This is a genomic window from Kitasatospora sp. NPDC089509, from assembly GCF_044749365.1.
Lineage (GTDB): Bacteria > Actinomycetota > Actinomycetes > Streptomycetales > Streptomycetaceae > Kitasatospora.
On sequence record NZ_JBIVHS010000005.1, the window covers coordinates 249,840 to 360,785 of the forward strand.

104 protein-coding genes and 1 other RNA gene are annotated in these 110,946 nt (G+C 73.6%); 53 read left to right on the forward strand and 52 right to left on the reverse strand.

Features of this window, described 5'->3' with window-relative positions; genetic code table 11:
* Positions 1-122: 122 nt before the first annotated feature.
* Complete coding sequence (locus ACIP4P_RS13360) at positions 123-611, reverse strand: hypothetical protein (RefSeq protein ID WP_400917460.1); 489 nt, start codon at positions 609-611, stop codon at positions 123-125.
* 433 nt (positions 612-1,044) lie between these two features.
* On the opposite strand from ACIP4P_RS13360, the gene ACIP4P_RS13365 reads away from it, so the two are divergent.
* Together ACIP4P_RS13365 and ACIP4P_RS13370 are read left to right on the forward strand one after the other, a co-directional pair.
* Positions 1,045-2,751, forward strand: coding sequence for a hypothetical protein (locus tag ACIP4P_RS13365; protein WP_400917462.1), 1,707 nt, complete (start codon positions 1,045-1,047; stop codon positions 2,749-2,751).
* A gap of 34 nt (positions 2,752-2,785) precedes the next feature.
* Positions 2,786-3,115: a hypothetical protein gene (locus ACIP4P_RS13370; RefSeq protein WP_400917464.1), complete on the forward strand. Its 330-nt coding sequence runs from the start codon at positions 2,786-2,788 to the stop codon at positions 3,113-3,115.
* A gap of 64 nt (positions 3,116-3,179) precedes the next feature.
* Here the strand turns inward: ACIP4P_RS13370 and ACIP4P_RS13375 are convergent, their stop codons facing one another.
* Positions 3,180-3,413: a hypothetical protein gene (locus ACIP4P_RS13375; protein ID WP_400917466.1), complete on the reverse strand. Its 234-nt coding sequence runs from the start codon at positions 3,411-3,413 to the stop codon at positions 3,180-3,182.
* A 123-nt stretch (positions 3,414-3,536) separates the two neighbouring features.
* Here ACIP4P_RS13375 and ACIP4P_RS13380 point away from each other — a divergent pair, with 123 nt between their 5' ends.
* Positions 3,537-4,568: a hypothetical protein gene (locus ACIP4P_RS13380; RefSeq protein WP_400917468.1), complete on the forward strand. Its 1,032-nt coding sequence runs from the start codon at positions 3,537-3,539 to the stop codon at positions 4,566-4,568.
* Positions 4,569-4,710: 142 nt separating this feature from the next.
* Here the strand turns inward: ACIP4P_RS13380 and ACIP4P_RS13385 are convergent, their stop codons facing one another.
* From ACIP4P_RS13385 to ACIP4P_RS13395, 3 genes are all read right to left on the reverse strand, one after another.
* Complete coding sequence (locus tag ACIP4P_RS13385; protein ID WP_400917470.1) at positions 4,711-5,103, reverse strand: hypothetical protein; 393 nt, start codon at positions 5,101-5,103, stop codon at positions 4,711-4,713.
* A 174-nt stretch (positions 5,104-5,277) separates the two neighbouring features.
* Complete coding sequence (locus ACIP4P_RS13390; RefSeq protein ID WP_400917471.1) at positions 5,278-5,547, reverse strand: hypothetical protein; 270 nt, start codon at positions 5,545-5,547, stop codon at positions 5,278-5,280.
* A 213-nt stretch (positions 5,548-5,760) separates the two neighbouring features.
* Entirely contained in the window at positions 5,761-6,069 is a 309-nt protein-coding gene (locus ACIP4P_RS13395; protein ID WP_400917473.1) for a hypothetical protein, read from the reverse strand.
* A 938-nt stretch (positions 6,070-7,007) separates the two neighbouring features.
* Between ACIP4P_RS13395 and ACIP4P_RS13400 the strand changes: the two genes are divergently transcribed.
* The 4 genes from ACIP4P_RS13400 (at position 7,008) to ACIP4P_RS13415 (ending at position 9,442) form a co-directional block, all read left to right on the forward strand.
* Complete coding sequence (locus ACIP4P_RS13400; RefSeq protein ID WP_400917475.1) at positions 7,008-7,466, forward strand: hypothetical protein; 459 nt, start codon at positions 7,008-7,010, stop codon at positions 7,464-7,466.
* Positions 7,467-7,607: 141 nt separating this feature from the next.
* On the forward strand, positions 7,608-7,859 hold the full coding sequence (locus tag ACIP4P_RS13405; RefSeq protein WP_400917477.1) for a hypothetical protein: 252 nt from the start codon (positions 7,608-7,610) through the stop codon (positions 7,857-7,859).
* A 372-nt stretch (positions 7,860-8,231) separates the two neighbouring features.
* Positions 8,232-8,531, forward strand: a complete 300-nt coding sequence (locus ACIP4P_RS13410) for a helix-turn-helix transcriptional regulator (protein ID WP_400917478.1) — start codon at positions 8,232-8,234, stop codon at positions 8,529-8,531.
* Between the two features lie 377 nt (positions 8,532-8,908).
* The gene (locus ACIP4P_RS13415; RefSeq protein ID WP_400917480.1) at positions 8,909-9,442 is read left to right on the forward strand and encodes a hypothetical protein; all 534 of its coding nucleotides are present in this window, start codon (positions 8,909-8,911) and stop codon (positions 9,440-9,442) included.
* Between the two features lie 786 nt (positions 9,443-10,228).
* On the opposite strand, the gene ACIP4P_RS13420 is transcribed toward ACIP4P_RS13415, so the two are convergent.
* The 4 genes from ACIP4P_RS13420 to ACIP4P_RS13435 all read right to left on the reverse strand — a co-directional run bounded on the left by ACIP4P_RS13420 (position 10,229) and on the right by ACIP4P_RS13435 (position 13,958).
* Positions 10,229-11,386, reverse strand: a complete 1,158-nt coding sequence (locus tag ACIP4P_RS13420; protein WP_400917482.1) for a tyrosine-type recombinase/integrase — start codon at positions 11,384-11,386, stop codon at positions 10,229-10,231.
* Complete coding sequence (locus ACIP4P_RS13425; RefSeq protein WP_400917484.1) at positions 11,386-11,604, reverse strand: excisionase family DNA-binding protein; 219 nt, start codon at positions 11,602-11,604, stop codon at positions 11,386-11,388. The genes ACIP4P_RS13420 and ACIP4P_RS13425 overlap by 1 nt, the downstream gene beginning before the upstream one ends.
* Positions 11,605-11,887: 283 nt before the next feature.
* Positions 11,888-12,484, reverse strand: a complete 597-nt coding sequence (locus ACIP4P_RS13430; RefSeq protein ID WP_400917486.1) for a hypothetical protein — start codon at positions 12,482-12,484, stop codon at positions 11,888-11,890.
* Positions 12,432-13,958: an ATP-binding protein gene (locus ACIP4P_RS13435; RefSeq protein ID WP_400917488.1), complete on the reverse strand. Its 1,527-nt coding sequence runs from the start codon at positions 13,956-13,958 to the stop codon at positions 12,432-12,434. Before ACIP4P_RS13435 ends, ACIP4P_RS13430 begins: the two co-directional genes overlap by 53 nt.
* A gap of 335 nt (positions 13,959-14,293) precedes the next feature.
* Here ACIP4P_RS13435 and ACIP4P_RS13440 point away from each other — a divergent pair, with 335 nt between their 5' ends.
* Positions 14,294-14,701 carry a hypothetical protein gene (locus ACIP4P_RS13440; RefSeq protein WP_400917489.1) on the forward strand — a complete coding sequence of 136 codons (408 nt, stop codon included), beginning with the start codon at positions 14,294-14,296 and terminating at the stop codon, positions 14,699-14,701.
* Positions 14,702-14,793: 92 nt separating this feature from the next.
* Here ACIP4P_RS13440 and ACIP4P_RS13445 read toward each other — a convergent pair whose 3' ends face one another.
* Positions 14,794-15,336 carry an RNA polymerase sigma factor gene (locus tag ACIP4P_RS13445; RefSeq protein WP_400917491.1) on the reverse strand — a complete coding sequence of 181 codons (543 nt, stop codon included), beginning with the start codon at positions 15,334-15,336 and terminating at the stop codon, positions 14,794-14,796.
* 542 nt (positions 15,337-15,878) lie between these two features.
* On the reverse strand, positions 15,879-17,531 hold the full coding sequence (locus ACIP4P_RS13450) for a serine/threonine-protein kinase (RefSeq protein WP_400917493.1): 1,653 nt from the start codon (positions 17,529-17,531) through the stop codon (positions 15,879-15,881).
* 144 nt (positions 17,532-17,675) lie between these two features.
* Between ACIP4P_RS13450 and ACIP4P_RS13455 the strand changes: the two genes are divergently transcribed.
* Positions 17,676-18,470, forward strand: coding sequence for an FHA domain-containing protein (locus ACIP4P_RS13455; RefSeq protein WP_400917495.1), 795 nt, complete (start codon positions 17,676-17,678; stop codon positions 18,468-18,470).
* A 70-nt stretch (positions 18,471-18,540) separates the two neighbouring features.
* Here ACIP4P_RS13455 and ACIP4P_RS13460 read toward each other — a convergent pair whose 3' ends face one another.
* The 3 genes from ACIP4P_RS13460 to ACIP4P_RS13470 all read right to left on the reverse strand — a co-directional run bounded on the left by ACIP4P_RS13460 (position 18,541) and on the right by ACIP4P_RS13470 (position 22,312).
* Positions 18,541-18,792 carry a hypothetical protein gene (locus tag ACIP4P_RS13460; RefSeq protein ID WP_400917497.1) on the reverse strand — a complete coding sequence of 84 codons (252 nt, stop codon included), beginning with the start codon at positions 18,790-18,792 and terminating at the stop codon, positions 18,541-18,543.
* A 39-nt stretch (positions 18,793-18,831) separates the two neighbouring features.
* Positions 18,832-21,414 carry a hypothetical protein gene (locus tag ACIP4P_RS13465; protein ID WP_400917499.1) on the reverse strand — a complete coding sequence of 861 codons (2,583 nt, stop codon included), beginning with the start codon at positions 21,412-21,414 and terminating at the stop codon, positions 18,832-18,834.
* Positions 21,415-21,496: 82 nt separating this feature from the next.
* Positions 21,497-22,312 carry a Crp/Fnr family transcriptional regulator gene (locus tag ACIP4P_RS13470; RefSeq protein ID WP_400917501.1) on the reverse strand — a complete coding sequence of 272 codons (816 nt, stop codon included), beginning with the start codon at positions 22,310-22,312 and terminating at the stop codon, positions 21,497-21,499.
* Positions 22,313-22,510: 198 nt separating this feature from the next.
* Between ACIP4P_RS13470 and ACIP4P_RS13475 the strand changes: the two genes are divergently transcribed.
* From ACIP4P_RS13475 to ACIP4P_RS13520, 10 genes are all read left to right on the forward strand, one after another.
* Entirely contained in the window at positions 22,511-23,275 is a 765-nt protein-coding gene (locus tag ACIP4P_RS13475) for a hypothetical protein (RefSeq protein WP_400917503.1), read from the forward strand.
* Positions 23,276-23,282: 7 nt separating this feature from the next.
* Complete coding sequence (locus ACIP4P_RS13480; RefSeq protein WP_350511089.1) at positions 23,283-23,699, forward strand: hypothetical protein; 417 nt, start codon at positions 23,283-23,285, stop codon at positions 23,697-23,699.
* Entirely contained in the window at positions 23,696-24,979 is a 1,284-nt protein-coding gene (locus tag ACIP4P_RS13485) for a protein phosphatase 2C domain-containing protein (RefSeq protein ID WP_400917505.1), read from the forward strand. The genes ACIP4P_RS13480 and ACIP4P_RS13485 overlap by 4 nt, the downstream gene beginning before the upstream one ends.
* Positions 24,976-26,277: a hypothetical protein gene (locus tag ACIP4P_RS13490; protein WP_400917507.1), complete on the forward strand. Its 1,302-nt coding sequence runs from the start codon at positions 24,976-24,978 to the stop codon at positions 26,275-26,277. The genes ACIP4P_RS13485 and ACIP4P_RS13490 overlap by 4 nt, the downstream gene beginning before the upstream one ends.
* Before the next feature lie 15 nt (positions 26,278-26,292).
* Positions 26,293-26,943, forward strand: a complete 651-nt coding sequence (locus ACIP4P_RS13495; protein ID WP_400917509.1) for a VWA domain-containing protein — start codon at positions 26,293-26,295, stop codon at positions 26,941-26,943.
* Positions 26,944-27,536: 593 nt separating this feature from the next.
* A complete protein-coding gene (locus ACIP4P_RS13500; protein WP_400917511.1) occupies positions 27,537-28,241 on the forward strand; it encodes a VIT family protein in 705 nt (234 codons plus the stop codon).
* A gap of 130 nt (positions 28,242-28,371) precedes the next feature.
* Positions 28,372-30,921: an ATP-dependent Clp protease ATP-binding subunit gene (locus ACIP4P_RS13505; protein ID WP_400917806.1), complete on the forward strand. Its 2,550-nt coding sequence runs from the start codon at positions 28,372-28,374 to the stop codon at positions 30,919-30,921.
* A 135-nt stretch (positions 30,922-31,056) separates the two neighbouring features.
* Positions 31,057-32,379: a sensor histidine kinase gene (locus tag ACIP4P_RS13510; RefSeq protein ID WP_400917513.1), complete on the forward strand. Its 1,323-nt coding sequence runs from the start codon at positions 31,057-31,059 to the stop codon at positions 32,377-32,379.
* Complete coding sequence (locus ACIP4P_RS13515) at positions 32,376-33,053, forward strand: response regulator (RefSeq protein ID WP_400917514.1); 678 nt, start codon at positions 32,376-32,378, stop codon at positions 33,051-33,053. The genes ACIP4P_RS13510 and ACIP4P_RS13515 overlap by 4 nt, the downstream gene beginning before the upstream one ends.
* 251 nt (positions 33,054-33,304) lie before the next feature.
* Positions 33,305-33,598: an SHOCT domain-containing protein gene (locus ACIP4P_RS13520; RefSeq protein ID WP_350511098.1), complete on the forward strand. Its 294-nt coding sequence runs from the start codon at positions 33,305-33,307 to the stop codon at positions 33,596-33,598.
* A gap of 99 nt (positions 33,599-33,697) precedes the next feature.
* Here the strand turns inward: ACIP4P_RS13520 and ACIP4P_RS13525 are convergent, their stop codons facing one another.
* The 3 genes from ACIP4P_RS13525 to ACIP4P_RS13535 form a co-directional block, all read right to left on the reverse strand.
* Entirely contained in the window at positions 33,698-34,609 is a 912-nt protein-coding gene (locus ACIP4P_RS13525) for a metallophosphoesterase family protein (RefSeq protein ID WP_400917516.1), read from the reverse strand.
* Between the two features lie 155 nt (positions 34,610-34,764).
* A complete protein-coding gene (locus tag ACIP4P_RS13530) occupies positions 34,765-35,058 on the reverse strand; it encodes a DUF4190 domain-containing protein (RefSeq protein ID WP_400917518.1) in 294 nt (97 codons plus the stop codon).
* 68 nt (positions 35,059-35,126) lie between these two features.
* Complete coding sequence (locus ACIP4P_RS13535) at positions 35,127-35,282, reverse strand: hypothetical protein (protein WP_350511100.1); 156 nt, start codon at positions 35,280-35,282, stop codon at positions 35,127-35,129.
* Positions 35,283-35,403: 121 nt separating this feature from the next.
* Between ACIP4P_RS13535 and ACIP4P_RS13540 the strand changes: the two genes are divergently transcribed.
* The 6 genes from ACIP4P_RS13540 (at position 35,404) to ACIP4P_RS13565 (ending at position 42,313) form a co-directional block, all read left to right on the forward strand.
* On the forward strand, positions 35,404-36,033 hold the full coding sequence (locus ACIP4P_RS13540; RefSeq protein ID WP_400917520.1) for a TetR family transcriptional regulator: 630 nt from the start codon (positions 35,404-35,406) through the stop codon (positions 36,031-36,033).
* 140 nt (positions 36,034-36,173) lie between these two features.
* Positions 36,174-37,070 carry a trypsin-like serine peptidase gene (locus ACIP4P_RS13545; RefSeq protein ID WP_400917522.1) on the forward strand — a complete coding sequence of 299 codons (897 nt, stop codon included), beginning with the start codon at positions 36,174-36,176 and terminating at the stop codon, positions 37,068-37,070.
* 346 nt (positions 37,071-37,416) lie between these two features.
* Complete coding sequence (locus tag ACIP4P_RS13550; RefSeq protein ID WP_400917524.1) at positions 37,417-38,913, forward strand: S28 family serine protease; 1,497 nt, start codon at positions 37,417-37,419, stop codon at positions 38,911-38,913.
* Positions 38,914-39,061: 148 nt separating this feature from the next.
* A complete protein-coding gene (locus tag ACIP4P_RS13555) occupies positions 39,062-39,733 on the forward strand; it encodes a TetR/AcrR family transcriptional regulator (protein WP_400917526.1) in 672 nt (223 codons plus the stop codon).
* Positions 39,717-41,351 (forward strand): acyl-CoA dehydrogenase family protein, encoded by a 1,635-nt coding sequence (locus ACIP4P_RS13560; protein ID WP_400917528.1) that lies wholly within the window; start codon positions 39,717-39,719, stop codon positions 41,349-41,351. Before ACIP4P_RS13555 ends, ACIP4P_RS13560 begins: the two co-directional genes overlap by 17 nt.
* A 41-nt stretch (positions 41,352-41,392) precedes the next feature.
* Entirely contained in the window at positions 41,393-42,313 is a 921-nt protein-coding gene (locus tag ACIP4P_RS13565; RefSeq protein ID WP_400917530.1) for an amidohydrolase family protein, read from the forward strand.
* Positions 42,314-42,326: 13 nt separating this feature from the next.
* Here the strand turns inward: ACIP4P_RS13565 and ACIP4P_RS13570 are convergent, their stop codons facing one another.
* Positions 42,327-43,136, reverse strand: coding sequence for an inositol monophosphatase family protein (locus ACIP4P_RS13570; RefSeq protein ID WP_400917532.1), 810 nt, complete (start codon positions 43,134-43,136; stop codon positions 42,327-42,329).
* A 119-nt stretch (positions 43,137-43,255) separates the two neighbouring features.
* On the opposite strand from ACIP4P_RS13570, the gene ACIP4P_RS13575 reads away from it, so the two are divergent.
* Both ACIP4P_RS13575 and ACIP4P_RS13580 read left to right on the forward strand, forming a co-directional pair.
* Positions 43,256-44,242, forward strand: coding sequence for an Lrp/AsnC family transcriptional regulator (locus ACIP4P_RS13575; protein ID WP_400917533.1), 987 nt, complete (start codon positions 43,256-43,258; stop codon positions 44,240-44,242).
* Positions 44,243-44,387: 145 nt separating this feature from the next.
* Entirely contained in the window at positions 44,388-44,819 is a 432-nt protein-coding gene (locus tag ACIP4P_RS13580; RefSeq protein WP_400917535.1) for a hypothetical protein, read from the forward strand.
* Here the strand turns inward: ACIP4P_RS13580 and ACIP4P_RS13585 are convergent.
* The 3 genes from ACIP4P_RS13585 to ACIP4P_RS13595 all read right to left on the reverse strand — a co-directional run bounded on the left by ACIP4P_RS13585 (position 44,808) and on the right by ACIP4P_RS13595 (position 47,069).
* Entirely contained in the window at positions 44,808-45,641 is an 834-nt protein-coding gene (locus tag ACIP4P_RS13585; protein ID WP_400917537.1) for a helix-turn-helix domain-containing protein, read from the reverse strand. The two genes, ACIP4P_RS13580 and ACIP4P_RS13585, sit on opposite strands and share 12 nt — an antisense overlap.
* A gap of 91 nt (positions 45,642-45,732) precedes the next feature.
* Entirely contained in the window at positions 45,733-46,215 is a 483-nt protein-coding gene (locus ACIP4P_RS13590) for a hypothetical protein (protein WP_350511110.1), read from the reverse strand.
* 146 nt (positions 46,216-46,361) lie between these two features.
* Positions 46,362-47,069: a 4'-phosphopantetheinyl transferase family protein gene (locus ACIP4P_RS13595; RefSeq protein WP_400917539.1), complete on the reverse strand. Its 708-nt coding sequence runs from the start codon at positions 47,067-47,069 to the stop codon at positions 46,362-46,364.
* Between the two features lie 300 nt (positions 47,070-47,369).
* Between ACIP4P_RS13595 and ACIP4P_RS13600 the strand changes: the two genes are divergently transcribed.
* Positions 47,370-48,935, forward strand: a complete 1,566-nt coding sequence (locus tag ACIP4P_RS13600) for a choice-of-anchor A family protein (protein ID WP_400917541.1) — start codon at positions 47,370-47,372, stop codon at positions 48,933-48,935.
* 113 nt (positions 48,936-49,048) lie between these two features.
* On the opposite strand, the gene ACIP4P_RS13605 is transcribed toward ACIP4P_RS13600, so the two are convergent.
* The 5 genes from ACIP4P_RS13605 to ACIP4P_RS13625 form a co-directional block, all read right to left on the reverse strand.
* Positions 49,049-49,546 carry a hypothetical protein gene (locus tag ACIP4P_RS13605; protein WP_400917542.1) on the reverse strand — a complete coding sequence of 166 codons (498 nt, stop codon included), beginning with the start codon at positions 49,544-49,546 and terminating at the stop codon, positions 49,049-49,051.
* Positions 49,547-49,681: 135 nt separating this feature from the next.
* Positions 49,682-50,446 (reverse strand): glucose 1-dehydrogenase, encoded by a 765-nt coding sequence (locus ACIP4P_RS13610; RefSeq protein WP_400917544.1) that lies wholly within the window; start codon positions 50,444-50,446, stop codon positions 49,682-49,684.
* Entirely contained in the window at positions 50,443-51,078 is a 636-nt protein-coding gene (locus ACIP4P_RS13615; RefSeq protein WP_400917546.1) for a TetR/AcrR family transcriptional regulator, read from the reverse strand. The genes ACIP4P_RS13610 and ACIP4P_RS13615 overlap by 4 nt, the downstream gene beginning before the upstream one ends.
* A gap of 54 nt (positions 51,079-51,132) precedes the next feature.
* Positions 51,133-52,359 carry a kynureninase gene (gene kynU / locus ACIP4P_RS13620; RefSeq protein WP_400917548.1) on the reverse strand — a complete coding sequence of 409 codons (1,227 nt, stop codon included), beginning with the start codon at positions 52,357-52,359 and terminating at the stop codon, positions 51,133-51,135.
* Between the two features lie 26 nt (positions 52,360-52,385).
* Positions 52,386-53,216, reverse strand: a complete 831-nt coding sequence (locus ACIP4P_RS13625; protein WP_400917550.1) for a tryptophan 2,3-dioxygenase — start codon at positions 53,214-53,216, stop codon at positions 52,386-52,388.
* 218 nt (positions 53,217-53,434) lie between these two features.
* Between ACIP4P_RS13625 and ACIP4P_RS13630 the strand changes: the two genes are divergently transcribed.
* Positions 53,435-53,869: an Lrp/AsnC family transcriptional regulator gene (locus tag ACIP4P_RS13630; RefSeq protein ID WP_030288688.1), complete on the forward strand. Its 435-nt coding sequence runs from the start codon at positions 53,435-53,437 to the stop codon at positions 53,867-53,869.
* 84 nt (positions 53,870-53,953) lie between these two features.
* Positions 53,954-54,493 carry an NADPH-dependent FMN reductase gene (locus ACIP4P_RS13635; protein WP_400917552.1) on the forward strand — a complete coding sequence of 180 codons (540 nt, stop codon included), beginning with the start codon at positions 53,954-53,956 and terminating at the stop codon, positions 54,491-54,493.
* Positions 54,494-54,535: 42 nt separating this feature from the next.
* On the opposite strand, the gene ACIP4P_RS13640 is transcribed toward ACIP4P_RS13635, so the two are convergent.
* Positions 54,536-55,168 (reverse strand): MarC family protein, encoded by a 633-nt coding sequence (locus ACIP4P_RS13640; protein ID WP_400917554.1) that lies wholly within the window; start codon positions 55,166-55,168, stop codon positions 54,536-54,538.
* Positions 55,169-55,415: 247 nt separating this feature from the next.
* On the opposite strand from ACIP4P_RS13640, the gene ACIP4P_RS13645 reads away from it, so the two are divergent.
* The 3 genes from ACIP4P_RS13645 to ACIP4P_RS13655 all read left to right on the forward strand — a co-directional run bounded on the left by ACIP4P_RS13645 (position 55,416) and on the right by ACIP4P_RS13655 (position 58,863).
* On the forward strand, positions 55,416-55,976 hold the full coding sequence (locus tag ACIP4P_RS13645; RefSeq protein ID WP_400917556.1) for a DoxX family protein: 561 nt from the start codon (positions 55,416-55,418) through the stop codon (positions 55,974-55,976).
* A gap of 117 nt (positions 55,977-56,093) precedes the next feature.
* Positions 56,094-56,714, forward strand: a complete 621-nt coding sequence (locus ACIP4P_RS13650) for an FxLYD domain-containing protein (RefSeq protein WP_400917557.1) — start codon at positions 56,094-56,096, stop codon at positions 56,712-56,714.
* Between the two features lie 313 nt (positions 56,715-57,027).
* Positions 57,028-58,863 carry a glycosyl hydrolase family 18 protein gene (locus ACIP4P_RS13655; protein ID WP_350511122.1) on the forward strand — a complete coding sequence of 612 codons (1,836 nt, stop codon included), beginning with the start codon at positions 57,028-57,030 and terminating at the stop codon, positions 58,861-58,863.
* Between the two features lie 123 nt (positions 58,864-58,986).
* Here ACIP4P_RS13655 and ACIP4P_RS13660 read toward each other — a convergent pair whose 3' ends face one another.
* Positions 58,987-59,571, reverse strand: coding sequence for a MarR family transcriptional regulator (locus ACIP4P_RS13660; protein WP_350511123.1), 585 nt, complete (start codon positions 59,569-59,571; stop codon positions 58,987-58,989).
* A 144-nt stretch (positions 59,572-59,715) separates the two neighbouring features.
* On the opposite strand from ACIP4P_RS13660, the gene ACIP4P_RS13665 reads away from it, so the two are divergent.
* The 4 genes from ACIP4P_RS13665 to ACIP4P_RS13680 all read left to right on the forward strand — a co-directional run bounded on the left by ACIP4P_RS13665 (position 59,716) and on the right by ACIP4P_RS13680 (position 64,416).
* A complete protein-coding gene (locus tag ACIP4P_RS13665) occupies positions 59,716-61,023 on the forward strand; it encodes an MFS transporter (RefSeq protein WP_350511124.1) in 1,308 nt (435 codons plus the stop codon).
* A 198-nt stretch (positions 61,024-61,221) separates the two neighbouring features.
* On the forward strand, positions 61,222-62,847 hold the full coding sequence (locus ACIP4P_RS13670; protein ID WP_400917560.1) for a dolichyl-phosphate-mannose--protein mannosyltransferase: 1,626 nt from the start codon (positions 61,222-61,224) through the stop codon (positions 62,845-62,847).
* Complete coding sequence (locus ACIP4P_RS13675; protein WP_400917808.1) at positions 62,847-63,626, forward strand: ABC transporter permease; 780 nt, start codon at positions 62,847-62,849, stop codon at positions 63,624-63,626. Before ACIP4P_RS13670 ends, ACIP4P_RS13675 begins: the two co-directional genes overlap by 1 nt.
* Before the next feature lie 205 nt (positions 63,627-63,831).
* On the forward strand, positions 63,832-64,416 hold the full coding sequence (locus ACIP4P_RS13680) for a TMEM165/GDT1 family protein (RefSeq protein WP_350511126.1): 585 nt from the start codon (positions 63,832-63,834) through the stop codon (positions 64,414-64,416).
* Between the two features lie 6 nt (positions 64,417-64,422).
* Here the strand turns inward: ACIP4P_RS13680 and ACIP4P_RS13685 are convergent, their stop codons facing one another.
* Positions 64,423-65,529, reverse strand: a complete 1,107-nt coding sequence (locus tag ACIP4P_RS13685) for a peptidoglycan-binding protein (RefSeq protein ID WP_400917563.1) — start codon at positions 65,527-65,529, stop codon at positions 64,423-64,425.
* Positions 65,530-65,848: 319 nt separating this feature from the next.
* Between ACIP4P_RS13685 and ACIP4P_RS13690 the strand changes: the two genes are divergently transcribed.
* The 3 genes from ACIP4P_RS13690 to ACIP4P_RS13700 all read left to right on the forward strand — a co-directional run bounded on the left by ACIP4P_RS13690 (position 65,849) and on the right by ACIP4P_RS13700 (position 68,613).
* Positions 65,849-67,924 (forward strand): DHA2 family efflux MFS transporter permease subunit, encoded by a 2,076-nt coding sequence (locus ACIP4P_RS13690; RefSeq protein WP_400917565.1) that lies wholly within the window; start codon positions 65,849-65,851, stop codon positions 67,922-67,924.
* A gap of 14 nt (positions 67,925-67,938) precedes the next feature.
* A complete protein-coding gene (locus ACIP4P_RS13695; protein WP_400917567.1) occupies positions 67,939-68,196 on the forward strand; it encodes a hypothetical protein in 258 nt (85 codons plus the stop codon).
* A 99-nt stretch (positions 68,197-68,295) separates the two neighbouring features.
* Positions 68,296-68,613, forward strand: a complete 318-nt coding sequence (locus ACIP4P_RS13700) for an antibiotic biosynthesis monooxygenase family protein (protein ID WP_400917568.1) — start codon at positions 68,296-68,298, stop codon at positions 68,611-68,613.
* Positions 68,614-68,735: 122 nt separating this feature from the next.
* Here the strand turns inward: ACIP4P_RS13700 and ACIP4P_RS13705 are convergent, their stop codons facing one another.
* The 3 genes from ACIP4P_RS13705 to ACIP4P_RS13715 form a co-directional block, all read right to left on the reverse strand.
* Positions 68,736-69,614: a LysR family transcriptional regulator gene (locus tag ACIP4P_RS13705; protein ID WP_400917569.1), complete on the reverse strand. Its 879-nt coding sequence runs from the start codon at positions 69,612-69,614 to the stop codon at positions 68,736-68,738.
* Positions 69,615-69,844: 230 nt separating this feature from the next.
* Positions 69,845-72,754: a glycoside hydrolase family 3 C-terminal domain-containing protein gene (locus ACIP4P_RS13710; protein WP_400917571.1), complete on the reverse strand. Its 2,910-nt coding sequence runs from the start codon at positions 72,752-72,754 to the stop codon at positions 69,845-69,847.
* A 174-nt stretch (positions 72,755-72,928) separates the two neighbouring features.
* Positions 72,929-73,069: a hypothetical protein gene (locus ACIP4P_RS13715; protein WP_400917573.1), complete on the reverse strand. Its 141-nt coding sequence runs from the start codon at positions 73,067-73,069 to the stop codon at positions 72,929-72,931.
* Positions 73,070-73,163: 94 nt separating this feature from the next.
* Between ACIP4P_RS13715 and ACIP4P_RS13720 the strand changes: the two genes are divergently transcribed.
* Positions 73,164-73,601, forward strand: coding sequence for a hypothetical protein (locus ACIP4P_RS13720; protein WP_400917575.1), 438 nt, complete (start codon positions 73,164-73,166; stop codon positions 73,599-73,601).
* Positions 73,602-73,674: 73 nt separating this feature from the next.
* Entirely contained in the window at positions 73,675-73,980 is a 306-nt protein-coding gene (locus ACIP4P_RS13725) for a putative quinol monooxygenase (protein WP_400917577.1), read from the forward strand.
* Positions 73,981-74,034: 54 nt separating this feature from the next.
* Here the strand turns inward: ACIP4P_RS13725 and ACIP4P_RS13730 are convergent, their stop codons facing one another.
* From ACIP4P_RS13730 to ACIP4P_RS13760, 7 genes are all read right to left on the reverse strand, one after another.
* Positions 74,035-74,730 (reverse strand): hypothetical protein, encoded by a 696-nt coding sequence (locus ACIP4P_RS13730; protein ID WP_400917579.1) that lies wholly within the window; start codon positions 74,728-74,730, stop codon positions 74,035-74,037.
* Positions 74,731-74,804: 74 nt separating this feature from the next.
* Complete coding sequence (locus ACIP4P_RS13735) at positions 74,805-75,647, reverse strand: ECF transporter S component (RefSeq protein WP_400917581.1); 843 nt, start codon at positions 75,645-75,647, stop codon at positions 74,805-74,807.
* Complete coding sequence (locus ACIP4P_RS13740; protein WP_400917583.1) at positions 75,644-77,245, reverse strand: ABC transporter ATP-binding protein; 1,602 nt, start codon at positions 77,243-77,245, stop codon at positions 75,644-75,646. Before ACIP4P_RS13740 ends, ACIP4P_RS13735 begins: the two co-directional genes overlap by 4 nt.
* Positions 77,242-78,348 (reverse strand): energy-coupling factor transporter transmembrane component T, encoded by a 1,107-nt coding sequence (locus tag ACIP4P_RS13745; protein WP_400917585.1) that lies wholly within the window; start codon positions 78,346-78,348, stop codon positions 77,242-77,244. Before ACIP4P_RS13745 ends, ACIP4P_RS13740 begins: the two co-directional genes overlap by 4 nt.
* 18 nt (positions 78,349-78,366) lie before the next feature.
* Entirely contained in the window at positions 78,367-79,086 is a 720-nt protein-coding gene (locus tag ACIP4P_RS13750; RefSeq protein WP_400917587.1) for an SCO2322 family protein, read from the reverse strand.
* Positions 79,086-80,354 carry a prenyltransferase/squalene oxidase repeat-containing protein gene (locus tag ACIP4P_RS13755; protein ID WP_400917589.1) on the reverse strand — a complete coding sequence of 423 codons (1,269 nt, stop codon included), beginning with the start codon at positions 80,352-80,354 and terminating at the stop codon, positions 79,086-79,088. The genes ACIP4P_RS13750 and ACIP4P_RS13755 overlap by 1 nt, the downstream gene beginning before the upstream one ends.
* Before the next feature lie 439 nt (positions 80,355-80,793).
* Positions 80,794-81,414, reverse strand: coding sequence for a TetR family transcriptional regulator (locus tag ACIP4P_RS13760; RefSeq protein WP_400917591.1), 621 nt, complete (start codon positions 81,412-81,414; stop codon positions 80,794-80,796).
* A gap of 370 nt (positions 81,415-81,784) precedes the next feature.
* Between ACIP4P_RS13760 and ACIP4P_RS13765 the strand changes: the two genes are divergently transcribed.
* The 3 genes from ACIP4P_RS13765 to ACIP4P_RS13775 all read left to right on the forward strand — a co-directional run bounded on the left by ACIP4P_RS13765 (position 81,785) and on the right by ACIP4P_RS13775 (position 85,062).
* Positions 81,785-83,095, forward strand: coding sequence for a glycosyltransferase family 4 protein (locus ACIP4P_RS13765; protein ID WP_400917593.1), 1,311 nt, complete (start codon positions 81,785-81,787; stop codon positions 83,093-83,095).
* A 114-nt stretch (positions 83,096-83,209) separates the two neighbouring features.
* Complete coding sequence (locus ACIP4P_RS13770; protein ID WP_400917595.1) at positions 83,210-84,004, forward strand: class I SAM-dependent methyltransferase; 795 nt, start codon at positions 83,210-83,212, stop codon at positions 84,002-84,004.
* Complete coding sequence (locus tag ACIP4P_RS13775) at positions 84,001-85,062, forward strand: prenyltransferase (protein ID WP_350511154.1); 1,062 nt, start codon at positions 84,001-84,003, stop codon at positions 85,060-85,062. Before ACIP4P_RS13770 ends, ACIP4P_RS13775 begins: the two co-directional genes overlap by 4 nt.
* A gap of 151 nt (positions 85,063-85,213) precedes the next feature.
* Here ACIP4P_RS13775 and ACIP4P_RS13780 read toward each other — a convergent pair whose 3' ends face one another.
* From ACIP4P_RS13780 to ACIP4P_RS13795, 4 genes are all read right to left on the reverse strand, one after another.
* A complete protein-coding gene (locus ACIP4P_RS13780; protein ID WP_350511155.1) occupies positions 85,214-86,155 on the reverse strand; it encodes a hypothetical protein in 942 nt (313 codons plus the stop codon).
* Between the two features lie 209 nt (positions 86,156-86,364).
* Positions 86,365-87,315 carry an N-acetylmuramoyl-L-alanine amidase gene (locus tag ACIP4P_RS13785; RefSeq protein WP_400917597.1) on the reverse strand — a complete coding sequence of 317 codons (951 nt, stop codon included), beginning with the start codon at positions 87,313-87,315 and terminating at the stop codon, positions 86,365-86,367.
* 7 nt (positions 87,316-87,322) lie between these two features.
* Positions 87,323-88,597: a hypothetical protein gene (locus ACIP4P_RS13790; RefSeq protein ID WP_400917599.1), complete on the reverse strand. Its 1,275-nt coding sequence runs from the start codon at positions 88,595-88,597 to the stop codon at positions 87,323-87,325.
* Positions 88,598-88,805: 208 nt separating this feature from the next.
* Positions 88,806-89,462: a class I SAM-dependent methyltransferase gene (locus ACIP4P_RS13795; RefSeq protein WP_400917601.1), complete on the reverse strand. Its 657-nt coding sequence runs from the start codon at positions 89,460-89,462 to the stop codon at positions 88,806-88,808.
* A 210-nt stretch (positions 89,463-89,672) separates the two neighbouring features.
* Here ACIP4P_RS13795 and ACIP4P_RS13800 point away from each other — a divergent pair, with 210 nt between their 5' ends.
* Positions 89,673-90,764: a Zn-dependent alcohol dehydrogenase gene (locus ACIP4P_RS13800; protein ID WP_400917603.1), complete on the forward strand. Its 1,092-nt coding sequence runs from the start codon at positions 89,673-89,675 to the stop codon at positions 90,762-90,764.
* 107 nt (positions 90,765-90,871) lie between these two features.
* Here ACIP4P_RS13800 and ACIP4P_RS13805 read toward each other — a convergent pair whose 3' ends face one another.
* From ACIP4P_RS13805 to lanL, 6 genes are all read right to left on the reverse strand, one after another.
* On the reverse strand, positions 90,872-91,045 hold the full coding sequence (locus ACIP4P_RS13805; protein WP_350511160.1) for a hypothetical protein: 174 nt from the start codon (positions 91,043-91,045) through the stop codon (positions 90,872-90,874).
* A 165-nt stretch (positions 91,046-91,210) separates the two neighbouring features.
* A complete protein-coding gene (locus ACIP4P_RS13810; protein WP_400917605.1) occupies positions 91,211-92,917 on the reverse strand; it encodes an ATP-binding cassette domain-containing protein in 1,707 nt (568 codons plus the stop codon).
* Positions 92,918-93,994: 1,077 nt separating this feature from the next.
* Positions 93,995-95,653: an ATP-binding cassette domain-containing protein gene (locus tag ACIP4P_RS13815; protein ID WP_400917606.1), complete on the reverse strand. Its 1,659-nt coding sequence runs from the start codon at positions 95,651-95,653 to the stop codon at positions 93,995-93,997.
* Between the two features lie 104 nt (positions 95,654-95,757).
* Positions 95,758-95,901 carry a VenA family class IV lanthipeptide gene (locus tag ACIP4P_RS13820; RefSeq protein WP_350511163.1) on the reverse strand — a complete coding sequence of 48 codons (144 nt, stop codon included), beginning with the start codon at positions 95,899-95,901 and terminating at the stop codon, positions 95,758-95,760.
* 206 nt (positions 95,902-96,107) lie between these two features.
* Positions 96,108-98,099 (reverse strand): alpha/beta hydrolase family protein, encoded by a 1,992-nt coding sequence (locus tag ACIP4P_RS13825; protein WP_400917609.1) that lies wholly within the window; start codon positions 98,097-98,099, stop codon positions 96,108-96,110.
* On the reverse strand, positions 98,096-101,143 hold the full coding sequence (lanL, locus tag ACIP4P_RS13830; protein ID WP_400917611.1) for a class IV lanthionine synthetase LanL: 3,048 nt from the start codon (positions 101,141-101,143) through the stop codon (positions 98,096-98,098). Before lanL ends, ACIP4P_RS13825 begins: the two co-directional genes overlap by 4 nt.
* A 522-nt stretch (positions 101,144-101,665) precedes the next feature.
* Here lanL and ACIP4P_RS13835 point away from each other — a divergent pair.
* Genes ACIP4P_RS13835 through ACIP4P_RS13845 form a run of 3 tightly spaced genes read left to right on the forward strand, consistent with a single transcriptional unit; the run spans position 101,666 to position 104,425 of the window.
* Positions 101,666-102,502, forward strand: a complete 837-nt coding sequence (locus ACIP4P_RS13835) for a Nif3-like dinuclear metal center hexameric protein (protein ID WP_350511166.1) — start codon at positions 101,666-101,668, stop codon at positions 102,500-102,502.
* Between the two features lie 23 nt (positions 102,503-102,525).
* Complete coding sequence (locus ACIP4P_RS13840) at positions 102,526-103,269, forward strand: C4-type zinc ribbon domain-containing protein (RefSeq protein WP_350511167.1); 744 nt, start codon at positions 102,526-102,528, stop codon at positions 103,267-103,269.
* 4 nt (positions 103,270-103,273) lie between these two features.
* Positions 103,274-104,425, forward strand: a complete 1,152-nt coding sequence (locus tag ACIP4P_RS13845) for a bifunctional RNase H/acid phosphatase (RefSeq protein ID WP_400917614.1) — start codon at positions 103,274-103,276, stop codon at positions 104,423-104,425.
* Positions 104,426-104,487: 62 nt separating this feature from the next.
* Here ACIP4P_RS13845 and yaaA read toward each other — a convergent pair whose 3' ends face one another.
* A complete protein-coding gene (gene yaaA, locus ACIP4P_RS13850; RefSeq protein ID WP_400917615.1) occupies positions 104,488-105,273 on the reverse strand; it encodes a peroxide stress protein YaaA in 786 nt (261 codons plus the stop codon).
* Positions 105,274-105,283: 10 nt separating this feature from the next.
* On the reverse strand, positions 105,284-105,733 hold the full coding sequence (locus tag ACIP4P_RS13855; protein ID WP_400917617.1) for a DUF3995 domain-containing protein: 450 nt from the start codon (positions 105,731-105,733) through the stop codon (positions 105,284-105,286).
* 215 nt (positions 105,734-105,948) lie between these two features.
* Between ACIP4P_RS13855 and ACIP4P_RS13860 the strand changes: the two genes are divergently transcribed.
* From ACIP4P_RS13860 to rnpB, 3 genes are all read left to right on the forward strand, one after another.
* Positions 105,949-107,454, forward strand: coding sequence for an RNB domain-containing ribonuclease (locus ACIP4P_RS13860; protein ID WP_400917619.1), 1,506 nt, complete (start codon positions 105,949-105,951; stop codon positions 107,452-107,454).
* 106 nt (positions 107,455-107,560) lie between these two features.
* A complete protein-coding gene (locus ACIP4P_RS13865) occupies positions 107,561-109,081 on the forward strand; it encodes an MFS transporter (RefSeq protein ID WP_400917621.1) in 1,521 nt (506 codons plus the stop codon).
* A 13-nt stretch (positions 109,082-109,094) separates the two neighbouring features.
* An RNA gene (gene rnpB / locus ACIP4P_RS13870) (RNase P RNA component class A) lies at positions 109,095-109,492 on the forward strand.
* Positions 109,493-109,616: 124 nt separating this feature from the next.
* Here the strand turns inward: rnpB and ACIP4P_RS13875 are convergent.
* Positions 109,617-110,060 carry an ACT domain-containing protein gene (locus ACIP4P_RS13875; protein WP_400917623.1) on the reverse strand — a complete coding sequence of 148 codons (444 nt, stop codon included), beginning with the start codon at positions 110,058-110,060 and terminating at the stop codon, positions 109,617-109,619.
* Between the two features lie 176 nt (positions 110,061-110,236).
* Here ACIP4P_RS13875 and ACIP4P_RS13880 point away from each other — a divergent pair, with 176 nt between their 5' ends.
* Complete coding sequence (locus ACIP4P_RS13880; RefSeq protein WP_400917625.1) at positions 110,237-110,917, forward strand: PadR family transcriptional regulator; 681 nt, start codon at positions 110,237-110,239, stop codon at positions 110,915-110,917.
* Positions 110,918-110,946 lie beyond the last annotated feature (29 nt).

The following is a 110,946-nucleotide window of genomic DNA, read 5'->3' on the forward strand; positions in this document are numbered from 1 at the left end:
GGCCCGGCGGGGGGGGGGGGGGGGGGGCGGGCGGGGGGGGGGGCCGCGGGGGGGGGTGTGGGGGGGGGGGCCCCCCCCCCCCCCCGGGGGGTTCGGTGGGGGGGGGGCCCACCACCGTCCAGCTATTGGTTCTGGCGGGTCGCGCCGTCCGGCCAGACGATCGTTACGGGCAGACCGATCGCCCGTGCACTGGCCACGGTGTCGGCGGTGCCTCCGCGTCCGTTGCCAGGTTGGCCGTCCCAGACTGCGAACAGGTGGTCTGCGCGGCGCAACAGCTCTTTGTTGGCGGCCTCGTACGCCTCGCGATTGGCCTGGGCGTGCGGCATGACCACGACTTCGTGGGCGGCGCCGTGGAGGCGGTCGAACTCGGTTGCGTAGCCGGGCTTTACCTTGGTCTGCCGGTAGTCGGCGGACGGCACGACCACGACCAGTCGGCCGCCGAGTGAGAGCACGACATCGGCGAAGATCGCATCGGCTCCCTTGGCGATGCAGGAGACACCGGTGAGCCCGTCTTGGGTGTGGTCGGCGAGAAGGGTTTTCAGTGCCTCGCGGACCAGTACGACGCTCTGTTCGGTGAGGTCCATGTGTCCGGTCACCGCGATGACGGTCATGCCGCGTTCCCCTTCGGTCAGTTCGCCAGTAGCTTGCGGATGCTATCGCGGGCCTCCCGGACGGCCGGGTTCGTGGAGTGGCCGACGGTGTACTGGTAGAGGTTGCCGAGCTGAGTTCGGACTCGATCCGACGTGGTGAGCATGGCGGCTGCCACGGCGTGGTGTGTCTCTTGGCTGGCTCCCCACATGTCCCCCATGAGGAAGCAGGTTTCAGCGAGCCCGATCCGGTCGAGTGCGTGGGACCGGCCGGCCTCGTTCCCTCGTACGCTCAGGGCGGCTCGGATGTGTTCTGCGGCGGCCTCGGCGTGGGAGCGAGGGGCGGTGCGGGCAAGGTCGAGAAGTCGCCCGCCGGTCACGCCGGCGATTCCTCAAGAACGGCGACGCCTGGGAGATCCTCAAACGCCACGAGGACGGCTCCCTCAAGGTCCGCCACATGGAGCACCGCGGACGCCTCACCTTGCCCGCCGAGTACGTCGCCGCCAACGTCCAGCTCCTCTACGCCTCCACCATCACCCGCTCCCAGGGCGGCACCGTCGACACCGCCCACCCCCTGGTCACCGACGACACCACCCGCGAGGAGCTGTACGTCCAGCTCACCCGCGCCCGCCACACCACCACCCTCTACACAGCCACCCACGAACTCCTCCCCTTCGACACCGACGAGCAGCTCGACCAGCCCAAGAACGACCCCGAAGCCTTCGCCGCCCGCGAAGTCCTGGAGCGCGTCCTGAACCGCGAGGGCGCCCAGCTCTCCGCCACCGAGACCATCCGAGGCGCCCAGGAGGACGCCGTCTCCCTGGCCACGCTCGCGCCCCGCCACCAGCACGCCGTCGAGACCCTGACCACCCCCCACTACCACCAGCTCATCCACCGACTCCTCGGCCCCGCCCTCGCCGAACAGATCACCACCGACGACGCGATGACCGCCGTCACCCGCGCCCTGCGCACCGCCGAAGCCGCCGGCTGGCAGCCCGAGCGACTGCTCGCCGCCGCCACCTGGCGCGGCGACCTCAACCCCGCCGACTCCCCGGCCCAGGCCCTCGCCTGGCGCCTGAACACCATCACCGAAGACCGCCCCGCCCCCGCCCACCTCAACACCCCCACCCCCGCCGACACCACCCGCTACGCCGCCCTGCTGGCGGCGCACACCGGCCTGCCCGCCCACCGCTTCGACCCCGAGGCCGCGACCACCGAACCGGCCGCCCTGCGCATCGCACCCGCCGCCGCCCAGGCCGCCGACACGCACCCGCACGTCTCCACCGACACCCTCAACCGCTACGCCACCACCGCCGCAACCGCGCTCAACACCGCCACCGACAAGGTCACCACCCACCCGCAGTGGCCCCACCTCGCCGGAGCCCTCGCCGCCGCCGAACGCACCGGCCGCGACACCACCACCCTGCTCACCACCACCGCCACCCACACCACCAGCACGACCGACCCGGTCACCGCCCTGACCCGCGCCACCCGCACCACCCTGGCCGCAGACGGCATCCCCGAGCACCACCAGCAGGCCCCCGAAGCCCTCCGCCACCAGGCCCTCGCCGCCACCGTCCTCGGAAACGAGCACGCCACCCGCGCCCTGGGCGAGAACACCTGGCCCGCCCTCACCGCCGCCCTGCGTCGCGCCGAGACCGCCGGCCACGAACCCGCCACCATGCTGCGCGAGGTCGCCGAGAGCTGCCCGCTCACCGGCGCCGACAGCCTCAGCCAGGTCCTGGCCTGGCGCATCGGCCGCTCCCTTGCCGCGCAGGCCCCCGCGCCCGCCGACCAGCAGGGCGACCGCGCCGAAGCGGAGCTGTGGCGCACCCTCGCCTGGACCCTCAAGGCCATCGAGAACACCGGCACCACCCCGGAGACCGCCCTCTCCGAGGTGACCGGCCGCACCGCGCTGCCCGAACTGCTCCAGCACGCCCAGCAGCAGGCCCTCGCCCACACCCGCGCCGCCTCCGGCCGCGCCGACCTCCCGGCCTGGATCAGCCCAGTGCCGCGCTCCACCACGGCCAACCCCGTCCACCACGAGTACCTCACCGACAGCGCCGCCCTGATCGCCAACCGGCTCTCGGTGCTCGCCGACCGCACCGCGGAGAACCGCCCGGACCGGCGCCGCCTGGCTCGCTGGCCGCCCGGGCCTGGATGACGCCGCCCTTGCTCAGCAGAACGTCGCCGACCAGGTGAGCACGGTCCTCGCCGAACGCCGCCAGCTCACGGCCGAGGCCACCCGGCCCGAGCAGCAGGAGGCCGAGGCGCGCCGCCAACCGACCCTCGCCGAGCGCCGCCGGGCTGGCCGCCAGGCCGAGCGCCAAGCCCACCGCGACCAGCTCCAGCAGCGCAGCGGACAGCCCTCCGCACGGACCGCCCGGCCCGCGCCGAACCGCCGCGTCGAACCTGCCGACCGGCGCCAGAATGTGGCCCCGGCCCAGTCCCCCGCCGCACAGCAGCCGATAGTCCAGCAACAGCCGCAGCAGGTCCGCCAGGGCCAGCAAGGCCCCCGCTTGCGCTGAACCGAACGCTCCCCTGGTGAGGTGGCCCTGGCCACGCCGCTTTCGTGCCGAGCTTGCCCCGCGCCTACCGGGTGGACACGCCCGGCGGCGTCGAGGGGACGGCCGGGCTCTGACCGAAGCCGGGGACGAGCAGTACGGCGAGCACGGCCGCGACCGCCGCGCCGCAGGTGATCGAAGCGACGAGGTCGCCCTGGCCGGCGCGCCCGGCGGACCGACCGGTGGCCTTGAAGACCAGGACGCCTACGCAGAGGCCCACGCCGATGATCAGGGCGGCCAGCGGCGCGATCTGGATAACCACGAATCCTCCTAATTGTCGCCGGAACACGGCACCTTGGTGGTGCCGATCGGCACAGCGCCATATGACCAGCGAGGGCGCAGGCGAGCCCATCTCCGCACCTTGCGAGGTTCTAGGCTGGGTGGCATGGCGAGGACCACGAGCCCGGCGATGCGCGAGCTGATGCAGAGGACCGGGGCGACCCAGACTCAGATCGAACGGTGGCAGCAGTATGGTTACCTGCCGCGGTTTCCCCGCTCGTACGCGGGCGGCGGTGGAAGCAGGTCGGTGCTCACCGACGAGATTGTCGAGCGCGCCCAGCTGCTAGCCGACTACGCACGGCCCGGAGCGCTCGACCACAAGCCGATCTCCCTCATTGCCAGCCAGACCGACCCCGATATCGGCCTCCTACGTGAAGCCGTGGTCGAGCACCTGACGGCCGCTCGCCGACGCCGAGGGATGGACGTCACGGCGGCCTCGCCGGCCGAGGCGTCGAGGGCGCGCCTTGGCGTGGCAGACCGGCTTGGTGGTGACTCCCCCCGGTTTGCCGAGCTATTTGCACTCGGTCACCGGGACAGCGACGAGGAAGTTGACCCCGGTGACGTCGAAGCTGTTGTCAACGACCTCTTGGAGGTCCTGAAGGTGCGTGGGACCGGTATGCCCCACGGCATCTCCGTCACACAGCTGTTCCCCGACCAGATCGAGCAAGTGCGAGATCTGATTCGTAATCAAGTGCTGGCCATCCCGCCATACAGGCAGCAGTGCGAGCTGGTTCGGACAGCACCCGCTGACCAGCTTGTTCGGGCGTGCCGTGCGGTCCCGTCAAGCCGACGCCTTCAAGTAGCCGCCCGAGCCTCGGCGCAGATCGCCCTCATGCGACATGCCGGCACCCTGACCGATGACACGTTCAAGGGATGGCACGACCTCGGCATGTCGTACGCCAACTCCCAGCGGATGATGACCCACCCGATGTGGGTGAGCTGGGGGCACCGGATCGTCAACGGTGCCATGCATGACGTCACCGACGGCGAAGAGATTGCGCTCGGCCTCTATCGGCCTACGCTCCTGGACAGTCGAGAGGAGTACATGAACTTCCTAGCCTCGCTGATCCCCGTCCATGCTCTCCACCGAATGGCCTTCTACCAGTCCCAGCCGGGCGACCGGCGGACGATCATCTGACCTCCCCGATGGCTCTCCCAGGTGCCCACAGGCTGCGTTCCGCCTTTCCTCGATCTTGTTGAACGTCCAGGCGCCGAACGCGATAAGCCGAGTGGCGACGAGGGTACCAGCGCACTCGGCGACGGCGGACAGCAGGAATCCTTCAGCACTGGGCACCGCCAGGGCACCAGAGGGCGGCCGAGCCGTCAGCGCGCTGTTGTTCGCGGCGCCCGAGCTCAGCGACGGTGCGGCGGATCCTGCGCCGGACCGTCTCGCCGTCCTTGTCCGGCTGGGTGCTGCCGGCAAGCTGCGCGGCGTCGGCCCAGGTCACCACTCCGGGGTGCCCGAACGCGAGGACGACGGACAAGTCGGCTGGGGCGAGCTGGCCCAGGAGGGCGACCAGACGGGGGTCATGGGGAACCATGTCGAACAGCGGGTCACCCGGCAGGTGTCGGTCGGGCAGCAGTTCGCGCAGGGACGCGCCGTCGTAGACCGGGGTCTCCAGCAGCGCGACCCGCTTGTTGCCGTACGTCCGCCGCTCCCACAACGGCACCAACTGTCGGTGGATGGTCCGAACCTCTCTCCGGAGTCGTCTGATCGCGAATGAGCCCGAGTCGGCGTCATCGTGCAGCGGGACGGTCCAGTCGCCGAGCAGCGCAGTGGAGAGTGCCTCGGTCCACCGGGGACTGCGGTTGCAGCCCAGGATGCGCTGGCCGAGTAGCCCCAGGCATTAATGATCGGCGCCATCGAGCGCGACCACAGCTTTGCGGGCTGCGAGAGCTGCCCGGACCCGGTTGACTTCGTATCCGGGGATCTCGGGGCGAGCGGCGTCCACTGCCTGCTTCAAATCAGCGGTGTGGAAGCGCAGCTCCTTCGTGGAGCCATTGCGTTGCTTCATGCGGATGACCTCCTCTCTCTCATCATCCGACAGGTGGATGGTCAAGACCCAGTGCTTGTCGGGGGCGTTGGTCCGGCGTGGGCGGTCGGGAGCGGTGGTCATCGAGTCTCCTTCGTAAGGGTTCACCTTCTGGGCGCGGGAGGACGGTTGAGAGGCAAGGAATCTTGCCCGTGCACTTGTGATCTGCATCATGCTCCGGGCTTGTGCTGGCTGGTGACCTGTGCAGTGCATAGCGCATCGGTGAAGTTGCGTTCGATGCTGTCCTGGGCAGGCCAGCCCCAGGATAAGGATGGAGGTGGTGGCCGGCGTGGATGGTCAGCCAGCAGGATTTGACCGCCATGCGCCTCCGGAGTTTCGGAAGGCGTGGATCGAGCACCCGGCGAACTGCTGTGCTGCCCGGACCGCCGCCTCTCGGGACGTAGCCTTCCCGCCTTCGGTGAAGATGGCGCCCTCCACGCGGCCGCCGATGGCCTCCCGGAGAAGGGGCGAGGCACTTTCCGGGATAGGCATCTCCGTCAGCCTGGTCTTCGAAGCGCCAGCGGCGGACAGTGTGGCGTCGGTCGCGTCTCGGATGTCGAGGGAAAGGAAGTCCGCGAGGTTGAACTCGACCTCCGCGAGCAGCATCCACAAGGCGCGGTGAGCGGAGCCGGAGGCGATTGTGGCCCTGCTGCCAGTGAATCGGCCGTGGGCGGTGGGGTCGGCGGCCCGGGCAGCAGGGTGCGTGCGGAGCCCGGCGTCGGGCTCGGGATCAGTAGGAGTACTTGGACGGTTGCCCGGGTGGGTACGACGTCGTCTACTCGGTATTCGGGGCCGTTGACTTCACCGACCCTTGCCTGCTGCCGGCCGCCGCCCGCGCCCTGCGTCCCGGTGGCCTGTTCGCCGCCACCACGCTGGGCCACTACCTCGGCGGCGCGCCAGCCGAGGTGGCATCGATTACTCCTTCTACGGTGCCGCAGGAGGCTGCGACGAGACGGGCTACCACCTTGGCAACTTCCCCAAGGTTGAACTGAGCGTCACCTCGCTGATCGGCTGCAACAACTGCAGCGCCGTCCAACTGTGGTCGAACCTCGGCCTGGAGAGGACCACGGGCCTCCCGCCCCCCGATCTGGGTGCGGGCTTCAATGACAGCGTTCGCGAACTCCGGGTCTTCCACCGCTGAATCGGCGCCCTGTGGTGCGGAGCCGGCTCCGGGCCGCACCACCCGACCGCGCGCGAGGGCCCGGTCATGGGACGAGGGTGGACTCCCACGTTCCGGCGCCACGGCACGGGACGGTGAACGCGTTGCCGCCGACGTCGCCCATCAGGCACAGGCCCGTGGCGGCGTCCTGCAACTGGAGAGGTAACTCGTGGGCTCGTCTACCTTCTCCTGTCTCGCAGAGTGATCTGCCTGAGAATCACCGGTGGACCGTCGTGCACCGGCCCTGAAGTCCACTTTCCGTCCGCTCACGAACTGGCGAGACTTCTGCCCACTGCCGGACACACCCTCAGGGAGCAAGGACAGGACCGGATGTACCGGAGAATCCGCCTGCTCTCCCGGCATGTGATGGAAGGAATCAGGAACCGTGCGTACTCATCTGCGGATGGCCGCTGCCACCGTCGTCGCCACCGCTGCGCTGACGGCGGCCGCACCGCTCGCCACGGCAGCCCAGCCCCGTTCCGGCGCCCCGGTGCCGGCCGCCGTCTCCGTGGCCGACGGCGCGGCCGTTGAGCTCAGCGCTGCCGAACTCGCCGAGATCCGGCTCCTCTCCGAGGAGATCGTGCGGGACGCCCAGCAGGAGAACGCCGCCGCGTCGGGTGTCTCCGGGTTCAGCGCCAAGGGCGACGCGGGCAAGAAGCTCATCGGCCTGCTCAAGAAGTCGCCCGGGCTCTTCAAGGGCGCGATCTCCAAGGCGAAGGAGGGCAAGGGCGCCTTCGACAACTGGATGAAGAACCAGAACTGGGCCGTCCGGGCCGCCTGGTGGGCCCTGAGCAGCAGCACCCAGACCTGGGTCCTCGAAGAGCTGATCAAGATGGTTCCGTAGGCGGCGGCCGGTGCCTGCCTCCCCCGGCTCCTGCCTGGGGGGAGGCAGGCACTCCGTGACGGATTCAGGACAGGAACGGAGAAGGTGGAGAGAGTGGCAGACCGAGAAGTGCAGCGAGGACCGCAGCGGTCGGGTTCAACCGTGGTCGACAAGTTCTTCGCGGTTCCCATGGTCCTGCTCGCGGTGACGTTCCCCCTGTTCAAGTTCGGCTCCGAGAGTGTCCGCAACGGTATCGGCTGGCCGTGCCTCGGGGTCGGGCTCGTCCTGACGGTCACGGGACTGCTCTTGTGCGCGCGGTCACGACGCAGTCCCGGCCCAGGCGGGATCAGCTGCCTTGTCGCGGCCGCGGTCATCGGTTCGCTCGCCGTCGTCCACTACGGCCTGCCGGTCTAGTCCGCCGTGCGGGAGCGGGCCGAGAACCTCGGCGGCACCCTGACCAGTGGCCCCACCCCCGATGGCGGCTACCGCGTCCACGTCGCACTGCCCGAGCGTCGGCACTGAACGTCGGCCCGCAGGCGTTGCGCGGGCGCACCCGCGAGGCCCGCCACCCGGCCGGAGAACACTGGCCGACCGGCGGGGCGGGTCCAGCCGCCCGGATCCGGGTCCGGCGCCTTCCGGCCGCCTACGATGAGTGAGCGCAGCACGACCGCCGGGCGCGAGAGGCGGTGCGGTGGCCGCACTCGCCCGTCTTTCCCGCACAACGTCCCCTCTCCTCGGTTCGCCAGGGCTCGGACGCGTGTCCTCGATGAACGGAATACCGCACCGATGAGCCGACCCGGGCCGCCTGTTCCCGCCGTCTGCCCGTGCAACCCGGCCACGTTTACGGCCCTGTCGCTCCCGCGTGACCTGTCCGCCCTCACGGAGCGGGAGGCCACCGTCCTCCTGCTGCTGGCTACGGGGCTGGGGAACCTCTCCATCGCCGTGCGCCTGGGGATTACCGAACGTACCGTCAAGAAGCACGTCTCGAACCTCTTCGAGAAGCTCGGGGTACGGTCGCGTCTGGAGGCCGCCCTGGTGGCAATCCTGGAACACGACCAGCTCTGCCCTCGGGGTACGGCGGCCTGAATCAGCGCCGGGCCTTCGCGCACAGGCCCCGCCGTCCCCACCGCTCGTACGGCCTGGAACTCGGTCGGACGACCGTCGTCCACGTCGGCTGACCCGCCCCGGGGCTCCAGTCGTGCGCCCCCGCTCAGTATCCTCTCGGAACGGTGCTGTCCTGCCGTCGCTCAAACGCTGGGCTGAGGGGCCGGCTTGGCACCCGCACCGCTTCGGGTCTGGACCGCAAGGGGCGTGCCACGGGTCGCGTACCGAGATCGGATGTACCGCTGCCGATCTGTGTTTCCTCGTCCCGCTCGGCGCCGTCCGCCACCGCCTTGGTGGCGGACGGCCGCACAGAGATCATCCCGTAACCCGACGCGGGTCGGATCAGCAAGGAGAAAGCGGTGACCGTCCTCTTCGAGTTCCGCACCGAAGCTCGTCCCGACAACGGCAAGATCATGGTGCACGACGCCGACGCCACCATCCCGAGCAACGAAGCCCTCGGCAGGAGCCGACGAGATGTGGTCGCCGGGACAGGCACCCAGATCTACATCCACAGTCTTCAGGGCATCGCCCCCGCCGAGATTCTCTTTCGCGTGTGGGACGGCCCGGTGCCGGCCGACAGCGCCTGGGAAGCCGACGGTGAACGCGAGGTGGAACTCGAAACGCCCACCGGATACGTAGTCATCCGCGCGTTCTCACCCGAGATCGCCGGCGACTTCCAGATGCCGCGCCCCGGAGTCTACGAAGGGCGCGTCTCCTGGAAGGGTCGCCAGGCCGCAGAGGGCCAGCAGAGCAGCCTGCGCGCCCAACTGGCCACGCCGGAGGGACAGCTCAACTCGGAGGCCGTCTTCGCAGCCCATCATGAGGCCCTGGAAACCTATCGGGTCGACCTGTGGTGGACTGCCGAGTCCGAGGACGACGAGGACGACGAATAGACATCACAGGCGTGCGGCGCCGCTCCCAACGGAAGCGCCGCACCCCTGTGAATAGATCAACGAAACAGGGAACAGCGCGGAAGGTAGTGAATTCACGGGCCCGAGCTGGTGGATCGAAAGCCCCGGGGTTCCCGGCGGCTTGCCCACTGGTCGGTGGACTCACGCCATCGCTGTCAACGTCGAGCGTCTGCTCCTCGGTCTCGTCCGCGAGTTCCGGAGGCGATTCGCAGCTATCCGGAACGAACCGTGCGCGAGGGAAGCACTCCGCTCCCTAGTACCCACAACGCGCGGTGAGCGACAGGAACGGTCGAGTCCGAGAGCAGTTCGTCGAACCGCTGAGGGGTGTTGATGCCGATGTACACGGTCAGCTCCTTGGCTACGTTCCGTGATAGCCAGGGTGGGTGAGGGGCGCTGCCACCCGCAGGCCTGCGGCGGTGTCCAGCCCTGTTCGGTGCCTGCGACGGCCCAGTGGGCCTGCGATACTTGTGGGGCCGCCGAGGGGCTGAGCAGCGAGGCAGCCGACGACCGCCAGAAGGCAGGCGGACCACCTCGCAGCACGGAATCGGCACACATGAGGCCGAGAAATGCGGAGAGATCGCGAGAGCCCCAGAGGGACATTTTCGCAGGTCAGCGGCCGAATGGTCGACGTTCTTGCAGGTCAGAGGCTTGCCGGGGAAAACTTACAAAGCAGATGTCGGCGGTTCGAAACCGTCCGCGCCCACCCACACGAAGGGCCAGTTCGGAGGCAGAATCCTCCCGAACTGGCCCTTGATCGTTTCTGCGGTCCTACTCCTCCCGTGCCACCCCCGTGCCAGAAGCCCCCGGCCGGCCGAGCGCTTCCCTGACCGCGGCCCCCATCCGATCGGCGATGGCCCGGTCCCGGTTGCTGGTCATGTGCTGGTAGATCAGCGCGGCCCGGGTGCTGCTGTGGCCCATCCTGGTCATGAGTTCCCGGGTGCTCGCCCCGTTCTGCGGTGCGAGGGTGTTCCCGGTGTGGCGGAGGTCGTGGAAGTGGGCGTCCTCGCTCACCCCGGCGGCGGTACGGGCCTTGATCCAGTCGTCGCGGAAGTTGCTCCGGCGGAGCTTGCCGCCGCGGGGGCCGATGAACAGGTGCCCCTCCGGGTCGGGGCCGGCGTACTGGTCGAGATGGTGTTCCAGGTCGCCCACGATCTCGGCGGGGAAGGCGACAGGACGGAAGCCCGCACGGCTCTTCGGGGCCTTGTCGTAGAGGCGCCCACTGTTGAGTTCCGCCTGGTTGCGCTGCACTCGGACGAGCCGGTTCGTCAGGTCGACGTCCCGCCGGCGGAGCGCGGCCAGCTCGCCGAACCGCAGGGTGGTGAATGCGGTCAGCAGGACCAGGGCCCGCCAACGCGGACCGATCGCGTCGGCGACGGCGAACACCTCGGTGACTGTGAGCACGGGCCGCTCCGGCACGTCGTAGGTGTCGGCACCCTTGATCCGGCACGGGTTGCGCTGGATCAGCTCGTCGTCCACAGCCGTGTTCATGATGGCCCGCAGGAGTTGGTACGCCTTGACGACGGAAGGCTCGCCGGCCCCGCCGTCGAGGAGGTTCGATCGCCAGGTGCGGACCCGTGCCGGGGTGATTTTGGAGATCGTCCGGTGGCCCAACCCGGGCTGGATGTACTGGCGGAGCGTGATGGCGTACCGCTCGCGAGTGCTCTCCTCCAACTTGCGGTCCCGCAGCCGGGCGAGGGCGAAGTCGGACAGCTTGACCTTTCCGGCATCCGGGTCGGCCCACTTGTCGCGCTTGATGTCCGCCTCGATCAGCGTGAGCGCGACCTCGGCATCGGTCTTGGTCGGGTAGGTCTCCTCACCCTTACGCGTCAGCCCGGTGACTGGGTCCGGGTAGCGGATCTGCCAGCGGCCGGAGGGCAGTTGGCGGGCGGAGCCGAAGCGTCGGCGGTTTCCCTTGGTGTTCGCCATCAGGCGGCCCTCCTGAGCTGTGTGCGCCGGACGGTGACCGGCTGGACGGTTCGAGCGGCGATGAACTCGGCGAGGGCCGAGGCGGGGATGCGGACGTGGCGTCCGACTTTCACGAAGGTGATGCGGCGCTCGGCGATCAGCCGGTGGGGTAACCGCTCGGTGGTCCCGAGGAGTTCGGCAGCCTGGGTGGTGGTCAGGAGCGGGTCCAGGGTCGTCATGCTGCCTTCCTTTCGGGAGTGACGGCGGTTGTCGGGAAGCCGGGTCCTTCGGCGCGGGCCAGGGCTTCGTCCAGGGCTTGGCGCCAGCGGATGCGTTCGGCGACGGCGCGCAGGAGGCGCCTGTCCGCGCGCAGGAGCGCTTCGCACGGTTCGACGAACGGGTCCGCCCCGCGCCGACGGGAGCCGGAGGCGATCGCGGCCCTGCCGCCTGTGGATCGGCCGTGGGCGGGGGCGGCGGCCCGGGGCGGCAGGGTTCGCGGGGAGCCCGGCGTCGGGCTCGGGATCAGTAGGAGCGGCCGTCGGTCCCGCTGGGGGATTGGTAGTTGCCGGCGGGCACGGTGGCGACGGTGTCGTCGTTGCCCTTCCCGCCCGCACCGCCGGGGTGTCCGTCGCCGCCGTTGCCACCGCGCACGTAGGCGGTGCCGGCGGTGTGGATGTCGATCTTGCGGTTGTTGCCGTCGCCGCCCTCGCCGCCGCCACCGCCGTAGGTGTTGCTGCTCCGTCCGCCGGTGCCGCCGTTCCCGCCGAGGGCCCGGACGGCCTCGGTGCCGGCGACGCCCCTGTCGATGGTGATGCGGCCGTTGTTGCCGTGTCCGCCGTTGCCGCCCTCGCCGGTGGACTGCCCGTCGCCGCCGTCGCCGCCGACCGCCCGGACGGTGCTGCCGGTGCCGCTGCCGATGATGCGGTCGTTGTCGCCGTCGCCGCCGTGGCCGCCGTCGCTGTATCCGCTGGCGTCGCCGCCTTTGCCGCCGTTGCCGCCGGTCACGGTGATGGTGCCGTGGGCGCTGATGTGGCCGTCGTTGCCGATGCCCCCGCGTCCGCCGAGGTTACAGCAGAGGCTCGCAAGAGCCGGGGAGCCGGACCTCGACGCGAGTGCCACTGGGTTGTCCATCTGGTGACCGGTCGCCGCAGGACAGGGAGATCTCGCCGCCCGCGTCCTGGAAGACGCGGGCCGCCACGGGCAGCCCCAGCCCGGCGCCCGGCATCTGACGAGCTGCTGGTGAACGCCAGAACCGGGCGAAGACATGCGGAAGATCCGTCGCGGCTATGCCGGGTCCGCTGTCGGTCACCGTCAGAGCGCCCGCTTCGAGGGCGACATTGACAGTGGCAGCCGCCGGGCTGAACTTCACGGCGTTGTCGAGGAGGTGGGTGACGGCTCGCTCCACGCTCCGCTCATCACCTTGGACGTACCAGGTGGTGAGGTGCGCGTTGATCGTCACGCCCTCGCCGCGAGATCGCGTCCGGTCGATCGAGCGGGCCACCACCTCGTGCAGGGCGATCACGCTGCGGTTCGGGGTCGGCCAGGAGGGGCTGGAGAGCAGGAGCAGGTCGTCGACGAGTGCGGACAGTTCAGCCGTTTGGGTTCGCAGATCGTTCAGGAGCTTCGCCCTGGTGTCGAAGGGGAGTTCCCGCCCGGTTTCGTGGCTGCGGATGAGCAGACCGATGTTGGTACGCAGGGTGGTCAGGGGTGTGCGCAGCTCGTGCCCTGCATTCGCGATGAGCTGCGCCTGCTGATCGTGGGAGGAATCGAGGGCGGCGCTCATCGTGTTGAAGGCGGTCGCGAGGCGGGCGAGTTCGGGTCCTCCAGCGGTCGGGACGGTCCGGCCGGGCTCTTTTGTGAGGGCGATGAGCTCGGCGTTGCGGGCGAGCTGTCGGAGGTTGGCCAGACGCCGTCTCACGGTTCGAGGTGCGACGGCGGCGCAGACCGCGATGATGGCGGTCGCTGCCGTGCCGGTCATCACAGCAATGTGGGCAATGGCGTGATCCGTTGGTTTCGAGGGCTTCGCGAGCAGCACGGCCGTCCGGAGGTGGTGCCCGTCGACGATGGTGGGCCCGTACCCGATGGTGAGGATCCGGATGGGCTCTCCGTCGAGCGTCCTGCCGTTTCTGTAGTGCCCAGATGCCTGTGAGCCCGTCTTCCCGGCGGTGGCGAACAGGCTCTCTCCCGCCGTCGCCTGCACTGACTTCGGATGGCCGTGTGGACAGGATGTCCCATCCTCGAACACCACCGTGAGAAAAGCGTCTTTGAGCTGTAGAGCCCGGCTGGGGGCGGGATGGCACCAGGCGGCGACGGCATGGGAGCGGTCCGGCAGTTCCTGTTCGGCGAGTTCCCACGACCGGGCGAGGTCGCGGTCCGCCTGAGCGAGGATCTCGCTGCGCGCGACGGACCACGTGGCTACCGCGCCTGAGAGGGTCGCGACCGCGATGCCGACAGCCGCGGCGAACGCGAGCTGCTGGTGAAGCGCCGCGAGGAGCAGCGGGCGTGTGAGGGCGCGATGTGCTTGCCGTACGACCGCTGCTGCCGCGCGGATGCCGAAGGAAGTTCCTATTCGCATATCCGCCTGAGAGCCCAATGCCCTTCTCTAATTCTCATCACAACGTCAATGTGCCGGAGCTCGAGGTCGGTGTGTGCGCGGCCGGGTGAGGCGGTGCACGCCAAGCGTGCTCCGGATTACCCCGGAGCCCAGCCGCCTCCGCCACGAGGAGCCGGTCGCTGACCCCTGCCGTTGCTGGCCGGCAACGACGAATGACTCCGGTCAACGTGTTTTAGATCACAACATCCTCGAGCAGCGAGGACGTCTTGTTTTCCCTGTATATAGATGGGCCCGGAAGATGCTCGGGTGCCCTTCGTACGATCTGCGATGGAGTGATTCTTTTGTCCGTTCGAAATGCCATACGCTCAGTAGGTGTGGTTGCCGCAGCTGCGGTCGCTTTGCTGACCCCCTCGACTGCCTTTGCCGCTCCGTCGTCGGGCGCGACCGCCCCGGCGCCGGGCGATTCTGCCGTCGAGCCTTTCAGTGCCCATGGGTGCTCGGGCCTCAAGAACCGTGTGTGCATCCAGATCAACGGGTCCGGCCTTTTCGTTAAGGGCATCACGGGCACGGCGATGGAGATCGGTCCGTGGCACGCCGAGGACGAGGGCTACATGGAGGTCAACGGCCCCGACGGCGTGGTTCTCCGCGGACCGACGATGGGCTGGAGCGGCGTGACGGTCAGCTGGTCTCCGATGGCGAACGTCAAGCCCGGGAAGTACTGCGTGACTGCCTACAAGAATGGCAAGCGGTGGGACGGGGCCTGCAAGATGGTCCACAAGTAGCTGAACTGCTGGCGAGCGGGCGCGCTGCCCGCTCGCCAGCGCGGCTCCCCTACCGCTGCGGTCCCACGGGACCCGGGGCGCGAGCGGATGTATCACGCCGGCTCGACGTGCAGAAGTTTCTCACGTATGCGGCGAGTCGCCCGACTGGCCAGGCTTGTGACAGTTCCCGGGGATATTCCCAGGAGCTCGGCCACTTCACGTGTCGGCATGTTCTCGACGTATCTGAGATAAAGGACCTGGCGCTGCCGTCCACCCAGTTCAACTACAGCGTTCAGGGTGCGGTCGTCGAGCATCGGTCCATGCTCCGCCGTGGCGCGGTCCGGAATCTCCGGCATCAGACTTTCCCGATGTGCAGATTCGTTTCTCGTTGATGCCAGGAATTCTCGCAGGAGGATCTTTCGCACATAAGCGTACAGTGGCCTGGAGTGATCCACTGCCTCCCATCTGTCAAAAATTCTGGCGAACGCCTCTTGGGCCAGGTCCTCTGCCTTGTGCCAGTCGCCTGTCAGGGTTGCGGCATAACGGACGAGCGCGACCCTGTGAGTTCTAAAGAAAACCGCTGGGTCACCATTTATGCCGCAGGGTGCACCCGTCAGTCGATTTGGATATTCCCGCACTTCTTCCCTAATTTTCATCCATGAGTGCAGGCGCTGCAGGATGCTGCCTGCACTGCCTGCGACGAACTGTATGTGCCCCAGCCTGCCCGTGGGTGCGCTCTGCTAGTGCCTTCCGGGGCGTCCTCTCGATTTGACACGGCGCATCATGATTCGCACAGGATCTTTGATCGCCGGACGCATTCCGTCGGGGCCGCACCCTCTCGGGTTCACCACGGTCGGCGCGACGCGGCACCTGCGGGCGCGTAGCCCGTTTGGCGGGTCCGGCTTTGAGTCATCTGTCGAACGACTACGGCGGCTTCCCGTAGACCGGGTCTGTACAAAGAACGGTGATTTTCGCAGGTCAGCGGCCGAATGGTCGACGTTCTTGCAGGTCAGAGGCTTACCGGGGAAAACTTGCAAAGCAGATGTCGGCGGTTCGAAACCGTCCGCGCCCACCAGCACAGAAGGCCCGCAGCGATCATGCTGCGGGCCTTTTGGCATCTCGGGCTGACATCGGTGGTGTTGCTTGAGCAGCCGGTCCAGGGGGTCGAGGGCCTTGTGCTGGGTGGGTGTGGGGTGGGTCAGTGGCGGGTTGGGGTGGTGCCGGTCATGGTGAAGCGGGGGGAGCATTGTTCGGCGGAGGGGTTGTTGGCGTTCCGGACGCAGATCCACACCGTGTAGCCGGTGGCGGGGAGGGGGCTCGTCTTCGTGGCGCCCCAGGAGGCGCGGAAGGTGTAGGTGAAGCCGTCGCTGCGGGAGAGTTCGGCGACGCAGCTCTGGTTCAGGGAGGTGTTGAGGACGCCTGCGAGGGAGCCGGAGCCGTTGTCGTCGAGCCAGGCGGAGCAGGCGGCGTCGTTGCCCAGCCAACTGGTGTCCGCCTCGGAGCCCTTGACCTGGGCGGGGTCGTCGCTGCCGTTGATGCCGGTGATCGAGGTGGAGGTGAGGGTGGGGGCGGCCGCGGTGGGGGTGGTGTCGGGCGGGGCGGCCGGGGGCTGGGTGGCGGGGTGGGTGGTGGTGGCGGTCGAGGGGCGCGGGCTCGGGGTCGGGGAGGGGGTGCGCGCGGTGTCGGCCGGGGTGGGTGACGGCGGGGGTGGGGCGTCGGCGGTGGGTGAGGGGGAGGGGGAGGTGCTGGGGCTGGTGGAGGGGGCGGGTGTCGCTCCGGCCAGGGCTTGGCCGGTGACCGGTGGGCTGGTGGGGTGCTGCGGGGAGGTGGAGGGGCTGAGGGTGAAGACGGCGGCCGCGCCGAGGGCGATCACCGCGGCGATCGGGATGAGGAACGAGCGCTTGCGCGGGCGGCGGGGTGGTGCGGGGGGCGGGTCCGTGCTCGTGGTCGGTGGTGGGACGGTCCCCAGCTTGCCGACCGGCGTCTCGGCGAAGGCGCGTCGGGCGTCGATGCGGGCCAGGATCGCGGCCGGCCAGAGCGGGGGAGGGGTGGGCCGGTGGGTGTGGGTCGCCTGGACGATCCGGTCGGCGGTGGGGCGGGCCGCGGGGTCGGTGGCGAGGCAGGGTGCCAGGACGGCGGCGAGGTCGGGGTCCACGGCGCGCAGCCGGTCCAGGTCGGGGACGGCACCGGGTGTGCGGCCCGACGCGGCGTGGAGCAGGAGCGCCGCGAGCGCGTAGAGGTCCGCAGGTGCCGCCACGTCGTCCCCGGCCTGCTGTTCGGGTGCCGAGAAGCCCTGTGTCCCGTAGCCGTCACCGCTCCTGGTGAGCCGCGCCTGGTCCGCGGCGCGCGCGATGCCGAAGTCGATCAGCTTCACGCCGTCGCGCACCAGCATGACGTTGGCGGGTTTGATGTCGCGGTGGGCGATGCCGGCGGCGTGGACGGCCCGCAGTTGGGCGGCCGTCTCGGCCAGCAGCAGCCACAGCGCCTCGGCGGGCAGCGGCCCGTGCAGCCGGACAGCCTCGTCGACCGTGAGTCCGGGGACGTACTCGGTGGCGAACCACGGGCGTTCCGGTGTGCCGTCGCTCGCCAGCACCCGTGGCGCGACCCCGAACGGCACCCGGTAGAGGATGCCGACCTCCCGTTCGAAGCGCTCGCTGGGGACCAGCCGCGGCCGGACGAGCTTGACGGCGGCGTAGCCCCGGTCGGAGACCCCGAGGTAGACCTCGCCCATGCCGCCGGTGCCGAGCAGGCCGATGACGCTGAAGCTGCCGATCTCCTGCGGATCGCCCGGGCCGAGTGGTTCGGCGACCATGCTGTCGATCGCAGCATCGCGCCCGCTGATCGTGCTCACGGCGGGCAGGTTACCGAGCAAGTGGAGGGTGGGCAAACAGAGTTGACGGTTCCGCAAGGAGGGGGCACACATGTCGGCGGGAGGAGTGGTCCTCCCGGTGCGCTCGTACACTCGCTGGCGCGATTCGAGCCGGAGGTATGTGAGATGGCGTACGGAAACTTCCCACCCCAGATGCTGCCTCCGGGCAGCCCCTCCGACCGGGTGCCCCCGGCACCGCCCGGGACGATCTTCGTGATCGGCCCGGAGGGCGGGTACGCCGTGCCGCCGCGCCGGTACGCCCTGCTGTTCGGGCGCGACCGCGAGGACGTGCACGTACCGGTCGGCGTCGACGACCCGACCGTCAGCCGTCGGCACGGAGTCTTCAGCCGCGCCGCCGCGGACGGCGACTGGTGGCTGGTCAATACCGGCAACCTGCCGATCGAACTGCCCGACGGCGTGCTGATGCTCAGCGGCCACAAGCGGATCATCGGGCCCGGGTACACCCCGCTGGTGATCAACTCGTCAAAGCGGCGCTCCCACCTGGTCGAGGTCCGCGTCGTGGACGGGGATGACCTGCACCCCCGCTCCACGAGCAGCGCCGAGACCGCGGCTCCCGAGACGGTCTACGCGCTCTCCCCGCAGGAGCGGCTGGTGCTCACCGCGCTCGCCCGGCGGTACCTGGAGGGCCAGGACGCCTTCCCGCTCCCGCTGGCCTGGGAGGACACCGCCCGGCTGGTCAACGCCTCGCCCTACGCGACCAAGTCCTGGACCTACAAGTCGGTGGCCAACACGGTCGAGGACGTGCGCGAGCGGCTGCGCCGGCGGGGCGTGCGCGGGCTGACGCGCGACGAGGTCGGCGAGCCGGTCGGCTCGGTGCTCAGCGTCAACCTGATCAGGGAATTGCTGAGGACGGCGACGCTGAACGCCCAGGACCTGGAGTTGCTGCCCGAACGGGGTTGAGCGACGGACGGTTCGCGCGCCCCGGTCGATGGTTCGGCCGGGGCGCGCGGCGTTGCTCGGCGTTCGGAGCTCAGCGCTCGGCCTCGGCGTCGGGTTCGGGCGCGGCCTGGGCGTTGTAGGTGACGTGCAGGGTGCCGTGTTCCACCGCGAAGACGGCGGCCCGGTCCTCGGCCGTGTTCTGCTGGCGCGGCGGGGATTGCGGTTGTGGTTGCGGCTGTTCGGGCTGGTCCGTCGTGTTCGTCACGTGGTTGTTGTCGCCCACGATGAAGGTTCCGGAGACGTCTCCGGCGTGGATGCCGTTCGGTGTGGGTTCTGCAGGCATGGTCGGGCCCTTCCCGGTCGGTTCTGTGGGTGGTCGGGTTCAGCAGCGGAATGTCAGATCGAGCAGGGCCGAGTTGAACGCCGAGGCCTGGTTGGCCGTGTCGAACCTGTTGCCGGCCGGTTGGTTGCGGAACGAGCGGTACTGGCTCTCCTCCTGCTGATCGGCAGTCAGCATGGCGGTGAGGTCGTTTGCCACGGACCTGTCCCGTGCGCGCGAGATGGCCCCGCGCAAGGTGGACTCATCGGAGCGAAGGTCTTTGATGACGGCGTCGAGGGCGGATTTCACTGCGCGGTCGTCGGGAACCGTCGAGGTCCGCCGTGAGTTGTACGCGTCCATGGCGTTGTTGTACGACTGCAGAACTCGGGACACTACGGCCTGGTCGGCTTTGAGCTGCTGGGAATTCTGCTTCAGGGCCGGCATCACCGTTGCGCACGCGGGGTCGACGGGCTTCGGCGTGACGACCGGAGGCGGGGCCGGCGGTGCGGGGGTGTGGACGGGCGGGGCGGGGGTGTAGACCTTCGGTGGCGGCGCCGGCGGGAGGGGGGTGTAGACCTTCGGGGGCGCGGCCGGCGGGTAGGTGGCCTGGGCCGTCGGAGCCCGGTTCGACTGGTTGGCGGCGTAGACCATGGTGCCCACACCGAGCACGGTGGTGAAGCCGACCACGCAGGCGACGACGAGGGCCGTGCTGCCCTTGGCGGTCGCGGCGCCGGCGGTGGCGAGTGCGGTGTGGCCCGAGCCGGTCGTGGCGGCGCCCGCGGCGTGCGTCGAATGGGCGGCGTGCGTTGCATGGGAGGCATGCGACGCATGGGAGACGGGCGTCGAATGGGCGGCGGAGCTGTGCGCTCCGGAGAGGTCGATCTTCGGTGGCGTGGCCTGCGAGGCGGAGTGGGCGCCGGTCATGTGCGTTGGCGCCAAGGGCTGTTGAGCCGATTGGGACAGGTCGATCACGTTCGGCGTGGGCGCCGGCTGTACGGGTGTGGGGCTGATGACGGGGTGTGTGACGGGCGTCGGGCCGACCACAGGGTGGGTGACCACCGGCGGGTTGACCACGGTGGGTGCCGGCGCGACCGGCGCGACCGGCGTGATCGGGGCGACCGGCGTGATCGGCGTGATCGGCGCCATCGGCGCCACCGGGGCGATCCCCATGGACGGTGCCGCGCTGGTCGCCATCGCCGTGGCGGCCTGGTGGGCCGCCGAATGCGCGTGCAGGGCGGTGAGCTCCTGCCACAGCACCCCCGCCTCAAGGGCCAGCGTCGCCGTCTGCGCCGCCCGGCCGATCGCCTTGCGGCGGGCGCGCGCCTCGCGCAGGAAGAACGCCTCGCCCGCGCTGTCGCCCGCGGTCTTCGCGGCGGCCCAGCCGGCTGCGAGCAGGCTGCCCCACGCGTCGAACTGCCGGGACTGCGCCAGCTTCGGCGAGGCGGCCCGGGCCAATGCCGTGCCGAGCCGCGCCTGTCCGCTCTGCTCGGCCCGCAGCACCGCGACGTCCAGGGCCTGGAAGTGGGCCGCCACTTGGTCCGGGGTGGTCTGCCGCGACTCGACCCACGCGGTGAGCGCCCGGCAGAGCGGCCCGGCGGGGAACTCCGTCATCCGGCTCTTCAGCACACATGCGGCGACGTCCGGCGGACATCCGTAGCCGGTTTCGGAGGCGACCAGCAGGCCGTGCCGGACCAGGCCTTCGGCGAGCGTTTCGGCGTCCGTCCGGCCGAGCAGGAGGTTGAGCTGTGGGGCGGCCAACTCGGTGCCGGACAGCGAGCCGAGCAGGTGCAGCAGGTCGCGCTCGGCCGGCCCGAGCCGGTTGAGCAGTGCGGGCAGCAGTGCGGGGAGGTCGCCGATGCCCGGTAGGCGTTTGCCGGTCGCGACGGACAGGGCGATGCGCCGCAGCTGGAGCGGATTGCCGTGCAGGGCGTCGCACAGGGCCGGCAGGGTCTGCGCCTCCTCGGGCCGTAGCGGCCGGGCCAGGACGGTCTGCACCAGGTGGACGCCGGCCTGGGAGGTCAGTCCGTCGAGCGGGATCGCGTGCACGCCGCCGACCGCCGACCGGCGGCGCGAGGTGAAGACGAACACGGACTGTTCGGCCATGTCGAAGAGTCGGCGCAGGTCCTTCTCGGCCAGCCCCGCGTCGTCCAGGTAGATGCGCAGCCGCAGGGTCTTCAGGTGCTCCTTCAGCACCTCCAGCGATGGCTTGTAGTTCGGTGCCTCGAAGCCGATGTCGAAGATCGCCTGCGCGAGGTCGTCGGCCGTCCGTCCGCCGGCTTCGATGTAGGCCGCACCGTCGGCCCCGCCCGGCAGGGTGCGGGCGAGGTGGCGCAGCAGCGCGCTCTTGCCGACTCCGGTGGGGCCCCAGATCTGCACCAACTGGCGTGTCCCGACGGCCGATTGCAGTGCCCGGAGGGCCCCCTCCCGGCCGATCAGCGGATCGGCGGCGGGCCGTGGCAGGTGGGAGATCCGCCGGCGTTTGACCGGATTCGGCAGTGGTCCGGCGTGGACGGTGACCTCCGAACCGTCCGTGGCGGTGATGCTCAGGTTGGTCACGGTGTTCCGGTCGCCGACGATCACCGTCCCGGAGACGTCGCCCGTCCGGATCCCCCCGGAACCGTCCGGAGCACTCTTGTTGTCTGGCATCTGCTGTCCCGGTCCTCTCCAACGTTCGGCTGCCGGCTCTCGGTCATGCTGACGCCGACCCGTCGTGGGGAACCCGGCGCTTTTAGCTGTTTGGCGGGATCGCCTGCGAACCGGCGCCGGCGGCCCCGTTCGCTGTGGCCCCGCTCGCTGTGGCCCCGCTCGCTGTGGCCCCGTTCGCTTCGGCCGCGACGGCGATCCGGGCGAGGTGGTCCAGGTCGAGGATCGTGATCCTGCGGTAGCCCGTGACGACCGCGCCCGACTCGCGCAGCGCCCGCAGGGCCTTGTGGATCGACGACTCCGCCGCGCCGACCAGGGTGGCCATCTCCGGTTGCGACAGCGGGAGTTGGGCTTGGTTGCGGCCCGGCCGCCCGTAGGTGACGGCCAGGTGGTGCAGGATCCTGGCCAGCCGTCCGAGCACGTCGCAGCCGGTGAAGTCGACGATCCGGCCGGTCGCCGTCCGCAGCTTGGCCACCACGCTCGCGCTGAGCGCGAGCCCGATGGCGGGGTGCTGCTTGGTGCACTCCAGCAGTTCGGAGGACAGGATGTACCGGGCCAGCACCCGGCCGCAGGTGGTCACGGTGCCGCTGCGCGGCTGACCGTCGATCCCGGCGAACTCCCCGACCAGGTCCCCGGCCATCCGCACCGCCACCAGGGCCTCCCGGCCGTCCTGCGCGTGCGCGGTGACCTTCACCGTGCCGCCGATCAGGAGCAGCGCGAAGTCCGAGGTGTCGGCCTCGTGGATGGTGATCTGGCCGGCCGGGTAGACCACGCCGTGGCCGAGCCCCAGCAGGACCCGGCGGTCGGCCTCGCCGACCCGGCCGAGCAGCCCGGCCGGTGGCCAGTAGGCCTCTGCCCCGCGTACCCGTGCGTTGCCCACACGCACCCGTGTGTCGCCCATCGGTCACTCCTCCTCCTCGTCCGGCCGAAGCCGGGCGAGCCGAAGCCGGACAAGCCGTATTAGTAGCCGTTCTACCCGAGGACCCCTCCTCTACGATCTCGTCAACCATCTTGTCGGCGCCGCCAGTTCGGCGTCGGCGGCACATCGATCCCCGAGGTGCCGGCCCCCGTCGTGAGCGCGGAGGGAAGCGGAGGGAACGTGAATCCGAGGTACGAATACCGAGCTCTGCTGGCGTGCGACATCGCGGGTTCCGCGGGCCGCGGGCAGCAGCGGCTGCAGGAGATCCGCGGTGCGCTGCGGGCCGCGCTGTCCGGTGCCCTGGAGGTCGCGGGACTGGACCTGCGGGACGTCTCGTACGTGGACACCGGCGACGGCTGCCGGCTGGTCGCTCCGGCCGGGCTGCCCAAGGCCGAACTGCTGGTCCCGCTGCTGCCGGAGCTGGGCGCGCGGATCCGCGGGCACAACCGGCAGGCCGGTCCGGACGCCCGGCTGCGGGTACGGGCCGCGGTGCACGCGGGGGAGGTCCGGTTCGATCCGGACGGCACCGTCTCCGGCTCCCCGTTCGAGGCGCTCGCCCGGCTGTTGGACTCGGCCCCGCTGCGGCGTGCGGCCGTGGCCGGTCCGGACGGCACCCCGGTGGCCGTGGTCCTGTCGCAGCACTACTACGAGGAGACGGTCGGGCACGGCTACGAGGGGCTCGAAACCGGCGCCTTCACGGCGGCCGAGGTCAGGGTCAAGGAGTACGTCGCACCGGCCTGGCTCTGGTACCCGGGCAGCCCGGTCGGGCCGCACGGCGGTGCCGGCCGGGAAGCCGGCTCGGACGAACGGCCCGCGGAGGTCGAGCCGCCGACCGGGGAATCCGGGCCGCGGACGGTGGAGCAAGTCGTCCGGGCCGCCGACCACGGCACGGTCTTCGCCGTCGCCAGTGGTGTCCAGCACATCCGCTACAACGAACGGGGCTGAAGCACCGATGAACGAGGAACTCGCCGAGCTGGCCGCGAGCGGGGCCACCGCTCTGGTCGCCGCGATGGGCACCGACCTCTGGACGGAGGCGAAACGGCTGATGGGCGGCGTCATCGCCCGGGCCCACGGAGGCCGCCGTCGGGAACTGTCCGCCGCACTGGAGCTGCCGTCGACCGCCGCGAGGGGAGCGGTCGACGGTGAGGTCGTGGGCTACTGGACCGACGTCCTGGTCCAGTTGCTCGACCGGGACCCGGGGCTCGCCCGGGACGTGACGGCCCTGGCGTCGCTGCGGCTCCCGCAGCAGCCGGACGTCGCGGTCCAGGTCAACTCCGCGACCGGTTCGGGTGAGGTGTTCGCGGTGCAGCACGGCAACCAGCACTTCGCCGGCGGGCCGCGGTCGCGCGATTCCGGGGAGGGGCGGTGAGCGGGGGCGACGGCCGGGCGGACGGCCCGACGGACGGCTGGGTGCGGGCGGGGCTGCTGGTCGCGGTCGCCGTCGGGGCCTTCGTCGAGGTCGGCGCGCCGCACCGGCACTACGGCTGGCTGGTGAACGTGTTCGCGCTCGCGGCGGTGGGTGTCGTCGGTGCGGCGGCCGCGCTGGGGTCCGGGCTCGCCGTGGCGTCGGCCGGGTCGGGGCCCGGGTCGGGGCCCGGGTCGGGGTCCGCGTCGGGTTCCGGGGCGGGTTCCGGGTTCGGTGCGGCCCCGGCCGGGCAGCGGAGCCGGCCCGAACCGGCGCCCCGGCCCGACGCGGCGGTGCCGGCCTGCCGCTACGTCGCGGGACCGGCCGGGCCGACGGCCCAGCAGGCGAAGCCCCGGCCGGTCCTGCGCGAGCGGCCGACCGATCTGAGCGTGCCCCGCTTCGGTGACGGCGCGCGGGCCCAGGGCTATCCCTGGCTGCTGCCGGAGCGCACGGTGCAGAACGGGATCGCCGCCGACGAGGCGGCGGTCGGCGCCCTGACCGTCCGGGCGGCCTCCGTGGTGGGGCCCGGGCACCGCTGTGACCAGCCCGCCGGGCCGCGGCAGGACTCCTACCGGATCGGGCGCACCCGGGACAGCCGGTACGCGATCGTGGCCGTGGCCGACGGCCTGTCCAGCGCGGCGTGGTCCGACACCGGGGCCACCACGGCCTCCAGCCAGGCCGTCACCCTGCTGCGCGAGCAGATCGAGACGGGCGGCTTCGACCGGCTCGACGTCCAGGAGTTGTACCGGCGGGTCGCGGAGTCGATCGCCGGACAGGCGGCCGGACGCGGCGTCGGCACCTCGCTGCTGGCCACCGTGCTGATCACCGCGGTGATCGCCGAGCCGGACGCGAGCGGCGCTGCCCGGGCCTGGGTCGGGTGGCTCGGTGACAGTTCGGCCTGGACGCTCGACCCGCACGGCGCGCGGTGGCGGTTCTCGGCCGGCGAGGCCAAGGACCGCGCGGCCCAGGTGGTCTCCAACGAGGTCGCCGGCCGACTGCCGGACACGCCGCAGCTGGCCCTGGACGGCTACCTCACACTGGCCCCCGGTGCCGCCCTGGCCCTGGTCACGGACGGGATCGGCGATGCGTGGGCGGATCCGGCGGGCAACGTCAACGAGTACTTCGCGAACGCCTGGCGCACGCCGGTCCCGGCCACCCGGTTCACCGCCGACGTCGGCTTCGACGCACCGCAGTGCCTCGACGATCGCACCGCCGTCGTGGTGTGGAACGGCAGGGGGGCATGACCGATCTCCGTTCCGTCGCCGACGGCGGCGCCCCGGCGGTCGATCCGCGGGGCTGGTCCCTGCCGCGGGCCGTGGGCCTCGGCGATCTCGGACCGCTCGCCGAGCCGATCTCCGAGCACAACGGTCAGGCCGTCGCCGTACGGCCGTTGACGGACCACCCGGGCTGGCTGGCCAAGCTCTACCGGCCGGACCTCCACCCGGAGGACGCCCGGCGGATCGACCTGTTGATCTCGGCCCCGGACACCCTGCCGGAGGCGGAGCGGGCGGCCCTGTACGCCGGGACGTGCTGGCCCGCGGCCCGGATCCACGGGCCCGGCGATCCGGTCGTCGGGTGCGTGATCCCGATGGCGCCCGAGCACTACCGTGCCGAGCTGCGGCGCGGGAAGTTCGGCGAGCGCCGGTTCGTCGAGATCGACTGGCTGGCGAAGTCCGACGAGTCGATCCGGCGGGTCGGCCTGTCGTGCCCCGGTTTCGAGGACCGACTGGCGGCCTGCCGCCGACTGACCGAGCTCGCCGCGATCCTGGAGCGGCTGGGGCTGGTCTACTCCGACTGGTCGTTCTCCAACGCCTTCTGGAGCCCGGACCGGCGTTCGGTCTACCTGATCGACGTCGACGGCTGCCGGCCGGACCGGATGCCCGACATCCACCAGCCGAACTGGGCCGACCCGCTCACACCGCCGGGCTCCGACGCGGACCGTTGCACCGACCGCTACCGGCTCGGCCTGCTCGTCGCCAAGTGCCTGACCGGCCAGCGCGACGCGCGCGCCTTCCACAGCGTCTCCCTGTCGCCCTGGCCGGACCAGCCCGCCCTCTCCGAGGTGCTGCTGGACATGCTGTTCGCGACCGATCGCGAACGACGGCCCGCGGCAGTCCAGTTGAACCAGGCACTGAACAACGGGCCCTACCTCAGGGTCGCGCCGCGTCCGACTCGCTCCCCGCTGCCCCCGGTGCCGCCGCTGCCCGCGTCGGGCCCGGTCCCGCAGCCCGCCGCCGACCCGGGCGCCGTGGCCGCGAGCTCCGTCCAGCAGACCACCGCCGAGCCGGTCGCCGCCAAGGACAGAACGGTCGCCGCCAAATCGGTCAGCGCCAGGAACAAGCCGGTCAGTGCCAAGAACAAGTCGGTCAGCCTCAAGAACAAGCCGGTCACGGCCAAGAACAAAACGGTCACCGTCGAGAAGAAGGTCACCAGAACCAAGAAGAAGGATCCCGCGACCAACTGGAACACCGAGTGGATCTGGGCGCTCGCCTTCGCCGTGATCCTGCTCATCGGCATCGTCATCGCCGCCGCCAACCACTAGCTCAGGGGTGCACCCATGTCACTCTGCCTGCCCACCTACGTGGTCATCGACGCGTCCTCGTCGATGAAGCCGCACGAGGCAGTGCTCAACGCGACCCTCTCGCGTCTGCACTACAACCTGGCGACCAATCCGCGCGTCTCGGAGTTCGCCCGGGTCAGCGTGGTCGCCTTCTCCACCGACGTGCACGTGGTGATCCCGATGTCGGACATGGAACAGGTGCCGAGCATGCCCGAAGTGATCTGCGGCGGGCGCACGGACTACGGCAAGACCTTCGACCGGTTGCGGCAGTGCATCGAAGAGGACGTCAGCAGCCTGCGGGCGCAGCACTACAGCGTGCTGCGGCCGACGGTCTTCTTCCTGACCGACGGCGGTCCGACCGACGCGACCTGGCGGCAGTCCTTCCGCGCCCTGGTGGACCGGAGCCGGCCGCGCTACCCGCACGTGATCGCCTACGGCTTCGGCGACGCCGAGCGCGGCGTGCTGCAGGAGGTGGCGACCAAGGCCCTGTTCATCGCCGACGGCACGGACACCGAGTCGGCGCTGAGCGGGGCGATCTCCGGCCTGCTCAACACCCTGATCGCCTCGTCGCAGACCGGTCAGATGCAGATCGCCACCGACGTCAAGGGCTTCGAGTACGTCCAGGTCACCCAGGAATACGTGGACTGAGCATGGTCTCCGATCCGCGTGACCCGGCGCCCCCGGCGCCCCCGGCGCCCCCGGCGCCCCCGGCGCCCCCGGCGCCCCCGGCGCCCCCGGCGCCCCGGGCGCCCCGAGCGGTCCGTGCCTCCGTCGGACTGTCCGTGCTGGCCGCGGTGTTGCTCGCCTGCGGCGGCGCGGTCGAGGCGGCGGGCAATCTCCTCGGCCCCTCGACGTCCGGGGGAGGAGGCGGCCCGCGGCCGGCGGCGCCGGTGTCGGCACCGCCGGGCCACGACGCCTCCTCCGCCACCGTTCCCGCGACTCCCACCGCGTCCACTGCGGCGCCGTCGCCGAGTTGCCCGCCCTCGTCCTCGCCCACCTCGTCGACCCCACCGCCCGAGCCCGTGCCGACCGCCACCACGCCGTCGTCCGCTTCGAAGCGTCCTCCGAGTCCTCCGAGTCCTCCGAAGCGGGGTTCCAAGCACGAGACCGCGGGGACGACGGTTCCTGTGCCGGAGAGCACGGTCGAGTAGCCGCCCGCCCGTCGGCCGCGGGTGGCGGGGGCGCAGCCGCCGGGCGAGGATCGGGGAGACCGTACGGACCCCTGAGGGCGGTGGGCGCGGATGGCGGAGCAGATGGGGGAGAGCCGGGCGCAGCTGTCCGCGCGGCTGAACTGGCTGCGGGCGGCCGTGCTGGGGGCCAACGACGGTGTGGTCTCGACGGCCGGGATCGTGACCGGCGTGGCCGGTGCGGCCGGGTCCCGCACCGCGCTGCTCGCGGCGGGGGTGGCCGGGCTGCTGGCCGGGGCGATGTCGATGGCGGCCGGCGAGTACGTCTCGGTCAGCACCCAACGGGACACCGAGCGGGCCGCGTTGGCGAAGGAGCGGCGCGAGCTGGCCGACGACCCGGAGGGGGAGCTCGACGAACTGACCGACTACTACCGGGACAGCGGGCTGACCGACGGCCTGGCCCGGGAGGTGGCGACGGCGCTGACCGAGCGGGACGCGCTGCTGGCCCACGCGCAGACCGAACTCGGCATCGACCCGGAGGCGTTGACCAACCCCTGGGAGGCGGCGCTGGCCAGCGCGGCAGCCTTCACCCTGGGGGCGCTGGTGCCGCTGCTGGCGGTGTTGCTGCCGCCGGAGTCCGCGCGGCTGTGGGTGACGGTGGTGGCGGTGGTGGCGGCGCTGGTCCTCTCGGGGTGGGCCAGCGCCCGGCTGGGCGGGGCCGGGCCGGCGCGGGCCGTGGCGCGCAACGTGGTGGGCGGGCTGCTGGCGATGGCGGTGACGTACAGCGGGGGCGTGCTGCTGGACCACCTCAGGAGCTGAACCGGCTCGTCGGCAGTGCGGGCGGGCAGTGCGGGCCCGACCGTTCGGGTGGTCCCGCTCGACAGGCGGGCGCCCGCGCCCTGTGTTTGTGTGACTGCAAAACGCTTGGGAGAGGTGAACTGCCGTGACCATGCCCCCGTTCGGATCGAACGACCCGTTCTCCGACCTGCTCAGCCGGTTCTTCGGGATGAGCCCGCTGGCCTCCCCGCCCGCCGTGCAGCGGGTGCCGATCGGGCGGCTGCTCAGCGAGTCCTCCCAGGAGCTGCTGGGGCTGGCCGCCCAGCGCGCGGCCGAGGACGGCAGCAGCGACCTGGACACCGCGCACCTGGCCTGGGCGGCGACCCGGGTGGAGCCCTCGCGGCGGATGCTGGAACGGGCCGGCATCGACCCGGACCGGCTCTCCGGGGACCTGGAGCACGCACTGCCGGCCGGTCGGCCCGAGGCGCTGGACGGGCAGCCCGCGCTCACCCCCTCGGCCAAGCGGGCGCTGCTCGCCGCGCACGCCCGTTCGCAGGAGGTCGGTGCCTCGTACATCGGCCCGGAGCACATCCTCGGCGCCCTGCTGGAGCAGGAACGTTCCGGCGCCGGGACGGCGCTGCGCAACGCGGCGCCCTCGCAGGGGGCGCTGAAGTCGGTGCTGGAGGGGCGCGGCACCGGCGGGGAGCGCAGCAGCACGGGCGCGCACCCGAGCGAGACGCCGACCCTGGACGAGTACGGGCAGGACCTCACCGACGCGGCGCGCTCCGGCCGGCTGGACCCGGTGGTCGGGCGGGCCGAGGAGATCGAGCAGACCGTGGAGATCCTCTCCCGGCGGACCAAGAACAACCCGGTGCTGATCGGCGAGCCGGGCGTCGGCAAGACCGCGATCGTCGAGGGCCTGGCCCAGCGGATCGTCTCCGGGGACGTGCCGCGGAGCCTCCGGGACAAGCGGGTGGTCACCCTCGACCTGACCGCCCTGGTGGCCGGCTCCAAGTACCGGGGTGAGTTCGAGGAGCGGCTGAAGAGCGTGATCGACGAGGTCACGGCGGCCGAGAAGAGCGTGATCCTCTTCCTGGACGAGCTGCACACCGTGGTCGGCGCGGGCGGTGGCGGCGAGGGCTCGATGGACGCCGGCAACATCCTCAAACCGGCCTTGGCGCGCGGCGAGTTGAGCGTGGTCGGCGCGACCACGCTGGACGAGTACCGCAAGCACGTGGAGAAGGACGCCGCACTGGAGCGCCGCTTCCAGCCGGTCCTGGTGCCGGAGCCGAGCGTCGAGGAGACCATCGAGATCCTCCAGGGGCTGCGCGACGCCTACGAGGCCCACCACCAGGTGCGGTTCACCGACGAGGCGCTGGACGCGGCGGCGACGCTCTCCGACCGGTACGTCAGCGACCGCTTCCTGCCCGACAAGGCGATCGACCTGCTGGACCAGGCCGGTGCCCGGGTGCGGCTGCGCAGCCTCAGCGGCTCGACCGAGGCGACCTCGGTGCAGGACCGGATCACCAAGCTGAAGCGGGAGCTGGACGAGGCCGTCGCGGACGAGGAGTTCGTGCGGGCCGCCAACCTGAAGTCCGAGCTGCGGCGGACCGAGGACGAGCTGGCGGCGACCGCCGAGTCCCGCGAGGAGGTCGTCGACGTGACCGCCGACGACATCGCCCAGGTGCTGTCCTCCCGGACCGGCATCCCGGTCGCGGAGCTGAACGCGACCGAGCGGGAGCGGCTGCTCAGGCTGGAGGAGCACCTGCACGAGAAGGTGATCGGCCAGGACGAGGCGGTCACCGCCGTCGCCCAGGCGGTCCGCCGGGGCCGGGCCGGGATGGGCGACCCGGACCGGCCGACCGGCTCCTTCCTCTTCCTCGGGCCGACCGGCGTCGGCAAGACCGAGCTGGCCAAGGCGCTGGCGGCGCTGCTGTTCGGCGACCCGGACCGGATGATCCGCTTCGACATGAGCGAGTTCCAGGAGAAGCACACCGTCTCCCGGCTGGTCGGCTCCCCGCCCGGGTACGTCGGCTACGACGAGGCGGGCCAGCTGACCGAGGCGGTGCGCCGCAAGCCGTACAGCGTGCTGCTCTTCGACGAGGTGGAGAAGGCCCACCCGGACGTCTTCAACCTGCTGCTCCAGGTGTTGGACGACGGGCGGCTGACCGACTCCCAGGGGCGTACGGTCGACTTCCGCAACACCGTGGTGATCATGACCAGCAACATCGGCTCGCAGCGGATCCTGGACCACGCCGGCAACGTGGAGGAGATCCGGGACGACCTGATGCGGGACCTGCGCCAGCAGTTCCGGCCGGAGTTCCTCAACCGGATCGACGAGGTGATCGTCTTCCACGCGCTCACCCGGAAGGACCTGCTCTCGGTGGTCGACCTGCTGCTGGAGCGCAGCCAGCGTCGGCTGCGGGCCCAGGACGTCCGGCTGGAGGTCACCGAGGCGGCCAAGGAGTACCTGGTCAACCGGGGCTACCAGCCGGAGTTCGGGGCCCGGCCGCTGCGCCGGACGATCCAGTCGGAGCTGGACAACCGGATCTCCAACCTGCTGCTGGACGGCACCGTGCGGGAGGGGGACACCCTGATCGCGGACGTCGGCGACGGCGAGCTGACGGTGACGCTGGCGCGGCCGGAGGCGTCGGCGACCTTCGCGGAGGCGGAGGAGAAGGCGCAGGCGGGCGCGGCGGGGGCGGCGGGCGCGGAGGGCTGAGCGGGGCGGACACCGAGTGGCCGGCGGAGCAGTCACCGGAGCAGTCACCGGTTCGGGCGTACTCCAGCGGGAGTACGCCCGAACGCCACTGGTGGAGGACGCGCGGGGGCGGGACGCGGGTCTAGCCTTCCGGGCATGACGCCGCCCACCTCCCGACCGCCGGAGCCCTCCGGCCCGCCTCCGGACCGGCCGGAGCCCTCGGGCCCGTCCGGGCCGTGGCGCCCGCCGTGGGCGCGGTTCGGCCCGGCCGGCCCGTTCGGCCCGCCCGGCTCGTCCGACTCGCCTGGCTCCTCCGACACGTCCGGCTCGACCGGCCGGACGGGCCTGCCGTTGGGGCTGGCGGTGGGGGCCGCGGTGGTGCAGGTGGTCGGGTCGGGGGTCGCCGCCCGGCACCAGGGCGGCCGGGCCCCGCTCGACGCCCTCGGGTACCTGCTGCTGTTGCTCGGTCCGGCCCTGCTGGCGCTGTTCCGGCGCCGCCCGGTCGAGGCGGTGGCGGGGACGTCGGTGGTCACCGCCGGGTACCTGGCCGCCGGGTACCCGTACGGCCCGGTGTTCGTGAGCTGGGTGGTCGCCTGCTGCTTCGCGATCGGCTGCGGCCACCGCCGGGCGGCCTGGGCGGGGGTCGCCGGGGTGTACCTGGTGCACCTCCTGGCCGCCTTCGCCCTCCCCGAGAGCTGGCGGCGCACCCCGCCCGCCAAGTTCGTCTGGCAGGCCGAACTCGGCCTGCTGGCCTGGTTGTTGCTGATGCTGGCGGTCGCCGAGCTGATCCGCTTCCGGCGCGAGCGGATCGCCGCCCACCGGGCCTACCGCCAGCAGCTGGAACAGCGCCGGGCGAACGAGGAACGGCTCAAGATGGCGCGCGAGTTGCACGACATCCTGGCGCACAGCCTGTCCCTGATCAACATCCAGGCCGGGGTCGCGCTGGCGCTGCTCGACCGGCGGCCCGAGGAGGCCCGCACCGCGCTGGTCACCATCAAGTCGACCAGCAAGGAGGCGCTCGGCGAGGTCCGCCAGGTGCTGGCCACGCTGCGCGGGCCCGACGCGGCGCCGCGCGGGCCGGCCCCCGGGCTGGGGCGGCTGGACGAACTCACCGAGCAGGCCGACCGGGTGGGCCTGACGGTCGAGGTGCACGAGGACGGCGCGCGCCGCCCGCTGTCCGCGACCGTCGACCTCACCGCCTTCCGGATCGTCCAGGAGGCGCTGACCAACGTCATCCGGCACTCGGTGGCCCGGGAGGCGGTCGTGGTGCTGGACTGGCGGGACGCCGCCGTGCTGGTGGTCCGGGTCGAGGACCCGGGGCCCGCGGCGGGCGGTGACGCCGGGGGGTCCGGCAGCGGACTGGTCGGGATGCGGGAACGCGCGGCCGCGTTCGGTGGCACCATCACGGCGGGGCCGCTGCCCGGCGGCGGCTTCCGGGTCCGGGCGGAGCTGCCGACACCGAAGGCGGAGAGCGATTGATTCGGGTACTGCTGGCGGATGACCAACTGCTGGTCCGGGCGGGCTTCCGGGCCCTGCTGGACCTCCAGGACGACCTCACGGTGGTCGGCGAGGCGGACGACGGCGAGGCGGCGCTGCAGCTGGCCCGCGAACTGGTGCCGGACGTCGTGCTGATGGACGTCCGGATGCCCCGGATGGACGGGCTGGAGGCGACCAGGAGGATCGCCCGGGACCCGGCGCTGTCCTCCGTACGGGTGGTCGTGCTGACCACCTTCGAACTGGACGAGTACGTCTTCGAGGCGCTGCGCTCGGGGGCGGCGGGCTTCCTGGTCAAGGACACCGAGCCGGCCGACCTGCTGCGGGCGATCCGGGTCGCGGTGGCCGGGGACGCCCTGCTCTCGCCGGGCGTGACCAGGCGGCTGATCGGCGAGTTCGCGGCCCGGTCCAAGGGGCCGGAGGCGGCTCCGGAGGGGCTCTCGGACATCTCGATGCTGACCGAACGGGAGCGCGAGGTGCTGGCGCTGGTCGGGATGGGGCTCTCCAACGAGGAGATCGCCCGCCGGCTGGTGGTCAGCCCGCTGACCGCGAAGACGCATGTCAGCCGGGCGATGGTGAAGATCGGGGCGCGGGACCGGGCGCAACTGGTGGTGCTGGCCTACGAGTCGGGGCTGGTGCGGCCGGGCTGGCTGGGCTGACGCGGCTGCTCCGTCGATTGCTCCCGGGTGCCTGCTCCCGGGTGCCTGCTCTCGGGTGCCTGCTCTCGTCGGAGACCCCCGCTTCCCGGCGGCTGCTTCCGCCGCTGCGTGTCGCGGGCGGTCCGTACGCTCCCGGGAGTAGCCCAGCTGTCACTGCTGGTAGGACGCGCGATGAGACCCCTCGGAGGGACGCTCAAGGCACCTCGGGAAACCCCGGGGTCGTGGAGCCGAACGCGAGGAGATGGACCGTGATGTACACGCAGTTGGCAGATTGGCACGGGCCGGGCGCCTGGATCCTGTTCTTCCCCCTGTTCTGGATCGCCGTGGTGGTCCTGGTGGTCGCGCTGCTGCGCCGGACGGTCTGGCGGCGGCACGGAGCCTGCGGCTTCGGGGCCGCTGCCGCCGGCGCGGCCGAGCACCCGCTCGCCGTCCTGGGCCGCCGCTACGCCGAGGGCGACATCGACGCCGAGGAGTACCGCGCCAAGCGGGCCGTGCTCACGGAGCCGGGCCGGGACGTCCCCCGGGGCGGCGGTGGTGCCCGGTGACGGTCCTCGACGCCGTGCGCGGCACCGCCGCCCGGCTCGCCGGCACCGTGGAGGTCCGCGGTGCCGGCCCGGCCGCGGCCAGGGCTCCGCGGCCGGGGTTCAGGAGAGCGTCGAGCCGCCCACCGTGACCTGCGGGAAGACCTCCCGCAGCAGCGGGTCCGGCAGTCCGCGCTTGCGCCACTCACGCGGGTAGCCGAGCGAGACCTCCTCGAACGGGACGCCGTCGTAGCTGGTCTTGCGCGGGATGTGGAGGTGGCCGTAGATCATCGCCGCGGTGTTGAAGCGGCGGTGCCAGTCGGCGGTCAGCTCGGTGCCGCACCACTGGGCGAACTCGGGGTACCAGAGGATCTCGGTGGGGTGCCGGACCGTCGGGTAGTGGTTGACCAGGACCAGCGGGACGTCCGGGTCGCAGGCCGCGAGCCGCTGCTCGGTCAGCCGGACGCGCTCGCGGCACCAGGAGTCGAGGTCGGGGAACGGGTCGGGGTGGAGCATCCGCTCGTCCGCGCAGACGATGCCGCTCTCGTAGGCGGCCGCCAGGGACTCCTCCTTGGTGGTCGTGCCCGGGGCACGGAAGGAGTAGTCGTACAGGAGGAAGAGCGGGGCGATCCGGACCGGGCCGCCGGCGCCGTGCCACAGCGGGTACGGGTCCTCGGGGGTGACGACGCCGAGGGCGCGGCACAGCTCCACCAGGTGGTTGTAGCGGGCCACGCCGCGGAGCTGGACCGGGTCGTCCGGGTGGGTCCACAGCTCGTGGTTGCCGGGCGCCCACACCACCCGGGCGAAGCGTTCGGCGAGCAGGCCGAGCGCCCACTCGATGCTGGTGGTGAGCTCGGCGACGTCCCCGGCGACGAGCAGCCAGTCGTCCGGGTGGGTGGGCCGGATCTTCTCCACCAGGTCGCGGTTCTCCTGGTAGGAGATGTGCAGGTCGCTCACCGCGAGCAGCCGCCCGCCCCCGCTGCCGCCCACCTCGCTGGGCGTCGGCTGCGCGTCGTTGCGGATCTCGGTACTCACGCCTGCCCCCTGTGGTCACCCGGTCTATGTGGCCACCCTACGTGGCAGGCGGGGGCCGTGGGCAGGGTTGACGTGATCAGCTGCGCGGTGTGGGGCCGGGGAGTTGAAGCGGGTTCAGGACAGGAGGGGAAGAAACGGAGGCTCAGGATCCGTGCTCAGGATCCGAGGTCGATGAGCACGCCGTGGGAGGTGGCGGCGGTGACGGCGAGGATCGCGAGGGAGGCGATGCCGAGGGCCAGGCCGAGGAAGGCGCGGCCGCGGCGGTCGGTGCCGCGGGCCAGGGCCAGCGTGGCCAGGGTGATGGCGATCGGACCCAGGACGATGTTGAAGAGCAGCAGGCCGGGGAGGCCGAGGAGGAAGGAGGCGACGGCCAGGTTGTCGGCCTCGGCGGTGCCCTGGCGGCCGGCGGTGGTCCGGTCGTCGATGGCGCGGCTGGTGACGGTGCTCATGGCGGTGACGGTCCTCTCGGTGGCGGTGGCGGTGGCGGTGGCCGGGGCGTCGCGGTGGACGCCGCGGGTCAGCGGTGGCGCAGGCGGGCGATGCCCTCGCGGGCGCCGAAGGCGAGCAGCCAGGCGCTGATGGCGGCCGAGGCGGCGAGGAAGACCGGGAGGGGGAGGTGGGCGGCGGTGCCGATCAGGACTCCCATGGCGACCAGTGCGGAGAACAGGATCACGGCTGACTCCTTCGGCTGCGGCTGGTGCTGCGCCGGTTTCGGTTGACAAGTGTTCACTGACTTCGGTGCCCACTGTACGCCCGACTGGCCAAGTTCGGCAAACGACTGTTTACTGAATGGCGTGAGTCACACCGTGGGGGCCAGACAGGCCCAGAAGCAGCAGAGTCGGCGGGCCTTGCTGGATGCGGGGTTGCACCTGCTGGCCGATCAGAACCTGGCGAGCCTGGGCGTCCGCGAGGTCACCCGGGAGGCCGGGCTGTCCCCGGCCGCCTTCTACCGGCACTTCCCCGACCTCGCCGCGCTCGGCGTCGCCCTGGTCGAGGAGTCGCTCGCCAGCCTGCACGTCATGATCCGCTCGGTGCTGGCCGAGGCGGGCGGCGCCGAGGAGTTGATCGACCGTGCGGTCGAGGTGATCCGGCAGCACGTCCGCGATCACCGCCCGCACGTGCGCTTCCTGGCGCGCGAGCGGCACGGCGGGGTCCGGCAGGTGCGGGAGGCGATCGACGCCGAGCTGGGTCGCTTCGCCGCCGAGGTCGGGGCCGCCCTGGCGCTCCAGCCGGTCTCGAAGGGCTGGAGCGAGCAGGACCTTCGGATGCTCGCCGAGTTGTACGTCGACCACATGGTGTCGACGGCCGCCGCCTTCCTGGAGGCGCAGGAGGCGGACCCGGCCCGTGAGCAGCGGCTCGCCGTCACCGCCCGGCTGCAGTTGCGGCTGATCAGCCTCGGTCGACGCCACTGGCAAGGGAGTTGAGCATGCGGGTCGGCCGGAAGTCCTGACGGCGGCCGACCGCTTGTCATAGTGTGCCGATTGACCGGCCGGTGCGGCTGACCCCTTGACATGTCGTCATGTCCACGCCAATTTTGGGGGACCCCCACACCGCGAGGTCTCTCATGAAGAAGCCACTCATAGGCCTGCTCGCCTCGGTCCTGGTCGCCGGAGCCACCGCGCTGACCGGAGCCGCCCCGGCTCAGGCTGCCACTGCACACGTCGCCGCCCCCGCACACGTCGCCGCCCCCGCGCGGGTCGCCCCCGCGCACGCCGCCCGGCCCCTCGACGCCGTCGACTTCAGCGGCACCGTGGCGCTGAGCAACTGTTCCGGCTCGCTGGTCCGGCTGCCCGGCTCGGTCGGCAGTGACCCCGGGCTGGTGCTCACCAACGGCCACTGCCTGGAGACCGGTATGCCCGGCCCCGGCCAGGTGATCGTCAACCAGCCGTCCAGCCGCACCTTCACCCTGCTCGACGGCTCCGCCAACGAGGTCGCCACGCTGAACGCCACCAAGGTGGTCTACAGCGCGATGACCGGCACCGACGTGACGATCTACCAGCTCGACTCCAGCTACGACAGCATCCAGGCCCAGAGCGGGATCTCCCCGCTGACCGTCTCCGCCGACCACCCCGTACAGGGCACCGACATCCGGGTGGTCTCCGGCTACTGGAAGCAGACCTACTCCTGCTCGGTCGACGGCTTCGCCTACCAACTCAAGGAAGCCGACTGGACGTTCAGCGACTCGGTCCGCTACACCTCGGGCTGCAACGTGATCGGCGGCACCTCCGGCTCGCCGGTCGTCGACGCGAACACCGGCCAGGTCGTCGCCGTCAACAACACGATTAACGAGGACGGCCAGAGCTGCACCCTCAACAACCCGTGCGAGGTCGACCAGTCCGGCGCGGTGACGGTCCACCAGGGCATCGGCTACGCCCAGGAGACCTACATCATCCCGGCCTGCTTCTCGGCCGGTAACACCCTGGACCTCACCCTCCCGGGCTGCACCCTGGCCCGCCCGTAAGGCCTCGCGGGGCCCCGCAAAGCCCCGCAGGGCCTCGCAGAGCCCCGGAGCCCCGCAAAGCCCCCCGCACCGCCCCGAGCCCGGTCCGCAAGCCGCGCACCCCTGACCCCCGGGCCCGCCCGCATCGCACCCCCTCGGCGGGCGGGACCCGGGAAACCACCCGGTGGCCACCCGGCCCGCCGACGGAACCGAGGCGACCCCACTGACCAGCACTTTCACCCGATGGGCCACCCGCGATCAGGCGGGTGGCCCATTCGGCCGTCCACCGGGCGGCCGCCGCACCACCCGCACCGCAGAGTTGTGCCGACGAGGTATGTGCCATGTCCGTTGACCAGATGGAGAGTTGATGACCACCAAGCTGAAGCGGCTGCTGGTTGCCGTCCTGCTGATACCGGTGTTCGGAGTCGGTGGCCTGGCCGCCCCGGCCTCGGCCGCCACCGGCCGGGGGACCGAGGCGGCCGGAGCCGCGCACCACCGGAGCCCCGCCGACGACCCGACCGCCGACATCAAGGACCGCCTGGCGGCGATCCCCGGCGTGACGATCACCGAGGAGAAGCCCACCGACGCCGACCACCGCTACTTCCTGGCCACCTACACCCAGCCGATCGACCACCTCCGCCCCTGGCTGGGCAGCTTCCAGCAGCGCTTCAGCCTGCTGCACCGGGGCTACGACCGTCCGACCGTCTTCTACACCAACGGCTACACGCTGGGCACCACTCCGTCCCGCACCGAGCCGACCCGGCTGGTCGACGGCAACCAGGTCTCCATCGAGTACCGGTTCTTCACCCCCTCCCGCCCGGAGCCGGCCGACTGGTCCAAGGCGGGCATCCGCCAGCAGGCCGCCGACTCGCACGACCTGGTGACCGCGCTCAAGCGGATCTACCAGCAGGAGTGGCTCTCCACCGGTGCCAGCAAGGGCGGCATGTCCTCGACGTTCTACCGCCGCTTCTACCCGGACGACATGGCGGGCACGATCGCCTACGTCGCGCCGAACAACACCGACGTCAGCGACTACTCGGCCTACACCGACTTCTTCCGCACCGTCGGCACCCCCGAGTGCCGCGCCAAGCTGAACGCCGCCCAGCGCGAGCTGCTGGTGCGCCGTGACCGCCTGGAGCCCCGCTACGTCGCCGCCAACCAGGCCGCGGGCTCGACCTTCAACACCCTCGGCACCCCGGACCGCGCCTACGAGGCCGGCGTGCTCGACGTGGTCTGGGCGTTCTGGCAGTACAGCCTGGAGTCGGACTGCGCGAAGGTCCCGGTGGCCGCCACGGCGACCGACGACGAGCTGCTCGCGTGGTACGACGCGCAGTCGGGCCTGACCGGCAACAGCGACCAGTCGCTGGCGAAGTACACCGCGTACTACTACCAGGCCGCCACCGAGCTGGGTGCGCCGTACTTCGACGTCTCGTACCTCAAGGACCAGCTGCACTACGACTACAAGGAGCTCTACTCGGCCCGTTCCTACGTGCCGAAGGAGATCCCGACCGTCTTCAACCCGAAGGCGATGCCGGACATCGACCGCTGGGTGAAGCGCGACGCCGAGCGGATGATGTTCGTCTACGGCGGCAACGACCCGTGGGGCGCCAAGCCGTTCCACCTCGGTCGGGGCAGTGACGACAGCTACGTCTACGTCGTGCCCGGCGGCAACCACGGCTCCAACATCGCCAAGCTGCCGGCCGACCAGTCGGCGGAGGCCACCGCGAAGGTGCTGGAGTGGGCCGGCCTGGGCGGCGACCAGGACGCCGCCCGCTCGTTCGCCAAGTCCGCGCAGCCGGGGGCGCCCTTCGGTCCGCTGGACGTCGAGGGCCAGCGGCTGGACCAGGAGCGCCGCCCGCTCTGATCCGGAGCGCGACAGCGACAGCGCCGTCACCGGCGCAGCAGCACCACGAGGCCGCCCCGCCCGGGGCGGCCTCCCGTCGTTCGCGCACCACGCGCTCCACCCCTCCCGCCCCCTCCCCGAAGCAGTGAATCAGTGCTTCAATGCTTCCATGGCCTACCGACGCACCCCCGCCGTCCAAGCCCGTCTGGACGCCCAGCGCGAGGCGGTGCTGCAGTCGGCGGTCGGCCTGCTCGCGGAGCGCGGTTACGGCGGCTGCACCATGGCCGCCGTGGCGGACCGCGCCGGCATCGCCACCGGCAGCCTCTACCAGCACTTCGCCAACAAGGCCGAGCTGTCGGTGCAGCTCTTCCGCCGGGTGGTCACCCACGAGATGGCCGCGGTGAACGCCGCCGTCGCCCTCCGGGGCACCCCGCGGCAGCGGATCGCCGCCGTGGTCGAGACCTTCGCCGCCCGCGCCCTGCGCGCCCCCCGGCTGGCGTACGCGCTGCTGGTGGAGCCCGCCGACACGGTGGTGGACGGCGAACGCCTGGTCTTCCGGCGGGCGTTCCGGGACGTGATCGCCACCGAGATCGCCGCCGCCGTGGCGGCCGGCGAACTCCCCGAGCAGGACCCGGTGCTGACCGCCGCCGCCCTGGTCGGCGCGGTCGGCGAGGCCCTGGCCGGCCCGCTCGCGGCCGCGCCGCCGGCCACCGCCGGGCCGCTCGACCCCTCCGCCCCCTCCGATCCCTCCGCCCCCCGGCGGGCCACCGTCGAGGTGGTCCCCGCCCTGGTCTCCTTCACCCTGCGTGCCCTGGGAGGACGCGATGACAGCGACGCATGAGGTCACCAACCAGGTGCCCCTGCCGTACGGACACGACACCGCCGCCGACCCGACCCTGCTCGCCGCCCTGCACCGGGCCGGCGCCGGCTGGGCCGAGCCGGAACTGCGCGAACTCGGCCGCCTGGCGGGCTCCGAGCAGGCCGCCGAGTGGGGCCGGCTGGCCAACGAGAACCCGCCGGTGCTGCGCACTCACGACCGCTTCGGCCACCGGATCGACGAGGTCGACTTCCACCCGTACTGGCACGAGCTGATGCGCACCGCCGTCTCGTACGGCCTGCACGCCGCGCCCTGGCGGGACGACCGGCCCGGCGCCCACTCCGCCCGCGCCGCCAAGTTCTTCGTCTGGAGCCAGGTCGAGGCCGGCCACACCTGCCCGATCTCGATGACCTACGCCGCCGTTCCCGCCCTGCGCCGCAACCCCTCCCTGGCCGCCGAGTTGGAGCCGCTGCTGGCCGCCACCGAGTACGACTACGGGCTGCGCGAGCCGCGCACCAAGCGCGGGCTGATCGCCGGCATGTCGATGACCGAGAAGCAGGGCGGCTCGGACGTCCGCAGCAACACCACCACCGCGGTCCCGCAGGCCGACGGCAGCTACCGGCTGACCGGCCACAAGTGGTTCACCTCGGCGCCGATGTCCGACCTCTTCCTGACCCTCGCCCAGGCCCCCGGCGGGCTCAGCTGCTTCGTGCTGCCGCGCGTCCTGCCGGACGGCGGCCGCAACCGGCTGCACCTGATGCGGCTCAAGGACAAGCTCGGCAACAAGTCCAACGCCTCCGCCGAGTTGGAGTACGACGGTGCGGTGGGCTGGCTGGTCGGCGAGGAGGGCCGGGGCGTGCCGACCATCATCGAGATGGTCAACATGACCCGCCTGGACTGCACCGTCGGCGCCGCCTCCGGAATGCGCTACGGAGCCACCCGGGCGGTCCACCACGCCCTGCACCGGCGGGCGTTCGGCAAGGCGCTGGTCGACCAGCCGCTGATGCGCAACGTGCTGGCCGACCTGGTGGTGGAGTCCGAGGCGGCCACCGTCGTCGCGATGCGGCTGGCCCACGCCACCGACCGCACCCTGGCCGGGGACGAAACCGAGGCGCTGGTACGGCGGTTGGGCCTGGCCGTGGCCAAGTACTGGGTGTGTAAGCGCGGTCCGGCGCACGCCGCCGAGGCGCTGGAGTGCCTGGGCGGCAACGGCTACGTCGAGGAGTCCGGGATGCCCCGGCTCTACCGGGAGGCGCCGCTGGTGTCGATCTGGGAGGGCTCCGGCAACGTCGCCGCCCTGGACGCCCTGCGCGCCATGGCCAAGCGCCCGGAGACGGTCGAGGCCTTCCTCGGCGAACTCGACGCGGCCGCCGGGGCGGACCGCCGACTGGACGCGGCGGTCGCCGAACTCCGCAAGCAGCTCGGTGACCTGACCGATCCGGAGTACCGCACCCGGCGACTGGTGGAGTCCATGGCGCTGGCCTTCCAGGGCTCGCTGCTGGTCCGCTACGGCAGCCCGGCGGTGGCCGACGCCTTCTGCGCCGGCCGGCTCGGCGGCGACCGCGGCGCGGCCTTCGGCACCCTGCCGCCCGGCGTCGACACCGCGGAGATCATCGACCGCGCCCGCCCGGTGCCCGCGTGAGCGGCCGGGAGGCCGACGCCGCGGCCCCACGGACGGACGCCGTGGACGGACGGACCGACGCCGCGGCCCCACGGACCGAAGCCGCGGACCAGGAGGCCGAGGGCGTACGGGAGTTCTGGCGGGCCCTGGGCCTGCCCGGGCTGATCGACGTGCACACCCACTTCATGCCGAAGAGCGTCCTCGACAAGGTGTGGGCGTACTTCGACGCGGCCGGCCCGCTGGTGAACCGCCCCTGGCCGATCACCTACCGCGAGGCCGAGGAGCAACGCGTCCGGCGGCTGCGGGACTTCGGCGTCCGGGCGTTCACCTCGATGCTCTACCCGCACAAGCCGGGCATGGCCGGCTGGCTGAACAGCTGGGCCGCCGAGTTCGCCGCCCGCACCCCGGACTGCCTGCACACCGCGACCTTCTTCCCCGAACCCGGGGCGGCCGGCTACGTGGCCCGGGCGATCGAGGACGGCGCCCGGGTCTTCAAGGCGCACCTCCAGGTCGGCGGCTACGACCCGGCGGACGCCCGGCTGGACGAGGTCTGGGCGCTGCTCGCCGACACCGGCACCCCGGTGGTCACCCACTGCGGATCCGGGCCGGTGCCCGGCAAGTTCACCGGTCCCGGGCCGATCGGCGCGGTGCTGGACCGGCACCCCGGCCTGGTCCTGGTGGTCGCCCACCTCGGCATGCCCGAGTACCGCGACTTCCTCGACCTGGCCGAACGCCACCCGGCCGTCCGGCTGGACACCACCATCGCGTTCACCGACTTCGCCGAGGCCGACGTCCCGTTCCCGCGCGACGAACTGCCGCGCCTGCGCGGGCTGCGGGAGCGCATCCTGCTGGGCAGCGACTTCCCCAACATCCCGTACCGCTACGTCCACCAGCTGGAGGCGCTGGCCGGGCTGGGGCTGGGGGAGGAGTGGCTGCGGGCGGTCTGCCACGACAACGCGGCGGCCCTGTTCGGCCTCACCTGACCCACCCGCCCGCTCACCCGACCACCCGCAGCACCCCCACCGCGTCCGCGTGCAGTCCGGGCGCGGCGGTGAGGAAGCTGTCCGAGCCGGCCGTCCAGGCCGCCCCGGCGGCGTCCGTCACCGTCGCGCCCGCCTCGCTCGCGATCAGCGCGCCGGGCAGCAGGTTGCCCGCGTCCTCCCCGTACTCCCAGAACAGCGCCAGGTGCCCGGAGCCGACCTGTGCCACCTGCAGCGCGGTCGGCCCGAGGTTGCGCACCGCCAGCACCGAGCCGACCATCGCGGACAGCGACTCGCCCGCCCGGCGCAGCGCCACCGGGTCGGCGGCCACCCGCGGCGGCTGGCTGGTGGCGGCGACGGTGGCCGCCAACTCGCGCTCCAGCGGCGCGATCGGCCGCCCGTCCAGCCGGGCCCCGCCGCCCCGCACCGCCAGGTAGGTCCGGCCGCCGCCGAGTTCCGGGGCGTGCACCACGGCCAGCACCGCCGCGCCGTCGCGCACCAGCGTCGCCGTCACCGCCCAGTGCGGCTGCCCGAGCAGGTACTGCACCGCGCCGTCGGTGGCGTCGCACACCCACCACTCGCCCTCGGCCGGCACCGAGCCGTCCAGCTCCTCCGGCATCCACCCGGCCTGCGGGCGCAGCGCGCCCACCCGCTCGCGCAGGTCGGCGGCGGCCGGACCGTCCAGCTCCGCGAACCGTGCCATCGCCTCCTCGACGGTCCGCCCGGGGGTCGGCTCCACCGGCCGCCGCACCACCAGCTCCGCGCCGACCTCGCGCACCGCCGCCTCCACGGCCTCGGCCAGCGTCCACAGCTCCAGCAGCTCCATGTCGTCCTCCTCGACGTTCGTTTCCCGGCCGGTCCGTTCCGACCTCCCAGGACAAGGAGTACCGTCAGGGCTGCCGAACAGGACGCTCAAGCAGCCGTGAACGACGGAGATCGGACACCATGGACCTCGCCACGACGGATCCGGACAAGGTGCTGGACACCCTCGACCGCCGCCTGGTCGGCGCGCTCCAGGTCGACGGACGGGCCGAGCCCGGCCGGATCGCCGAGGTGCTGGGCGTCTCCGCCCGGACGGTCACCCGTCGGCTGGGCCTGCTGCGGCGGGCCGGGGTGCTGCGGGTGGTCCGGATGCCCGATGTCGAGGACGCCGCCGTGGGCGCGCTGCTGCTGCGGGTCCGGGTGCTGCGCGGCCGGGTGGACGCCATCGCCCGGGCCCTGGCCGAGCGGCCCGACGTCCCCTTCGTGGACGTGATGCTCGGCGGCCAGGAGGTCGGCGCGGTGATGCTCAGCGACGCCGGCGCCCGCGACCGCCTGCTGTACGGGCAGCTGCCCGCGACCGACGCCGTCACCGAGACCACCACCCACGCCGTCCTGCACGCCTTCTCGGACGCCGGCCAGTGGCAGGCCGGCTGGCTGACCGCCCAGGAGGCGGCCGCACTGGCCCGGCCGGTGGTCCCGCGCCCCGCCGCACCCCCGGCGCTGGACGACCTCGACCACGCCCTGCTGGACCGGCTGGGGGAGGACGCCCGGCAGTCCCACGCGGTGCTGGCCGGGGCGGTCGGCGCCCCCGAGTCGACCGTACGGCGTCGCCTGCACCGGCTGGACGGGCTCGGCCTGCTGCGCACCCACGTCACCGTGGACCCCCGGCTGCTCGGCATGGCCGTGGACGCCAACCTCTGGCTGGACGTCCCGCCCGGCCGGCTCGCCGAGGTCGGCGCCGAACTGGCCCGCCACCCGCAGGTGCACGGCGTCTTCGCCACCAGCGGCCCGACCAACCTGCTGGCCACGCTGTTCTCCCCGGACCACGGCGGCCTCTACCGCTTCCTCGCCGACACCCTCGGCCCGCTCGGGGTCACCCGCGCCGAGACCACGATCACGGCCCGCGCGGTCAAACGGGCGGGCGTGCTGCTCCGACAGCCGCGCAGCTGAGGCGGCCGGGCCGACCGGCCCCGCCCCGACCGTCCTTACCCACGGGGTAATCGACGTCTGCCGGACGGCCGGGCAGGCTGGCGGAACCCGGTCGTGGCCACGGGCCGGCCGGGCAGCCGAACCCCTGTCAGGAGGCCGATCCGCCATGCCCGCGAACGCCGCCGTGCCCGCGAACACCGTCACCCCCGCCGGTTCCGTCCTCTCGCCGTGGACGGTACGCGGAGTCCTGCGCCTGGACGTCCTGGCGACCGGTGGCAACGGCCTGGCCTACCTGGCTCTCGCCGGTCCGCTGGGCGAGGCGCTGGGGCTGGGCCGCACCGCCCTGGTCGGCCTCGGGGCCGTCCTGACCGGCTACGCGCTGGCGGTCGCCGCACTGGCCGCCCGGCGTCGCCCGCCGAGGCCCGCCGTCCTGGCGGTGGTCGGTCTCAACTCGGCCTGGGCGGTGCTCAGTCCGGCCGTGGCGGCGGTCCGTACCGTGCCCACCACCGCGGGCGCGGTGTGGGTCCCGTTGCAGGCCGCCGTGGTCGCCCTGTTCGTGGTCCTCCAGCTGAACGCCCTGCGCCGCTCAGCCCGGTGAGCCCGACGGCTCCGGCCCCACCGCGGACTGCAGGTAGCGGACCGTCTCCGCGTCGGCCGGCAGGAAGGCCTCCAGGGCCAGTTCGGAGACGGTCACGTCCAGCGGGGTGTTGAAGGTGGTGACGGTGGACAGGAAGGAGAGCACCCGTCCCTCGTGCCGGATCCGCAGCGGCAGCGCGAACGGCCCGCCGTCCGCCTCCTCCGCCGCCCCGCCGGTCGGCTCGGGGTAGCCGCGGACCTCCTCGTACAGCTGCCGCAGCGACTCGCTGCGGACCAGGTCCAGCTGCCGTTCCAGCCGCGCCAGCAGGTGCCGTCGCCACTGCCGGTGGTTGACGATGCGCGGCGCCAGTCCCTCCGGGTGCAGGGCGATCCGGACCGCGTTCAGCGGCGGCTCCAGCAGCTGCGGGGCGATGCCGTCCAGCACCAGTCCGGCCGCGCGGTTGGCGGCCAGCACCCGGAAGGTTCCGTCGATCACCACCGCCGGGTACGGGTCGTGCGCGGCGAGCAGCCGTTCGAGGCCGTCGCGCAGCGCGTCCATCGACGGGGCGTCCAAGGGCGTCTCGGGGTACTGCGGGGCGTAACCGGCCGCCAGCAGCAGGGAGTTGCGCTCGCGCACCGGGACGTCCAACTCCTCGGCCAGCCGCAACAGGAGTGCGCGACTCGGCCGGGCCCGGCCGTTCTCGACGAAGCTGAGGTGCCGGGCCGAGGAGCCCGCCTGCAGGGCCAGTCGCAGCTGGCTGAGCTGTCGCCGCTCCCGCCAGCCGCGCAGCAGCGGGCCGACTCCGGTCCCGGTCGGGCCGCCCATGCCCGCCATGATCGTCATGGGCAAGGACGGTACTCGAACGAACCGGCCCGCGGGAGAGGGCGGGGGAAACGGTGGACGACGAACGCGGGCCGCGACGGGACCGGACGGGTCAGGCGCCGGTGGTCGAGCCCGGGCGGATCACCATCAGCACCACGACCACCGCCCACAGCAGGTTGAACACCCCGGCGGTCATCGGCAGCAGGCGCAGGCCGCCGACGGCCTTGGTGTGCTTCTCGTCGGCCGGGTCGAGGCCGAGCGCGTCGACGGCGGCCTGCTGGCCGGGCAGCACGAACAGCAGCAGGGAGAGCGCGGCGACCGCGGTGAGCACCATCGAGACGATCAGCCAGGACTGGCTCAGCACGCCCATCACCTGGGCCACGCCGATGCCCAGCACCGGCACCGCGACGCCGAGCAGCGCGTAGACCTGGGTGATCCGGTGCAGGATGCGCAGCACGCCCGCGTCCGAGGCCTGGTCCGGCCCGCCGGCCAGGGCGGCCTTCGCCCGGCGCGGGAACATGCTGACGGCCACCGCGACCGGGCCTATGAACAGGACCGACGCGAGGACGTGCAGGCTCAGCAGGAACTTGGCCATGGCGGGGCACCCTTTGATCCGGTGGGCAGCTGGGGGTCGCGGGCGTGCGCCGTCGGCGCGCCCACGACCAGGCACGCTAACACCGCTTATTCACCGGCCCCGCGCTCGGGTGCCCCGGTCCGGCCCTCCCACCGGCGGGCGAGCGCTCAGCCCGCCGGGACCAGCTCCACGATGCGCGGCGGCGCGGTGCTGACGGCCGCGACGGCGGCGCCCTGCCCGGGGTCGGTCCAGTCGAGCAGGTGCAGGTCCTCGAAGCGGCTGCGCAGCGGGGCGCCGGCCGGGACGTCCAGCGGCAGGGCGGAGAGGTCGACCTTGCCGAGGGTGTCGAGCGTCGCCCGTCCGATCTTGATCAGCGACTCCTTGCGCACCCACTGCCGCAGGAACGCCCGGTCCGGCTCGGCGGCCGCCTCCACCAGGGCCAACTCGGCCGGGGCGAGCACCCGGCGGGCCACCGCGCGCAGCGAGCCGCCCCGGGCGGCCAGTTCGACGTCCACCCCGATCGGCCGGCGGCCGGCTCCGGCCGCGACCACACCCCGGGTGTGCGACAGGCTCACCTCCACCCCGGGGTGGTCGGGCAGGTAGGGCTTGCCGTGGTCGGCGAGGCCGCAGTCCGGGCACTGCTGGGCGAGGACCAGGTCGGCCGCCGGGACACCGAGCAGCTCGGCGGCGCAGAGCCGGACCAGGACGTGTCCGGCGACGAAGTCGGTCCGCCCGGAGTCCTGCCGGAAGCGCGCGGCACGGGCCCGCTCGGTCTCGGTGAGCAGGTGCTCGCCCGCCTCGGGGTGCCGCAGTACGGCGTCGGCCGACGCGACGGCGACGAGCGGCGCGTCCTGTTCCTGGGCCTCGGTGGTCATGGACCCCAACCTAGTCCTCCCCGCCGTCGGGCGGGCGGCCGGACCTGGTGGACCCGGTCGAGCGGGCGGGGCCGGCCGGGCAGGCGCCGGGGGGGCGTGCGCCGCGCGGGGGATTTTCAGTTCCGATCTGAGGGTCTATAGGGTATGAATAGTCCGTTTTAGGGTTGGATATCCCGGATCTGTGGGATCGCCAGTAGATACGACGAAACGCGGCAGGTCATCCGTACCTGCCCTTTTCTATGTGCGGAGGAATTGTCGATGGGTCAGGCCACCGGTTCGCCGGATCACAGAACGACCGCCGTGAGAAGAACGCCCGCCACCGGTGGCCGCCGCGCGGTCCGGATCGCGGTGGCGACCGCCGTCGCCGCGGTGCCGCTGGCCGCCGTGCTGGCGGTGGGTTCGGCCGCCCCGCTGGCCCCGCCGCTGGGTGCCTGCTCCGGGCCCGACTGTCCGGCGACCTGGCCGGAGCCGAACAACGGCGACTTCACCGGCCGGGACGCGAGCATCAACGTCTTCACCGGCGGCAACTTCACCGTCAACGGCCGTGCGGCCGAGGCCGAGGGCAAGATCGTCACGCTGGGGAACCTGACCGTCGACAAGAACGGCGGCGGCATCTACAACATGGGCGTGGTCGGCGTCGGTTCGCGGGTCGTCCCGCCGAACGGCAGCGACTTCGTCACCGTCGGCGGCAACACCGACGCGTTGAGCGGCAACTCGATCCTGATCGGCGGCAGCGACTCGCACGGCCCGGCCTTCGGCAACCTGCGCCACGCGGGCGCCGTCGACGGCACCGTCACCATCGACCCCACCGGCGAGTCGATCGAGGACCCGAACGCCGCCGCGCCCTACCAGGACGTGCTGACCCAGATCGAGGAGGTCTCCGACTGCGTCGGGAAGGCCACCGCGACCGGCACCGTCGACGTCTCCTCCAGCCAGGCCACCTTCACCGGTGACGGGACGAGCATGAAGCAGGTCTTCAACGTCTCACAGAACCTCGCCTCGCCGAGCGGCGGGCAGATCGGCCTGGTCTTCGAGAACATCCCGGCCGGCGCGACCGTCGTGGTCAACATGCTCGGGGACAGCCCGGTCATCAACACCTACACGGGCACCGGCCTGGCGGGGGACCAGACCACCGACATGCGGTCGAAGCTGATGTACAACTTCCCGACCGCGACCAACGCCCAGATCCTCGGCAGCGCGCAGTTCCAGGGGTCGGTGCTGGCGGGCAACCCGGGCGGCACGACGACCATCGCGCAGCCGGGCATGAACGGGCGGGTGTACCTCGCGGGCAACCTGATCCACACCGGCACGGGCGGCTACGAGCTCCACAGCTACCCGTTCGACGGGGACCTGCCGGACTGCAAGGTGTCGCCGAGCCCGTCGCCGACCTCCTCCTCGCCCTCGGCGAGCCCGACCTCGTCGTCCCCGTCGCCGACCTCCTCCTCGCCCTCGGCGAGCCCGACCTCGTCGTCCCCGTCGCCGACCTCGCCGAGCCCCACGTCGCCGTCGCCGACGTCGCCGAGCCCGACGTCCCCGTCACCCACCTCGCCGAGCCCGACCTCGCCGAGTCCGACGTCTCCGTCGCCCACGTCGCCTAGCCCCACGTCGCCTAGCCCCACGTCGCCGAGCCCGACGTCCCCGGCCCCGACGTCCCCGAGCGGGTCCGCAACCTCGCCGTCGGCCAGCGCGTCCACGACGAGCGCGGGCCCCGGCCCGACCAGTCACCACCCGACCCACCCCGGCGGTGAGCTGCCCTCCACCGGCGCGGGCAACGCCCCGGTGGTCTTCGGCCTGGCCGGCGTCGGCCTGCTCGGCCTCGGTGGACTGGCCGTCCTGGCCGCCCGCCGTCGCGGCCGCCACAGCTGACGCAAGCGTCGGCGCAGGCCGCAACGCGAAGGCCGCCCGGTCGATCGGACCGGGCGGCCTTCGCCGTCCCCGGGTCGAACCCCGAGGTCGGTCCGGAGAGCGGAGACGTGGAGTCAGTCCGCGGCGAGGAAGCGCTCCACGGTGCGGCGTTCGGCGGCGACGGTGTGCACCGGTTCGCCGATCACCCGGCCGGCCAGCAGGACGGCCAGGCCGCCGAGGTCCTGGCGCAGTACGGCGGCGGCCTCCGCACGGTCGGCGGCGATCCGGGCGCGGCCGGTGGTGAGCAGCTGCTCGCGGTCGCGGCTGCCGTCGGCGCGGGCCGCCGCGATCGCCGCGGCGCCGCGCTCGGCGTACCCCTGGCGGATCCGGGCCGCCTCGTGCCGGGCCGCGGCGATCTCGTGCAGGGCGGCGTCCCGGACCGCCTCGGCCTCGGCGCGGACGGCCTCCGCCCGTACGGTGCGGCCCTCGGTCGCGTCCCACCGTTCGGCCCGCAGTCGTTCGATGCGCGGGAACAGCAGGACTCCGAGGGTGAACATCAGCAGGAAGAGCAGGGTCAGGCCGAGCACCAGCATGGCGGGATCGGGCCTGAGCGGGCCGAGTTCGATGTGCACGCCAACCTCCCCAGGGTCTGACGGACAGTCAGAGTGGGGCATTCCCAGGGTTGATGGCGGTCGAACTCGTGCACGACGATGAGCTGCGTCACGTCCAGCAGCGTCGTGCGGCCTCGCCTCATGGGCCGTGCGGTGTCACTCGCCCATGACGTACTTCACGGTCGGGCCGGTGGTCCAGCCGCCGTCCACCGCGAGCTCGGCACCGGTGACGTAGGAGGAGTCGTCGGAGAGCAGGTAGACCACCGCGGTGGCGATCTCGGGCGCCTCGCCGACCCGGCCCATCGGGGTGTTCGGGTAGTTGCCGTCGCCGCGCCGGATGCCGACCGAGGCGGTCATCGGGGTGTACGTCATGCCCGGGTGCACCGAGTTGACCCGGATCCGCTCGGTGCCGAGCTCCACCGCGCCGATCTTGCTGAGCCCGCGGACGCCCCACTTGGAGGCGCCGTATCCGGCGGTGAGCGCCAGGCCCATCAGGCCGGCCGCGGAGGAGATGTTGACGATCGAGCCGCCGCCGACCGCGCGCATGGCCGGGACGACGGTCCGCATGCCGATGAACACGCCGGTCAGGTTGATGTCCACGACCTTGCGGAAGCGCTCGACGCTCTCCTCGGCGAGCAGCGAACCGGTGGAGATCCCGGCGTTGTTGACCAGGCCGTGCACCCCGCCGAACTCCGCCGTCGCGAAGTCCACCACCTGCTGCCAGTCCGCCTCGGAGGTGACGTCGTGGCGGACGAACCGGGCCCGCTCGCCGAGTTCGGCGGCGGTGGCCCGGCCGTCCTCCTCCAGGACGTCGGTGATCACCACGGCGGCGCCGGCCGCGACGGCGAGCCGGGCGGCCTCGGCGCCGAGGCCGCGGGCACCGCCGGTGATGATGACGGTCTTGCCGGTGAGGTCGTTCATGACGTGCTCCTTAGGGGGGTGGGGGCGGAGAGCATGGCGGCGGACACCGTCACCAGGTCGGCGAGGAAGGTCTCCTCGTCCGTGAGGGGGGTGGACCCGGTGAGGTACTGCTGCGCCCGGTCGGCCAGGGCGGCGCCGATCAGGGTGAGGGCCAGGTCGATCCGTTCCAGCCGGATCGGTTCCGGCAGGGCGGTGATCCGCTCCTCGACCAGTTCGATCAGCCGCCAGTAGCCCCCGCCCGCCAGGGTGGGGTGCGGGGTCCGGGTGCGGACCCCGCTGCTGTGGCTGACCTGGGCGGAGATCCGCAGGCAGTGCCGGCCCCGCTCGGTGCGCAGCTCGGTGGCCTCGGCCGCGATCAGGGCGCCGAGTAGTCCGGGCAGGTCCGTGTCCGCGAGTGCGGGCAGACGCGGCGCGAGGGCCTGCTCGGTGCGGTCCTGGCGGCCGGCCATGATCGCGTCGAGCAGGCCCTCGCGGGAGCCGAAGTGGTACTGCACGGCGGAGGGGTTGCTCTGCCCGGCCAGTCGGGTGATGTCCCTGGTCAGGGCGCCTTCCACGCCTCGGGTGGCGAAGAGTTCCTCCGCCGCCCGGAGCAGCCTCTCGCGGGTCTCGTGGCCCGCCGATGTCCTTGCCATGCGCACCAGATTAATACTGCGCATTATTAACGGCAAAGGACCCCCGGTCTCCGGCTACGTCACCTCGCCCCGGCGGGAGAAACGTTCCTCCCGCCACTCGCCGCTCGCCAGCACCTCGGCCAGCTGCCGGGCCGCGTCCCACACCTCGGTGTACGAGAGGTAGAGCGGCGTGAAGCCGAAGCGCATCAGGTCGGGCGCCCGGAAGTCCCCGATCACCCCGCGGGCGATCAGCGCCTGCACCACCGGGTAGCCGTCCGCGTGCCGCAGTGCGACCTGGCTGCCGCGCCGGGCGTGCTCGCGCGGAGTGACCACCTCGACCCCGTCCAGGCCCTCGACCAGCGCGATGAACAGGTCGGTCAGCGCCAGGCTCTTGGTCCGCACGGCGGCCAGGTCGGCCCGCTCCCAGATGTCCAGCGAGACCTCCAGCGAGGCCTGGCCGAGCAGTGAGGGCGAGCTGGTCAGGAAGCGCCCTATGCCGGGCTTGGGGTCGTACCCGGGCTCGAAGGCGAACGGGCGGGCGTGCCCGAACCAGCCGCTCAGCGGCTGCTGCGGACCGGCCGCCAGGTGCCGTTCGGCGACGTACAGGAAGGCCGGTGAGCCGGGGCCGGAGTTGAGGTACTTGTAGCTGCAGCCGACCGCGAAGTCCGCTCCGGCGGCGCCGAGTTCGATCGGCAGCGCGCCCACCGAGTGGCACACGTCCCAGATCATCAGGGCGCCCGCGGCCTGCACCCGGGCGGTGATCCCGGGCATGTCCAGCAGTTCACCGGTGCGGTAGTCCACGTGCGACAGGACGACCGCGGCGACGTCGCCGTCCAGGTGCCGGTCCAGCTCCTCGGGGCGGATCAGCAGGCTGCGCCCGCCCTCGACCAGGCCGGTCACGCCCTCGGCGATGTACAGGTCGGTCGGGAAGGCCTCGACGTCGCCGAGCACCGTCCGGCGCCCCGGGCGCAGCCGCAGCGCCGCCGAGAGCACCTTGAACAGGTTCACCGAGGTGGTGTCGCAGACGACCACCTCCGCCGGATCGGCCCCGATCAGCGGCGCGATCCGCCGTCCCAGCCGGTACGGCTGCTCGAACCAGCCGGCGTCGTTCCAGCTGCGGATCAGCTCCCGGCCCCACTCCTGCTCGACCACCCGGGCCACCCGCTCGGGCGTGCGCACCGGCAGCGCGCCCAGCGAGTTGCCGTCCAGGTAGATCACCCCGTCCGGCAGGGTGAACTCCTTCCGGAACGCGGCCAGCGGGTCGACGGCGTCCAGCGCCGCGCACTCCTCGCGCGTGATCATGCCCGTCCCCTGTCCGTCGCCTCTGCTCACAGCTCGTCCCGGATCGTCCACAGCTCCGGGAACACGTCCTGCTCGGCCGCCTTGCGCAGCCAGGTCAGCCCGCTGGACCCGCCCGAGCCGGGCTTGCCGCCCATGGTCCGCTTGACCGACATCAGGTGCCGGTGGCGCCAGCGGGTGACCCGCTCGGCCACGTCCAACAGGGCCTCGCCGAGCGGCTGCAGGTGCGCGAACTCCGGCTCGGTGTAGACCCGGCGCCAGGCCGCCGTGACCTCCTCGGAGGGCCGGTGGCGCTGCTCCGATATCTCCGGGCGCACCGCCAGGCCGTGCCGGGCCAGCAGTCCGAGCGCCTCGTCGTACAGCCCGGGGGAGCGCAGCGCCTCGGCCAACTCGGCCTGGACGTCGGGCGATTCGGCGTACATGTTGAGCAGCGCGGCGTTCTTGTTGCCGAGCAGGAACTCCAGGTGCAGGAAGGCCGAGGACTGGAAGCCGGAGGCCTCGCCGAACAGCGCGCGGAAGGAGTTGAACTCCTGCGGCGTCATGGTGGCCAGCAGGTCCCAGGACTCCACCAGCACGTCCTGGACGTGGGTGCCGCGGCGCAGCGCGGCCAGCGCGGCGGCCAGGTCGTCGTCGTGCAGCGCCTGCCGGGCGGCCGTCCACTCGTGCCGCAGCAGGTCGAAGAGCAGCTCCATCACCTGGGTGGTGACGATGAAGGACAGCTCGGCCGGCTCCTTGCTGCGCGGGTGCTGGAGGCTGTGCAGCTGCTCCAACCGGACGTACTGCGCGTACGGGGTGCCCCGACCCGGCCGGTTCTCCCGACCGAACGACAGGTTGGGCGTCTCCACCGTGTCGTGCCCCATCCCGATCCCTCCTGGTCCGTCCGGGCCTGGTCGCCCGGGGCCGGCGGATCGGACGGACGTCCTGGTTCCACCGGGGAGCCCATTGTGCGGCGCCGTGCCGCCCGGATTGAATGGCCGACGAGCACCGCAACCGGGCTTCGGGTTGTCGTTCGCGAGGCGTTCGACCGATCTGCTTTACGAATGAAAAACCGCTGATCACCACCGCTTCGGGGAGCCCCATGGACGCCGTCGACCGCCGACTGCTGGCCGAACTGCAGGCCGATGCCAGGCTCTCGTACAACGAACTGTCCCGCCGGGTGAGCCTGTCCGCACCCGCGGTGGCCGAACGGGTCCGCCGGCTGGAGGCGGACGGGGTGATCAGCGGCTACCACGCCCATGTCGACCCCACCCGGGCCGGGCTGCCGATCACCGCGCTGGTCCAGGTGCAGTGCTACGGCCCGCGCTGCGTGCTGCGCGACCCCGAGGTGGCGACCTGGCCGGAGGTGCTGCAGTTGCACCGGGTCACCGGCGGGGCCTGCTGCGTGCTGCTGGTCGCGGTCGCCACGATGGCCGAGTTCGAGGCGCTCTGCGACCGGCTCGGCGGGTACGGCCCGCCGGCCAGCTCGATGATCCTCTCCAGCCCGGTGCCCTGGCGGCCGCTGCTGCCGTCCTAGCGGGCGGATCGGCAGACGGTCGAGCTGCCCCCGGCGGCCGGTCCGCTGGCCTTGACGTGGACGTCAGGGGGTAGCTTCCTCGGCATGCCGAACGAGCGCCACATCCTGCTGCTGCCCGGGAGCCTGCGGGCCGGCTCCGCCAACGAGGCCGTGCTGCGCACCGCCGCCGCCGTGGCCGGATCCCTGCCGGGGTTGCGGACCACCTACTACTCCGGGCTGGCCGGGCTGCCGCACTTCGATCCGGACCTCGACACCGATCCGCTGCCCGGGCCGGTGGCCGGACTGCGGGCGGCGATCGAGGCGGCCGACGCGCTGCTGGTCTGCACCCCCGAGTACGCCGGGACGCTGCCCGGTTCGTTCAAGAACCTGCTGGATTGGACGGTCGGCGGGGTCGAGATCGCGGACAAGCCCGCCGGCTGGATCAACTGCGCCGCCCCGAACCGCGGCCACGGCGCCGAGGCGACCCTGCGCACCGTCCTCGGCTACACCGGCGCGGCCGTGCTGGACGGGGCCTGCGTCCGGATCCCGCTGGAACGCGGCGCGATCGGCCCGGACGGGCTGGTCGCCGACCCGCTGGTGCGCGGGCGGATCGGCGAGGTGCTGACCCGCCTGGCGGCCGGCTGACGGTCCCGGTGCGCCGATGCCGGGGGCGCACCGCCGGAGGCCTCAGTGCGCCGCCGTCAGCGGTACCCCGATCCCGGCCAGGCCCTCCAGGAAGAGCTCCACGCCGACCGCCGCCAGCAGCAGCCCGAGCAGCCGGGACAGCACCTCCAGCGAGGTGCTGTGGGTGCGCCGCATCAGCGGTGCCAGCAGGGCCACGCAGACGTAGTTGAGCACCGCCACGCCCACGTACGCGCCGGCCACGGCGGCCTTCCAACCCCAGTCGTTCCGGTTCAGCGAGGCGACCAGCACGGCGGTGATCGCGAGCGGGCTGGCGATGTACGGCAGCAGCAGTTCGCGGATGCCGTCCGCCAGCGGGTTGGTCAGGTGCTCGTCCTCGTCGCCGTCCCCGCCGAGGTGCACGCCGAAGACCAGGGCGACCGCGTAGACGAAGAAGATCGCCCCGCCCGCGAGCTGCAGCGACTGGTCGCTGATGTGGAACAGGGTGGTGAGCTCGTCCGCGCCGAAGCCGAGCACCAGGCCGATCACCGCCGAGATGACCGTGCTGAACGCGGCGAGTCTGCGCAGCTCCCGGTTGCTGCGGGTGCCGGCCAGCCGGGCGAAGGACAGCATGGTCTTCGGCGGGCCGACCACGGCGAAGAAGGTGATGAAGGCGCTGCCGAGGTTGAAGACGAACATGCGCCCAGCATGACCGTGACGCCCGGCGCGCCCCGCCCGCCACGCCATGCCCCGCGCTCGGGCGTGGCGGGAATCTCCCCGTTCGCGGTTCGTTCCCCGGTTCATTCCCCGCGGCGGGCGGATTCGCCCGGATGGCGGTCCCGGCTCGAACGGGCGGGCGCTCTCGGGTGCCATGGAGGTGGCTGCGATCGCCTCCGGCGGTACGGCCGGCGGTACGACCACTCCTTGGCGGAAACGAGGATGCGACATGTGCCTGAACCGTAAGGACCTGGGCCTGCTGGCCCTGCGCAGTGCGGTCGGCGGGGTGCTGATCGCGCACGGCACCCAGAAGCTGTTCGGCTGGTTCGGTGGCGCCGGTCTGGAGGGCACCACCCAGGCGATGGACCACATGGGCTTCCACCCGGCCCGGCAGAGCGCCGTCGCGGCGGGCCTCGGCGAGGCGGGCGGCGGGGCGCTACTGGTGGCCGGGCTGGCCACCCCGGCGGCCGGCGCGGTGGTGGCCGGGACGATGGCCGGGGCGGTCGCGGTGCACGCCCCGGCGGGCTTCTTCATGACCAGCGGCGGCTACGAGTACCCCGCGTTCCTCGGCGCGATCGGCCTGGCCACCGGCCTGGCCGGCGCCGGGCGGTACTCGCTGGACCACGCCACCGGGCACGTCTTCGACCGGCCGTGGGTCGGCCTGGCGGCCTTCGTAGCGAGCGCGGCCTCGGCGTACGGGGTGGTGGCGCGCCGCCGCCACCTGGTGCGGCTGCGCGAGGAGCGGGCGGCGGTGGAGGCGGACGAGCAGGAGGGCTCGGGGCTCTCCTAGTCCTCGGTGACTTCACCCGGAGGCAGCACCCCTGCTGGCGGGGGTGGCGGGCGGCTCGGAGGGTGGGCGGAGAGGTGTGCCGGGCAGCCCGGCGCCCCGAAGGAACGAGGAACTCCCATGGACCGTACGGACCTCCGGCCGCCCGCCCGGGCCGTCTCCGGGCAGCGGGCGAACCGCCCGATCAGCCGTCACCACCGTTGGGCCGCAGGCGTGTTGGCCGCCGCTGCGCTCGGTTCGGCGGTGCTGGCGGGCTGTTCCTCCGGCAAGAGCGCGAGCAGCTCGGCCTCCTCGGCGGCCGGGGAGGCGCAGAAGCTGGCCAGTGCCGCCGCCTCCGCCGCGTCGGCGCTGGCCTCGGCGGCCGGCGGGATCGCCGGCGGGGTGGGCGGGGTGATCGCCTCGGCGGAGGCCGAGGCCTCGTCGGCGATCTCGGCGGCCTCCTCGGCGGTCGCCGGGATCAAGGGCGGGCTGGACGCCAAGGGGGACGTCTCGGCCGGGGCGGTGACGACCGGTTCGGACGGCAAGCCGGAGGTCCGGCTGACCGTCACCAACCACGGGCAGCAGTCGTACCGGTACGTGATCCAGGTGAACTTCACCGACGCCGGCGGCAAGCTGCTGGACGCGACCGCGGTGACCGTCGACGACGTGGCCCCGGGGCGGAGCTCCGAGGTCGTCGCGAACGCCAACCGGAGCCTCGGCGGCACGGTCAAGGCCGAGGTGGCCAACGCCGTCCGTTACTGAGGCGGATGACGAACCCGCTGGTCGGGCCCGGTGCGGACCGGGGGCGGAACCTTAAGCGGGGCTCAAGGCCCAACAGCACCCCTTGACGGGCGAGTTGGTCTAGTCCATTTTTATTGCCCAGGTGCAGGGAGCCCCTGAACCGGCGTCACCGGCCTCGTGCCGGGGGCGCCGGTTCGGCACATCCCGGTGTCCGTCATGGCCTGCCCGCTCTACTCCCCACCCCCTGATCTGTCATGTCCCGGTCGTCCGGCCCCACCCCGGACGCACGACCCCGCCGGGCGACGGAACCCCCACGACCAGGAGTCACGCACCCATGCTGCGTTCACGCATTGAAAGGGCCGGGACCCCGGCTCCGGACGGGCCCCGCCGGCGCCGCCCGAAGAGTCTGGCCGCGATCGCGGCCGGCACCACCGCCTCCCTGCTGCTCGGCGCGGGCCTCGCGCTGACCGGCGGCGGCGCGGCCAACGCCGCGACCACCAACTCCACCGGCGCGCCCGCCACCAGCGGCGGCCTCAAGGTCGCCTACTACGACCAGTGGTCGATCTACGCGAACGGGTACTACCCGAAGACGATCCAGGACACCGGCGTGGCCGGGAAGCTGGACTACCTGATCTACGACTTCGCCAACATCTCGCCGACCGACCTGGGCTGTTTCGAGGCGACCAAGGCCGCCGACACCAACGACAACAACCCCAACGCCGGTGACGGCGCGGCCGACGCGTTCGCGGACTACCAGAAGAGCTTCGGCTCGGACATCTCGGTGGACGGCGTCGGCGACGTCTGGAACCAGCCGATCGCGGGCAACTTCAACCAGCTGAAGAAGCTGAAGGCGAAGAACCCCAACCTCAAGATCCTGCTCTCGATCGGTGGTTGGACCTACTCCAAGTACTTCTCGTCGGCGGCCGCCACGGACGCCTCGCGCAAGCACCTGGTCTCGTCCTGCATCGACATGTTCATCAAGGGCAACCTCCCGTCCGACGCCGGCTACGGCGGCCCGGGCACCGGTGCGGGCATCTTCGACGGCATCGACATCGACTGGGAGTACCCGGGCGGCGGCGGCCACACCGGCAACATCTCCAGCCCGGCCGACAAGCAGAACTTCACCCTGCTGCTGCAGGAGTTCCGCAACCAGCTGGACGCCCAGGGCAAGGCCGACAACAAGACCTACGCCCTGTCGGCGGCGGTCGGCGCCGGCCAGGACAAGATCATGAACGTCGAGACCGACAAGATCGGTCAGTACCTGACGTTCATGGACGTCATGACCTATGACATGCACGGCGGTTGGGACCCCCAGGGTCCGACCAACCACCAGGCCCCGCTGTACTCCGGCCCGAACGACCCGTCGACCCCGGCCAAGCCGGGCAACGGCAAGTACTCGATCGACAACGCCATCAAGGCGTGGACGGTCGGCGACCCGCAGTACGGCATCCCCGGCGGCTTCCCGGCCAACAAGATCAACATGGGTGTGCCGTTCTACTACCGCGGCTGGACCGGCGTCCAGAACAACGGCAAGAACGGCCTCTTCCAGCCCGCCACCGCCCCGGCGACCGGCGCCGCGATGTCCGGCAACGTCGCGGGCATCCAGATGTACAAGGAGCTGGCCGGCTTCGTCGACAACCCCTCCAAGACCTTCTGGGACGACGACGCCAAGGCGACCTACTTCTACGACGGCAACACCTTCTGGAGCGGTGAGGACGCCCGGTCCATCCAGGCCAAGCTCGACTACGCGCACTGCAACGGGCTCGGCGGCTCCTTCGCCTTCTCGCTGTACGACCTGGGGACCAACACCAGCCTGTTCGACACGATGGTGAACGCCACCAACGGCTCCGCGGCCGGCTGCCCGGCCCCGCCGACCGGCACCCCGACCCAGACCCCGACCCAGACTCCGACCGGCACCCCCACCGGTACGCCCACGGGCACCCCGACCGGCACGCCCACCGGGACCCCGACCGGCACGCCGACCGGCACCCCGACCACGCCGGCCACCTGCGCCGCCGCCCCGAGCTGGGACCCGAACGCCACCTACGCGGCCGGCGGCACCAAGGTCTCCTGGAAGGGCCACTACTACACCAACAAGTGGTGGACCAAGGGCGACGACCCGAGCCAGAGCGGCCAGTGGGGCGTCTGGACCGACAACGGCCCCTGCTGAGCGACCGGGCACCAGGTGGGCACCACCTGAGCGCCACCTGAGCACGACCTGAGCCGAAACGAGTCCGGCCCGCCGGGGGAGCACCCCCGGCGGGCCGGACTCACGCGTTCCGGCGGGCCGGCGTCACGTCGCCAGGTCGGCGGTGCGCCCGAGCGCGTCCGGCTGGCTCTCCTCGATCCGCCGCAGCATCCGGGCCAGCAGCGCGGAGAGCGCGGTGCGCTCCTCGCCCACCACGTCCTGCAGCAGCTCCTCCTCGAACACCGCCGCCATCCGCATCGACTCCAGCCACTTGTCGCGGCCGTTCTCGGTCAGCTCGATGATCACCCGGACCCGGTTGGTCTCGTCCCGCTCCCGGGTGACCAGGTCCTCGGCCACCATCCGGTCGATCCGGTGGGTCATCGCGGCCGGGGTGAGCCCCAGCCGCTTGGCCAGCTCGCCCGGTCCCAGTCGGTACGGGCTGCCGCTCACCACGAGCGCCTTGAGCACCTCCCACTCGGCGGAGGTGATTCCGAGCACGGTCAGCTGCCGGTCGTACGCCACGCCCATCCGTCGCGAGACCCGGTTGAGGGTCTGCACGATCGTCTCGACCTGGGGGTCGACGGTGGGGAACTCCCGCTGGTAGAGGGCCACTTGCTCGGCGATGCCGAACTCCAGGGGGGTGGCCGGCGGGAGCTTCTCGGCAGCCGGCGACGGCTTGTCCGTAGTCATGCGGACCAGTGTCGCACGGTCGTGCACTCCTTAAGCCTTTGACTCCACAGTCTTCCGGTGCTAAGACTTTATCTCGTCACACTTTAGGTCTGAAATCTTCCGGCCTTAAGAGTTACCAGTCGAAACCAGGAAGGGATGTGCACGGTGACCGGCACGGTGAAGCAGCAGAGGCAGCAAGGACGTGGGGCGGGCGGCCCGCTGCGCCGCGTCCAGATCGGGAACGCGCTCAGCGCGTTCGGCAGCGGGTTCACGATGCCGTACATGTTCGTGTACGTGGACCAGGTGCGCGGGCTGGGTTCGCTGGCGGCCGGGATGGTCTTCACCGTCTTCGCGCTGGCGGCGCTCGCCGTCCTCCCGTTCACCGGGCGCGGCATCGACCGCTACGGTCCCCGTCCGGTGCTGCTGGTGGGCGCCGCGCTCGCCGCGAGCGGCGCGTTCGCCTTCGGCCACGCCACCGGCACCCCGGCCCTGCTGGTCTCCTCCTTCCTGTTCGGCGCGGGTGTCACCACCTGCCAGCCGGCGCTCGCCACGATGATCGTCCGCTGCTCCACGGCGGCGACCCGCTCGCACGCCTTCGCGCTGCAGTTCACCCTGGTCAACCTGGGCATGGGCATCGGCGCGCTGGTCGGCGGGCAGATCGTGAACGTCGCCGACCCGGCCAGCCTGACCCGGCTGTTCACCATCGAGGCGATCACCTTCCTCGGCCTGGCCCTGGTCACCGGCAGCGCCCGGATACCCAAGGCCCAGCTGACCGCAGTCCAGGGGAAGAGCGACGGCCCGACCGGCCTGCGCGCCCTGCTCGCCGACAAGGCGATGGTGCGCCTGAGCATCCTCGCCGGCCTGATCTTCTTCACCTGCTACGGCCAGTTCGAGTCCGGTGTCGCGGCCTTCGCCACCGACACCGTCGGCACCGCGCCGTCCACCCTGGGCTTCGCGATCGGCGCCAACGCGGTGACCATCGTGGTGCTGCAGATGTTCATGGTGCGGATCACGGCCCGCCGCCGCCGCACCACCGCGATGGCCGCGGCCGCCGTGGTCTGGCTCGGCGCCTGGGCGATGGCCTTGGTGGCCGGCCTGATCCGGACCGAGGCCATGGCCGCCACGGTCGCCATCGTCTCGATCTACGCCCTGTTCGGCGTCGGCGAGTCGCTGCTCGCGCCCACCATGGGCCCGATGGTCGCGGAGCTCGCCCCGGCCCGACTCCTCGGCACCTACAACGCCGGGTACGCCCTGGTGAAGCAGATCGCGATCGCGGTCGGCCCGGCCGTCGGCGTGCTGTTGGTCGGCTCCGGCACCTGGCCGCTCTACCTCGCGGCCATGGCGGGCTCGACGCTGCTGATCGTCGTGCTGGCGCTGCGGCTGCGCCCGTACCTCACGGCGGAGCAGGACAACGCGGCCCCGGCCGTGGTCCACACCCCGGCCCCGGTCCGGGAGCTGCAGACCGCCGCCTGACGCACCGGTCCGCAGCCGCTGCGGACGGCCGTTCGACGGGCGCCGACCAGGTCACCTGGTCGGCGCCCGTCGCGCTTGGCTTCCCGGGCACCGCCACATAGTGTCAGTGGCTGTTGACCGCCCGGCCCCGGCCCGGGCAGCAGACCCGGGCCCGGCGCAGCACCCGCGGGCCCCGCAGACAGGCGAATCGGCGAGGCTATGACGCAAGCGGCGCTCACGCATCCTTCGGCGGCCCAGGCCACCGCCGACCCGGACCCGGCACCGGCCCCGCGCGGGCTGCTGCGCTGGGCCGCCGACCGCTCCGGCTGGCTCGGCCCGATCGGCGTCGCCCTCTTCGCCGGCCTGCTGCGGTTCTGGAACCTCGGCCACCCCAACGCCTTCGTCTTCGACGAGACGTACTACCCCAAGGACGCCTGGTCCCTGCTCCAGCAGGGCTACGAGGGCACCTGGCCCGACCACGCCAACGCGGACATCCTGGCCGTCCCGCAGTCCGTCCCGCTCAGCTCCGCGCCCGAGTTCATCGCCCACCCGCCACTCGGCAAATGGGTGATGGCGGTCGGCGAGCAGCTGTTCGGCCTGCACCCCTTCGGCTGGCGGTTCATGACCGCGCTGCTCGGCACCCTCGCCGTGCTGATGCTGGCCCGGATCGGCCGCCGGCTGTTCGGCTCCACCCTGGTCGGCTGCACCGCCGCCCTGCTGATGTCCGTCGACGGCCTCCAGCTGGTGATGAGCCGGGTCGGCCTGCTCGACGGCATCCAGATGTTCTTCGTGCTGGCCTCCTTCGGCGCCCTGCTGATCGACCGCGACCACGCCCGCGCCCGGCTGGCCGCGGCCGCCGGGGCCGGCGTCGACGGCGACACCGTGCGGCTGGGCCTGCGCCCCTGGCGGATCGCCGCCGGGGTGCTGATCGGCGCCGCGGGCGCGGTCAAGTGGAACGGCGCCCCGATCCTCGCCGCCTTCGGCATCCTGACCGTGCTCTGGGACCAGTCCGGCCGCCGCGGCGCCGGTGCCCGGCACCCCTGGCGGTCCATGCTGCGCCGGGACGCCGTGCCCGCCTTCCTCGCCATGGTCGGCTCCGCCGTGGTGGTCTACGTCGGGGCCTGGAGCGGCTGGCTGGCCAACGGCGCGAACAGCGGCGGCTACGACCGGCACTGGGCGGACGGTCGCGCCGGGCTCTCCCCGGACCACGCCTTCGGCGTCCCGCTGCCGCAGGTCTCGATGAGCTGGGTGCCCGCGCCGCTGCGCAGCCTGTGGCACTACCACTCGCAGATGTACGACTTCAACACCGGTCTGAGCACCCCGCACACCTACCAGTCCAACCCCTACGCCTGGCTGGTCGACGGCCGCCCGGTGTCGATGTACTGGGAGCAGGTCCCGGCCGGGACGCACGGCTGCACCTCCTCCGGCGGCTGCGCCTCGCAGATCCTCGGCCTGGGCACCCCGTTCCTGTGGTGGGCGGCCTGCTTCGCGCTGGTCTACCTGCTGTGGCGCTGGTTCTTCCGCCGCGACTGGCGCTCGGGCGCCGTGCTCTGCGCGGTGGCCGGGATCTACCTGCCCTGGTTCCAGTACCAGGAGCGGACGATCTTCTCCTTCTACATGGTCGTGCTGGTGCCGTTCCTCTGCCTGGCCGTCGCCCAGATGCTCGGGGCGATCCTCGGCCCGGCCGGCTGCAGTCCGGTCCGCCGCCGCTACGGGGCGGTCGGGGCGGGGCTGATCGTGCTGGCCGTCGTCGGCTGCTTCGCCTTCTTCTACCCGCTGTACACGGCGGAGGTGATCCCGATGTCGTCCTGGCAGGACCGGATGTGGTTCACCAGCTGGATCTGATGCCGCTCTCGGCCGCCGGCGGCGGGCAGCTGCTGCCGGTCACCCCGATGCTCGGGGTGGTCACCGCGGTGCTGCTGCTGGCCGCCGTGGCGGTGGCCGGGTGGGGCCGGCTCGGCCACGGGCGGGCGGTGGCCCGGGCCGGGCTGCGGGCGGTCGTCCAGCTGGCGGCCGTCGCCGCGGTGATCAGCTGGGTGGTCGCCTCGCTCTGGTGGTCGGTGCTGTTCGTGCTGCTGATGTTCTCGGTGGCGGTGCGCACCGCCGGGCGGCGGATGACCCCGGGCCCCGGCTGGGTCTGGGCGGCGGCCCCGATCGGCGTCGGGGTGCTGCCGGTGCTCCTGCTGCTGCTGGGCGTCGGACTGCTGCCGCCCAAGGGCCTGTCGGTGATCCCGGTCGCCGGCATCCTGATCGGCGGCGCGCTCTCCGCCACCTCGCTGGCGGGCCGGCGCGCCCTGGACGAACTGCGGCAGCGGCGCGGCGAGGTGGAGGCGGCGCTCGCGCTCGGTTTCGAGGAGCGGGAGGCGCGGCTGGAGATCTGCCGGACGGCGGCCGCGACCTCGCTCGTCCCGGCGCTGGACCAGACCCGTACGGTCGGCCTGGTCACCCTGCCCGGCGCCTTCGTCGGGATGCTGCTGGGCGGGGCCTCGCCGGTGCAGGCGGGCGCGGTGCAGCTGTTCGTGCTGATCGGGCTGCTGGCGGTGGAGTCGGTGGCGGTCGTGGTGGTGTTGGAGCTGGTCACCCGGGGGCTGGTGACGGCCGGACCGGTCGACGGCGTCGGGTAGGCTGGAACGCGTTGAAGGGGAGTAGCCCTCCACCGGACCGTCGACATACTGGCCCCACGGGGCCCGGCGCCCGGGGCACCGCTCGGAGAGCGGCTGCCGGCGAGACCTTCGGCCGCAGTGCTGTGACCATTGACCAGTGCTGTCGGGCCGAAGCGTCCCCTGACGGACCTGCGGAGGCCGGACAGCCGACCGAGGGGTTCCTCCGATGAGTGTGACCGTTGCCGCGTTGACGTTCGGCATCATCTTCCTGGCCGAGCTGCCGGACAAGACCGCGCTGGCCAGTCTGGTGCTCGGCACCAAGTACCGGGCGAGCTACGTCTTCGCGGGGGTCGCCGCCGCCATGCTGGTCCAGGTGGTGCTGGCCCTGGTCGCCGGTCAGCTGCTCTCGCTGCTGCCGCACCGCTGGGTGGAGGGCGTCACCGGTGCGCTGTTCCTGGTCGGTGCGGCGATGCTGCTGTTCCACGGTGACGAGGACGAGGAGGGGCACGCCGCCAAGGAGCCGTCCTCGAACCGCTTCTGGAAGGTGGCCGGGACCAGCTTCCTGGTGGTCGCGGTCGCCGAGTTCGGCGACCTGACCCAGATCATGACCGCCAACCTGGCCGCCAAGTACGCCGATCCGCTGGCCGTCGGCCTGGGCTCCTGGCTGGCGCTGTGCGCGGTTGGCGGGATCGCCATCGTGGGCGGGCAGAAGCTGCTCAAGCACGTGCCGATGAAGCTGATCGTCCGGGTGGCGGCGGCGATCATGGTGGTGCTGGCCGGGATCAGCATCTTCGGGGCGATCACCGGCTGACGGAGGTCAGCAGGTGTTGCGCTTGTCCAGGGCGGCACGGGTGTTGGGACCGTACACGCCCTTCTTGTCGCCCTGGACCCCCTGGATCCGCTGGAAGTAACTGATGTAGCTCGCGGTGTCGCTGTCGTAGTCGCCGGTCACCGGTACGTCCATCCAGCACAGCACGACGGCGAGCTTGGTCTGCATCGTCGAGACATCCGGTCCTGACATCCCCATCTGGAGCACCCGCGCCGTCGGAGTCTGAGTCGGCGTCGGGGTGGGGGTCGGGGTCGGCGTGGGGGTCGGGGTCGGAGAAGGCGTCGTCGCCGTGGGGGTGGGGGTCGGCGTGGGCGTGGGCGTGGGCGGGGCCGTGCGGGTCGGGCTCGGCTTGCGGGTGGGCGTCGGGGTCGGGCTCGGCGCCTCCGTGGTCGGGGCCGGGTCGGTGGTCGCCGGGGCGGCCAGGGTCGGCGGGTCCACCGGGGCGGGCGCGAGCGTGGTGGTGGGCGCCGGCGCGGCCCGGCGGGTCGGCTCGGCGGAGGGCGTCACCGCGTAGGCGAGGCCCACGGTGAGCGCCACCAGGGCGGCGCCGACGCCCGCGATCAGTCCCTTGTGCCGGGCGAACGGGCTGCGCTCGGCCTGTTCGGCGGCCCGGCGCGCGGCGCGGCCGGTGGGGGCGTCGTCGGGTTCGGGCGCCCCGTTGCCGAACGGGAAGTAGCCGAGGTCGCCCGCACCGCCGGGCGGGGCGGCCGGGCCGGGCGGGACCGCCGGCAGCACGGTGGTGGCTGTACTGCCGTACGCGTCCGGCGCGGGGCCGGGCACGGGCGGCAGGACGGTCGTCGCGTAGGCGTCCGCGTCCGGCCCGAGCGGGGGCGTGCCCGGTCCGCCCTGGGGGGCCGGCCGCCCCGGCGGGACCGGCGGCAGCACGGTGGTGGCGAACGGGTCGGTGGCGAACGGGTCGGTGGTCAGCGGCGGCTCGTCCGCGACCTGGCCGGACGCCTGCGGCACGTACGGGCGGACCAGCGGCGGTCCCTCCAGGTGCGGGAGGACGGCGGTCTCGTCCAGGCTCCGGTCGGGGAGGCAGCCGCACCCGGTGGCGCGTGCGGCGCCGCACGTCGGGCAGTGCTGGTCCGGCATCGGCCGGTCCTCCTCGGTTCTCGGGTCTCGGTCGGTCGCTGGGCTCCGGGCCGGTCCCGGGCGCACGATCGCGCCTGATTATGCAGGACGTGCCGGAGGGGGGACAGGGGCGTCCGTCCCCCGGAGGGGGTGTTGTGCGGGTTGGTGATGGTTGGCCCCCGGGGAAACCGCCGGTCGGGGCCGGGCGGGCCCGGCGCTTACGTTCGGCTCAACCGGGCGGTGCATAACGGGACATATCTGCCAGCATGGGGAACTGGGAGTGATCATCCGCCCCAGCCCCGCGACCCTACGGAGAGGCCATGCCGCCGGTGGAGACGCCATGACGGACCCGCTCGCCGCGTCCGACCGCGGCCCGGCGCCCGCGCCCGGCCCACCGGAGGCCACCGTCCCCAACCTGTGGGTGCCGATCGGCGCCCTGCTGCTGGCGATGCTGCTGGCCGCCCTCGACCAGACCATCGTCTCCACCGCGCTGCCCACCATCGTCAGCGACCTCGGCGGCCTGGACCACCTCTCCTGGGTGGTCACCGCCTACCTGCTGGCCTCCACCGCCGCCACCCCGCTGTGGGGCAAGCTCGGCGACATGTACGGCCGGAAGCGGTTCTTCCAGGCCTCCATCGTGATCTTCCTGATCGGCTCGGTGCTCTGCGGACTCGCCCAGGACATGGGCGAGTTGATCGCCTTCCGGGCGCTCCAGGGCCTCGGCGGCGGCGGGCTGATGGTGCTCTCCCAGGCGATCGTCGGCGACCTCGTCGCACCCCGGGACCGCGGCAAGTACCAGGGCCTCTTCGGTGCCGTCTTCGGCGTCACCAGCGTGCTCGGACCGCTGCTCGGCGGCCTGTTCGTCGACAACCTCAGCTGGCGCTGGGTGTTCTACGTCAACCTGCCGATCGGCGTGGTCGCCCTGGTGGTGATCGCCGCCGTGCTGCACAGCACGGAGGTCCGGCGCGAGCACCGGATCGACTACCTGGGCACCGCGCTGATCGCCGCCGTCGCCACCTGCCTGGTCCTGATGACCTCGCTCGGCGGCACCACCTGGGCCTGGAGCTCCTGGCAGGTCGTCGGCCTGGGCGTGCTCGGGCTGGTGCTGCTGGTCGCCTTCGTCGAGGTGGAGCGGACGGCCGTCGAACCCGTCCTGCCGCTGCGGCTGTTCCGCTCCCGGACCTTCAGCCTGGTCGCGGTGATCTCCTTCGTGGTCGGCTTCGCGATGTTCGGCGCGCTCACCTACCTGCCGACCTTCCTCCAGGTCGTCCAGCAGGTCTCGCCCACCATGTCCGGGATCCACATGCTGCCGATGGTGCTCGGCATGCTGCTCACCTCGATCGGCTCCGGCCAGATCGTCGCCCGCACCGGTCACTACCGGATCTTCCCGATCGCCGGGACGGCCGTCACCACGGTCGGGCTGCTGCTGCTCTCCCGGCTGGACGAGCACAGCAGCACCGGCGAGATGAGCCTCTACTTCCTGGTCTTCGGCCTCGGGCTGGGCCTGGTGATGCAGGTGCTGGTGCTGATCGTGCAGAACTCGGTCGGCTACCAGGACCTCGGCGTGGCCACCGCCGGTGCCACCTTCTTCCGCTCCATCGGCGCCTCCTTCGGCGTCTCGATCTTCGGCACGATCTTCGCCGGCGGCCTGCGCTCCCGGCTCGCCGACGCCCTGGCCGGGCATCCGCTGCCACCGGGCCTCCACGCGGAGGCGATCACCGCCGACCCCCGGCTGATCGCCCGGCTGCCGGCCGCCGTCCAGGCCGGGGTGCACCACGCGTACGCCGAGTCGATCACCAGGGTGTTCCTGTACGCGGTGCCCGTCGCGCTGCTCGCCTTCGTGCTGTCGCTGTTCCTGCGGGAACAGAAGCTGCGCTCCACGGTCACCGCGCCCGACCTGAGCGAGTCCATCGGGATCAACCCGGTCGAGCGGTCCTCGCTGGACGAGATCGCCCGCGCGCTGTCCGTGCTGAGCAGTCGGGAGGCCCGGCGCGACCTCTTCCGGCGGATCACCGCCACCGCCGGGCTCGATCTGCTGCCCGCCTCCAGCTGGCTGCTGCTGCAGATGCACCACCACGGCTCGGTGGAGCCGGCCGAACTCGCCGAACGGCGGATCGTCCCGATCGCGGTGGTCGAGGAGGCCGTCCGGGAGGTCGAGGGCCGGGGCCTCGCCGCCCGCACCGGCGGCCTGCCACTGCGGCTCACCGAACCGGGGCAGCAGGCGGCGCTGCGGCTGGTCGCCGCCCGGCGCACCCAGCTGGCGGAACTGCTGGGGGACTGGGACGACGAGCAGTACGAGGACCTCGCCGAACTGCTCACCCGGCTCAGCTCCGCGCTCTGCGCCGACCGGCGCGACCGCCCGGACCCGCCGCTCCGCCCGCAGCCGCCGTACCGGGGGGAGGGGCGGTCGTTCTAGGGCCCGTCCTGCCGGTGCGGCGTCGGCTCGGCACCGGTTCAGGGGGTGCCGAACCACCGCGGGGTGTCGAGCCGGAACGGGTCGCCGGGGGCGACACCCTCGTCCTCCCGACCGACGTCCCCCGTCGACTGGCCACCGCCGAGGGCTTCACCGCCGTCGTCGCCTCCGCCTCCCCGTCGCACGCCTACAACCCCGACGCCCGCACCCCCGAGGGCGCCTGCGGCCTCGCCCCGCGCGACGTCGGCCGCCTGCTCCCGCCGTGGATCGCCTGATCCCGGCCCCGGCTCACCCGGCGTGTGAGGTGTAGCAGACTGCTCGTGAGCAACCGAGCCGACGGCCGTACGGGCCCCGGCGGATCAGTGAGGAGCGGCATGTCCGTCGTCAAGATCAACGTACTGACGGTGCCCGCCGAGCAGCGTGAGGTGCTGGAGCAGCGCTTCGCCTCGCGGGCCGGTGCGGTGGAGAACTCCGACGGCTTCGAGTGGTTCGAGCTGCTGCGCCCGGTCGAGGGGACCGATCAGTACCTGGTCTACACCCGGTGGCGCAGCGAGGAGGACTTCAAGGCCTGGATGGAGGGCCCGATGAAGGCGGCCCACCAGAACGGCGGCGAGGCGCCGAAGCGGCCGGCCGCCTCCGGGTCCACCCTGTGGTCCTTCGAGGTCGTCCAGTCGGCGGGTCCGAAGGCCTGACGGCCGGTCGGCACACGGCGGTTCAGGGCGGTTCAGGCGGTTTCGAGGTGGGCGGCGCGTTCCGGGGTTCCGGGGCGCGCCGTTCGTCGTGCGGGGTGAACGGGGCTGCGGGGGCGGGGAGTTCAGGCCGCGGTGGGGTGGAGGGCCTCGGGGAGGCCGGGGGTGGTGGCGCGGCCGGTGCGCCAGACCAGGCGGAGCCGGAGTGGTGGGGGGTCGAGCGGGAGGCGGACCAGGGTGCCGGAGGTGAGGGCGTCCTGGACGGCGAAGTCGGGGAGCAGGGCGATGCCCAGGCCCTGTTCGGCGCAGGCGCGGGTGACGGTGACGCCGCCGGTGCGGACGCGTTCGAGGGCGGTGCCGAGCAGGCGTTCGCCGGCCAGCCGGAAGCAGCAGCCGGGGGCGTCCACCAGGAGGCGCTGGCCGCGCAGGTCGGCGCGGCCGAGGGTGGTGGCGGCGCTGAGCGGGTGGGTGGGGGCGGCGACCAGGGCGAGCGGGACGGGTTCGAGGTCGAGGTGGTCGAGCGGGGCGGGCGGCAGGGCGAAGCCGAGGTCGCCGAGCGGGCCGGCGGTGTCGAGGACGAGTGCGGCCTCCAGGGCCCCGGCCGCGACGCGGTCGAGCAGCCCGTCCCGGACGGTGTCGGTGTGCAGGGCGACGTCGAGCTCGGGCCGGCGTTCGGCGAGTCGGGCCAGCACGGCCGGGACGTGGGTCGCCGCTATGGTGTCCAGCGCGCCGAGGCGGATCCGGGCGCGGCCGGCGACCACCTCGCGGCGGGCCTGCTCGGCCTGGTCGAGCAGTCTGCGGGACCAGGGCAGCAGCCGTTCGCCGGCCGTGGTGAGGGTCATTCCGCGCGGGGCCCGGCCGAACAGCTCGACGTCCAGGCTGAGTTCGAGGGTGCGGAGCTGCTCGGAGACCGAGGAGGGGGCGAGACCGAGGGCCACGGCCGCGGCGGTGACGGTGCGGTGGGTGACCACGGCTTCGAAGACCCGCAACTGACGAAGTTCCACTGGTTTCTCCGGTTCCCCCGAACGCCCGCGCGTGATCGGACGGCTCGCCTGTCGTTCGTGGTGCGGCTCGTGTTGTTGTGTCCGCGATGATGCGGGCGGTGTTGCGGGACAGCGTACGGCTGGGGCCGGGGGTTCCGGACGGTTCGTGGGGAACGGGCCGGGCGGCGAAGGGGGCCGGTACCGTTCCACCGGTCCGCGGGCCGGACGCCGCCCGGGCGCGCGGCACCGGCTCAAGCTGGCAGTTTCCAGTGCTGGTCGGCACCGCCTCGGCAGTCCCGGAGACGCAGGGCGCCGTCGTCGGTGGGCGCGGCGAGGCAGCGGAGGGAGGCCGGGTTGAGCAGTAGGCCGTCCCCGAACGGCTGCCAGCGCTGGGCGCCGCTGCCGTCGCAGTCGTGGAGCTGGAGGGGGGTGCCGTCGGCCGTCCCGCCGTCGGCGGCCGTCAGGCACTTGCCGAGGGCGCGCAGCGAGCCGTCCTGCTGGACGGTCCAGTCCTGGGCACCGGAGGAGTCGCAGGGTCGGAGCCCGACGGCGGTGCCGTTGACCGTCGACGCCCGGTCGACGTCCGCGCACCGCCCGGCCGGGTCGGTCAGCGGGCCGCTCGGGCGGGGGGTGGCCCAGCGCTGCCCGGCGGAGCGTGTGCAGTGCCGCAGCAGCAGGCGGCCGTCGTCGGCGGTGAGGCAGCGGTCGGTGGCCGGGTTCAGGATCGTGGCGTCCGCGCGCAGCTGCCACACCTGGTCGCCGCCGGGGCGGCCGCCGGCGGCCGCCCCGGCCCCGGTGCAGTCCCGCAGGTGGACGGCGGCGCCGTCACCGGACCCGGCCGCGGTGAGGCAGCCGTTCAGCAGGCCGATGCTGCCGTCCGAGCCGACGGTGGCCTCCTGGGCCGCGCTGCCGGTACAACTCGCCAGCCCTACCGGCGTGTTGGCGTGGTCGGCGGCGGTCGAGGCGTCCAGGCAGGCGCCGCCGGTGTCGGTGATCCGCCCGGACCAGGTGGAGACGGCGGGGGAGCCTGGGGCCTCCACGGTGCCCCGCAGTCGGGGCGCGCGGGAGGAGGAGCCGACGGTGAGGCCGTACCGGCCGCCGGGGACGCCCCAGCCGTGCACGTCCGGGTCCCAGACGGCGAAGGCGGAGCGGTCCAGCCGCAGTTCCACGTGGGTCGAGGCGCCGGGCGCCAGGGTGACCTTGTCGAAGGCCTTGAGCTGCTGCGGCGGTTCGCCGGCCGCCGACGGGAAGGTCAGGTACAGCTGGGGCACCTCGGTGCCGGTGCGGGGGCCGACGTTGGTGAGGTCGAAGCCGACCCGGACCCGGCCGGCCCGGTCCGGGCCGTTCACGGTGAGGCCGGTGTAGCCGAAGTCGGTGTACGAGAGGCCGTGGCCGAAGGGGAACAGCGGGGCGGTGCCGCTCGCGTCGTACCAGCGGTAGCCGGTGCGCAGCCGCTCGGTGTAGTGGTAGGTGCCGTCGGTGCCGGGGTACTGGGCGGCGTCCCGGATCGGGGTCGCGTCGGCGGAGGTCGGGAAGGTGACGGGCAGTCGCCCGGCCGGGTCGGCGTCGCCGAACAGCACGTCGGCGAGTGCGGCGCCGCTCTGCTCGCCCGGGTACCAGGCCTCGACCACGGCGGGCACCGCGTCCAGCCACGGCATGGTGACCGGTCCGCCGGTGTCGAGCACCACCACGGTGCGGGGGTTCGCCCGTGCGACGGCCCGGATCAGGGCGTCGTCCGCCGGGGCGAGGTCCAGCGAGGTGCGGTCCGCGCCCTCGGTCTCCTGGTCGCCGACCACCACCACGGCGACCTCCGCCCGGGCGGCCAGCGCGGCGGCCGCGGTCGGGTCGTCGCCCGGGTGGTAGCGCACCTCGGTCCCGGAGCCGGCCCGGGCCGCGATGCCCTGGCGGGGCGTCACGGTGTACTCGGGGTGGGGGGTGACGTGCGAGGAGCCGCCACCGCCGGTGTAGGCGCGGTCCGCCCAGGGGCCGATCACCGCGATGGACGCGAGGTGGGCGGCGTCCAGGGGCAGGACCGGCTTCCCGTCCTGGGCCTGACTGTCCCGTGCCTGACTGTCCTGCGGCCGCTCGTTTCTCAGCAGAACCGTTCCGGCAACGGCGGCGGCCCGGGCATCGCGCGCGCCGGCGGCCGGGTCGTCGGCAGGCGCCCGGACGCCGTCGAGCGCTCCCGTGCGCGCCATCAGCCGCAGCACCCGGCGGACCTGGTCGTCCAGCACGGCCGGGGCCAGTCGGCCGTCGGCCACCGCGGCCGGCAGGTCGGCGAAGTAGGTCGAGCCGCCGAACTCCTGGTCCAGGCCGCCCGCCGCCGCGTAGACCGAGGAGTGGGTCGCCGGGTAGTCGGAGCCGACCACGCCGTCGAAGCCCCAACGGCCCTTCAGCACGTCGCGCAGCAGCGGGAAGCTCTCGCACGCCCAGTGGCCGTTGACCGGGTTGTAGCCGCACATCGCGGACCAGGCCCGGCCGCTCCGGACGGCCGCCCGGAAGGCGGGCAGCTCGATCTCGGCGAGCGTGCGCTCGTCCACCTCCGAGCCGTACGACTGGCGGTTGTCCTCCTGGTTGTTGGCGGCGTAGTGCTTGACCTGCGCGGCGACCCGCTGCGCCTGGATGCCGCGCACCTCGGCGGCGGCGAGCCGCCCGGCCAGGTACGGGTCCTCGCCCAGCGTCTCGAAGTCCCGTCCGCCCTGCGGGACCCGGACGATGTTCACCATCGGCGCGTACAGCACCTGGTAGCCGCGGGCCCGCGCCTCCCGGCCCAGCACGTCGCCGTACCTGGTGGCCAGCCCCGGGTCGAAGGCGGCGGCCAGCGCGACCGGGGCGGGCAGCGCGGTGGCCGGTCGGCCGTCCCGCACCCCGGCGGGGCCGTCGGACAGCAGCAGCGGCGGGATGCCGAGCCGGGGCACGCCCGCGACGTAGCCGACCGAGTGCACGCCCGCCGGGGCGTCCCGGCCGCGCAGCAGCGTCACCTTCTCGTCGGTGGTCAGCTGGGCGAGCAGCTGCTCGATCCGCTGCTCCTGTCCGGCGTCCACCGGTTCCGGTGGGGTGGCCGCGGCGTTGCCCGAGGTGACGGCGGCCAACAGGCAGCCGCCGAGCCCGAACCGGAGGATTCGCGTCCGCAGCGGGAGGTGCGGGGGGAGACGGCGCATGGCAACCACCACCGATCGACGGAGTCGTAGCGGGTAGGGCGGGCCGGCAAAGTGGCGTTCTATCCAACTTGCCGGAGATCGGTGCTGGACGGTAGATGTCCTTCGGGGGCGCACGGAGTGCGTCCGGAGCGTATTGCGTACGGGTGGAGCGTGCGGAGTGCGTACAGGGCGTGCTCAGTCGCCGAGCGCCGCGCCGTCGCCGAGCGCCGTGCCCTCGGCGATCCGCCGGCGCACCGTCAGCACCCGGCCGTCCCGGACGACGACGGCCACGGCGATGCCGGGGGGCTGCTGGTGGTCGGGGCTCGGCTGGGTCATCTCGTTGCTCTCCCGGGTCTTCGGTCTCGGCGTCGGAGGCCATCCTGGCCCGTGGTCCCGGCCTAGGAGTGAGAGGTGGGTAGATTTTCGGATCATGAGAACACCAACGGGGGACATTCGAACGGCACTCGGCCGCCTGGGCGCGGACCATCCGACGGCGGACCGCTCCCGCCGGCTCCTCGGCTGGGCCCTGCTCGCCGTCGCCGTCCTGCTCTTCGCCTGGATCCTGGTGCTCGGGGCGACCACCCGGGGCCAGGCCGAGGTCCGGAACTGGTCCACCGTCTGGGTCGGCATGGACGTCCTCCAGGTCGCCGGGCTGCTCGCCACCGGCCGACTGCTGGTCCGCCGCTCCCGCCTCACCGCCCTCGCCGCCGCCGCGGCCGCCACCCTGCTCCTGCTCGACGCCTGGTTCGACGTGATGACCGCGGAGGGCGGCGGCGCCTGGTACACCGCCCTCGCGATGGCCTTCCTGGTCGAACTCCCGGCCGCCGTCGCCCTCGCTGCCCTCGCCCGTTCCGCCCTGGACTGGTGAGGAGCCGTGGCCGGTCGGCGGGCCCGTCGGCCGCGCTCGGTACTGTGATCATCCAATCCGATGGGAGATTCGCATGCCCGTGGTCATCGCCACCCTCAGGACCAAGCCCGGCCGCCGGGACGACGTCCTGGCCGCCTTCGAAGAGCACACTCCGGCCATCCACGCCGAGCCCGGCTGCGAGCTCTACGCCGTCCACGCCGGACCCGACCGCGTCACCGTGGTGGAGAAGTGGGCCGACCAGGCCAGCCTCGACGCCCACGGCGTCGGCGCCCCGCTGGTCGCGCTGGGCCGCGTCCTGGCCGACGCCCTCGCCGAGCCCGGCGACGTCGCGGTCCTCGACGCCTTCCCGGCCGGCGACCCGGCCAAGGGCCTGCTCTGATCCGACCCGATGCGCCCGTGCGCCCCGGCCCTCTCCGGCCCGGGCGCGCGGCGGTCACCAGAAGAAGTCGGGCAGTTCGACGGCCGGCGGGAGCGGGGCGTCCGCGGGGAGTGGACGGATCTGGACGAAGGCGTGCTCGAACTGGGAGTACGAGAAGGGGTCCAGGCCAGGGGCCACCACCAGGGCGTTGTCGCCTCGGCGCCAGACCCGGTAACGCCAGCGGTGGTCGAGGGCGGGGCGGCGTTCGTGGGTGACGTCGTGGTCGGGCGGGCCGAGCAGGGCGGTGAACCGGGCGACGACGGCTTCGAGTTGGTCGCCGAAGGTGTCCGTGTCCTGGTCGGTGTCGCGCTGCCAGCCGGGGAGGGCGCCCCAGAAGTCCTCGCTCATCGCGCCGTCGGGGTGGACGTAGTACTCGTACGCGAACGGGACGGCGAGGCAGTCGTCGCCGTGCACGAAGTGGCCCGCGGGTGTGGAGGCCTTCTCGTCGAGGTCGCCCAGGTGGTCGCCGGTCGAGCGCCAGCCGGCCTCGGCCATCGCCCGCTCGCCGGCCGCGGGGTCCGTCCAGTCGACCTTCGTCATCTCGACGATCCGGGCGGCGAGTTCGGGGCCGACAGGGCAGTACGCGACGATCCAGGGGTCGTCCTCGTACGGGTCCTCGTCGGGGTCCTCCTCAAGGTCCTCGTCGGGGCCGGGGACGGGGCCGGGGACGGGGACGGGGACGGCGGCGGGGGCGAGGGGCTGCTCGGACACCGGGGTGAACTCCGTTCTGACGTGCGGTTTCGGAGGTTCACCCTAGGTCCTGGCCGGAGCGTGGCGCGGCGGGTTCACCCGGCCGGCGGTGGCGGCCGGAAGTCGACCGGTGCGTCGAAGGCCGCCCGGCGGGTGGTGCGGCGCAGCGCGCGCAGCACCGGGGTGCCCAGACCGAGGCAGAGCACCACGGTGAGGGCGGCCCGCGGCAGGTCCCAACCCAGCGACGTGGTCAGGCAGTAGGCGGCGAAGCGGACCAGGTTGGCGGCCAGCGGGTCGCCGGGGTGGAAGGAGATGGAGCCGGCCAGCCCGCCGATGTACGGCCAGCCCTGGAGGTTCATGATCGTGCCGTAGAGCACCGCGGCGAGCGCCCCGTACCCGGCCAGCAGCAGCAGTTCGCGGCGGCCGCGCAGGGTGGCGGAGCCCGGCAGCAGGCCCGCGCCGAGGCAGACCCAGCCCATGGCGAGCATCTGGAACGGCAGCCACGGCCCGACCCCGCCGGTGAGCAGCGCGGAGGCGAACATCGACAGCGAGCCGAGGACGAAGCCGAAGCCCGGCCCGAGCACCCGGCCGGACAGCACCATCAGGAAGAACATCGGCTCCAGGCCCGCCGTCCCCGCGCCGAGCGGGCGCAGCGCCGCCCCGGCCGCCGCCAGCACGCCCAGCAGGGCGACGGACTTGGCGTCCAGTCCGGGCGCGCCGCCGCCGGCCGAACGGCCCTCGGAGATCTGCGCGATGACGACGGCGAGGAGCAGCGGCAGCAGCAGGGCGAACAGCCACGGCGCGTCGGCGGAGTGGCCGACCAGCGCCGACCCGGTGGAGGCGAGCAGCGGCCAGCCGAAGGCCGTCACGCCGACCAGGGAGACCAGCAGGAGGGCCGCGACGGACCGGCGGCCGAGTGGGACGGGACGGCTGCTCATGCGACCAGTGCCTCCGCGACCTGCCGGACGGTGAGCCAGGGCCCGGGCGCCAGCACCTTGGCGACCTGCGGGGCGAACGCGGGCGAGGAGACCACCACCTCCGCGGTCGGGCCGTCCGCGACGATCTCGCCCTCGGCCAGGATCAGCGTGCGGTGGGCGAGTTCGGCGGCCAGCTCGACGTCGTGGGTGGCCAGCAGGACGGCGTGTCCCTCGGCCGCGAGCGTGCGCAGGATCTCGACCAGCCGGGCCTTGGCCGCGTAGTCCAGGCCGCGGGTCGGCTCGTCCAGGAGCAGCAGCGGGGGGCGGGCGGTGAGCACGACGGCGAGCGCGAGGGTGAGCCGCTGGCCCTCGGAGAGGTCGCGGGGGTGGGTGGTGTCGGCGATGCCGGGCAGCAGGCGTTCGACCAGGGCCCGGCAGCTGCCGGGGTCGGCGCCCGCGTCGGTGTCCGCCGCCGCGCATTCGGCGGCGACGCTCTCGCCGTACAGCAGGTCGCGCGGGTCCTGGGGGACGAGGCCGACGTGGCGGATCAGTTCGGCGGGCCGGGTGCGGTGCGGGGCGCGGCCGCCGACGGTGACGGTGCCGGAGGTGGGGGCGTGCAGGCCGACCAGGCTGCCGAGCAGGGTGGACTTGCCGGCGCCGTTGCGGCCCATCAGGGCGGCGATCTCGCCGGGACGCAGCGCGAGGTCGACCCCGCGCAGGACCTGCACCGGGCCGCGCCGGACGGCGAGGCGGTCGGTGGCGGCGATCGGGGCGGCGTCCGGCGCGGCGACGGCGGCCGGTGCCCGCCCGTCCAGCTCGGCGCGCAGCGGGCCGGCCTTGCGCCGGGCGTCGCGCACGGACAGTGGCAGCGGCTGCCAGCCCGCGAGCCGGCCGAGGCCGACCACCGGCGGGTGCACGGGGGAGTGGGCCATCACCTCGGCGGGTTCGCCGAGCACGGCCGGGGCGCCCGGGGTCAGCAGCAGCACCTGGTCGGCGTACTGGACGACCCGCTCCAGCCGGTGTTCGGCCATCAGCACGGTGGTGCCGAGGTCGTGCACCAGCCGCTGGAGGACGGCCAGCACCTCTTCGGCCGCGCCCGGGTCGAGCGCCGAGGTGGGTTCGTCCAGGACCAGGACGCGCGGGTGGACGGTGAGCACCGAGCCGATCGCGACCCGTTGCTGCTGGCCGCCGGAGAGCGAGCCCAGGGCGCGGTCGCGCAGGTCGGCGAGGCCGAGCAGGTCGAGGGTCTCCTCGACCCGGCGCCGCATGACGTCGCCCGGCAGGCCCAGCGACTCCATGCCGTAGGCGAGTTCGTCCTCGACGGTGTCGGTGACGAAGTGCGCCAGCGGGTCCTGGCCCACCGTGCCGACCAGGTCGGCGAGTTCGCGCGGCCGGTGCTCCCGGGTGTCCCGGCCGCCGACGGTGACCCGGCCGTGCAGCACCCCGCCGGTGAAGTGCGGCACCAGGCCGCTGACCGTGCCGAGCAGGGTGGACTTGCCGGAGCCCGACGGGCCCACCAGCAGGCAGAGTTCACCCTCGGGGACGGTGAGGTCGAGGTTCGCGAGGACGGGCTCCGCGGAGTCCGCGTACCGGACGGAGAGCTGCTCGAAGGTGATCACGATGCCCTCCGGGGCGGGGTCGGGGCGACGAACGCCGGGAGCAGGCCGAGGAGGACGGCCAGCACGGCGGCCAGCGGCAGCTCGGGGACGGTCGGCGGGACGACGGTGGGGGCGAAGGCCACCGGGTCCCGCGACGCCAGGTAGGTCACCAGGGCGGCCACGGCGACGCCGGAACCGGCGGTCAGCCACTCCGGCAGCGCCCAGGGGTCGGGCCGGTAGCGGGATCTGACGGCCCGTCGGCTGCCGAGCAGCAGCCCGCCGAAGGCGGCGGCCAGGCCGAGCAGCAGCACCGGCAGCGCCCAGCCGGTGCCTCCGGCGGTGAGCAGGCCGTACGCCGCCAGGCAGACCCCGAGCAGTCCGGCCAGGGTGAGCGCGGCGGTGGCCCGGGCGAGCCTGCGCGGGACGTCGGCGGTGCGGCCGAAGCCGCGGGTGTCCATCGCCGCCGCCAGTGCGATGGACCGCTCCAACGCGCCCTCCAGGACGGGGAGTCCGACGCTCAGCACGGCCGCGACGCCCTTGTCGGTGCGGCCGCGCAGCCGCCGGGCGGCGCGCAGTCGGCGGACGTCGGCGACCAGGTTCGGTGCGAAGGTCATCGCCACCACCACCGCCACGCCCGCCTCGTAGAGCGCGCCGGGCAGGGCGCGCAGCAGCCGGGCCGGGCTGGCCAGCGAGTTGGCGGCGCCGACGCAGACCAGCAGGGTGGCCAGCCGCAGCCCGTCGTACACCGCCGCGAGCAGGCCTTCGAGGGTCACCCGCCCGCCGATCCGCACGCCCTGCGCCCAGTCGGGGAGCGGGAGTTCGGGCAGCGTGAACAGCACGTGGGTGCCGGGGACCGGCGAGCCGAGCAGCACCGCGAAGACCAGCCGGATGCCGAGCACCAGCAGGCCCAGGCGCAGGAACGCCCCGTACGAACGCGACCAGGGCGCGTCGCCGCGGCGCGCCGCGACCACGTATCCGGCGGTCGCGGCGAGCAGCAGCAGGATCACCGGGTTGGTGGTGCGGGTCGCCGCCGCGCCCAGCCCGAGCGCCCACAACCACCAGGCCCCGGGGTGCAGTTGGCGCGGGCCGACGGGCGGGCGGGTGCTACGGGTGGTGCTGCTCACAGGCCTGTCCTGGGGCGACTAGGGAAGGTTACGGCGGCGGCGGGCCTGCCAGACGGCGCCGCCGGCGAGGACGGCGACCAGCGCGCCGCCGGCGACCAGGCCGAGGTCCGGTCCGCCGTCGGTCCCGCTCTTCGGGCCGGCCGGCTGGGCGGCGGCCCCGGCGTCCACCCGGTCGCCGCAGCCCGCCGTCGGGTACCCGGCGATGGCGCACAGCAGGCCGGCGGTGTCGTAGCGCAGCGGCGGGGCGACGGCGGCCAGCACCTCGGCCGAGGTGGCGCGCGGGGCGACGGTGGCGCAGGCGGTCCGCTGCGCCGGCGGCTGGGCGGCGGACGACCCGGCGTCCTCGGCGGTGCCGAAGTCCAGCACCACGGCCACCCGCTTGCGGCCGTCCTGGGCCGGGGTGGTGGCGCAGAGCTCGTCGAACCGGGCGGTCGCGCGCGGCTTCGCGGCGTCCTGCCCGCCGTCCGGGCTGACCGCGAACCGCCAGCCGTCCACCGAGCCGTCCGGCGGCACGGCGGTCGTCGCCCCCTGCAGCTGGTAGGTCCAGCTGCCGCCGTCGGCGCCCCGCCAGAACGACCAGTACCGGTACCCGGCGGCCTGCGCGGGCGCGGCTCCGGCCAGCAGGACCAAGGCGGCGAGCAGCGGGAGCAGCACGGCGGCCGCCGCCCGCCGGGGAGGACGGCCGGCGGCGGGCCGGGCCTGCGCCCGGCCCGCCGGGCCGTCGGGGAGCCGGCCCATCAGAGCTTGGGGTTGCGCTTGCGCTGGAGGCTGAGCAGCAGGCCGCCGCCGAGGCCGATCAGGGCGCCGACGGCGATCATCCAGAACGTGCCGAAGCCGTCCTTCTTCTTCTCCACCGGGGTGGCCTCCGTCGACGCGGCGGCGTTGGCCTTGGGGGCCGGGCCGAGCGCGGTCAGCTGGCCGGTGAGGGTGGTGTCGCCGCGGTGGGCGGCGTGGCTGACCAGCAGCATGGTGGCGACGGCGCCGGCGTCGGTGCCGTTCTTGGTCCAGGTGGCGTCCTGCCCCTCCAGCCAGTCGACCGCGTCACTGGCCTGCTCGGGGTGGCCGCTCTGGATGAGGCCGAGCGCGGCCCAGGCGGTGGCGGTGTAGTCCGGCGTGGGCGCGGCGCCCGGCATGGTGAGGGTGAGGTGCTCGCCGCCGGTGGCGAGCTGGGCGGCCAGGTGGGAGCCGACCGCCTCGCCCGCCTCGGCGTGCGGGACGGTGGCGGGCGCCGAGCCGTCGGTGCAGGTCAGCGGCTTGGGGGTGGCGTCGGCGCGGACCGAGGTGTCGACCGGCAGGTGCCCGCCGGCGGCGGCGAGGGCGGCCTGCGCGGTGGCCAGGGTGTTGGGGGCGAGGGCGCCGGTGGCCGGGTCGGGCTGGAAGGCGAAGGCGCCGCGCTGGTCGGCGGGGGCGGAGCAGCCGAGCTGGAAGCGGGCGAGGCCGTCGAAGGCGTTCTTGCCCGCGGCGCCGCCGCTGCCGGGCTTGGCGACGCTCGCCGGGTCGGTCCGGGCGGCGAACAGCGCGTTGACGGCGAGCGCGGTGGAGTTGGCGTCGCCCGGGTTGCCGGGGTTGAAGGCCCAGCTGCCGTCGGTGTTCTGGTTGGCCTTGAGCCACTGCACGCCCTTGTCGACGGCCGGCTGGTGCCCGCCGAGGGCGGTCAGGGCCTGGATGGCGACGGAGGTGGCGTTGCTGTCCTCGGTCTTGGGGTCGCAGGCGGCGCCGGCGGCCCGGAAGGACGGCCAGCCGCCGTCCTCGCACTGCTGGCCGGTGAGCCAGTCGACCGCGGAGTCGGCCGGGGTGACCTTGGCCGCCGTCAGCGCGGTGAGCGCGAGCGACTGCCGCCAGACCCCGTCGTACGTCGGGTCGCTCTTGCCGTACAGGCCGTCCGGGACGGCGGGGGCGGCCGGGGCGGAGGGCGACGGGCTGTCGGCCAGGGCCGGTCCGGCGGCGAGGCCGGCGAGCAGCGCGGCGGACAGGGCGGCGGCGCCCAGGCGGGCGGCGGTCAGCATGGTGCGGTCGTGCCTTTCGGTGAGCGGTGGGGCCCGGGCGGGGCCGTTCCGTAGTCCTCGACGGGTGCCGGGCGCGGGGGCCCGGTTCGCCGCTCGTCCCGCCCCGGGTGCTCCGGCTGGCCCTGGCGCGCGGGGCGCGCGGTCGGGTCCACGGTTGCGGGTCAGCGCCGGATTCGCACCGGCTTCCCCCGGGGGAGGAGCGGGATGGAGTTGTGCTGCCCGTCGACTCTAACCGCCGGGCCGTGGTCGGCGGGCCCGGGCGTCGGCCGCCGGGCCGTGGTCGGCGGGTCCGCCGGAGCAGGAACAGGTTCCAGTATTCGGGGCCCGCAGGGGCGTCGGTCAGGGGCCGGGACGGGTGTCGCGACGGGGCGCGGGCGGGGGCGCGGACGGGTGCGGACGGGGTGCGGCCGGGGCCGGCGGGGCGACGGCGCGGCCGGGTTCAGGGCAGCGCCAGCAGCCGGGCCGCGGTGTGCAGGTCGGCCCGGACCTCGGCGATCGAGGCCCGCCCGGAGAGCCAGGCGACGAGTGCCGAGTGCCAGGTGTGCTCGATCACCCGGACGGCCGCCCGCTGGCTCTCGCTGGGCGGGCCGGACTGTCCGATGGCGTCCAGGATGAGCTGTCCGGTGGCGGCGCTGATCTGGTCCACCTCGGTGCCGACCGAGCGGTCCGCGAAGCACATCGCCCGGACCATCGCCTCGGCCAGCAGCGGTTCGCGCTGGAGCGCGTGGAAGGCCCGGGTGAGCGCTTCGGCGACCCGCGGGGCGGGCTCCGGGTCGGTCGGCGGGTGCCGGCGGATGTGCTCCTGGAGCTCCTGCAACTGCTCCAGCATGACCGCGACCAGCAGGTGGACCTTGGACGGGAAGTACCGGTACAGCGTCCCGAGGGCGACCTGCGCGCTCTCCGCGACCTCCCGCATCTGCACCGCCTCGTACCCGCCGCGGGCGGCCAGCGCGGTGGCGGCGCGCAGGATCCGGCGCCGCCGTTCGGCCTGGCGCGCGGACAGCGGGGGCTCGCCCTGCGCCGGGGAGGCGGGGCTCACGGACGTGGTCGGCGACGGCAAGGGTTGCTCCCGGGGGCGCGTGGGCGGCGGTGTGCTCCAGAAAGGTCGACCCGGGGGCGACCCCGCGGCCGAGCCGGTGCGGCCCGCGGTCGGTCGGGGCCGGTCGCGGTCGTTCCGGGGTCGGTCCGGGGCCGATCGGGGGTCGAGCGAGGGGTGATCGGGGGCCGATCGGGGGTCGAGCGGGGCGGGCGTGGCGGGAATCACCAGCCCTGCCCCCTGAGCGAAAGCTACGGGCCGGTATCTTCGAGGTCTCTCATTGTTCACATGGTCGATGACGAGTTCCACAGCCACTGAAACCTGATCTACTTTAGCGACCGGTGCCACCGTTGGCGCCGCTCGCACCGATAGCAGCCAGAGATGAGGGCCGAGGATGACCGCGCAGCCGCTGCGGATTGCCCTGCTGTCGTACCGCGGGGACCCGTTCTGCGGCGGCCAGGGCGTGTACGTCCGGCACCTCTCCCGGGAGCTGGCCAGGCTCGGCCACCACGTGGACGTGATCGGCGCCCAGCCCTACCCCGTGCTCGACGAGGTCGACGGCCCCGGCTCGGTCCGCCTGGTCGAGCTGCCCAGCCTGGACCTCTACCGCGCCGACGACCCCTTCCGCACGCCCGCCCGCGCCGAGTTCCGCGGGCCCGTCGACGTGCTGGAGTTCGCCACCATGCGCACCGGCGGCTTCCCCGAGCCGCTCACCTTCTCGCTGCGCGCCCGGCAGTACCTGGCCCGGCACAAGGGCCGCTACGACGTGGTGCACGACAACCAGACCCTCGGCTACGGCCTGCTCGGCCTGGCCCGGCACGGCTTCCCGCTGGTCACCACGATCCATCACCCGATCACCGTGGACCGGCAGTTGGAGCTGGACGCGGCCCCCACCCGGGGCAAGCGGCTCTCGCTGCGCCGCTGGTACGCCTTCACCCGGATGCAGCGCCGGGTCGCGGCCCGGCTGGACCACGTGATCACCGTCTCCGGCACCTCGCAGCGCGAGATCGCCGAGCACCTGGGCGCCGCCCCCGGCGCCATCTCGGTGGTGCCGATCGGCGCCGACACCCGGCTCTGGTCGCCCTCGGCGGAGATCGAGCGGGTCCCCGGCCGGATCGTCACCACCTCCAGCGCGGACGTGCCGCTCAAGGGCCTGGTGTTCCTCGTCGAGGCGCTGGCCAAGGTCCGCACCGAGCGGGACGCCCACCTGGTGGTGGTCGGCAAGCCGCAGAAGGAGGACGGGCCGGTCGCCGAGGCGGTGCGCCGCTTCGGGCTCTCCGCGCACATCGAGTTCCGCACCGGCCTGAGCGACCGGGAGCTGGTCGACCTGTACCGCTCGGCCGAGGTGGCCTGCGTCCCCTCGCTGTACGAGGGCTTCTCGCTGCCCGCCGCCGAGGCGATGGCCACCGGCACCCCGCTGGTGGCGACCACCGGCGGGGCGATCCCGGAGGTCGCCGGGCCGGACGGCGGGACCTGCCTGGCCGTGCCGCCGGGGGAGGCGGACGCGCTGGCCGCCGCGCTCGGCCGGCTGCTGGACGACCCGGGGCTGCGCGCCGAACTCGGCGCGGCCGGCCGGGACCGGGTGCTGGCCCGGTTCACCTGGGAGCGGGCCGCCGAGCTGACCGCCGAGGCCTACCGCGCGGCGATCGCCACCGGCGTCGGCGCCCGGGCCCGCTCCGGGCCGGGGTGGCGGTACGTGCCCTGAGTCCGGCGCCCGAGGCGTCGAACCGGCGGAGCGTCGACCTGACGAAGCTTTCCGGCGAAGTGTTCTGACGAGACGTCAGGAACGCTTGGTAGCAATAGGAATGGGAGCCCTGCAGTGCTGACCGTCGATTTCTCGCGCTTCCCGCTCGCCCCCGGCGACCGGGTGCTCGACCTGGGCTGCGGCGGGGGCCGGCACGCGTTCGAGTGCTACCGCCGCGGCGCCAATGTGATCGCCCTCGACCAGAACACCGAGGAGATCGCCGAGGTCAAGAAGTGGTTCGCCGCGATGGAGCTGGCCGGCGAGGCCCCCGAGGGCGCGTCGGCGGTCGCGATGGAGGGCAACGCGCTGGCGCTGCCGTTCGAGGACGACTACTTCGACAAGATCATCATCTCCGAGGTGATGGAGCACATACCCGATGACAAGGGCGTGCTCAACGAGATGTTCCGGGTCCTCAAGCCGGGCGGTCTGCTCGCCGTGACCGTCCCGCGCTGGCTGCCGGAGAAGATCTGCTGGGCGCTGTCCGACGAGTACCACGAGGTCGAGGGCGGCCACATCCGGATCTACCGGGGCGACGAACTGCTCGGCAAGCTCAAGGACGCCGGCCTGGAGCCGTACGGCACCCACCACGCGCACGCGCTGCACTCGCCGTACTGGTGGATCAAGTGCGCCGTCGGCGTGGACAACGACAAGGCGCTGCCGGTCAAGGCCTACCACCAGCTGCTGGTCTGGGACATCGTCGGCACCCCGGTGATCAGCCGGATCACCAAGGCCGCCGAGAAGGCGCTCAACCCGGTCATCGGCAAGAGCTTCGTCGCCTACGCGTCCAAGCCGCACCGCCCCGCCTCCGGGCGCACCGGCTCCGAGCGGGCCGCGTCCGAGGGCACCGCCTCCGAGCAGGCCGACGCATGACCGCCGCCGTCCCCGAGGTGCTGCTGCTCGACGGGGTGCTGGACGCCGAGCAGGCGGCCGACACCGTCCGCAGCATCCTGGCCGAGCAGCGCCCGGACGGCGCCATCCCGTGGTTCGCCGGCCACCACCTCGACCCGTGGGACCACACCGAGGCCGCGATGGCCCTCGACACCGCCGGCGAGCACGCCGCCGCCGAGGCCGCCTACCGCTGGCTCGCCGCCCGGCAGAACCCGGACGGCTCCTGGTTCGCCGCGTACACCGACGGCGAGGTCACCGACCGCGCCAAGGAGAGCAACTTCTGCGCGTACATCGCGGTCGGGGTCTGGCACCACCACCTCAGCACCGGCGACGACGCCTTCCTGGAGTGGATCTGGCCGGTGGTCCGGCGGGCGCTGGACTTCATCGTCGGCCTGCGGCTGACCGGCGGCCCGATCGCCTGGCGGGTGGACGAGGAGGGCGGCGCCACCGAGGAGGCGCTGCTCACCGGCTCGTCCAGCATCCTGCACGCGCTGCGCTGCGGCCTGGCCGTCGCCGACTACCTGGAGGAGCCCCAGCCCGACTGGGAGCTCGCCGCCGGCCGGCTGGGGCACGCGATCACCCACCACCCCGAGCGGTTCCTCGACAAGGGCCGCTACTCGATGGACTGGTACTACCCGGTCCTCGGCACCGGCCTGCGCGGCGACGCGGCGGTCGAACGGATCGACCGCGACTGGGACCGCTTCGTCGTCCCCGGCCTCGGCGTGCGCTGCGTCAGCGACCGCCCGTGGGTGACCGGCGGCGAGAGCGCCGAACTGGCCCTGGCGCTCTGGGCGATCGGCCAGTCCGACCGCGCCGTGGACATCCTGCGCTGGATCCAGCGGCACCTGCGGCACGAGGACGGCTCCTACTGGACCGGGTACGTCTTCGAGGACGACGCGATCTGGCCCGAGGAGCGCACCACCTGGACGGCCGGGGCGCTGCTGCTCGCGGTCGCCGCGCTCGGCGGGGACCCGGCGACGGTCGCGGTCTTCGGCGGCGAGCACCTGCCCGCCGGGCTGGTGGTCCAGGACTGCTGCTGAGCCTGCGGGCGGCCGGGGCGGCCGGGGCGGCCGGGCCGGGCGAGCCTCCGGGACGTCCGGCCGGGGCGGGCGCTCACCGCCGCGGCGCGGACGCCGAAGGGGCGGGACCGGAGATCCGGTCCCGCCCCTTCGGCGTGTACGGCGACGGGCGTCAGCCGCGCTGGATGCCCGTGGTGTCGGCGAGCACGCCCTGGGTGCCGTCCGGCAGCTGGGCGACCAGGGCCGCGCCGCGCTGCTCGACGGCCAGGTACCAGGTGCCCGGCACGACCTCGCCGACCGGGGCGCCGGTCGGGTTGTCCTTCGGCGCCAGCTGGCGCGGGGCCGGGACGGCGAACCAGAACGGCTGGAAGTCCGCCGCCGGGGCGGCCGGCTGCTGGGCGGCCGGGGTCGGCTGCGGCGCCGGGGCGCCGGCGTCCTGAGGCTGGACCGGCTGACCGGCCTGCACCGGCTGGCCCGGCTGCGGCTGGCCGGCGGCCGGGTAGCCGTAGCCGCCGGGAACCGGCTGGGCGCCGAAGGCCGGGTCGTGGGCCTGGCCCGGGTAGCCGTACTGGCCGGGGCCGGGCTGGCCGGGGGCACCCGGGTGACCGGGCTGACCCGGCATCGGGTAGCCGCCCTGGTAGGGGACGGCCGCCGGGCGGTCGCTCACCAGCGGGGCCTGCAGCGCCGGCACCAGCGGCGAGGCCGCGGCCGCGCCCGCCAGCACGATCAGCGAGATCAGGCCGAGCCAGGCGCCGAAGCCGTGGCTCAGGCTGCCCACGGTCGGGCCGCCGCCCAGCGCCCAGAGCGAGGTCCACAGCGCGGCGACGCTGAACGCGATGCCCCACTGGTCCAGCCGCAGACCGAGCACCTGGCGGTTGGCGGCCGCCGGGCCCTGGAAGCGCTGCACCAGGATCAGTACGGCGGCGGCGATCCCCAGCAGGAAGATCGAGGGCAGGATGGGGAACAGCTCGGTGCTCCACGCGTTCTGCGAGGTGGTCCCGCAGTACCGGCCGCTGCAGTCGACGGTCCAGTAGGGCAGGAAGGAGGCGATGAAAAGCAGGACGGCCCCGCCTGCGACGGCGGCGTCTCCCCTGGTGAGAGCGCGCAGATTCACTTACGTTCCCCTCGTTGACGTGTCGTGGACGGTGCTTCGTGCGGTCGGGTTGACCGGCCGAAACTCCCGAACGGACCAGAAGCCTAGGCCCAACCGTCCCGCCGGTGCACAGCGGGACCGGGAACGGGTCGAAGTCGTTGCAAACCGCTCGGGCGGGGTGGGTTGTCGTCCACCGCTCCCGAGCGTCCCAACTCCCTTGCCGGGCTTGCTCAGTGCGTCGTCAGGAAGGCGGCCAGCGCGTCGGAGATCCCCTGGGCGGCCTGTTGGCGCCACTGAGGGTCCGTCATCCGCCGGGCGTCCGCGGAGTTGCGCATGTTACCGCACTCGATGAACACCTTGGGAACCGCCGAGAGGTTGAGGCCGCCCAGGTCGGAGCGGGTGTCCAGGCCCTGGTCGGCGATGTAGTCGGCGTACGGCTCGCCGGTCGCGGCGTGGAAGCGGTCGCGCAGCAGCAGACCCAGCCGGTGCGAGGGCTCGACGATCGCCGAGTTGTCCGCCTTTCCGGCGACCACCTTCGCGGGCATGATCACGTGGAAGCCGCTGCCGCTCGCCGGGCCGCCGTCGCCGTGCACCGACAGCGCGACGTCCGCGTGCGCGTCGGCGCCCGCCCGGGCGCGCTCGTCGACGCACGGGCCCCAGGGGCGGTCGCCGTCCTGCACCAGCACCACCTTGGCACCCCGGGCGGTCAGCAGGGCGCGGGCCCGGCGGGTGACGTCCAGGGTGTAGTCGGCCTCGGTGTAGCCCGCGTTGGTCTCGGTGCCGGTGGTGTCGCACTCCTTGCGGCCGTTGCCGACGTCCACCTGGCGGTTGATCTCGGTGGGGTGGGAGAAGTTGCCGGGGTTGTGGCCGGGGTCGAGCACGATGGTGCGGCCGGCGAGGTCGCCGGTGGGTGCGGTCGTGGGTGCGGTCGTCGGTGCGGCGGTGGTCGGCGGGGCTTCGGGGGTGGCCGAGGTGGCGCCGGCGGACTCGCCCGGGGTGGACGGCGTGGCCGGGGTGGCCGGGGCGGCCGGGGCGGAGGCCGCGGCGCCCGCCGGGCTGGAGTGGTCCAGGGCCTGCCAGCCGAACCAGCCCGCCGTGCAGAGCGGGACGGCCGCGGCGACCACGGTGGTGGTGCGCAGCAGGGCGGAGCGGCGGGGCGGTCGGGAGGGCTGGCCGGTCACGGGTCGTTCAGATCCTGTCCGAAGTGGGCGGGGTGATGCCGTAAGCGGTCGCGATCGGGCTCCACTTGGTCAGGAAGTCCGACTTCGCCTGGGTGGCCTGCGGGTTGAGCTGGTCCGCGTGCTTCTTGTCCGCGGTGGTCGGCGCCCGGCCGGAGCAGCCCTGGGCCGAGACGGCGCGCGCCCAGGCCGCGTACGCCCGGTCGACGTCGGCGGACAACTGCCAGGCGGACTTGAGCGAGTTCACCGCGTCCGCGCCGCCGGGCAGGTCCGAGACGCTCAGACCGGCGAGCTTGGACAGCAGGCCGTCGCGCTGCTTGGCACCGTTGTCGAAGACCTGCGCCGCGCTGTCGATGTCGGCCTTCGCCGGGCAACTGCTCACCTTGGCAACGGCGTTGCTGATCGAGGCGCGGGCGTTCTCGCCGTCGGTGAGCAGACCGTCCAGCGCCTGGGCCTGGGTCTTGGCGTTGGGGCCGGCGGTGGTCGCGGTCGGGGCCGGCGTGCCGGAGGGCGTGGCCGGGGCGCTGCCGCTCGGCGCGGCGTCCGTGCCGGTGGGCGCCGGGGCGGGCCGCGGATCGCCCGAGCCGCTCGCGGTGGCGGCCGACGGGGCAGGGGCGGCCTGGTCCTTCTTGGCGTTGCCCGAGGTCGCGTACAGCAGGCCGCCGCCGACCGCGAGCACCAGCAGCAGGGCGAAGCCGATCAGCAGCGGGGCCTTGCGGTTGGTCGGGCGGTCCTCGTCGTCCTGGTCGTCGACCGGCTCGTGGACCGGGTGGTCCGGGTACGACTGGGCGCCGTACGGGGGTTGTTGGTACGGACCCTGCTGGTACGGGCCGGCCGGGGGCGGCGGCGGGTAGACGTAGCCGGGGCCGGGGAGGCCGCCGCCCTGGGGGGCGCGGTCCTGCGGGGCGGCGTGCGGGGGGAACGGCGTGGCCGCGGAGGGGGCACCCGGCGGCGACGGGGGCACCCGGGGGAGGGCGGCGGTGGGCGCCCCCGGGCCGGTGTCGGCGGCGGGGCCCGGCGCGGGTGCCGACGGGGGCGTCGACGCGTCCCGGGGCGGGTCGAATCCCGGGGCGGTGGACAGGTACGGGCGGCCGCCCAGCGGCGGGCCCTGGTCGCCGACCGCGCCCGCGGCCGGGGGAGGGGCCGGAGTCGGGGTCGGGGGCGCGGGTGGTGCGGCGGGGGCGGATTCGGCCTCCGGGCGCTGCGGATTGCGGACCCAGCCGCCCGCGCCGCCGCGCGCGGTCGGGTCCCAGACCGCGGGAGCGGTGTTGTGCTGGTCCGTCATGTGTCGCTGGCCCCCACCCGTCCGCCGATGCTCTGCCTGGTGCTGCCGCCGGTGCCGCAGCCGCCTGGTGCTGCGCGGACACCGTACCGTTCGAACCCCCGGCCGACAGCCCCGGCACGACGTTAGAGCATCCGGATGCGGCGGCGGGGGTGATCTCGCGGTGCGGACGGGCGTGGCGGCGGGTGGAGGGGGCGTACGGACTGTCGGTTCAGCCGGCGGTGCGGCGCAGCACGCGCAGCGAGCCGGTCACCGAGACCTCCTCGAAGCCCTCGGCGAGCGCCCGCAGGTACACCCGGTACGGGGCCTGGCCGCCGTCCGCCGGATCCGGGAACACGTCGTGCACCACCAGCAGGCCCTCGGGCGCCAGGTGCGGCGCCCAGCCGTCGTAGTCGCCGGTCGCGTGCTCGTCGGTGTGCCCGCCGTCGATGAAGACCAGGGCCAGCGGCCGCCCCCACAGCGCGGCGATCTGCGGCGAGCGGCCGACCAGTGCGACCACGTGCTGCTCCAGCCCGGCGGCGTGCAGGGTGCGGCGGAACCGGGGCAGGGTGTCCATCAGCCCGACCTCCGGGTCCACCAGGGTCGGGTCGTGGTACTCCCAGCCGGGCTGCTGCTCCTCGGAACCGCGGTGGTGGTCCACGGTCAGCGCGACCGCCCCGGCCTCCCGGGCCGCGGCGGCCAGCAGGACCGCCGAGCGGCCGCAGTAGGTGCCGATCTCCAGCAGCGGCAGCCCGCCGGTGCGCCGGGCCGCCTCCACCGCCGCCGCGTACAGCGCGAGGCCCTCGTCCACCGGCATGAACCCGGTGGCCGCCTCGAACGCCGCCAGCACCTCCGGCGCCGGACGGGCGCCCTCCAGCAGGTCGGACATATGCGGTGCTCCTCGGGGGTTCGGGCGGCGGACGGACGTGCTCGGACCCTACTCGACGGTAGCGGTGCGCGGGCCGCCACCCTCCCCGGGGCCCCGGCACCCCCGAGCCGGTCGCCGGATCCGCCGTTCTGGAACGCGTTCTAGTCGGGCCCCGGTGGCCGTGCCAGAATCGGCCCGACCCTTGACCCGAGGCACACCGGGAGCAGCCCCATGCGCGCAGCCGTCCTGCACAAGACCGGCCAGGAGACCCTCGACGTCCGCGAGGACGTGACGGCCGTCGGCTTCGGTCCGGGCACCGTACGGGTCCGGATGCGTGCCGCCAGCCTGTGCCACTCCGACCTCTCCGCGATGAACGGGGTGCTGCCGCAGCCCGCGCCGTTCGTCCCCGGGCACGAGGGCGCCGGGGACGTCGTCGAGGTCGGCGAGGGCGTGACCGGCGTCGAGCCCGGGGACCGCGTGGTGCTCTGCTGGATGGCCCCCTGCGGCCGCTGCGCGCACTGCGAACACGGCCGCGGCCACCTGTGCGTCGCCAGCCTGCGGCGGCTCGGCGAGCCCGGCTTCCGGCTCGCCGAGGACGGCACCGAGGCCTCCGGCTTCTACGGCACCGGCGCCTTCGCCGAGGAGGTGGTGGTCACCTCCGACGCCGTCATCAAGGTGCCCGCCGACCTGCCGTACGAGGCCGCCGCGCTGATCGGCTGCGGGGTCACCACCGGCATCGGCGCCGCGGTGAACACCGCCCGGGTCGAGCCCGGCTCGTCGGTCGCGGTGATCGGCGCGGGCGGGGTCGGGGTGGCCACCGTCCAGGGCGCCCGGGTCTGCGGCGCCGCCCGGATCACCGTCGTCGACCCGGTCGCCTCGCGCCGCGAACGGGCCCTGGCCTTCGGCGCCACCGAGGCGATCGCCCCCGAGGACCTCAAGGCGGTCGCCAAGGGCCTGCCCGGCGGCGGCTTCGACTACGTCTTCGAGGCCGTCGGCCGTGCCGCCACCGTCCGGGCCGGCTACGACGCCGCCCGGCGCGGCGGCGCCGTCGTCGTCATCGGCGCGGGCGCCCGCGACGACCTCGCCCAGTTCACCATGGGCGAGCTGTTCTTCAACGAGAAGCGGCTGCTGCCCTCGCTGTACGGCGGGGCGCCGGTGGCGCGCACGATCGGACTGGTCGTCGACCTGTGGCGGGCCGGCCGGATCGACCTCGACGGCATGATCACCCACCGGGTCGGACTGGCGGACGTCAACCGGGCGATCGCGCAGATGCGCAGCGGCGAGGCGTTGCGCACGGTGGTCTCGCTGGACCCGCAGGGCTGAGGACGTGCGAGCGCCCGCCGGGGACGTCCCCGGCGGGCCCTCGCGGTGGTGCGGTCGTTCCTTCCGGCTTTCCGGCCTTTCGGTCGGGAGCGGCCGTCCGGTCGGGATCAGCCCTGGACGCCGGCCGCGCGGTGGCGGCCGTGCGGGTCCGTCCCGGCGGTGTCGTCGGCGGCGGAACCGCCCCGGTGGCGACCGTGGAGCGCGGTGTCCTCGGCCGTCTTCTCGTCGGCGTCGGTCCCGTTGATCGCGGGTCCGGTGGTGTCGGTGAGGGTGTCGGACATGGGAATCGTTCTTCCGTGCGGAGGGTGCAGGTCATCGGCGCCCGTCCGGCGCCAGCGGCACACGGTCGGGTCCCCGATCGGGCGCTCGGTACGCGCCCACAGCCGGTGATCGCGGCCCGTGCCCCGGCCACCATAACGGCCGGGACTGACGAGATCCTATCGACCTCATGAGGCGAGTCCCGTCCGTCCCGAAGGCACCGAACCCAACCAGTGGCCCACCAGTTCGCGGTAGAACGGCGAGAGCACCTGCAGATCGCCGTGACGGGCCGACAGCCCGCGGCCGCCGTCCAACAGCAGTACCCGGTCCGCCCGCAGGGCCGAACTGATCCGGTGCGCGATCACCACCAGCGTCCCCGGCCGCTCGGCGAAGGCCCGCTCCACCCGTTCCTCGGCGGCGGCGTCCAGCCGGCAGGTCGCCTCGTCCAACACCACGACCGCAGCGCGCGCCACATACGTCCGCACCAGCGCGAGCAACTGGCGCTCACCGGCGGACAGTTCACCCGGATCCCGCAGCGCGCCGGTGGTCAACCCGCCCAGGCGGGCCACCAGTTCACCCGCGCCCAACCGTTCGACGGCATCCGTGAGGTCCCGCTCGGACACCTCCGGAGCCAGCCAGGCCAGGTTGTCCCACAGCGACCCCGGGAACACGTACGCCTCCTGCGGCAGCAGCACCACCCCGTGCGGTCCGCCGCCCACCACCACCGTCCCGGCGGTCGGCGCCACCAGGCCCGCCAGCAGCCCCGCCAGGGTCGACTTCCCCACCCCGCTCGGCCCCACCACCGCCACGTGCTCCCCGGCGCCGAAGACCGCGTCCAGCCCGTCCAGCACGGCCGCCGCCCCCGGGGCGTGGGCGAACCGGACCCCGACCAGCCGCACCTCCCCGACCGGAACGCCGGCCACCCCGTGCGGCGTCGTGCCAGGTGGAGGGGTGTGCTCCGTGACCGTGGCCAGCCGGTCCAGCACCACCGCGAGGTTGAGCAGCCAGCCGCCGACCGTGCCCGCCAACGTCCGTACCGCTGGATCGAGTTGCTGGAGCAGATAGGTGGCGACACCGAGCAGCTCGCCCGCCGTCAGCGCATCGTGCGCGAGCAGCCACGGGGCCGCGGCGAGGACGGCCAGCACCGGCAGCCGCCCGCCGAGCGCCACCACCAGTGCACGCAGGGCCGACGCCCGGCCCAGCGCGCGGGCGGCCGCGGCACTCTCCTGCGCGGCCTCCGCCAGCGCCCGGGCGACGTCGGCGCCGGTACCCGTCGCCTGCACGTCGCGCAGCCCGTCCAGCGCACGCCCGGCCGCGGCGGCGAGCCGCTCCTCGGCCAGCACGACCGACTCCCGCCGCGACGCCATCGGCCGCAGCAGCCGAACGAAGACCAGCCCGGCCGCCAGCAGCGGCAGCAGCACCAGCGGCAGCACGGCCGGCGCCAGCAGCGTCAGCCCGACCAGGGCGGCGACCAGGGTGACCCCCACCCCGCGCAGGGTGCGGAGCAGCGTGGCGGTCAACTGCCTTGCGGACTCGACCTGTTCGGTGAGCCGGGCGACCTCGGCCGGATCCGCCGTGGGGCGCGCGAGCGCACTGCGCACCACCCGCTCGACCAGTGCGTCCCGCAGCGGCTCCACCACCCCGGCGAGGTACGGGAACCCAGCCCGCGCCGCGTGGGCCCGGACGGCCATGGTCGCCCCGAACCCAGCCAGCCAGGCCACCCCGACCCCCGGCCGCCCGGCCAGGAACCCCTGATCGACCGCCGCCGAGACGAACAACCCGGACACCAGCGGCGGCAGCGCCTCCACCCCTGACCACACCAGCAACCGCACCAGCGCCCGCCGCGTCCCCCGCAACTGCCGGACCAGCAATCCCCACCCCGGCGCCCCCGCCATCGAACCCTTCCGCCGCCGACGCCCTCGCGCCCGTTTCGGGGGAAGCGGTCGAATGGGAGGTCGGCCCCGCCGACTTTCTGTGCCGGCTGCTGCGCGGCTTGAGGTGAGCTGCATGGGAAGTCGATCCAGCCGGCTTTCTGGGAGGGAGAGGAGAGTCGGCCAGGCCGACTTCCCCACGGACAGGGCTGATAGGGCCAACAGCGCGCACTGGAAGTTGACCCGTCCGACTCCCGGCGCCACCGCAGAAACGTTTCGGCGATCCACCCCCACACGGCCAATGGCAGACCTGCCCCGCACCAGAAGTCGGCCCGGCCGACTTTCTGTGCAGAGGTGATCCGCAGCCACCGGCCGATGCGGTTCCCCAGCCTGGTGGGACGCGCGGGGGATTTCCCTGCGCGAGAAGTCGGCCTGGCCGACTTCCTGTACAGGTGAAGAAACGCAACTGCTGCCGGTGCTCGTGTGGGCGACAACGGACCGCCCGGCACGAGAAGTCGGCGGGGCCGACTTCCTGCGCGGTGGTGATCCGCGGCCGCTGGCCGGTGCGATTCCCCAGCCCGGTGGGACGCGCGGGGGGCTTGCCTGCGCGAGAAGTCGATCTGGCCGACTTCTCGCGCAGAGGCGATCTGTAGGCGCCAGCCGATGCGACAAGCCGCCAGGGCCGATGCGCCGGCAGGATTTCGTCGTCGTCCCCTGTGTGGCAGCTGGAGGAGTTGCTTGCGCAGGAAGTCGATGTGGTCGACTTCCTGCGCGGGTGCGGAAACGTATCTGCTGCCCGTGTGGGCGACAGATAGCAGACCTGCCGGCAGCGGAAGTCGGCTCGGCCGACTTTCTGTGCGGCGGCCGTGCTCGGGCCAACAGGAGAATTCGGCGGAGCCGATTGTCCAGGTGCAGGGCTGGGGACCGCTGCTGTGACCCCCCAGCCCAGCACCGCTCCACTGCGGCACGGTCTGGCGGGGATTGCTCCGCACCAGAAGTTGATCTGGCCGACTTTTGGTGCGATTGCCCGGTGCGATGGGCGGGGACCTCCGGGGAATGGGAAGTCGACGGGGTCGACTTCTGGCGCGGCGCGGGGACGGGTCATGCGGTGGCCGCGTGGAGGGAGGTGTCGGCGAGGGTGGCGCGGTAGTCGGGGTGGGCGAGGAGGGTGGTGTGGGGGGCGAGGGCGCGGAGGCGGCCGGCGTCGAGCCAGGCGACCAGGTCGGCGCGGGCGGCGACGGTGCCGCGATGGGCGATCACCAGGCGGGTGCGGCCGTGGGTGGCGCGGTCGAGGGCCTCGGTGACCTGGTACTCGGTGGCGAGGTCCAGGCCGGAGGTCGCGTCGTCCAGGACGACGACCCGGGTGGGCCGGGCCAGCAGCCGGGCGAGGCCCAGGCGTTGCAGTTCGCCGCCGGAGGGGTGGAGTTCGTCCAGCGGGGTGTCCCAGCCCCGGGGCAGTCGGGCGAGGAAGCCGTCCGCGCGGGCGGCCGTCGCCTCGGCCGGGCCGGCGCCGGCCAGCGCCTCGCGGACGGTACGGCCGACCAGGGTGGGCCGGGCGAAGGCGTAGCCGACCGCGTGCCGCAGTTCGGCGGGGGACAGGGCGCTCACCGGGACACCGTCGATCAGCACGGTGCCCTCGTCGGGGTCCCGCAGCCGCCCCGGCAGGGCGGCGAGCAGGGACTTGCCGGAGCCGGAGCGTCCGACCAGGGCGACCGTACGGCCGCCGGGGACGGTGAGGTCGATCGGGCCGAGGAGGACCCGGTCGCCGTCGCGCACCACCACGCCCCGCAGGGTGACCTCCCCGGGCCCGCCGGTCGGCAGGGTCGCGGTGCCCGTCGGGGCCGGTGCGAGGGCCAGCAGTTCGTCCACCCGGGCCTGTCCGGCGCGGGCGTGCGCGACCCCGACCAGCGACTCGACCTGCTCGAACAGTCCCGCGCCGAGTGCCGCCCAGCCGGCCGCCGCGGCGAGCGCGCCGGGGGCGAGGGCGCCGTCCGCGAGCAGCGACCCGGCGGTGGTGAGCACCGCGACCTCGACCAGGGCGATCAGCAGGGTGGCCTGCCAGGCGGTGCGCCGCTGCGCGGTCCAGAGCGCGTGCCCCGCCGCGGAGAGTTCCGGGAGCGGCGCCAACACCCGTGCGGCCTCGCGCTGTTCGGCGTGTGCCGCGTGGATGCTGCGCAGTCCGGTGAGGGCGCCGCCGAGTCGGGCGGCGATCTCGGCCTGGACCTCCTGGTAGCGGGCGAACACCGGCCCGGCCTGGCGCAGGAAGAGCCGGATCAGCAGCACACCGGGGACCACCCCGGCGAAGAAGGCGAGGGCCAGCCAGGGCGACAGGGCGGCGAGTCCGAGGATCGCGCCGACCGAGGTGAGCAGCGCGGTGGCGGCGCCGAGGACGGCGGGACGTCGGCCGCCGGCGTCGCCGGCCGAGCCGAGCAGTCGGGCGGCGAGGTCGCCGGGCGGCGGCCCGCCGTGCAGTCGGCCACCCGGCCCGAGGGCGAGCAGGTGACGGATCAGGCGTCCGCGCAGGGCGGCGGTGGCCTCGGCCGAGCAGGCCGGTCCGGCCACCGCGGCGGTGGCGTCGGCGGCGGCCGCCACGCCCAGGACGGCGGCGAGCAGCAGGTAGGGGCCGGGGCCGCCGGAGCGGTGGTCGAGGGCGGCGTCGACGGCGCCGGCGAGTACGGCGGGCAGCGCGAGGGTGGTGACGGCCTCGACCGGCAGGGCGATGCCGAGCGCCAGCGTCCATCGGTCCGGGCGGCGGGGCAATGCGGGGCTCCCGTCGGTGAGTCGGAGGATCGGAGGGGGGAAGAAGGGTGCCGTCCCCGCCTGTCCGGACAGGCGGGGACGGCATACCTCGGACCAGTGCGCGATCAGCTGTTGGTGAAGATCAGGCAGGTCAGGATGAGACAGGTGTACTGGCAGCCGCTGCCGTGGCCGGTCAGCTCGACGGACTCGGTCTCCGGCAGGTCCTGCAGCGCCGCGAGGTCGGTCTCGAAGTCCACCATGTTGTCCATGATCGGGTCCTCCCCTTGAGGTGCGCCCGCCGCGATCTGCCTGCGGGCGTCGGGTGTTGAACCCCGGAAGCGGCCTCCATCCGCCGCACCGGGGGTGGTGCCCCGGACCGCACGGGGTCCGGGAGTCTGTGAGGTGTCGAGCCCGGTGAACGGTCAGGGCTCGGTGAGCAGTCAGGGCTCGGTGAACAGGTGGAACGGCCGGGGCGTCAGCCCGGGCGGCCGGTCCGCAGGAACGCGGCCAGCAGCTCGTGCAGGACGGCGGCGCCCTCCTCGGCCAGCACCTCGTGCCCGGAGCCGGCCGCCTCCACGTACCGGAAGTCCGCGCCCTCGACCCGTCCGATCCGCAGCAACTCGTGTCGCAGCGAACGGGATTGGCTGACCGGAACCACCTCGTCCCGGTTGCCGTGCACGACCAGCAGCGGTGCGCTCAGCCGGTGCGCGAGCTGGAGCACGTCGCGCGGCCCACGGGCGTCCGTGATCGGCTCGCCGCCGCCCAGCCGGGTGGTCAACGCCCTTACGGGAGGCGCCGCTTCGGCCAGCAGTCGGGCGCCGGACAGGAACGGCGCGACCACCGCGCAGCGGGCGACCTGCTCGGTCGGCGCGTGCGCGGCCGCCAGCAGTGCCAGGAACGCGCCGTAGCTCACCCCGAACAGCGCGGGCGGTTCCAGGCCGAGTGCGGCCCGCTGCCCGGCGATGCCGTCCAGCAGGTACAGCACGTCGTCCAGGTCGGGCCCGCCCCAGGCGCCCCGGATGGCCAGTGCGTGCGGCACCCCGTAGCCGGTGGAGCCGCGCTGGTTGGGCGCGACCACCGCCAGGCCCTCGGCGGCCATCCGCTGCAGCGCCGGGTCGAACTCCAGCCGCCAGGCGTCGGCCGGTCCGCCGTGCAGGGCCAGCACCAGGTGCGGGCTGCTCAGCCAGGCGTCGCCGCCGTACACCACGGCTTCCAACGGACCGGCCGGGCCCGCGAGTTCGAGGCTCTGTGCGGGCTGCCAGCGGCCGCCGTCGCCGGCCGGGGTGCTGCCGTCCAGGCGCCAGCCGGGCGGCGGGGTGCGGGAGACGCGCGGTCCGCCGGGCTGCCAGGGCAGTACGGTGTCCCGCCACGGTCCGGGCAACCCCGAGCTCAGCGGCGCGAGTTGGAGCGGCAGTGGCATCGGGACCGAGGTCGCCGGGGCCGGTCCGTGGGCCAGTAGGGCGTCGACGTCCAGGGTGGCCAGCGCCGCCGGGTGGTCGGGCGAGGAGTACGGCATGCGCAGTCCCGCGCCGCCCCAGTGCCCGACCGCGCCGAGTCGCCCGGGCGGCACCGGCAGCGGGTCCAGCCGCCCGGCCGCGGGGCGCCACAGGGCGAGCGCCGAGCCGGCCCCGTGGTCGATCTGCACCGCGACCCGCGGGCCGTCGGCCGCCTGCCGGAGCGCGACCGGCCGCAGGAACATGCCCGCGACGTGCAGGCATTCCGGGAACCGCAACGGCTCCCCGCCGCCCAGGAAGCCCCAGCCGAGCCGGTCGGTGCCGGGCGCGTCGCTGCGCACCATCGCGAAGCGGCTGTCCGGGTCGAACAGCACCAGCCGGTCGTTGCTGTGCTCGCCGATCTCCAGCAGCGGGGTGGTGGTGCCGCTGCGCAGGTCCAGCACCACGCTGCGGACCAGCCCGCCGGCCACCCGGTCCAGTGCGAGCAGTGCGCCCGCGTGGTCCAGCCAGGTGCCGCCGCCGTGCAGGCCGGGGATCTCGGCGACCCGGACCGGCTCGCTGCCGCCCGCCCGGACCAGCCACGCGGTGGTCGCCGGACGGGTGTCCGTGCCGAGGGCGATCGCCACCGGGGGGTTCGGGCCGGCGTCGGGCGGCACGGGGAGCGGCAGCAGGCGCAGCCCGGGCATCCGGAGCGAGGCCAACTCCTGCTCCACGGTGCCGTTCTCGCCGTACGAGAGGCGGACCAGGTCGTGCCGCTCGCCGTCGTGCCGGCAGACCAGCACCGAGCCGTCGGGCAGCGCGACCAGTTGTGAGCGCAGCTGCTCCGAGCGGTTGCCGGACAGCGCAAGCGCGGTCGGTGCGGCCGGTGAGCCGTCCGTCGGAAGCCGCCAACTCTCCACGTACCAGCCGCTGTCGGCGGCCGCGGCCAGGCAGGCCGCGTGGCTGCCGTCGGCGGAGAAGGAGAAGCTCAGTCGGCGCAGGGCGCGGGTGGTGGTGCGGGTGGCCGTGTTCACGCCTGGCTCACCCCGCTCCCGGGGTGGGGGAGTCGGCCGCGGACGGGGGAGACCGGGTCCAGCCAGAGCCGGGGGCCGCCGTGCCGGAGCCGGAGCAGGAAGGCCAACGGCCCCGCGGTGCCGGTGCCGTAGCCGGCGGCGCAACCGGTGCCGGTCTCGTCGGGGAGGACCAGCAGGCCGTCGCGCAGGGCGGCGCGGGCGGCGATCAGTCGACCGAACTCCTGGGCGCCGGTGCGGAATTCCGGATCGTCGGTGGCCTCGGCGAGGTCCAGCAGGTAGTCGCCGTCCCCGGCCAGGCCGTGGCAGGCGCTCACCCCGCTGTGCCAGCGGCCGGCCAGTACGGCCCGACCGGCGGCCCGGGCCAGGTCGAGTGCGTCGGTGTCGCCGGTGGCCCGCCACAGGCGCAGCAGGAAGCTGCCCGCGCCGGAGGAGCCGCTGCACCAGTGCGAGAGCCGGAGGTGTTCCGGATCGCCCGCGCTCTGCGGCCACCAGGCGGTGGTGCGGTCGGTGGCGCGGTCGGAGGCAGGGCCGGCGCCGCCCCACCGGACGGTCGCGGCGAGTGTCAGCCCGGCGTCGAGCGCGGCCGAGATGCAGGCGTCCCGGAGGGCGCAGTCGTCGGTCGCCTCGGCGGCGGCGAGGAGGAAGGCGCCGACGCCCGCCACGCCGTGCGCGAAGCCGAGGTGGGTGATCCCGGCGAGCGCCGAGTCGAAGTCGGCCGGCACCGGCCAGACCGTCCCGTACGGTTCCGGCCGGGCGGCGGCGAGCAGGGCACGGGCGCAACGGGCGACCCGCTCGGCGAAGCCGTCGTCGAAGTGCTCTGTGGCAAAACGGAGTTGGGTGAAACCCGCGCCCGCCGCGCCGTGGCACACATCGGGGTTGGGCCATTCGACGGCGATCCGTCGGGCGAGCGCGGCGGCCCGCTCGGCCGCCTCGGCGTCGCCCAGCACCCGGGCGGCGTCCAGCAGCGCCCAGGCCGTCCCGGACCGCCCGAAGTGCAGCCCGGGCAGCACCACCGGCTCGGCGGCGACCCGCCGCTCGATCCACTCCACGGCGGTACGGGCGGTGCGGGCCGCCTCCGCCCGCACCACGGCCGGCAGGCCCTGCGTCGCAACCGCCCGCGCCAGTACGGCGAGCACGCCCGCGGCGCCGTGCTGCACATTGCACGGGTCCGTCCGCTCCCCGGCGGGCACCACGGGCCACAACCGGTCGGCCCGTTCGGGCGTCGCACCGACGGCGAGGTGCCGCAGGCCGTCGCGCAGCAGCCGGTCGAGGGACGGGCCGTCGGCATCCTGCGGCGGGCCGGACGGCAGCGCGCCGGACGGCGTCGAGTCGGCGTCGGGCCGGGCGGCGGCGTGCCACAGCGGGGCGACGAGGACGGGCGTGGTCACGCGTCGACGGGCGTCCCGGCTGTCCGTCGGGGCGGAGCCGCCCTCCAGGGGGTTCCGAGGGGCAGTCGAAGGCGACCGCCCGACGGCCCCGGGAGCAGGAGCGCCCAGCGCCTCCCGGACCCGGGCCACCCCCCACCGCAGTCCCGGCGCCTCCGCCCGCAGCCCCAGCACCGCCGGTGCCAGCCGCCGCGCCGTGGCACCCGAGCGGGCCGCGAGGGCGAGCCAGCGTCCGAGCCGTTCGGCGACCGGACGGGCGTGCGGAAGGTCCTCCGGCAGCAGCGGGTCGTGTCCGGTGGCGAGCAGGAAGAGCAGTCCGCCGAGGGCGTACAGGTCGACGGCCGGGTCGGCGACGCAGGAGCCCGCGAGGGCGAGCCGGCCCTGTTCGGGGGCGCGGTAGCCGGGGGTGCCGGCGGAGCCGGCCGAGCGGCCGGTCTCGGCGGCGAGTTCGAGGTCGACGAGCCGCAGGGTGCCGTCGGGGCGGACCATCACGTTGCCGGGGGAGAGGTCGCGCAGCACCAGTCCCTGGCCGTGCACCCGCTCGACCAGGTCGAGCAGCCCGTGCACCACCGGTTCGGCCTCCGCCCAGTCGACGTCCGGGCTGCCGTCGCGCCGCAGTCGGGCGGCGACCCAGGCGCCCAGCGGCTGTCCGGCGATTCGTTCCTGCACCAGGAAGACGGAGTCGTCCTGCTCGATCAGTTCGACGGCGCGCGGTGCCAGTCCCTGCCCGTCCAGCCGGGCGAGCAGCGCGGCCTCGTGCCGCAGCGCGTCGCGGGCGTCCGTCCCGGCGCGGTCGACCTCGATGTGGGCGCGGGCCTGCTTGACCACGACCTCGGCCCCGCCGGCGGCCTCCCGGCCGAGGAACACGCCGCCCTTCGCGCCGTGCCGTACGGCGGCGGTGACCGCGTAGCGCCCGGCCAGCAGCACCCCGCCCGCACCGCGGCGAGCGGTGGCGGTGGGTCCCGCGAACGGGTCCCGCACCCACCCCGGTGCCCGGTAGGAGCCGCCGCGCACGTCCTCGGTCCGCTCGCCGCCCGGCCCGCGCAGCACCGAGCGGTACTCCCCGTCGTTGCCGAGTTCGGGCCGCGCCGCGAACGCGCCGTAGCGGTAGTGCACCCGGCTGCCGGGCCGGTACGGCCGGTCGGACAGGACGACCGGGCCGGGCAGCCCGGCCGTCACCCGGTCCAGTTCGGCCGCCAGCCGTTGGAACTGCGCGTCGTCGGCGGGGTAGACGGTGATGAACTTGCCCGCCGAACCACGGTCGCTGTTGCGGGAGTTGAGCTCGCGCAGGCGCTCCTCAGTGGCGGCGAACTTGAAGCTGCACGGGTCCGTGGCGAGCACCCGGACCACCGCCGCGAGCACCTCCCCGCCGACCACGGAGGCCGCACTGACGTGGAGCTTCCAGCCCTGCTCCGGTAAGCGCGCCGAACCGACCGCCGAGCCCGCCGCCGAGCCCCCCACCGAGCCGTCCGACGAAGCGGACGGCCTGGCCGTGCACCAGAAGCCCCCGACGGTGACCTCCCAGTCACCGCCGCCTCCCCGGCCCCCGGCGCCGGCCAGCGCCGCCCGCGTCGTCTCCGGCCACGCACCGGCCGCATCCGGTCCGCGCCCCGCCGATCCCGGGCCCCCGGCCGTGCGCAGCGATGTGCCTGCCCTCATCCGCCGCCACATCCCTTCGTCTCGGCCGCTGAGCCACGGGTGCCACTGCTCGGCACCCGGGCGTGCGGCCCGGCCTGATCGGTTTCCTCGGTTGCGATCCCCTCCAGGGGGTGTGCGCCCGGTGACTCCCGTCCGGCGGGCCTCGGCCCGCGCCGGCGGAGTGCATCCCTCCCCGCCCCCGGTGGGGGGCTACTGCCGGGGCAACTCCCGTTCGCAGGACTGAAGTTAGTTTCGAGAAAACCGCAGGCTCAACGCAGAGCCGGTCACTTCACTCGTAAGGGTGATCAGTGGGCGGTTTCGAATTCGTACGAGAACACTGCTGTGAGTAACGGGCGCCCGGCGCACGGGCGCGTACGACGCGCGCGGGCTCCGAACGGGCGCCCCGGACCGGGCTCCGGGCGCTCCGGCCGCAGGTTGACGCGCATCCGTACGGCACCAGCACCCCCGTCCGCGGTCCCGCCCGGCCCCGTCCCCCGAACGGCCGAGGCCCGACCGGCCCCGCGCGCACGGTAGTCTCGACAGGTGCCGAAACTGTCCGACGTCATCACCGCGCTCGAAGAGGTCTACCCCCCGCAGTGGGCGGAGTCCTGGGACGCCGTCGGCCTGGTCTGCGGAGACCCCGGGGCCGAGGTCGGTCGCGTGCTGTTCGCCGTCGACCCCGTCCAGGCGGTCGTCGACGAGGCCGTGGAGTGGGGCGCCGACCTCGTGGTCACCCACCACCCCCTGTACCTGCGCGGCACCACCAGCGTCGCCGCGACCACCTTCAAGGGCCGGGTGGTGCACACGCTGATCACCAACGGCATCGCGCTGCACGTCGCCCACACCAACGCCGACCACGCCGACCCCGGCGTCTCGGACGCGCTGGCCGAGGCGGTCGGCCTCAAGGTCACCGGCCCGCTGGTGCCGGACCCGACCGACCCGCTGGGCCGTCGCGGCACCGGCCGGATCGGTCTGCTGGAGCCCCCGCTGACGCTGTCGGCCTTCGCCGCCCAGGTCGCCGCGGGCCTGCCCGCGACCGCCGCCGGCGTGCGCGTCTCCGGCGACCCGGACCGGCTGATCGGCCGGGTGGCGGTGTGCGGCGGCTCGGGCGACAGCTTCTTCGCCGACGTACGGGCGGCCGGTGTGGACGCCTACGTGACCGCCGACCTGCGTCACCACCCGGCCTCCGAGGCCACCGAGGCCGCGCCGGTCGCGCTGGTCGACGCCGCCCACTGGGCCACCGAGTGGCCCTGGCTCGGCCTGGCCGAGCGCGCCCTGCGGGCCGTCGCCGACCAGCACGGCTGGGCCGTGGAGACCAAGGTCTCCCAGCGGGTCACCGACCCGTGGACCGCGCACGCCCCCATGTCCTTCACCGCCTGACCCGATCCACAGGAGCTTTCCCCTTGAACGCCGCGCCCGCCGACCAGATCCGCCTGCTCGACCTCCAGGCCATCGACTCGAAGCTCGACCAGCTGGCCCACCGGCGTCGGAGCCTGCCCGAGCACGCCGAGATCGAGAAGGCCACCGCCGACCACACCGCGCTCAAGGACCTCGTCGTCGCCGCCGAGGCCCAGAAGGGCGACACCGCCCGCGAGCTGACCAAGGCCGAGCAGGACGTCGAGCAGGTCCGCACCCGGGCCGCCCGCAACCAGCAGCGCCTGGACTCCGGTGCGATCACCTCGCCGAAGGACCTGGAGAACCTCCAGCACGAGATCGGCTCGCTGGCCAAGCGCCAGGGCGACCTGGAGGAGGTCGTGCTGGAGATCATGGAGCGCCAGGAGAGCTCCGTGACCCGGGTCGAGGAGCTGTCCGCCCGCCTGGAGCACTCCACCGTCGTGCTCAAGGAGGCCGAGGGCCGCCGCGACGCCGCGTTCGCCGAGATCGACGGCGAGGCCGACAAGGTCAAGCGCGACCGCGAGACCGTCGCCGCCGTCATCCCGGCCGACCTGCTGAAGGTGTACGCGAAGCTGCGCGAGACCCAGGGCGGCGTCGGCGCGGCCCGGCTCTACCAGCGCCGCTGCGAGGGCTGCCGCACCGAGTTCTCGATCACCGAGCTGAACGCCATCAAGGCCGAGCCGGCCGACAAGGTGGTCCGCTGCGAGAACTGCTCGCGGATCCTGGTCCGCACCGCCGACGCGGGCGTCTGATCCGTTGCCGGCGCGCTTCATCGTCGAGGCGGACGGCGGGTCCCGGGGCAACCCGGGGCCAGCCGGCTACGGCGCGGTGGTCCGGGACGGCGACACCGGGCAACTCGTCGCGGAGGCCGCCGAGTTCATCGGCCACGCCACCAACAACGTGGCCGAGTACAAGGGGCTGATCGCCGGTCTCAAGGCCGCCCGTGCGCTCGACCCGGACGCCTCGGTGGACGTCCGGATGGACTCCAAGCTGGTCGTCGAGCAGATGTCCGGGCGCTGGAAGATCAAGCACCCGGACATGCAGCCGCTCGCCGCCGAGGCGCGCGAGGTCTTCCCGCGCGGCCGGGTCACGTACACCTGGATCCCGCGCGAGCGGAACAAGGCCGCCGACCGGCTGGCCAACGAGGCGATGGACGCCGGCCGGGACGGGCGCCAGTGGGAGCCCCGGAAGCCCGCCGCGGCCGGAGCGTCGGCCGGGGCCGTGGCCGAGGAACCGCTGAAGACCCCCGCCCCCAAGGCGGGCTGGGCCGCCCCCGCCGACCTCGGCACCCCGACCACCTTCGTCCTGCTGCGCCACGGCGAGACCCCGCTCACCCCGGAGAAGCGCTTCTCCGGCAGCGGCGGCAGCGACCCGGAGCTGTCCGACAAGGGCCGCTGGCAGGCCGAGCGGGCCGCCGAGGCGCTGGCCGCGCGCGGCAGCATCCAGGCGGTGGTCGCCTCCCCGATGCGGCGCACCCGGCAGACCGCCGAGATCGTCGCCGCCCGGCTCGGCCTGGAGGTCCGGTACGAGGACGGGCTGCGCGAGGTGGACTTCGGCGCCTGGGAGGGCCTGACCTTCGCCGAGGTGCAGGAGCGCCACCCGGAGGACCTCTCGGCCTGGCTGGGCTCCGCCAAGGCCAAGCCGACCGGCAGCGGCGAGAGCTTCACCACCCTCACCCACCGGGCCGGTGTCGCCCGGGACAAGATCCTCGCCCGGTACGCGGGGAAGACGGTGCTGGTGGTCTCGCACGTCAGCCCGATCAAGACGCTGGTCCGCCTCGCCCTGGGCGCCCCGCCGGACTCGATGTACCGGATGGAGCTGTCGGCCGCCGCGATCTGCGCCGTCCAGTACTACGCGGACGGCAACGCCTCGCTGCGGCTGCTCAACGACACCTCGCACCTGCGCTGACGCCCGTCCGACGACCGGGGGGCAGGCCGACCGCGCTGCCCCCCACCGGACCGCCGAGGTGCTCAGTGCACCTCGGTGACCACCACGTCCAGCTGCCACGCCTTGCGCGCCGTGCCCTCCGCCGCCAGCTCGACCCGGTGGCCCAGCTCCCGCAGCGCGTCCATCAGCTCGCCCGGCGTCTTCGGCTCGGCCCCGGTGACCAGCAGGTCCCGCACCAGCCGGCCCTTGGTCGCCTTGTTGAAGTGGCTGACCACGGTCCGCTTGCCGTCCCGCTCCTGCAGCACCCGGACGGTCGCGGTGCGGGAGGCCACCTCGCCGGCCGGCTTCCAGGCCGCCGCGTACGCGGAACTGCGCAGGTCCAGCACCAGCCCGTCGGCCACCTCGGGGAGCACGGTGGCCGTCGCGCTCCGCCAGTACGCGCCGAGCGCCCCCAGCCCCGGGAGCTTCACGCCCATCGAACAGCGGTAGGACGGGATCCGGTCGGAGACCCGCACCGCGCCCCACAGGCCGGAGAACACCAGCAGCGAGCGCTCGGCCCGTCCGTACGCGGCGGCGTCCAGGGTGGCCAGCCCGAGGTTGTCGAACAGCACCCCGGTGTACACCTCGCCGGCCGGCCGGGCACCGGCCTCCGGCAGCCCCGCGTTCTTGGCGATCTCGCCGCGCAGCCCGGGCGTCAGCCCGAGAACCTCGGCCGCGACGTCCTGGTCCCCCCGGCAGAGGTCGACCAGCGCCTCCAGCACCGCGCCGCGGGCCGCCGTCAGCCCCGGCAGCGACAGCCGGTCGAGCGCGACCGGCGCGCCGTCCCCGGACCCGGCCTTGCCCTCCGACGGCGGCAACAGCACCAGCACAGCGGACTCCTCAACAGTTTGTGGCGGACGAACCCCGCCACCCTACTGCGGCCGCTCCGGCCCCCAACGCCACGCACAGGGGCGAGTAGTACCGGACGTTCAGCCGCCGGAACCGCTCCGTGCGCGGGCTCAGCCTCCCGAACACCACCGGCCCGGCCAGCCCGCGCGCCAGCAGCACCCCGGCCACCGCCCGCACCCCGGCCTGCCGCAGGCCCCGCGGCCCGACCCGCGGCAGCACCCCGGCCTCCGCCGCCACCAGGTACGAGGCCGTCCCCAGCAGCCCCGCCACCGTCACGCAGGCCCGGGCCGACGGCACCCCCTCGCCGGCCCCCACCACGACGTCCGCGAACTCCTCCGGCGTGCGCAGCGGCCACGGCGTCACGGTCCACGCCGCGTGCAGCGCCGCCGTCACCCCCAGCCCCGCCGCCACCCCGGTCCCGACCGCCCGCACCACAGCCATCACTCGCACCCCTCCGTCGACAGCGACTCCACCCCACCGTACGAGCCCTCACACCGCCCCGGTCGGCCGCACCGCTCCCGTACCGCTCCGGCACCGCTCCCGTACTGCTCCGGCACCCCGGGGGCCGCTCCGACGGGCGCGGACCCCGGTGGACGCGCCGCGGGCCCGTGCCCGAAATCACACGGAATCACCCGAATCGCCCTAGGCTGGCCTGCATGCCTCGCCGAAAACTGCGCGTCAAGGCCGTCGACTCCGCCCGGATCAACACCGAGCTGGCCGAGCTCCGCACCCGCCTGGAGATCCACACCGAGTGGCCCGAGGCGGTGCTCGCCGAGGCGGAGGAGGCGGCCGAACACCCCCGGCTGCCCGAGTACGACGCCACCGACCTGCCGCTGTTCACCGTCGACCCGCCCGGCTCCCGCGACCTCGACCAGGCCATGCACCTCAGCCACCGTCCCGGCGGCGGCTACCGGGTGCACTACGCGATCGCCGACGTCGCCGCCTTCGTCCGCCCCGGCGGCGCCATCGACGCCGAGGCCCGCCGCCGGGTCGAGACCCTCTACTTCCCGGACCACCGCGTCCCCCTGCACCCCGCCCGGATCTCCGAGGACGCCGCCAGCCTGCTGCCCGGCGAGCCCCGCCCGGCCCTGCTCTGGCAGCTGGACCTGGACGCCGACGGCGCCGTGGTGCTGGCCGACCTCCGCCGCGCCCTGGTGCGGTCGCACCGCCGCCTCGACTACGCCGCCGTCCAGCGCGCCGTGGACCTCGGCGGCGCCGACGAGCAGCTCGCCCTGCTCGCCGTCGTCGGCCGGCTGCGCGAGGAGCAGGAGCGGGCCCGGGGCGGGATCAGCCTGCCGGTGCCCGAGCAGGAGGTGGAGGAGACCCTGCACGGCTATGTGCTCGGCTACCGCGCGCCCGGACCCGCCGACGGCTGGAACGCCCAGATCTCCCTGCTCACCGGCATGGCCGCGGCCGACCTGATGCTGGACGCGGGCGTCGGCCTGCTGCGCACCCTGCCCGCCGCGCCCGCCGCCGCGTACGAGCGGCTGCGCCGGATCGCCGCCGCACTGGACGTCGACTGGCCGCAGGCCGTCCGCTACCCGGAGCTGATCCGCTCGCTGGACCCCGAGGCGCCGCTGAACGCCGCCTTCCTGAACGCCTGCACCGGGCTGCTGCGCGGCGCCGGCTACCACGCCTTCGACGAGTCCCGCGGCCTGCCCGCCCCCGCCGAGCCGGACCACGCCGCGCTGGCCGCCCCGTACGCCCACTGCACCGCGCCGCTGCGCCGGCTCGGCGACCGCTTCGCGCAGGAGGTGTGCGCGGCGGTGGCGGCGGGGGAGGACGTGCCGGACTGGGCCCGCGAGGCGCTGCCGACCGTGCCGGCCCTGATGGCGGGCGGGGACCGCCGGGCGGCCGAGGTCGAACGGGCCTGCGTGGACCTGGTGGAGGCGGAGCTGCTGGTCGGCCGGGAGGGCGAGGACTTCGCGGCGGTGGTGATCGAGGTGGACGAGAAGCGTCCCGGCTCGGGCGTCGTCCAGCTGCGCGAGCCGGCCGTCCGGGCCCGTTGCGACGCGGCCGCTGCGGTGGGCGGCGCTCCGGACGGCGCACCCGGCGGCGCACCGGACGGGGGCCGGGCCCGGCTGCCGCTCGGCCGGGTGATCGACGTCCGGCTGACCCGGGCCGACCCGGCCACCCGGACGGTCCGGTTCGCCGCGGTCTGACGAACCGCGGTCTGACGCACCGTGGCCTGACGCACCGTGGTCCGGGCTGCCACCCGGACGGACCGCTCCGCGCCCGCCCCCCGGCCTGCGGTGGGAGGATCGATCCGTGCCCGCTCCCCAGCCCCCCGCACCCCCCGCACCCCCCACGACCGCCGCGCCCGACGCCGGGCGCCGCCACCGGCTGCTGGTCCTGGCGATCTGCTGCCTGAGCCTGTTCATCGTGGGTCTGGACAACACCGTGGTGAACATCGCGCTGCCGGTGATCCAGAAGGACCTGGCGGCCCCCGCCTCCGGCCTGCAGTGGATCATCGACGCCTACACCCTGGTGCTGGCCTCGCTGCTGATGCTGTTCGGCTCGGTGGCCGACCGCTTCGGCCGCCGTCGGGTGTTCCAGATCGGGCTGGCCTGCTTCGCGCTCGGCTCGCTGCTGTGCAGTCTGGCGCCCGGCCTGGAGTGGCTGGTGGCGTTCCGGGCGCTGCAGGCGGTGGGCGGCTCGATGCTCAACCCGGTGGCGGTCTCGATCATCGCCAACACCTTCACCGACCCCGGGGAGCGGGCCCGGGCGATCGGCGTCTGGGGCGGCGTGGTGGGCATCTCGATGGCGCTCGGACCGCTGCTCGGCGGCTTCCTGGTGGACGCCGCCGGCTGGCCCTCGATCTTCCTGATCAACGTTCCGGTGGCCCTGCTGGCCATGCTGCTGACCGCCCGTCACGTCCCCGAGTCGCGTGCGCCGCGCCCGCGCCGACTGGACCCGGTGGGGCAGCTACTGATGATCGTCCTGCTCGGCTGCGGCACCGCCGCGATCATCGAGGGCCCGGCCCACGGCTGGACCTCACCGCTGATCCTGGCCCTCGCCGCAGCCGCGGTGGTCGCGCTGATCGCCTTCCCGCTGTGGGAGCGGCGGGTCGCCGAGCCGCTGGTGGACCCGCGCTTCTTCGCCTCCGCGCCGTTCACCGGGGCCACCCTCACCGCGGTCTGCGCCTTCGCCGCGCTCGGCGGCTTCCTCTTCCTCAACACCCTCTACCTCCAGGACGTCCGGCACTACAGCCCGGTCGAGGCGGGCCTGTGGACGTTGCCGATGGCCGGCCTGCTGCTGGTCTGCGCACCGCTGTCCGGGCGGATCGTCGGCAGCCGGGGCCCGCGCCTGCCGCTGGTGCTGTCAGGGCTCGGCCTGGCCGCGAGCGGCCTGCTGCTCACCCGGCTGACGGCCGACTCCCCGGCCGCGCTGCTGCTGGTCGCGTACGCGCTGTTCGGTTTCGGCTTCGGCATGGTGAACGCGCCGATCACCAACGCGGCGGTCTCCGGCATGCCGCGGTCCCAGGCCGGGGTGGCGGCCGCGGTGGCCTCGACCAGCCGGCAGATCGGCCAGTCGCTGGGCGTCGCGGTGATCGGCACGGTGGTCACCTCGGCCGTGGTCGGCCCGGTGGCCACCGGTTTCGCCCCGGCCAGCCACGCCGGCTGGTGGATCCTGGTCGGTCTGGGCGGCGCGATCCTCGGCCTCGGCCTGCTCACCACCGGCTCCTGGGCGACCGGCACGGCCGCCCGGGTGGCCGCCCGACTGGGGGCCGAGCCGCCGTCGGTCCGGGGGTCCGGTGTTCGGGAGGCCCCGCCCGAGCGGCTACCATGACCACTACGGCGGAAGAGCCGGCCGGGCGGTCGCGACGGGTCCCTGACCCGCCGAGGAACGTCCGGGCTCCACAGAGCAGGGTGGTGGGTAACGCCCACCCGGGGTGACCCGCGGGACAGTGCCACAGAAAACAGACCGCCCACCGCTTCGGCGCGTGGGTAAGGGTGAAACGGTGGTGTAAGAGACCACCAGCGACCGGGGTGACCCGGCCGGCTAGGTAAACCCCACCTGGAGCAAGGTCAAGATCGGCGCCTCCGGGCGCCGTGCGCGGATGTTTGAGGGCTGCTCGCCCGAATTCGCGGGTAGACCGCACGAGGCTGTCGGCAACGGCAGCCCTAGATGGATGGCCGTCTCCCCGGGCCGCGCAAGCAACCCGGGTGACAGAACCCGGCGTACAGGCCGACTCTTCCGCCCCTTGAACGTCCGAAGGCCCTCCGGCCCGCGCGAGCAGCGCGGACCGGAGGGCCTTCGTGTGTGATGCGCACGTTGCACTGTTCGCAGCGGGGCGTTCGACGGCGGCCACCCGGCGGGACCGTCAGACGGAAGTCGTGGCGCCCCCGGTGTCCCCGTCGTCGCCGGAACCCCCGGAGCGGGCGGAGAGCTCCGTCAGGGCCCGGACGGCCCGGTCGGCGTCGTCGGCGGCGACGAACAGGTGGTCGTGGTGGAAGCCGGCCACCACGTTGCAGCTGATGCCCTCCTCGGCGAGCCGCCCGGCCACGGCCGCGGTCAGTCCGACGGCCTCCAGCGCGGAGTGGATCTGCAGGGTGATCCAGGCCGCCACGTACTCGTAGCGCAGTCCGAGCGCGTCGGCCTCGTCCTGGGCGACCACCACCGTCACCCCCTCGGGCTCGGCGACGGTCACCACCGGCCGCATGCCGGCGGGCACCTTCGCGGGGAGGGTGCAGTACACGAACCGCCCCGGGTTGAGCTGCGGTCGCATCCCGCGCAGCAGGGTCGCAAGGTCTCGTTCACCGGCCATGCCCGTCACCGTATCGGTTCCGCATCCGTTCCGCCGGGGCGGGCGCCCGTTGTCGGAACCGTGTCGGTATCCGTTGACGAGCGGCAGTCACCGATATATCGTCGAACTATCGAGACAGTGACTCGACTGTTTCGGAACAGCAGGAAAGATCGAAAAACCTCAAGGAGGTGGGCGCCATGCGCTCAGGAATGCGATTCCGTCAGGAAGGGCCGCGGGGCGACGGCGGACGCCGCCGCGGGCCGGGCCCGGAGTTCCGCGGACTGCCCGAGGACGACTTCGAGGGGCGGTCGGCCTTCGGCGGCTTCGGTCCGCCGTTCGGTGGCGGCGGCCCCGGCCGGTCGATGGGCGGCCCGTTCGGGCACGGCTTCGGCGGCCACGGCGGTCGGCGCGGCGGCCCGCACGGGCGGCGCGGCGGCCGGGCCCGGCGCGGGGACGTCCGGGCCTCGCTGCTGGCACTGCTCAAGGAGCGGCCGATGCACGGCTACGAGATGATCGCCGAGATCGCCGAACGGACCAACGGGGCCTGGCGGCCCAGCCCGGGATCGATCTACCCCAACCTCCAACTGCTGGAGGAGGAGGGCCTGATCGTCGCGGAGGAGGTCGGCGGCAAGCGGCTGGTCTCGCTCACCGAGGCGGGCCGCGCCGAGGCCGAGGCCGGTCCCGCGGAGCCGTGGGCCGAGGCCGGCCGGGAGGTCGACTGGGAGGCCGTCCAGGAGGTCGGCCAGGCGCTCGCAGCGGTCGACCAGGCGGTCCAGCAGGTCATGCGCACGGGCACCGAGGCGCAGCGCGCCAAGGGCCTGGCGGTACTGACCGAGACCCGCAAGAAGCTGTACCTCATCCTCGCCGAGGATGACTGACCGGTACGGGGGGACCGACCGGCGCGGGG

What these genes read in the sequence shown, in the direction of transcription:
- ACIP4P_RS13360 (WP_400917460.1), bottom strand. Translation starts at nt 611, where the DNA reads ATGACCGTCATCGCGGTGACCGGACACATGGACCTCACCGAACAGAGC.
- ACIP4P_RS13365 (WP_400917462.1), top strand. Translation starts at nt 1,045, where the DNA reads ATGGAGCACCGCGGACGCCTCACCTTGCCCGCCGAGTACGTCGCCGCC.
- ACIP4P_RS13380 (WP_400917468.1), top strand. Translation starts at nt 3,537, where the DNA reads ATGGCGAGGACCACGAGCCCGGCGATGCGCGAGCTGATGCAGAGGACC.
- ACIP4P_RS13390 (WP_400917471.1), bottom strand. Translation starts at nt 5,547, where the DNA reads ATGACCACCGCTCCCGACCGCCCACGCCGGACCAACGCCCCCGACAAG.
- ACIP4P_RS13395 (WP_400917473.1), bottom strand. Translation starts at nt 6,069, where the DNA reads ATGCTGCTCGCGGAGGTCGAGTTCAACCTCGCGGACTTCCTTTCCCTC.
- ACIP4P_RS13410 (WP_400917478.1), top strand. Translation starts at nt 8,232, where the DNA reads ATGAGCCGACCCGGGCCGCCTGTTCCCGCCGTCTGCCCGTGCAACCCG.
- ACIP4P_RS13420 (WP_400917482.1), bottom strand. Translation starts at nt 11,386, where the DNA reads ATGGCGAACACCAAGGGAAACCGCCGACGCTTCGGCTCCGCCCGCCAA.
- ACIP4P_RS13425 (WP_400917484.1), bottom strand. Translation starts at nt 11,604, where the DNA reads ATGACGACCCTGGACCCGCTCCTGACCACCACCCAGGCTGCCGAACTC.
- ACIP4P_RS13445 (WP_400917491.1), bottom strand. Translation starts at nt 15,336, where the DNA reads ATGAAAATTAGGGAAGAAGTGCGGGAATATCCAAATCGACTGACGGGT.
- ACIP4P_RS13455 (WP_400917495.1), top strand. Translation starts at nt 17,676, where the DNA reads ATGGCGTACGGAAACTTCCCACCCCAGATGCTGCCTCCGGGCAGCCCC.
- ACIP4P_RS13460 (WP_400917497.1), bottom strand. Translation starts at nt 18,792, where the DNA reads ATGCCTGCAGAACCCACACCGAACGGCATCCACGCCGGAGACGTCTCC.
- ACIP4P_RS13465 (WP_400917499.1), bottom strand. Translation starts at nt 21,414, where the DNA reads ATGCCAGACAACAAGAGTGCTCCGGACGGTTCCGGGGGGATCCGGACG.
- ACIP4P_RS13470 (WP_400917501.1), bottom strand. Translation starts at nt 22,312, where the DNA reads ATGGGCGACACACGGGTGCGTGTGGGCAACGCACGGGTACGCGGGGCA.
- ACIP4P_RS13480 (WP_350511089.1), top strand. Translation starts at nt 23,283, where the DNA reads ATGAACGAGGAACTCGCCGAGCTGGCCGCGAGCGGGGCCACCGCTCTG.
- ACIP4P_RS13490 (WP_400917507.1), top strand. Translation starts at nt 24,976, where the DNA reads ATGACCGATCTCCGTTCCGTCGCCGACGGCGGCGCCCCGGCGGTCGAT.
- ACIP4P_RS13495 (WP_400917509.1), top strand. Translation starts at nt 26,293, where the DNA reads ATGTCACTCTGCCTGCCCACCTACGTGGTCATCGACGCGTCCTCGTCG.
- ACIP4P_RS13500 (WP_400917511.1), top strand. Translation starts at nt 27,537, where the DNA reads ATGGCGGAGCAGATGGGGGAGAGCCGGGCGCAGCTGTCCGCGCGGCTG.
- ACIP4P_RS13505 (WP_400917806.1), top strand. Translation starts at nt 28,372, where the DNA reads ATGCCCCCGTTCGGATCGAACGACCCGTTCTCCGACCTGCTCAGCCGG.
- ACIP4P_RS13510 (WP_400917513.1), top strand. Translation starts at nt 31,057, where the DNA reads ATGACGCCGCCCACCTCCCGACCGCCGGAGCCCTCCGGCCCGCCTCCG.
- ACIP4P_RS13520 (WP_350511098.1), top strand. Translation starts at nt 33,305, where the DNA reads ATGTACACGCAGTTGGCAGATTGGCACGGGCCGGGCGCCTGGATCCTG.
- ACIP4P_RS13530 (WP_400917518.1), bottom strand. Translation starts at nt 35,058, where the DNA reads ATGAGCACCGTCACCAGCCGCGCCATCGACGACCGGACCACCGCCGGC.
- ACIP4P_RS13545 (WP_400917522.1), top strand. Translation starts at nt 36,174, where the DNA reads ATGAAGAAGCCACTCATAGGCCTGCTCGCCTCGGTCCTGGTCGCCGGA.
- ACIP4P_RS13550 (WP_400917524.1), top strand. Translation starts at nt 37,417, where the DNA reads ATGACCACCAAGCTGAAGCGGCTGCTGGTTGCCGTCCTGCTGATACCG.
- ACIP4P_RS13555 (WP_400917526.1), top strand. Translation starts at nt 39,062, where the DNA reads ATGGCCTACCGACGCACCCCCGCCGTCCAAGCCCGTCTGGACGCCCAG.
- ACIP4P_RS13560 (WP_400917528.1), top strand. Translation starts at nt 39,717, where the DNA reads ATGACAGCGACGCATGAGGTCACCAACCAGGTGCCCCTGCCGTACGGA.
- ACIP4P_RS13570 (WP_400917532.1), bottom strand. Translation starts at nt 43,136, where the DNA reads ATGGAGCTGCTGGAGCTGTGGACGCTGGCCGAGGCCGTGGAGGCGGCG.
- ACIP4P_RS13575 (WP_400917533.1), top strand. Translation starts at nt 43,256, where the DNA reads ATGGACCTCGCCACGACGGATCCGGACAAGGTGCTGGACACCCTCGAC.
- ACIP4P_RS13580 (WP_400917535.1), top strand. Translation starts at nt 44,388, where the DNA reads ATGCCCGCGAACGCCGCCGTGCCCGCGAACACCGTCACCCCCGCCGGT.
- ACIP4P_RS13585 (WP_400917537.1), bottom strand. Translation starts at nt 45,641, where the DNA reads ATGACGATCATGGCGGGCATGGGCGGCCCGACCGGGACCGGAGTCGGC.
- ACIP4P_RS13590 (WP_350511110.1), bottom strand. Translation starts at nt 46,215, where the DNA reads ATGGCCAAGTTCCTGCTGAGCCTGCACGTCCTCGCGTCGGTCCTGTTC.
- ACIP4P_RS13595 (WP_400917539.1), bottom strand. Translation starts at nt 47,069, where the DNA reads ATGACCACCGAGGCCCAGGAACAGGACGCGCCGCTCGTCGCCGTCGCG.
- ACIP4P_RS13610 (WP_400917544.1), bottom strand. Translation starts at nt 50,446, where the DNA reads ATGAACGACCTCACCGGCAAGACCGTCATCATCACCGGCGGTGCCCGC.
- ACIP4P_RS13615 (WP_400917546.1), bottom strand. Translation starts at nt 51,078, where the DNA reads ATGGCAAGGACATCGGCGGGCCACGAGACCCGCGAGAGGCTGCTCCGG.
- kynU (WP_400917548.1), bottom strand. Translation starts at nt 52,359, where the DNA reads ATGATCACGCGCGAGGAGTGCGCGGCGCTGGACGCCGTCGACCCGCTG.
- ACIP4P_RS13625 (WP_400917550.1), bottom strand. Translation starts at nt 53,216, where the DNA reads ATGGGGCACGACACGGTGGAGACGCCCAACCTGTCGTTCGGTCGGGAG.
- ACIP4P_RS13630 (WP_030288688.1), top strand. Translation starts at nt 53,435, where the DNA reads ATGGACGCCGTCGACCGCCGACTGCTGGCCGAACTGCAGGCCGATGCC.
- ACIP4P_RS13635 (WP_400917552.1), top strand. Translation starts at nt 53,954, where the DNA reads ATGCCGAACGAGCGCCACATCCTGCTGCTGCCCGGGAGCCTGCGGGCC.
- ACIP4P_RS13640 (WP_400917554.1), bottom strand. Translation starts at nt 55,168, where the DNA reads ATGTTCGTCTTCAACCTCGGCAGCGCCTTCATCACCTTCTTCGCCGTG.
- ACIP4P_RS13645 (WP_400917556.1), top strand. Translation starts at nt 55,416, where the DNA reads ATGTGCCTGAACCGTAAGGACCTGGGCCTGCTGGCCCTGCGCAGTGCG.
- ACIP4P_RS13650 (WP_400917557.1), top strand. Translation starts at nt 56,094, where the DNA reads ATGGACCGTACGGACCTCCGGCCGCCCGCCCGGGCCGTCTCCGGGCAG.
- ACIP4P_RS13655 (WP_350511122.1), top strand. Translation starts at nt 57,028, where the DNA reads ATGCTGCGTTCACGCATTGAAAGGGCCGGGACCCCGGCTCCGGACGGG.
- ACIP4P_RS13660 (WP_350511123.1), bottom strand. Translation starts at nt 59,571, where the DNA reads ATGACTACGGACAAGCCGTCGCCGGCTGCCGAGAAGCTCCCGCCGGCC.
- ACIP4P_RS13670 (WP_400917560.1), top strand. Translation starts at nt 61,222, where the DNA reads ATGACGCAAGCGGCGCTCACGCATCCTTCGGCGGCCCAGGCCACCGCC.
- ACIP4P_RS13675 (WP_400917808.1), top strand. Translation starts at nt 62,847, where the DNA reads ATGCCGCTCTCGGCCGCCGGCGGCGGGCAGCTGCTGCCGGTCACCCCG.
- ACIP4P_RS13680 (WP_350511126.1), top strand. Translation starts at nt 63,832, where the DNA reads ATGAGTGTGACCGTTGCCGCGTTGACGTTCGGCATCATCTTCCTGGCC.
- ACIP4P_RS13685 (WP_400917563.1), bottom strand. Translation starts at nt 65,529, where the DNA reads ATGCCGGACCAGCACTGCCCGACGTGCGGCGCCGCACGCGCCACCGGG.
- ACIP4P_RS13690 (WP_400917565.1), top strand. Translation starts at nt 65,849, where the DNA reads ATGACGGACCCGCTCGCCGCGTCCGACCGCGGCCCGGCGCCCGCGCCC.
- ACIP4P_RS13700 (WP_400917568.1), top strand. Translation starts at nt 68,296, where the DNA reads ATGTCCGTCGTCAAGATCAACGTACTGACGGTGCCCGCCGAGCAGCGT.
- ACIP4P_RS13710 (WP_400917571.1), bottom strand. Translation starts at nt 72,754, where the DNA reads ATGCGCCGTCTCCCCCCGCACCTCCCGCTGCGGACGCGAATCCTCCGG.
- ACIP4P_RS13715 (WP_400917573.1), bottom strand. Translation starts at nt 73,069, where the DNA reads ATGACCCAGCCGAGCCCCGACCACCAGCAGCCCCCCGGCATCGCCGTG.
- ACIP4P_RS13720 (WP_400917575.1), top strand. Translation starts at nt 73,164, where the DNA reads ATGAGAACACCAACGGGGGACATTCGAACGGCACTCGGCCGCCTGGGC.
- ACIP4P_RS13725 (WP_400917577.1), top strand. Translation starts at nt 73,675, where the DNA reads ATGCCCGTGGTCATCGCCACCCTCAGGACCAAGCCCGGCCGCCGGGAC.
- ACIP4P_RS13735 (WP_400917581.1), bottom strand. Translation starts at nt 75,647, where the DNA reads ATGAGCAGCCGTCCCGTCCCACTCGGCCGCCGGTCCGTCGCGGCCCTC.
- ACIP4P_RS13750 (WP_400917587.1), bottom strand. Translation starts at nt 79,086, where the DNA reads ATGGGCCGGCTCCCCGACGGCCCGGCGGGCCGGGCGCAGGCCCGGCCC.
- ACIP4P_RS13755 (WP_400917589.1), bottom strand. Translation starts at nt 80,354, where the DNA reads ATGCTGACCGCCGCCCGCCTGGGCGCCGCCGCCCTGTCCGCCGCGCTG.
- ACIP4P_RS13765 (WP_400917593.1), top strand. Translation starts at nt 81,785, where the DNA reads ATGACCGCGCAGCCGCTGCGGATTGCCCTGCTGTCGTACCGCGGGGAC.
- ACIP4P_RS13775 (WP_350511154.1), top strand. Translation starts at nt 84,001, where the DNA reads ATGACCGCCGCCGTCCCCGAGGTGCTGCTGCTCGACGGGGTGCTGGAC.
- ACIP4P_RS13790 (WP_400917599.1), bottom strand. Translation starts at nt 88,597, where the DNA reads ATGACGGACCAGCACAACACCGCTCCCGCGGTCTGGGACCCGACCGCG.
- ACIP4P_RS13795 (WP_400917601.1), bottom strand. Translation starts at nt 89,462, where the DNA reads ATGTCCGACCTGCTGGAGGGCGCCCGTCCGGCGCCGGAGGTGCTGGCG.
- ACIP4P_RS13800 (WP_400917603.1), top strand. Translation starts at nt 89,673, where the DNA reads ATGCGCGCAGCCGTCCTGCACAAGACCGGCCAGGAGACCCTCGACGTC.
- ACIP4P_RS13805 (WP_350511160.1), bottom strand. Translation starts at nt 91,045, where the DNA reads ATGTCCGACACCCTCACCGACACCACCGGACCCGCGATCAACGGGACC.
- ACIP4P_RS13810 (WP_400917605.1), bottom strand. Translation starts at nt 92,917, where the DNA reads ATGGCGGGGGCGCCGGGGTGGGGATTGCTGGTCCGGCAGTTGCGGGGG.
- ACIP4P_RS13820 (WP_350511163.1), bottom strand. Translation starts at nt 95,901, where the DNA reads ATGGACAACATGGTGGACTTCGAGACCGACCTCGCGGCGCTGCAGGAC.
- lanL (WP_400917611.1), bottom strand. Translation starts at nt 101,143, where the DNA reads ATGAGGGCAGGCACATCGCTGCGCACGGCCGGGGGCCCGGGATCGGCG.
- ACIP4P_RS13855 (WP_400917617.1), bottom strand. Translation starts at nt 105,733, where the DNA reads ATGGCTGTGGTGCGGGCGGTCGGGACCGGGGTGGCGGCGGGGCTGGGG.
- ACIP4P_RS13860 (WP_400917619.1), top strand. Translation starts at nt 105,949, where the DNA reads ATGCCTCGCCGAAAACTGCGCGTCAAGGCCGTCGACTCCGCCCGGATC.
- ACIP4P_RS13875 (WP_400917623.1), bottom strand. Translation starts at nt 110,060, where the DNA reads ATGGCCGGTGAACGAGACCTTGCGACCCTGCTGCGCGGGATGCGACCG.
- ACIP4P_RS13880 (WP_400917625.1), top strand. Translation starts at nt 110,237, where the DNA reads ATGCGCTCAGGAATGCGATTCCGTCAGGAAGGGCCGCGGGGCGACGGC.